This is a genomic window from Pseudomonas azerbaijanorientalis (assembly GCF_019139795.1).
In the GTDB taxonomy this organism is placed as follows: Bacteria; Pseudomonadota; Gammaproteobacteria; order Pseudomonadales; family Pseudomonadaceae; genus Aquipseudomonas; species Aquipseudomonas laurylsulfatiphila.
This window is the reverse complement of sequence record NZ_CP077078.1, coordinates 262,501-377,843: the sequence shown is the minus strand read 5'-3', so window position 1 is coordinate 377,843 and position 115,343 is coordinate 262,501. Positions and strand designations below refer to the sequence as shown.

Below are 115,343 nucleotides of genomic sequence, written 5' to 3'. Positions count from 1 at the left end.
TCGGCCTCTACTCGAAGAAATACAAAAGTTTCGACCAACTGCCGCAAGGCGCCAGCGTGGCCATCGCCAACGACCCGATCAACAGTGGTCGAGGCTTGCAACTGCTGGCCAAGGCCGGCCTGATCACCCTCAAGCCTGGTGTCGGCTACAAAGCCACCGAAGAAGACATCATCGCCAACCCGAAGAACATCAAGATCCTCCAGGTCGAAGCCGTGCAACTGGTACGCGCCTATGACGATGCCGATCTGGTGCAGGGCTACCCGGCCTACATTCGCTTGTCGAAAACCTTCGACGCGGGCTCCGCGCTGCTGTTCGACGGCCTCGATCACAAGGAATACGTGATTCAGTTCGTGATCCAGCCGAAGAGCAAAACCGACCCGCGCCTGATCAAGTTCGTCGACATCTACCAGCACTCACCCGCGGTGCGCGCCGCACTGGATAAAGCTCACGGCAAGCTCTATCAAGCCGGTTGGGAAAGCTGAGCATGACCGCTGCCATCCAACGGCGACTGGAGATTCCAGAGCCGCAAAGCGCCGAGCGCACCGAACTGCATCCCGAACTCAATCATGCCCACGTGCGCTTCATCGGCCTGGGCAAAACCTACAACGGCCAACAAGGCCCGGTGGCCGCGTTACATGGCATCGACCTGGCGATCCAGCGCGGCGAAGTGTTCGGCATCATCGGCCACAGTGGCGCCGGCAAGTCGTCGCTGATTCGCACCATCAATCGCCTGGAGCAACCGAGTAGCGGTCGGGTACTGATCGATCAGGTCGACATCGGCGAATTCGACGAAGACCGCCTGGTGACGCTGCGTCGGCGCATCGGCATGATCTTCCAGCACTTCAATCTGATGTCGGCCAAGACTGTTTGGCAAAACGTCGAACTGCCGCTGAAAGTCGCCGGTGTGCCCAAGGAACAACGCGAGCAGAAAGTCCGTGAGCTGCTGGAACTGGTCGGCTTGCAGGCCAAACACAAGGCTTACCCGGCGCAGCTATCCGGCGGGCAGAAACAGCGCGTGGGCATCGCCCGGGCGCTGGTGCATGACCCGCAAATCCTGCTGTGCGACGAAGCCACCTCGGCACTGGACCCGGAGACCACGCAATCGATCCTCGGCCTGCTGCGCGAGATCAATCAACGCCTGGGGCTGACCATCGTTTTGATCACCCACGAGATGGCGGTGATCCGCGAGATCTGTGATCGCGTAGTGGTCCTCGAACACGGGCGCATCGTCGAGCAGGGGCCGGTGTGGGAAGTGTTCGGCAATCCACAACATGAGGTCAGCAAGACGTTGCTGGCGCCGTTGCAACACGCATTGCCGCAAGAGCTGCAAAGCCGATTGCAGCCGCAATCGAACGCCCCGGATGCTGCCGTGGTCCTGCGCTTGCAGTTCACCGGCAACCAACGCGACGAACCGGATCTAGCAGCACTGTTCAGCGCCCTGGGTGGCCGCGTGCGATTGCTGCAAGGCGGCGTGGAACGGATTCAGGGCCATGCGCTTGGGCAACTGCTGTTGGCGGTGACGGGCTCCCCCCTCGGTGCCGAAGAATTGCGTCAACGCGCCAGCCATTGGGCGCAAAAGGTGGAGGTGCTGGGTTATGTGGTTTGATCGCTTGCTGCAGGGCTTTATCGACACGTTTTTGATGGTCGGCGTGTCGTCGCTCATCGCGCTGTTGGCGGGCATTCCGCTGGCGGTGATCCTGGTCACCAGCTCCAAGGGTGGCATCTACGAAGCCCCGGCACTGAACCGCGTGTTGGGTGCTTTCGTGAACCTGTTTCGCTCGGTTCCGTTCCTGATATTGATGGTGGCATTGATTCCGTTCACGCGGTTGATCGTCGGCACTACTTACGGCGTCTGGGCGGCCGTGGTGCCGTTGACTATCGCGGCCACGCCGTTCTTTGCGCGCATTGCCGAAGTCAGTTTGCGCGAGGTCGATCATGGATTGATCGAAGCGGCGCAAGCCATGGGCTGCCGGCGCTGGCACATCGTCTGGCATGTGTTGTTGCCCGAAGCGCTGCCGGGGATTGTCGGCGGGTTCACCATAACCCTGGTGACGATGATCAACTCCTCGGCCATGGCCGGGGCGATTGGTGCCGGTGGACTGGGAGATATTGCCTATCGGTATGGGTATCAGCGGTTTGATAGCCAGATCATGTTGACGGTGATTGTGTTGCTGGTGGCGTTGGTGGCGGTGATTCAGTTGGGTGGGGATCGGTTGGCTCGGGGCCTCAACAAGCGTTAGGCATGTTGTGAACACTCTTTGTGGCGAGGGGGCTTGCCCCCGTTCGACTGCGCAGCAGTCGCAAAACCTGCGGGCTCTTTTTTTCTGGCACACCTCATTGAATGGTTTTAGGGCCGCTTCGCAGCCCAGCGGGGGCAAGCCCCCTCGCCACAAAAGCTCCCTTGCCACAAAAGCTCCCTTGCCACAGGTCATCATTGGCCTTTGGAGGGAAGTTTTCGTACAGGAAAATCAGCGGTTTTGCAGGCTCGTTCCCTTTCCTTTGCAGGACATTTCCTAGATCATTTCGCTCGCTTGCGCCTGCCAATTCCCGTGGCTAGTCTCGGTCCGTCACTGCTCATCAGTGATCGGGTTTAGTAGCCCGGAACAATAGGCGCATAGCGATTCCATGCTCATGTCCGGCAAATTTTGCCGCATGCAGAATATGGTGGCTGTGCGTGGGGCACCTTCGGGTGCACCGGTTTTCCTATTGACCGGCCTACTAACCTGCGTACAGCCGCCACCCAATCGTTTAGTAGGCGATAAGTGATGGCTCCCATGCAGCAATAGGAGTAACACTCATGGAAAAATCCGTTCCCGATCCCCCCGAAACCTCCACCGAAGACCCGCTCAGGGATCGCTCAGCGCTCTACCGCGCCATTGATTTCCACCTCACCGGCAAGCAACCCGCACCACCCGATGAAATGCGCTTCTACAACGTCAGCAAGGACGTGAGCTTCGAAGACACCCAGCTCTATGTCGCCGATCTGCTGCGCTGTGCTTCGGTCACGGCGTATCAGTGTGGCGATCAGCTCAAGGGTGCCGACCGGGCGATGGTGTACTCGATCTGGCATTTGCTGGAGATTGCCAAGGCGATGGTGGATCACTCCATTGAGTGTTTGGGGATGAAAAAGGGCTGAGTCTGACTTTAATCATCGGTTGTCTGTGCCACCGCCATCGCGAGCAAGCTCGCTCCCACAGTTGACCGTGGATATCTGTGGGAGCGAGCCTGCTCGCGATGGGCTGCGCAGCAGCCCCCGGCGCCATGGCGTATATTCGGTGAATCCAAATTGCCTGCGCAGCCGACCATGAAACAAACACCCATCGACCTCGAACAGATCACCACCACGACCCTGGGCCACTACAACGCGGTGGCCGAAAGTTTCCGTGAAGGGACGCGCGATCACGACGTCAGCCAGAACATCGATTCCCTGTTGCGGCACATCCAGGCTGAGGCGCCTTTCGACATTCTCGATTTTGGCTGCGGACCGGGTCGTGATTTGCAGACGTTCACCCGCATGGGCCACACAGCCGTCGGTTTCGACGGTTCGGAAAAATTCGCGCAGATGGCCCGGGACGACAGTGGTTGCGAGGTATGGCAGCAGGACTTTCTGAAGCTCGATCTACCGGCCGAGCGTTTCGACGGGATCTTTGCCAATGCGGTGCTGTTTCATGTTCCGCGTCAGGAACTACCGCGGGTGCTGAAGCAGTTGTGGGGAACGCTGAAACCGGGTGGGGTGTTGTTCAGTTCCAATCCCCGTGGCGAGAATCAGGAAGGCTGGAATGGACCGCGTTATGGGTCGTATCACGACCTGGCGGCCTGGCAGCAGTTGCTGATCGAGGCGGGTTTTGTGGAGTTGGAGCATTACTACCGGCCGGCCGGGCTGCCGCGGGAGCAGCAGCCTTGGTTGGCGAGTGTGTGGCGCCGCGTTGAATAGCAAAAGATCGCAGCCTGCGGCAGCTCCTACAGGGGCAACGGTGTAGGAGCTGCCGCAGGCTGCGATCTTTTGACTTTATTGCACCTCTTTCTTCGGCTCGCGAATCTTGTACCAGGCCACATACAGCGCCGGCAAAAACAGCAGCGTCAGCAAGGTGGCGATGACGATCCCGCCGATCATCGCGTAGGCCATCGGCCCCCAGAACACTTCCCGGGCAATCGGGATCATCCCCAGGCTCGCCGCCGCCGCGGTCAAAAGGATCGGCCTGCGCCGATGTTCGGTGGCCTGCACCACCGCATCCCACGGCGCATAACCCTTCTGCTCGTACTCCTCGATCTGGGTCACCAGGATCACCGAGTTACGGATGATGATACCGATCAACGCGAGAATCCCGAGGATCGCCACGAAGCCCATGGGCGTGCCTGTCGGCACCAGCGCGATCACCACGCCGATCAGCCCCAGCGGCGCGACGCTGGCCACCAGGAACAGCTTCTGCACGCTGTGCAGCTGGATCATCAGGAAGGTCGCCATCAGGAACAGCATCAGCGGCACAACCTTGGCAATCGGGCCCTGGGCCTTGCCGCTTTCCTCCACCGTACCACCGGTGGCGACCTTGTAGCCCGCCGGCAGTTTGGCTGCGAACGCGTCGATGAACGGCTTGAGGATTTTCACCAGGTCCGTCGGCTGGATCTCGTCGCGTATCGCCGCCTTGATGGTGATGGTCGGCAGGCGATCGCGACGCCACACCAGCGGCTGCTCCAGTTCGTAGCGCACCGTGGCGAACGCCAGCAGCGGAATCGACGTGCCGTTCGGCGTGACGATTTGCAGGTTCTGCAGGGTTTCCGGCGTTCCACGCTCGGAATCCACCGCACGACCAACCACGTTGATCAGGTAAATGTCGTCATCGACCTGAGTCACCGACTGGCCGCTGACGATGCCGTTCATCAGGTTGGCCACATCCTCGGAAGACAACCCCAACTGCCGCGCCTTGTCCTGGGCGATGTCGATGCGCAGCACTTTGCCCGGTTCGTTCCAGTCGTAGATGATCTCGCCAACGTGCGGGTTCTTGTCCAGCTCAGTGGCCAGGTCGATGGCATGTCGGCGCACCTGATCGATGTCCTTGCCGCTGATCCGGTACTGGATCGGACGCCCTACCGGCGGGCCCATTTCCAGTGCCTGGACATAACTGCCGATGCCGACGAAGTCGTTGCGCAAGCGCTCGCGAAGCTTGTGCATCATGGCCTCACGGGTGTGGCCTTTGCTGACGATCACCAACTGCGCGTAGAAGGGGTTCTGCAGTTGCTGGTCCAGTGGCAGATAAAAACGGATGGCGCCCTGCCCGATGTAGGTGCTCCAGCGCTCGATGTCCGGGTCGTCCTTGAGCGTGGCTTCGAGGCGATCGACAGCCCGGCGGGTTTCGTCGATCGAGGCGTTTTGCGGCAGGTTCAGGTCCACCAGGATTTCCGGCCGGTCCGAAGACGGGAAGAACTGGTTCTGCACGAAGCGCATGCAAAACAGCGCCAGCACAAAACACAGCACCGTAATGCCGATGGCCCACCAGCGATTGCGCATGCACCACAGCAGCCCGCCGTTGAACGCCTTGCCGATGCGCCCGGGTTCGCCTTCATGGGGTTTCACCTTGGTGCTGAGAATGTGCACGCCGATCACCGGCGCAAACAGAACCGCCACCACCCACGACACCAGCATCGCACAGGCAATCACCGCAAACAGGGTGTAGGTATATTCACCGGCCGAGCTGGCGTTCAAGCCGATCGGCACGAAGCCCGCCACCGTCACCAGCGTACCGGTGAGCATCGGGAACGCCGTAGAGGTGTAGGCGAATGTCGCCGCCTGCTCCTTGGTCTCGCCCAACTCCAGGCGCGTGACCATCATTTCCACGGTGATCATCGCATCGTCCACCAGCAGGCCAAGGGCGATGATCAGTGCACCGAGGGAAATCCGCTGCATGGTGATGCCGCTGTACTCCATGAACACGAACACCATCGCCAGCACCAGCGGGATCGAGCAGGCCACCACCAGCCCGGCGCGCACGCCAAGGCTGACGAAGCTCACCACCAGCACGATCACCACCGCCTCGAACAGCGCGCTGGTAAAGCCGCCGACCGCCTCTTCGACCACCACGGCCTGGTCGGACACGTTGTAAATGCCGACGCCCACCGGCAGATCGGCGGTCAACTCGTCAATACGGGCGTGCAAGGCCTTGCCGAACGCCTGGACGTTGCCACCCTTCTGCATGGCAATCGCCAGGCCGATGGCCGGTTTGCCGTTGAAGCGGAATTCCGGCGAGGCCGGATCGACGTAACCGCGTCGGATTTCGGCAATGTCGGCCAGGCGATAGTAGCGGTCGTTGAGCTTGAGGTTGACCTCGGCCAGGTCTTTCTCCGAAGCGAACTTGCCTGACGTGCGCACCGAAATCCGCTCTGGCCCGGCCTCGATGACACCCGCCGGGGTCACCGCGTTCTGAGATTGCAGGCTCTGCACCACCTGACGCTCATCGATGCCGAGCGCTGCGAGTTTGCGCGTGGAGAAGTTCAGGTACAGCACTTCGTCCTGCTGGCCGACCATTTCGATCTTGCCCAGCCCCGGCACACCGCGAATCTCCATGCGGGCCTGTTCCACGTAGTCACGCAACTGACGCTGGGTCAGGCCGTCGGCGGTGAAGGCGTAGATCGACCCGAAGACGTCACCGAACTCGTCGTTGAACGACGGCCCCTGTATGCCTTGCGGGAACTGGTATTTGATGTCGTTGATCTTCTTGCGCACCTGGTACCAGATTTCCGGGATGTCCTTGGCACCGGTGGTGTCGCGCAGGTACACGTACACCGTCGATTCGCCGGGGCGCGTGTAGCTTTTCACGTAGTCGAGGGAGTCGAGCTCTTCGAGCTTTTTCTCGATCCTGTCGGTGATCTGCTTGAGGGTTTCCTCCTGGGTCGCTCCCGGCCATTTGCTCTGGATCACCATGGTTTTGATGGTGAACGACGGGTCTTCTTCGCGCCCCAGGTTGAAATACGAGAACACACCCATCAGCAACGCGACGAACATCAGATACCAGATGAACGACTGATGCTTGAGGGCCCATTCCGAGAGGTTGAAAGGCCCTTTCATTGACTGTCCTCGTCGATTTTCACTTGCTGCCCCGGTTTGAGGCTGTTGACACCGGCACTGACCACCCGCTCGCCGTTCTTCACGCCGTCTGACAGCACCACGGTGCTGTCGGTGCGGCTGATCACGGTGACGTCACGGGGGGAGACGGTTTTACTCTGCGCGTCGATCACCCAGATGCGCGGCTTGCCATCGACCTCCTGCAGCGCGGTGGCAGGCAACTCGATGCGCGGCTTGACCGCCGTGCTCAGGGTGACGCTGATGGCCGTGCCCAAACGGAAGCCCTGTGGCGTTTCGGCCAGGGTCAGGCGGGCACGACGGGTGCGTGTCGCGCTTTGAGCCTGGGGTTCGATTTCACGGATGACAGCGGTGGTGTTGATGCTCGGATCCAGTTGCGCAGCGACCTGAAACACCACATCGCTGGGCAACTGATCAACGAGGGTATCGGGCAGGTCGATCACCGCTTCCTTGATGTCCGGTTGCGCCAGGGTCACCACTTGCTGACCCGCCGTCACCACTTGCCCGGCCTCGGCGCTCCACGCGGTGACCACGGCTTTATGGTCGGCACGCAGTTCGGTGTAGCCCAATTGGTCTTTGCTCTGGCTGACGGCCGCCCGGGCCTGATCGAGGGAGGCCTGGGTGGTTTTCAGGTCCGTGTTGGCCGCGTCGAGTTGCGCTTGCGCGCCGACCCCGCGATCGAACAGGGCTTGTTGACGCTGGGCACTGGCCTTGGCATTGATCAGTTGCGCCTGGATTTTCGCCAGGTCGCCCTGGGCCGAACGCAATTGGTTCTGCTGATCGGAAGGATCGAGGGTGGCGAGCAGCGTCCCCTTTTCCACTTCGGTGCCGACATCGACGTTACGGCTGGCGATCCGCCCGCCCACGCGGAAGCCGGTATTGCTTTCATAACGCGCCTGGATGCTGCCGGCGAAGCGGCCCAGGTCCTCTTCGTTCAAGGTCTGGACCTTGATCGACAACACCGGTCGTACCGGTGCCGGCGGTGGTTCGCTTTCGGAACAGGCGCTCAGCACCAGCCCGATGGACAACGCCCATAAAGGCTTCATGGCTTGGCTCCCCACGTCAGATCCTTGTTAGTGTCTTCGGCAATCTCGACGTCCATGTCAGGGTGCAAGAGTTGGCCGCCCGCGATGATGACTTTGTCGCCGTCTTTCAACCCGCCGCTGATGATGACCTTGCCGGTCAGGTAGCGGCCGACAGTGACCGAATGCAATTGGGCCTTGCCCTTGTCGTCGACAATCCAGACAGCGGGTTCACTGATGTTTTTGGTCAGCGCCGACCACGGCAACTCGATGACCGACTTGCCCGACCCCTTGGCCGTGGCACTCACCACCGAGCCCAATTGCATGCCGTCGGGCAGACTGTTGAGGCCGATCTTGACCTGCACGGTACCGGATTGCGCCGACACCGCCGGGGTGATTTCGCGCACGGTGCCGGTGGTTTTGATCGCCGGGTTGTCGAGCAGACTCAGGACAATGGTGTCATCACTCGGTTTCTCGGCCAGCAGGGATTCATAAACGTTGAACACTGCATCGCGGTCGCCGTCACGGGCCAGGCTGAAGATCGGCATCGTCGCCTGAACCACCTGGCCGACCTCCGCCTGGCGCTCGGTAATGATCCCCGGCGCATCGGCGATCAGCGCCGTATAGCTCAACTGATCCTTGGCATTGGCCAGCTGCGCCTGGGCAGCGCTCAGGGCGCTCTGGCTGCTGTTCAAAGCGGCCTGGGCCGAGTCATATTCACTCTGGCTGGTATAACCCTTGGGCAAGAGTTTTTGCTGGCGTACGAATGCCGCCGCGTTCTGCTTCACCCGCGCCTGTTCGGCGGCCACTTGCGCCTGCGCCGAGTCGACGTTGCTCTGCAAGTCCTTGGGGTCGAGCCGGGCCAGCACTTGCTTGGCGGTCACTCGATCGCCGACGTCAACCGAACGCTGGATGATCTTGCCACCCACACGGAAAGACAGCTCCGTCTGTATCCGCGCCTGAATATCACCGGTGAGGGTAACCGGGGCCGCGTAGTCCGTCGGCTTGACGACTTGCACGAACACCCGTGGCAGGTATTCCTGTACGGGTTTTTTCTGGTCGCAAGCCGTCAGCAGGGTGACGACACTCAAGGCCATGACTACTTTGAATCCGGGAACCACCATGCAAACTCCTTGGCCTTTTTCATGTACAGCACGACAGAGAGCTTAGAACAGGACAGCAACCTTGCACGAGCGTCTTATGAAGAAAAAATTCACCCGGCCTTACGTCCAGAACACTTGCCCCAGACACCTGCCCGTAGCGGACAATGGGCGTCGCTCGACCCCGCCACAGGACCCCACATGCTCAACACGCTCGCGGTAGCCAACTACCGCTCGATCAACAAACTGGTGATCCCGCTGGGCCGACTGAATCTGATCACCGGCCCCAACGGCAGCGGCAAGTCCAACCTGTACCGTGCGCTGCGCCTGCTGGCGGAAACCGCCCACGGCGGCGTGGTCAATGCCTTGGCCCGTGAAGGCGGGCTGGATTCGACCTTCTGGGCCGGCCCGGAAACCCTCTCCCGGCGCATGCGCACCGGCGAAGTCGCCATCGAGCCCACTGTGCGCCAAGGCGTCAAGCGCCTGCGCCTGGGGTTTGCGGGAGAGGATTTCGGCTACTCGATCAGCCTCGGCCTTCCCGATTCCAATGGCCATTTCATGCTGCCCGGGCACAGCTCGCCGATCCCGTCCTATTTCAGCCTCGACCCGCAGATCAAACGCGAATGCCTGTGGGCAGGCGCGTTCTACCGCCCGGCCAGTCTGCTGGTCGATCGTGACGGCCCGATGATCCGCGCCCGCGCCGAGCGCAAGTGGGATGTGCTGGCGCAGCACACGCCGACGTTCGACAGCCTGTTCGATCAGGTCGGCAGCCTGCGCGGTTCGCCTGAAGTGCTGGAGATGCGCGAGTTCATCCGCCGCTGGCGCTTTTACGATCATTTTCGCAGCGATGCCGACGCCCCGGCGCGTCAACCGCAACTGGGCACTCGCACGCCGGTGCTGCATCACGACGGACGAGACTTGGCGGCCGCCTTGCAGACGATCATCGAAATCGGCGATCCCGACGCCTTGCGGGCGGCGATCAGCGACGCCTTCCCCGGCGCACGACTGAACATCGACCCCCTGCCCGGTGGACGCTTCGCCATCGAGTTCTTTCAGGAAGGTTTGTTGCGGCCGCTGTCAGCCGCCGAGCTGTCGGACGGAACCTTGCGTTACCTGCTGCTGGTCGCGGCGCTGCTGACGCCACGGCCACCGACACTGATGGTGCTGAACGAGCCGGAAACCAGCCTGCATCCGGATCTGCTGCCGGCGCTGGCACGCTTGATCATCCGTGCCTCGGCGCAGTGCCAGGTGTGGGTGGTGTCCCATGCCCGGCGCTTGATTTCGGCGTTGCAGGAGGACCCGGACTGCAACTGCATCGTGCTGGAGAAAAATCTTGGCCAGACCGGGATCGTGGGCCAGCGCATGCTGGATGAGCCGGCATGGTATTGGCCGGATTGAACGGCGCGTGATTTGCCGGGATGAGGGAAGACGTCTATTTTCCCTTGCGGCGTAGGAAGGATCTTTTTTTCGAAACACAGCTCCAAGGACGAACCACTTTTGGCCAGACTCCCGGCCAACATCTCACAAGGACGAGAACATGGCAGACGTAAAAACGCCGCAACGGCTGGATCCGCAGGACATTCTGAAATTATTGATGGCGTTGCGCAGGGCGTTGAAGGCCGGGCCGGCCTGATTCATAAAACCAAAAAAGATCGCAGCCTGCGGCAGCTCCTACAAAGGTTTGCGTGGACCCTGTAGGAGCTGCCGCAGGCTGCGATCTTTTGATCTTCAGTCGCAAAAAAACGCCGACGCTAAATCAGCCGTCGGCGTTTGAAACCTTGAAGGGGTTTGCTTCGCGAATCAGAACGCTGGCAATACCGCGCCGCTGTACTTCTTCTCGATGAAGGCTTTCACTTCCGGGCTGGTCAGGGCCTTGGCCAGTTTCTGGATGGCGACGCTGTCCTTGTTGTCCGGACGGGCCACCAGGAAGTTCACGTAAGGCGAGTCGGCACCTTCGATCACCAGCGCGTCTTTAGCCGGGTTCAGGCCCGCTTCCAGCGCGTAGTTGGTGTTGATCATGTCCAGGTCGACCTGATCCAGCACACGCGGCAACATTGCGGACTCAAGCTCCTTGAACTTGAAGTTGTGCGGGTTCTTGGCGATGTCTTTTGGCGTGGCCAGGGCGTTTTTCGGGTCTTTCAACTCGATCAGGCCAGCCTTCTGCAGCAGGATCAGGGCACGGCCGCTGTTGCTGCCTTCGTTCGGGATGGCAATGGTCGCGCCGTCTTTGAGCTCAGCCAGGGTTTTGACTTTCTTCGAGTAGCCGCCGAAAGGTTCGACGTGCACACCGATCACGGTTTCCAGGTGAGTGCCTTTGCCTTCGTTGAAGCTCTTGAGGTACGGCAGGGTCTGGAAGTAGTTGGCGTCCAGACGCTTCTGGTCGACCTGCACGTTCGGCTGAACGTAGTCGGTGAAGACTTTGATTTCCAGGTCCACGCCTTCTTTGGCGAGGGTTGGCTTGATCAGCTCAAGAATCTCGGCGTGTGGAACCGGGGTTGCCGCAACCACCAGTTTTTCGCCAGCCTGGGCCAGGCCCGCGGTCAGGGCAGCCGCCAGTGCGGTGAACAACAGAACCTTTTTCATGCAGTGTCCTTATCGAAAATCACAGTCGCTTGTGGCGACGGCTTGAAGATGAGAGTGCCAGTGAAGTGCTATCGCTGGCGTGAAGCGGACAATACCGGGATTTTTTATTCCCGAACAATAACGTTTATTCAGCTTCATATTCCATTTTGTTCATACAACCCTATAGGAGCTGCCGAAGGCTGCGATCTTTTGACTTTGATGGCATTGAGGCCGCCGAAAATCAAAAGATCGCAGCCTTCGGCAGCTCCTACAAAAGCCGGGCGTCGCGCAGGAGGTTTTTCAAGGCTGTTCGTTCGGCGGCTGATCCATTGTCGAGAATCTGCTTAATCTGACTTTCGATCTGCGCCAGCGGATCAGGCAAATTCAAATGCTCCGGCAAAATCTCGTCGCCCGTACTCACCAGCAGCGCAAAGTGAATGACGTTTTCCAGCTCCCGGGTATTGCCCGGCCAACTGTGGCGCTCAAGCACAAGCTGCGCCGCTTCGCTGATCAGCGGCACCGGCAGGTCGAGGCGCTGGCTGTAGATGCCGAGGAAGTATTCGGCCAGCGGCAGAATGTCCCCCGTACGCTCGCGCAGCGCCGGCAGTTCTAGCGGGCCTTCGCTGAGGTAGTGATAGAGCCGTTCATGGAATTTTCCGGCGGCCACCGCCTGGGCCAGATCGATGCTGGTGGCCGCCACCAGCCGCACATCCACCGGGCTCGGTTGCTGGGCGCCGACGCGGGTGACTTCGTGGTTCTCCAGGGCGGCGAGCAGCTTGATCTGGATCGGTAGCGGCAGGTCACCGATTTCGTCCAGGTACAGCGTGCCGCCGTTGGCCGAACCGAACCAGCCGGCACGACTGCTCGCCGAACCGCTGTAGCTGCCCGCCGCATAGCCGAACAGCTCGGCGTCGGCGTAGGTTGGGCTGATGGCGCCGCAGTTGACCGACACGAACAACCCGCCGCGATCACTGGCGCGGTGGATATGTCGGGCCAGCAACTCCTTGCCGGTGCCGGTTTCGCCCCGGATCAGCACCGAGACTGAACGCGTGGCCAGTTGCTCAAGGTCTTCACGTAATTGCCGCGAACGCGGATCGACAAACACCAGCGCCTTGGCGCGGATGCTCAGGGGACTTTTTTCGGCGTCGGGAAAGGTCAGCAGTGGCTGACCGAAGGTTTCAAAGCTCATGGCAGACTCCCGCCCAAAACCGCCGGGAGACGGGGGCGTTAAATAAAGAAAGTGTTCAAGCGCGGCGCAGGGCGTGGTGTTCCATGCGGTTTTGCAGGCGATAAAGATAGGCAAAACCCTGCTCCCAACGCTGGTGACCGGACTTCACGTTGATATGCCCCGCCCCCGCCAGGATCCCCGCCTCGGCACCCCAGTTGCGCGCCAGCTCCAGGGCTCGCGGCGCACTGACGGCGCTGTCGTTGTCGGAACTGACAACCTGGCTCGGAAATGGCAGCAGGTCCGTCGGGATCGGCGCGAAGTTGCGCAAGGCCGGCGCACAGGCCGGGCGCTCGACATCCGCCGGTGCGACCAGCAGGGCACCGCGCACCTGACGCAGGAATTGCACAGGCGCGGTGGCCGCCCAATGGGCGACGGTGATGCAACCCAGGCTGTGGGCGATCAGGATGACCGGCGTACTGTCGGCGGCAATCGCCTCGGCCAGCGCCGCGACCCAGTCTTCACGGCGCGGCGTCAGCCAGTCGGCCTGCTCCACCCGTGCGCTGTTCGGCAGGCTGTTCTGCCAGTGGCTTTGCCAATGATCTTCTGGCGATCCTTTCCAGCCCGGCACAATCAGGTAGCGAATTGATTCGTTGCGCATGGGGGAGCTCTCCTGCTGCGTGTCTGTTCCCGGTCGAGTATAGGGAGGAGAGTTATATTCGTTAAGGAATAAGAAGCTATTTATTAAGACCTATATAGAATATAAAACACATAACCTGTGGGAGCGGGCTTGCTCGCGAAGGGGCCCGGACATTCAACATCGATGTCGATTGATCCACCGCCATCGCGAGCAAGCTCGCTCCAACAGGGAACAGTGTGTTCGCGAAAGTTGAAGCAAAAAAAAGGGGCCGCACCCTGCCAAGGAGACGGCCCCGGAAAACGAAAATCTGTTAACGCGCAGTGATCACCGACAGCTTGGTAATCCCCGCCCGTTCAATCGATGCCATGGCCCGCGCCACCTCGCCGTAATTCACACCATCGTCCGCCTGCAACTGCACGCGCACCTCGGGGTCCTTGGCCTTCGCCGACTTGAGGTTCAATTCCAGCAAGTCCGGCTGTATCTCGTCCTTGTTGATAAACAGCTTGCCGGCACCGTCGATGCTCACCACCAACGGATCCTTCTGCTCCACCGGCGCCACCGCTTCGGTCTTGGGCAGGTTGATCGGAATGGCGTTGGTCAGCAGCGGTGCGGTGACGATGAACACCACCAGCAACACCAGCATCACATCCACCAGAGGCGTCACGTTGATCTCGCTGAGCACCTCGTCAGTGTCTTGCGTGGAGAAGGCCATATCAGGACGCCTCCTTCACTTTCTGCGCGTTGCCCTGGGCCACCACCTTGTGCGCCGTCGGGTGGATCAGTACGCGGAACGAACTCTTCTGCGCCAGGCTGTAGAAGTCGTGGGCGAAGTCATCCAGATCAGCCGCCGTCAGTTTCAAGCGCCGCAAAAAGTAGTTGTAAACCAGCACCGCCGGCACCGCGACGGCGATCCCCACCCCCGTGGCGACCAGTGCCGCGCCAATCGGCCCGGCGACTGTTTCAAGGCTTGCCGAGCCCGCCGCGCTGATGCCTTTCAACGCCTCCATGATTCCCCACACCGTGCCGAACAAGCCAATGAACGGCGAGGTGCTGCCAATACTTGCGAGCACTGCCAACCCGGTTTCCAGTGACCGGCGCTCGCGCACAATCTGCTGGCGCAAGGCTCGCTCCAGACGATCCTGATGGTTGATCGCCTGGCTCAAGTCAGCCGCCTGTGGCGTCTCGCCCACCTGGATGGCCGCATAACCGGCCTGCGCCACCCGGGCGGCCGCGCCGGGCCGGGTTTCGCTCAGTTCGGCCGCCGAGTCGAGACTCGAAGCGGCCCAGAACTGCTGATGAAACTTTCGATCCTGTGCCTTCAGGCGACCGAACTGCACGCCCTTGAGCAATGCCAGGCCCCAGGTCGCGACGGAAAAAACCACCAGCAGCCAGATCACCGCGCTTTCGATGGATTCAAGTGGAGAGGCCAGTAACGTCATGATGTATTCCTCGTGTAAACGTTTCGCGCGAAATTGGTTTCTGTTTAATGAATCTTGAAATCGATGGGCACGCTGACCCAGCCGTCCCGGGCGACATCACCTTGCTTGGCCGGCACAAAACTCCAGCGTTTCACCGCGTTCAGCGCGGCGTCGTCCAGCGCATCGCGACCGCTGCTTTTCTGGATCTGGATCTCGCCGGGCTTGCCGCTGGCCAACACATGCACGCGCAACAACACGGTGCCTTCCCAGCCGCGACGCTGGGCCAGCGACGGGTATTCCGGTGCCGGGTTTTTCAAGTAGCCAGCGGTGGCAGAGGCCGGTGTCACAGGCGCTGGGGCCGGTGGTGCAGGTGGCGCCGGGGCCGCGACAGGTGCTGCCGGCTTCGCTGGCGCGGGTGGCTGCTCAACGGCTTTTGGCGCCGGTTTCGGTAGCGGTTTGGCGACCGGTTTGGGCTTGGGAACCGGCTTTGGTGGAGGCGGCTTCACCGCCAGCTCATCCTCCACAGGCGGTGGCGGCTCAATCACGGGTTGCACAGGTTGCGGTGGCGGCGGCTCGACCACTGGTGGCGCCGGTCGCGAGAATTCGATGGTCATGGGCGGGACTTCTGGCGGCACGATCGGCAGTACCGGTGTCGCTTGCTGATTGACCCAATAGATCACCGCGCCATGCACCAGCAACGCCAGCACGCCCAGCACGATTGCTTCACGCCGGCGAAGGGCGCCTTTGGGGGTTCGCTGCAAACGCAACTGCCCCAAGGGCACCCGGTGCGGTCGGCCGAGGTCGACCAATTCGCCACCGGGTGCCTGGCGCCAAAGCACCTCATGTGCACCGGCGGCGATCTGGACATTGCCCATTGTTTAACTCCCTGCGGTCTCTTTGCGGATAACCGGAACGTCGTGCTGAACATCCCCCGACGACGCCCCGGTAGAGCAATCATTGGCTTGAACGCTTAGCTCTTAAAGTAATGTTTAAACTTATATTTAGAACCAATACGAATAAACAAAACCCTCAACCCACCGCCAGAGCCCGCCGTTCAAGGGCTCCGGCACAGTGGAAAAAATCCGATGCTTTTCGGGCATTGAAAGTATTCATTCGAAGCATGCTTTTCGCCGTCAGAAGTCGTATCGGCCGGTCACACCGAGCGTGCGTGGCGTACCGGGCAGACCTTCATAACCACCATTGGCGGCCGTCCACAGCGTCGTGTAGTAGGTTTTGTCGAAGGCGTTTTTCAGCCACAACGAAACGTCCCACTGCCCCTGGTTGAAGTCGCCGCGCAGACCGGTGGACAGGTTGACCACCGCATAACTCGGGATCTGCCCGAAGTCGGAGTCTTCCACCGTGCCCACCGCTTTGGAGCGGAACGCATAGCTGGCGGTGACGTACTCCTCGAAGCCGTTGCTCAGGTTCCACTTGTATTCGCCGTTGGCGTTGCCGATCCATTTCGAGGCGCCGACCACTTGATGCCCGGTCAGGTCGCAGGAGGCTGGAGCACCCGGCCTCAGGCTGACTTCCGGCGGGCACGGTGCATCCTTGTAGGAGAGGTAGCTGACGTCGTTGTACGAACCGTTGATGTTCAGCGTCAGGCCGCGCAGCGGGATCAGGGTGCTTTCGAACTCCACGCCACGGGAGCGCACGGAACCGGCGTTGGTCAGGTATTGCACGCGATTGACGTCGTCATAGGCGTTGGTCTGATAGCCGTTGACCTGGGTCCAGAACAGGTTGGCGTTGAGTTGCAGGCGACGGTCCCACAGGGTGCTCTTGAAGCCGAGTTCGGCGTTGTTGGCGCGCTCGGTGCCGATCAGCAACGAGTCGGCACCGGCCACTGGCGCCATACCGACGGCCAGGTTGACGCCACCGGATTTTTCGCCGTGGGACAACGTGGCGTAGGTGAGCAGGTCGTCGGTGAGGTGGTAACTGAGGTTCAACAGGCCCGAAGGACTGGAGCTGTACTGGTTCAGATCGCCGGAATCGTAGGCCCCCGCACGAGCACGTCGTGCCGCGGCCGCCGCGCCGGTGACTGCGGCACCACCGGCGGGCGCATTGCGGGTCACCCAGGCGTTTTTCTCTTCATAGGTGCCGCGCAGGCCGGCAGTGAAATCCAGGCGTTCGGTCAGGTGCCAGGTGCCCTGTGCGAACAGCGCGAAGCTGTTGGTTTCGATATGACCGTTGCCGACACTGTCGATGTTGTTCAGTGCACCGGTGGGCGTGCCACTCCAGATATCTGCTTGCGGCCCGTAAAAGGTGAAGGATTTGTTGTCCAGGTCGGAGCCGAAGTAATAGGCGCCGAGCACGTAATCGAAGAACCCGCCGGTAGGCGACGCCAGGCGAAACTCCTGGGAGTACTGCTTGTCCTCCACCGAAACCCCGGCGTTGTAGAAGACGGTTGCGTTCAGGCCGTCATCATTGCGCGGGGTGAAATTCCACCAGCGATAGGCGCTGATGGACGTCAGGGTGAAGTCGCTCGGCAGCGTCCAGTTGGCCTCCACCGATGTGCCGCCCTGATGCACGGTGACATGCTGGTCGTTGTTCAGGTTGACCTTGCGGTGGGTGCCGTCGACCAGTGTCGCGCCCGCGGCATTGGCCCGGGTCTGGTATAGGTTGGTGCCATTGATGGTCGGCCCGGTGTTGAACAACACGCGGGTGCCGGCGCTGGAATCTTCTTCGTTGTAGTCGCCGATCCAGCGCAGGTTGAACGATTCGTTGGGCTTGAACAGCAACTGGCCACGGAAGCCATCGCGCGAGCCGCCGTTCAAATCGTGGCCGTCGAATTCGTTCTTGATATCGCCGTCGCTGCGGGTGCGATACGCAGAAAAGCGCCCGGCGAGCTGGTCATTCAGCGGGCCGGAAATCGTGCCCTTGGTCTGGAAGTAGCCGTCCTCGCCCACCGAAGACTCGATGCTGCGTTCCGGGGTGAAGGTCGGCGCGCGGGTGCTGATGTTGATCACGCCAGCGGTGGTGTTCTTGCCGAACAAGGTGCCTTGCGGACCGCGCAGCACTTCGAGCTGCTCGATGTCCATCAGGTCGAATACAGCCATGCCCGGCCGGCCGAGGTAAACGTTATCGAGGTACAGACCGACACTGCCTTCCAGGCCATCGCTGGCCGGATTGTTGCCCAGGCCACGAATCGACACGCTGGACTGGCGCGCATGCATGTAGGCGACATTGACGCTGGGCACCAGTTGCTGCAAATCCTGGATGCGATAGACCCGCTGGGCTTCCAGGGTCTGGCCGCTGACCACGCTCATCGGGGTTGGTACGTCTTGCGAGCTTTCTTCGCGGCGGCGGGTAGTAACCGTCACGGTTGCCAGTTGGGTATTGTCGGCCGTGGCGGTTTTTGCCGGAGTGGTTTCAAGGGTGGCGCTTTCGGCCGCATAGCCTTGGGTCCAGCTGGCACTGCCTGCCAGTAACAGAGCCAGGGGCAGGCGTTTGAGCCGTTGTGGAGAGTGGGTTGGGGCGAAATGCAACGGACTCATAAGGCGGGGTTCCCGATCAGAAGAAATGCTTTATTGCTTGCCAGGCCGCCATCGCGAGCAAGCTCGCTCCCACACTGATCCTGTGAACACCGAAGACCCCCTGTGGGAGCGAGCTTGCTCGCGATAGCGTCAGTTCAGACGCCGCCGATATCCGTCCCTTTCACGGTCTGGCTGACCTGCCCGTTCACACCCACCGGCACTTCACCCTTGAGCGTCACACGGCGCACGATCCGGTCCTGGGTCCCGTAGTCATCCACCGCATAATGCTGGGTCGAGCGGTTGTCCCAGATCGCCACGTCACCGGCCTTCCAGCGCCAGCGCACGATGTTTTCCTGGCGGATCACATGGCTTTGCAGCAACCCGAACAGGTGCGCCGAATCGGCCTGGGAATAGCCCTTGATGCGTTTGACGAAATGCCCCAGCAACAGGCTCTTCTCGCCGCTGATCGGGTGCACGCGCACCACCGGGTGTTCGGTTTCGTAGACAGTCGAGGTGAAGACCTTGCGATAGCGCTCCAGCTTCTCCGCCGAGACGTCCGGCCTGGTGCCGGCGTAGTCGTATTCGTTGCTGTGCACGGCGACCAGTTTGTCGGCCAGCTCACGCAGCTCCTCCGACAACCCGTTGTAGGCGGTGGCGGTATTGGCCCACAAGGTGTCGCCACCGAAAGCCGGGGCCACCACCGAGCGCAGGATCGAGGCTTTGGGGTAGGCCTCGACGAAGGTCACGTCGGTGTGCCAGGAGCTGGCTCGCTGGCCTTCGGCACCGTCCAGTTCCAGCAGAAAACGCGTGCCTTCACGCACCGGCACGGTCGGGTGCGCCACCGGTTCGCCGAGCAGATGGGCGAACGCCTCCTGGCGCTGATCGTCGAGTTGGGTCTGCTCGCGGAAGAAGATCACTTTGTATTGCAGCAGCGCCTGTTGAATGGCTTCAACGGTGGCGGCATCCAGTTCGCCGGAAAGCTGTACGCCACGGATTTCGGCACCGATGCGACCGGCCACCGGATGGATTTCAAGCGCGTGAACAGCGGGTTGTACTGCGAAAGCGGCATTGCTCATGGGTAGACCCTCATCAGACTGCTTGCGGTTGAACCGGCCGCGAAACACTGCTCTATCTATATTCTATTTAGATCTAATAGATATCTATATGCTTCGTTGACGGAATAAGAGGTTGCATTTAAAACCTCAGTCAACCCTCGTCGCAAATGCCTTCGAGCTATTTTTAGGATGCCGGAAAAGCATATGGATCTTCGCCAGTTGCGTTACTTCATCGCCCTCGACGAACACCGCAGTTTCGTACGTGCGGCCGAGGCCATGGGCATTACCCAACCGGCCTTCAGCCGCAGCATCCAGGGGCTGGAGCAAGAGTTCGGCTGCGTGTTGGTGGACCGTGGCAACAAGGATTTGCGCCCGACCCCAGAGGGCCTGGTGGTGCTGCAACATGCCCGCAGCCTGGTGCAGGGTGCGGCGCTGCTCAGCGCCGAAGTGACACAGATGACCAAGCTCGATGCCGGTGAACTGCGCTTCGGTTGCGGCCCGGCGCCGGCGGTAAAACTGGTGCCGGAGGCGGTGGCGCAATTCATCAATGCACACCCGAAAGTGCGCACCTGCTTTGAAGTGGATAACTGGGAAAAACTCAGCCGCGCCCTGAGCCGCGAGGAGATCGAATTCTTCATCGCCGACATTCGCCATTTCGAGTCCGACCCGAACTTCCAGACCCAGGCGCTGACGCCCAAGCGCGGTGTGTTTTTCTGTCGTCCTGGGCATCCGCTGCTGGCCAAGGAGAGCCTGTCGACCAACGACATGTTCGATTACCCGCTGGCGGCCACGAAGATCCCGCCAGGCATTCGCAAACTGCTGGCGAACCTCAGTGGGCGGGTGGATTTTTCGCCGACCATCGAGACCGAACATTTTCCGGCGCTGGTGAAAGTTGTGCTGCAATCCAACGCCATCGGCGCGGGCACGCAAGAAGCGTTCATCGAGGACATTGCCCAGGGTTCGCTGGTGCTGCTGCACTGGCGTAATTTGCCGCAGAACATCGAGAGCATGAATGCGCGGTGCGGGATTGTCAGTCGCACCGGGTTCCGGTTGTCGCCAGCGGCGCGGGCGATGATCGAGACGCTTGTGGCGGTGGATAAACAGCAGATCAGCGTCGCGGTTTAGGGCCTCTTCGCGAGCAAGCTCGCTCCCACAGGGGATCGTTGTCGGACACAAGTTTGTGTACGACTCAAATCTAATGTGGGAGCGAGCTTGCTCGCGATGGGGCCAGTGAGCTCACTGAAGATTCAGAGCTTGGCCGCAGCCAACTCCGGCGCCACCCAATCGCTTACCTTGAACGACTTGCGAATCAGCTTCTGCTGCGAAGCCAGGTCCACCGCATCCTGCAATTTGCCAAGGAACACCGGATCGAGCGTCGACGGGAACACCTCGCTCAGTTTCTGATCCTTCAGATCCTGGCTGAGAATCACCGGCGGGTAACTCGCCAACCCTGAAACCAGCTGAATGTAGGCGTCCTTATTGCTGTCCTGGGTCAACCACGCCACCGCTTGCTGTTGAGCCTTGAGCAACGTGGCGACCGCCTCGGGGTGCTCGTCGACGAATTTTCCGGTCCCCACCAACACGGCCTGCACACTGCCGGCGCCGCCCAGGTCCTTGGTGGTCAGAGGCAACTCGGCCAGTCCTTTGGCCTGTAATGCGGTAAGCCCGGAACCACCCCAGGACGCATCGATCTGTTTCGCCGCCAGCGCCGCCACCGCCGCGTTGAAGTCCAGGTTGATGACTTTCACATCCTTCTCGCTCAACCCCTGACTGGCCAGCGCCGCATCGAAGGACAACTGGCTGGCCGTGCCACGGAAGATCGCCACGCGTTTGCCCTTGAGGTCTTGCAGGGTCTTGATCCCCGAACCCGGTACCACGCCGAGGTAGTGCTTGACCCCGCGCGCCGAGGCGCTGAGCAATCGCGTATCCAGACCATTGGACTTGCCGATGATGGCTGCCAGGTCGCCGAGGTAGGCCAGGTCCACCTGACCGTTGGCGAACGCCTCGTTGATCACCGGGCCTGCGCCCTTGAAAAAGCTCCACTGAATCTTGATGCCTTGATCGGCAAAGGCCTTTTCGAAGATCTGTTGATCGCGCAACACATCCACTACACCGCCACCACTGTGCTGAGTACCGGCGCTCAGGTCCGGCACGGCGATGCGGATTTCCTTGAGCTCACCGGCGTTGGCCGTGAAGGCCAGCAGACCCGCCAGGGCCGGTGCGGCGAACAGGCTGATGACACGTTTGAAGGGAAGGTTCATGGGTACGGCTCCTTGGGGCAACGGGCGTTGATGAGCCGAAAGTAGGCCGAATCAGAATCAACACTTAAATACTATAAATTCACATTTTTATAGCTTTTAGATCTATATCAACCCCTACGGGCCTTCCGAACACGTATGCAAAAACAGCATCAAAAATATTCTTCGAAGGCATTGGATGTGCGCGCGCTCCCAAGCCTTAAATGGCCTTGCTTATCCCTAAATAGAATTGATTTTTATTTTTATAGATCAATTTTGCATACACATTAAACCCTGTGGGAGCGAGCTTGCTCGCGATAGCGGTGTGTCATCCAGCACATAAGTCGCCTGACACACCCTCATCGCGAGCAAGCTCGCTCCCACAAAAAGCAGGCTTGCATTGCAACCCGACAACGGAGGTCACCCATGGCCCGTGTTTCCCTTCTGAGCCTGCCGCTGGCCTCACCCCGGCTTGATGGTCGACGGCATTGGCCGACACTGAGCCAGCGGCTCTTGCCCTGGCTGCTGCCCTTCAGCCTGTTTGCCCTCTGGTGGCTCGCCAGCCGTAACCACTGGATGAGCGAGCAGATCCTGCCGGCGCCGACCCTGGTCTGGAGCAGCGCCGTTGAGTTGTCCCAAGGCGAGTTGTGGAGCCATTTGTGGATCAGCCTGCAACGCTTGTTCTGGGGGCTGCTGGCCGGGATCAGCGCTGGTGCAGTTTTGGGTGCTGCGCTGGGTTTCAGTCGTCGACTGGAGCGCCTGGTATTTCCCACCTTCGCCGGGTTGGCGCAAGTCCCGACCCTGGCCTGGATTCCCTTATTCATGGTGTTTTTCGGCATCGGTGAAGTGCTGAAACTGGTGGTGCTGATCAAGGCCATCGTGGTGCCGGTGACCCTGCACACACTGGTCGGCGTGCGCGATGCGCAACCCAGGCTGCGCGAAGCCGCCGCCGTGTTGCGCCTGCCCGGACTACTGTTGATCCGCCGCCTGGTGCTGCCCGCCGCGCTGCCGGCCTTCATGGCCGGTGTACGCCTTGCGCTGGCCGCCGGATGGACCTCGCTGCTCGCTGTCGAACTGCTCGCGTCCAGCGAAGGCATCGGCTACCTGATGGTCTGGGCACGCCAGTTGTTCATGCTCGACATCGTCTTCGTGTGCATTGTGGTGATCGGCTTGATCGGCGTGGCGATGGATCGTGGCATCGGTCTGTTGGACAGGACGCTGGTGCACTGGCCGCACCCGGCCACCGCCGAAATCCGTCGTGGCCCGCGTTATCAAGGCTGGCAACGGCTGCAACCGTGGCTGCTGCCACTGGCGCTGCTGGCGGTGTGGCAACTGAGCTCGGATCAGCAGTGGATTGACCCGAACATTCTGGTCAGCCCGCTGGCCGTCCTGCACACCACCTGGCATGGCCTGCTCGACGGCACGCTGGTTGGCGGCATGGCCCTGAGTTTGGGCCGAACCCTTGGCGGGCTGCTGCTCGGTGGCGGGCTCGGCTTTGCTCTGGGCCTGCTGCTGGGACTGTCGCGCACCAGTGAACGCGTGCTCGGCCCGACCCTCGCCGCCCTCCGCCAAATCGCCATTTTCGCCTGGGTGCCGCTGCTCACCGCGTGGTTCGGCCTGGGGGAATTGGCCAAGTGGGTGTTCGTCGCCCTCGCCGCGTTTTTCCCGCTGTTCATCGCCACCCAACGCAGCGTCGCCAATCTCTCGCCACAACTCAACGAGGCTGCGCAGGTGTTGCGCCTGAACCTGCCCCAGCGCCTGCGCCGGCTGGTGTTGCCGGGTGCGGCGCCAGGGATTTTCGCAGGGCTCAGGCTGAGCCTGATCTACGCCTGGCTCGGCACCATCGGCGCCGAATATTTCATGCCGTCCAACGGCGGCATCGGCAGCCAGATGATCGGCGCCCAGCAACTGCTGCGCATGGACCTGATCATGGCCGGCATGTTGCTGGTGGGCCTGACCGGCGCCCTGCTCAACCTCATTGGCCAACGCCTGGAAATCCGCGCCACTCGCTGGAGACACGCATGAACGCACCGATTGTCAGCTTCAATCACGTGGGCAAGACCTTCGACGTCGACGGCTTCGAACTGGAGGCCATTCGCGAATTCAACCTGGACATCGCCGAGGGCGAGTTCGTCGCCATCGTCGGCTCCAGCGGTTGCGGCAAATCCACTTTGCTGCGGCTGCTGGTGGGCCTCGACAGGCAATTTCGCGGGCAGATAAGCGTCGACGGCAAAGCCGTCACCGGCATCGGTGGCGAGCGCGGCATCGTCTTTCAGGAACACCGTTTGTTCCCATGGCTGAGCGTGGCCGACAACATCGGCCTGGGCCTGGTCAACGAGCCTTTGAGCGCCGCGCAAAAGCACCGGCGTATCCATGACTTCATCGAACTGGTGGGCCTGGGCGACTTCGCCCGTGCCTATCCGCACCAGCTCTCCGGCGGCATGGCGCAGCGCGTGGCCATCGCCCGAGGCCTGGTGGCCAGCCCGCGGATTCTGCTGCTGGACGAGCCCTTCGGCGCCCTCGATGCGCTGACCCGCCAGCAGATGCAGGACGAACTGCTGGCGATCCGCGCGCGGGCAAAAATCACCACAGTGCTGGTCACTCACGATGTCGAGGAAGCGATCTTCCTCGCCGACCGCGTGGTAGTGATGGAGCCGCGTCCCGGGCGGATCAAGCAAGTGGTCGACATTGCCCTGCCCCATCCGCGCCAGCGCAGCAGTTTCGACTTCCACCAATTGCGCGAAGAACTGCTTCACGAACTCACCAGCGACGGTCACTACCAGCCTCCCGTGCCGGTGCAGGTCCGCGATCTGCCGCTGTCCTTCATTGCCTACTGAAAAAGGAAATTTTTGATGCCGCAACGTCCCAATTTTTTAGTGATCCTGGCCGACGACCTGGGCTTTTCCGACCTCGGCGCCTTCGGCGGTGAAATCAATACACCGAACCTCGATGCCCTGGCCAACAATGGCCTGCGCCTGACAGATTTCCACACCGCACCAACCTGTTCGCCGACCCGTTCGATGCTGCTCACCGGCACCGATCACCACATCGCCGGCATCGGCACCATGGCCGAAGCCCTGACCCCGGACCTGATCGGTAAGCCAGGCTACGAAGGGCACTTGAACGACCGCGTGGTCGCCCTGCCCGAGCTGCTGCGCGAGGCGGGTTACCAGACGTTGATGAGCGGCAAATGGCACCTGGGCCTGACCGCCGAATTGGCGCCCCATGCCCGGGGTTTCGAGCGTTCGTTTTCGCTGTTGCCCGGTGCGGCCAACCATTACGGCTTCGAGCCGACCTACGATGAAACGACGCCACGGCTGCTGAAATCCACGCCGGCGCTGTATATCGAAGACGACCAGTTCATCGACGAACTGCCGAAAGATTTTTATTCCTCCGACGCCTTCGGCGACAAGCTGCTGCAATACCTCAAGGAGCGCGACCAGACCCGGCCGTTCTTCGCCTACCTGCCGTTTTCCGCACCGCACTGGCCGTTGCAGGCACCGGCCGAGGTGGTGGAAAAATACCGCGGGCGCTATGACGCCGGCCCTGAAGTGCTGCGGCTGGAACGTCTGGAAAAACTCAAGAAGCTGGGATTGATCGAGGCCGATGTCGAGCCGCATCCACTGATCCAGCCGAGCGCACAGTGGGATGCGTTGAGTGATGAGCAGCGGCAGATTTCCGCGCGGGCCATGGAAGTTTATGCGGCGATGGTCGAGCGCATGGACTGGAACATCGGGCGTGTCGTCGATTACTTGCGCCAGCAGGGACAACTGGACAACACCTTCATCCTGTTCATGTCCGATAACGGCGCCGAAGGGGCGTTGCTGGAGGCTTTCCCGAAATTCGGGCCGCAGCTGCTGACCTATCTCAACCAGCATTACGACAACAGCCTGGACAACATCGGCCGCGCCAACTCCTACGTCTGGTACGGGCCGAACTGGGCGCAAGTGGCGACCGCGCCGTCGCGACTGTTCAAGGCCTTCACCACCGAAGGCGGGATTCGCGTGCCGGCGCTGGTGCATTACCCGCAGCTGCCGCTCAAGGGCCAGATCAGCCATGGGTTTGGCACGGTGATGGACATCACGCCGACCATTCTGGATCTTGCCGGTGTGCGCCATCCGGGCAAGCAATGGCATGGCAAACCCGTGGCGGACGTTCGCGGGAAGTCGTGGCTGGGGTTCCTGTCGGGCGAGACGGCGCACGTGCATGACGAGCACACCGTGACCGGGTGGGAATTGTTCGGTCGGCGGGCAATCCGCCAGGGGCAATGGAAGGCGGTGTACATCCCGGGACCGGTGGGGCCGGCGACCTGGCAGCTGTATGACCTGGGCAGTGATCCAGGGGAGATTCATGACCTGGCGTCGAGCCAGCCGCAGCGGCTCAGTGCCTTGATCGAGCATTGGCAGCGGTATGTGGATGAGACTGGGGTGATCTTGAGTGAGTCGCCGTTTCAGCCGGATTGATGCTGCCTGAACCGGCCCCTTCGCGGGCAAGCCCGCTCCCACAGGTTTCTGCGGTGAATGCAAAATTTGCGTTCAGCACAAATCACTGTGGGAGCGGGCTTGCCCGCGAAGGGGCCCTTTCAGACGACGACTAGACTTGAGCCGTACGCACCTTTTCCACAGCCACTTCTTCCCTGCGCTCAAACCGGTTAGCCCGCGCAAACGTACCGAAATCATTGAACCGCACACCCATCTCGCGCATCACCTTGTGCCCCACCGGTACGGTCAACTGGCGGATATAGAACGGTTCCTTCACCACAAAATGATGGATCCCGTGGCTGCTGCCGAAGTTGAAGCAGAACGCCTGCAACGGCCACAACCACGGGGCATTGAGCACCTGGCACTGCTGCATCACGTTGCCCGGCTCCACATCTCCGTAGTAGTGCATGTTCGAGCTGATGAAGTGCAGGCAGAAGGTGCGCAACACGTTCGGGCCGATGATCACGACGGCTGCGATGTCGATCACCTGCATCACCGACAACGTCGTCGCCGACCACTCGATCGGTGCGCCCATCAGGTTCGCAACGCCGTTCGCTGCATGAAAACCGAGAAACACGTACCACGCGCCCCAATGCATCAGCGCCAGCGGTGCATAGACCTTCAGCGTGCGTTTAATGATGCTGAACTTCATTGCCCAGGTCTTGGCCCGCAACATGCGGATGACCGAGGACATGATGTTGTCGCCGATCATCAACAGCCGCGCAAAACCCCAGGGTTCGCCATTGGTGATGGCGCGCTCTTCCGTGTCGGTCTCAGAGCCCGACACCTTGTGGTGATTGAGGTGCAGATGGCGGCGAATCCATGGGTTGATGGTGCTTGGCCGCGCCAGCCACACCAACCCCATCATCAGGTTGTGCGGCACTTTCTGCTTGCGGAAGTACATGCTGTGGATCAGGTCGTGTTCCAGCTCATGGGTCAGCGAGGCGAAAAAAGCATTGAGCAACAGGCACGCCCACCAGGCCATGTGTCCGCTCATGTAGAGCGCCGCCGAACCGACCATACCGGCGATGGCGAAGGTCAGAATGCCTGCGCCGAGGGCGTCCTGGTGCTTGAGAACCGGGTATTTCTCCCGCAATTCGACGCCTCTGGCCAGCACCACTTCACGGATATGGGCTGATCGTTGGGCTGCATTCAGTCGTTGGGGGCTTGCAGAAGTACGGTCCATGCTTCCATCCTCTGGTTATTGATGGTTGCATCCTGCCTTGCGGAACCTCGCAATGCGGTAGCCGTGAACGCCAACCTGTTGACCGGAAGCGCCAATCAGCATGACTGAACCGACCTCCCTCGCCAGCTGGACCCGCGCCCTGCGCAAGCAACTCGATGCCCTTGGCATTGACAGCACCGCCCTGTGCCAGCAATCGGGACTCGACCCACAACTGATGGACGACCCGAACGCGCGTTATCCGCTGTCGGGCACCACGCATCTGTGGAATCTGGCGGTGCAGGCCAGCGGCGATCCGGCAATCGGTTTGCGGGTTTCGCGTTTCGTCAGCCCGACCACCTTCCATGCGCTGGGTTATGCCCTGGTCGCCAGCGGCAGCCTGCGGGAAGTGTTCGAGCGCATCGTGCGCTATCACCAGGTGGTCAGCGATGCCCTCGAACTGGAACTGACCCGCGCCGAGGATCGCTACCGTTTCCGTCTGAAAATCCCCGCTGGCAATCCCGCCCCGGCCTTCGAAGCCATCGATGCGTTCATGGCGATTTACGTGCGCACCTGCCGCAATCGCCTGGGCCGTGAATACGCACCGCTGGAGACTTACCTGCGCCGCCCGGAGCCGGCAGACGCGCACCAATGGCATAAAGTCTTTCGCTCGCCGGTGCACTTCGGCGCCGACGAGGATCGGCTTGAGTTCGCCCTCATCGACTTCGACAGCCACCTGGACGACGCCAACCCGGAACTGGCCGAACACAACGAAACCGTGCTCAAGCGCACCCTGGCGCAACTCAAGCCGCTGACGTGGGAGCGCAAGGTCCGCGACGCCATTGAAGAACAACTGCCCGAAGGCGAACCCAGCGCCGAGCACATCGCCAAGGCCCTGCACCTGAGCCTGCGCAGCCTGCAGCGGCACCTGGCGGATGAGGGCTGCCGGTTCGATACGCTGCTCAACGAAAGCCGCGAAAACCTCGCGCTGCTGCACCTGCGGGACCCGCAGGTGTCGCTGAGCGAAATCAGTTATCTGCTCGGGTTTGCCGATACCAGCAGCTTCAGTCGCGCGTTCAAGCGCTGGACCGGGATGACGCCGGGGCAGTTTCGGGATGGGTTGCGCTGATTGATCCGGAAGGTGAGTTGGCTGGTCTGGCCCCATCGCGAGCAAGCCCGCTCCCACAGTTTTTTTATCGGTGACCACAATCTTGTGATTTACACAGATCCACTGTGGGAGCGGGCTTGCTCGCGAAAGCGGTGTCTGTTGAAATTGATATACCTGACCTGACGCCTTCGCGAGCAAGCCCGCTCCCACAATGGTTCGGTGTTCGCCGTCAGATCGTGGCCAGTGTCCGCAACCGCTCGGCATCGAGAATTTCAATTTCGCCGTAACTCAGCCCGATAACCCCCTGCCCCTGCAACTCCTTGAGAATCTGGTTGGTGGTCTGGCGCGACAGCGACAGCATGGCGGCAAGCTGCTCCTGGGGCAGTTGCAGGACGCGCCGCGGCGGGGCGGTCTCGCCATAGCCTTCGGCGATCATCAGCAAGCGGTGTGCCAGCCGTGCCGGGGCCGGCAACAGGCTCAATTGTTCAAGGTTGATGAAGGTCATGCGCAGCTTCTGGCTCATCAACAACGCCAGTTGCCGCCAGTGCTGCGGATGCTCGTCGAGCAACGCCAGCACGGTGTTCTGGGGAATATGCAGCAGCGTGCACTGGCCCACGCCGTAGGCATCGTGGGTGCGTGGCTGGCCATCGAACAGGCAGATCTCGCCGAACCAGTGCGGCGGTTCCACCAGGCTCAGCAACGCTTCCTTGCCCTGCTCGCTCACGGCACCGACGCGTACCGCACCTTCAAGCACCGCGTACAGGCCGCAGGGCGGATCGCCGCGCTTGAACAGCCGCTGGCCCGGCGACAGGCGCCGCAGCCTGGCCGCCGACAGCAGGCTATCCTGTAGGGAAACAGGCAAATGGCTGAACCACTGACCGCTCATCAGGCGTGGGCGCCAGACCTGCATATCCATGAAAACTCCTAGAGATTGTCGCCTGGCTGACAGAGCGGGAAGTGGCCCCGGGGCATGATCAATCACCCCACAGGAGAACAACAATGAAAAGCCTCGTCGACCACCTCAGTCAATACGCCGCCTACCACCGAGACCCGCGCAATATTGCATCGCACTTTATCGGCATTCCGCTGATCGTGGTCGCCGTCGCGGTGTTGCTGTCCCGGCCGCAGTGGTCGCCGGGTGGCGTGTGGCTGTCACCGGCGGTGCTCGTTTCGCTGGCATCGGCGTGGTTTTACCTGCGCCTGGAATTGCGCCTGGGCGTTTTGATGACCGTGTTGCTCGGGCTGTGCGTGTGGGCTGGTCATGCGCTGGCACAGCAAAGCACGCTGGTCTGGCTGGGCAGCGGCGTGGCGATGTTCGTGATCGGTTGGGCGATCCAGTTTGTCGGCCATCACTACGAAGGGCGCAAACCGGCCTTTGTCGATGACGTGACCGGGTTGATTGTCGGGCCGTTGTTCGTGGTGGCGGAACTGGCGTTCATGCTGGGGATGCGGCATGAGCTCAAAGAGCAGATCGAGGCGCGGGCGGGTGGGGTGCGGGTCAATCCGAAGCGTGCAGCTGTCTAGATCGCATTCGCGGGCAAGCCCGCTCCCACACTGATTTGCGTCGTTCACAAATCCAATGTGGGAGCGGGCTTGCTCGCGAAGCTTTTGCCTTAGATGTTGGCGACTTTCTGCCAGACCTTCGGCTTGAAGAACAGTGTCTCCCCCTTCGCCAACCCGATCAGGCTGTCGTGATCCTTGACCACTTCGGCCTCGATCAGATCGCTCTGCCCTTCGACCTTCAGCGTCACCCGTGTCGTTGCGCCCAATGGACGAATATCGCGCACTTCGGCCGCGTGGTGATCCTCCAGTTCATGGCGCGACAGCGACACTTCGTGCGGACGGAACAGCACGTGGTTGTCTTCGCCCAGGTGCAGTCGGTTCGAATCACCGAGGAAGTGATAGACGAAATCGCTGGCCGGGTTTTCGTAGACGTCACCCGGTGAGCCGATCTGCTCGATCACACCCTTGTTCATCACCACGATACGGTCGGCGACTTCCATCGCTTCTTCCTGGTCGTGGGTCACGAACACCGAGGTCAGGTTGATGTCTTCGTGCAGACGCGCCAGCCAGCGGCGCAGCTCCTTGCGAACCTTGGCGTCGAGGGCGCCGAAAGGTTCGTCGAGCAGCAGCACTTTCGGCTCCACCGCCAGCGCCCGGGCCAAGGCAATGCGCTGACGCTGGCCGCCGGAGAGTTGCTCCGGGTAGCGATCCGACAACCAGTCCAGTTGCACCATGTTCAACAGTTCGTGAACCTTGGTTGCGATCTGACTTTCGCTCGGGCGCTGGTTTTTCGGCTTCATGCGCAGGCCGAACGCGACGTTGTCGAACACCGTCATATGGCGGAACAGAGCGTAGTGCTGGAACACGAAGCCGACGTTGCGATCGCGCACGTCGTGGCCGGAAACGTCTTCACCGTGGAACACGATGTTGCCCTTGTCCGGGGTTTCCAGGCCGGCAATGATCCGCAGCAGCGTGGTCTTGCCGCAGCCCGACGGGCCGAGCAACGCGACGAGTTCGCCGCTCTGGATGTCCAGGCTGATGTTGTCCAGCGCCTTGAACGCGTTGAAATTCTTGCTGACGTTACGCACTTCGATCGACATGAATTATTCCTCCGCGGCGCTGGCGCGCAGGCGGTTAATACGGTTTTCGCTCCACTGCTTGAGCAGCAGGATGAAGAGCGCCAGGATCAGCAACAGGCTCGCCACGGCGAACGCGGCCACGTGGTTGTATTCGTTGTAGAGGATCTCGACGTGCAACGGCAGGGTGTTGGTCACCCCGCGAATGTGCCCGGAAACCACCGACACTGCACCGAACTCACCCATGGCCCGGGCGGTGCACAACACCACGCCATAAATCAGGCCCCATTTGATGTTGGGTACGGTGACGTGCCAGAACATCTGCCAGCCGTTGGCGCCGAGCAGACGTGCGGCCTCCTCTTCCTGAGTGCCTTGTTCCTGCATCAGCGGGATCAGTTCACGGGCCACGAACGGCACGGTGACGAAAATCGTCGCCAACACGATGCCCGGCAGGGCGAAGACGATCTGGATGTCGTGGTCCTGCAGCCATGGGCCAAACAGGCCCTGGGCGCCGAACATCAGCACATAGACCAGTCCGGCGATCACCGGCGACACCGAGAACGGCAGGTCGATCAGCGTCACCAGCATGCTCTTGCCACGGAACGAGTACTTGCTCACGCACCACGCGGCGCTGACGCCGAACACCAGGTTCAACGGCACCGAAATCAGTACGGCGATGACCGTGAGTTTCAGTGCCGACAACGCGTCCGGCTCAAAGATCGCGGTGAAGAACGCACCGAGGCCGAGCTTCAGGCCCTGGGACACCACGATGAACAGCGGCAGCAACAGGAACAGCGCAAATATCAGCCAGCCAAGGCCGATCAGGATTCGCCGCGAAGTCGCGCTGCCACGGCGGGCAGCGTTCGAGGAAGCGGCAGCAATAGACGATTGGGACATGGGTGCGCCTCCTTATGGGGTTTCGATGCGTCGCTGCAACAAGTTGATCAGCAGCAACAGGACGAAGGAAACCACCAGCATCAGTACACCAATGGAGGTAGCGCCGGTGTAATCGTATTGGTCGAGTTTGACCATGATCAGCAGCGGCAGAATCTCGGTTTTCATCGGCATGTTGCCGGCGATGAAAATCACCGAACCATACTCGCCGACCCCGCGGGCAAAGGCCAGCGCGAAACCGGTCAGCCATGCCGGAAGCAGTGCCGGCAGCAGGATATGGCGGAAAACCTGCAATGGTTTCGCACCCAAGCACGCCGCCGCTTCTTCGACTTCACGAGGAATGTCCGCCAATACTGGCTGTACGGTACGTACTACGAATGGAAGTGTCACAAAAGTGAGGGCAAGGGTGATGCCCAGGGGGGTGTAGGCGATCTTGAAACCCAGATCCGCTGCAAACTGACCAACCAGGCCGGTAGGGGTGTACAACGCCGTCAGCGCAATACCGGCCACTGCCGTGGGCAATGCGAACGGCAGGTCGATCATTGCATCGATCACTTTTCGTCCAGGGAAGGTATAGCGCACTAATACCCAGGCCAGCAGCGTGCCGATGATGCCGTTGATGATTGCGGCACACAGGGCGGTGCCGAAGCTGAGCTTCAGCGCCGCCAGCACCCGTGGCGCCGAGATGATTGCCCAGAACTGATCCCAGGTGAGTTGAGCGGCATGCACGAACATCGCCGCCAGTGGTATGAGCACAATCAGGCTGAGGTACACCAAGGTGTAGCCCAGCGTCAGCCCGAAGCCGGGTATGACGGGGGAGATACGACGCGACATAGAAGTCCTTGGTTAAAAAGCGATCAACTAAACCCATCCCTGTGGGAGCGGGCTTGCTCGCGAAAGCAGTGTGTCAGTCAACGTTAATGCCGCCTGATACACCGCCTTCGCGAGCAAGCCCGCTCCCACATGTTATGTAGCTTAAGCGAGGTTATTGCGCCTGGTAGATCTGGTCGAACACCCCGCCGTCATTGAAGAATTTCGGTTGTGCGGTTTTCCAGCCGCCGAAGTCCTTGTCGATGCTCACCAGCTCCAGTTTCGGGAACTGCTGGGCGTACTTGGCGGCCACATCCTTGTCACGGGGGCGATAGAAATTCTTCGCCGCGATTTCCTGGCCGGCCGGGCTGTACAGGTGCTTGAGGTAGGCTTCGGCGATCTGCTCGTTGCCCTTTTTCTCGGCATTCTTGTCGACCACCGCCACCGGTGGCTCGGCGAGAATCGACAGCGAAGGCACGACGATGTCGAACTTGTCGGCGCCGCCCTCTTCTTTCAGGGCCAGGAAGGCTTCGTTTTCCCAGGCCAGCAACACGTCGCCCTGGCCGTTGTTGACGAAGGTAATGGTCGAGCCGCGGGCGCCGGTGTCCAGCACTGGCACGTGCTTGAACAGGGTTTGCACGTATTCCTTGGCCTTGGCTTCGTCGCCGCCATTGGCTTTGAGGCCATAGGCCCAGGCCGCGAGGAAGTTCCAGCGCGCACCGCCGGAGGTTTTCGGGTTCGGCGTGATCACCGAAACGTCATTCTTGATCAGGTCACCCCAGTCCTTGATGCCTTTAGGGTTGCCCTTGCGCACCAGGAACACGATGGTCGAGGTATAAGGCGTGCTTGCGTCCGGCAGGCGCTTTTGCCAGTCAGCCGGCAGGGACTTGCCGAGCTTGGCGATTTCGTCGATGTCACCGGCCAGGGCCAGGGTCACGACGTCGGCACGCAGGCCATCGATCACCGCTCGGCCTTGCTTGCCCGAGCCACCATGGGATTGCTGGATTTTCACGGTGTCGCCGGCATGTTCCTTTTGCCAGAACTTCACGAATTCGGCGTTGTAGTCCTGATACAGCTCGCGGGTCGGGTCGTACGACACGTTGAGCAGTTCGTAGTCCTTGGCAACTGCAGAACCGGCGAAAAGGGCGCTGGCCAGGGCGGCCAAAGCGAAATGACGAATCGACGACATGGTGAAAGCTCCTGGAATTCTTGGTTTGTTGGCTTTTTTTATGGACTTCTGGAATCGCGTTGCCGGTTCAAAGATCGCAGCCTTCGGCAGCGCCTACAGGGGCTGCGATCCACTTCAGCCGGGCTTGTTGCCCGGCTGCTGCAAGCGGAATTTTTCTTTGCGTTCGATCTGCACCACCTGCGCGTTGTGCACAGTGATTTCCACGGCCCCAAAACGCAGGTCGCGCAGGGCGCTCTGGATTTCACGCAGGATGGTGGCTTCGTCTTGACCGTCGACGCTACGCAGGGATGCGCTCATATTGCTGCTCCTTCAACTGAGAGTTTGCCTCGCAGTGTCGGCACTGCTTGCGGCTTGGGAGCAATACTAGTGAGGTCTTGATATTCTTAAAAAGACTATTTAAGAATGTTTATATAACCAGAAGACATTAATTGAAGGGACAAGGGCTTGAGGCGATTCACCCTCTTTCAAGCGCACCAAAAACCTGTGGGAGCGGGCTTGCTCGCGAAGAGGCCGGCGCATTCAACATCCCTGTTGCCAGACAGTCCGCCTTCGCGAGCAAGTCGGATCGCCGCACCGCCGCTCCCACAGGTTTTGTGTATCAGCAAGGCGGCAAGGTAACTGCTCCGATCACCGGCGCATGAGCCCAGTTCAACTGCCCTGCCGGCACCGGCCGCCCGAACCAGTAGCCCTGGCCCAGATCACAGCCCTGCTCAAGGAGGAACGCCGCCTGTTCGACCTGCTCAATCCCCTCGGCATGAACCTGCATGCCCATGCTTTGGGCCAGGGCGACGATCACCCGCGAGATCGCCGCATCATCCTCGTCCCACGGCAATCCGGCGACGAAGCCTTGGTCGATCTTCAGTTTTTGCACCGGCAGGCGCTTGAGCCGCAACAGCGATGAGTAACCCGTGCCGAAGTCGTCGATGGCCAGGCGCACCCCCAACTCGCGCAGGCGATGCATCTGCTCCAGCGCGACTTCCGGATCATCCATCACCGCGCTTTCGGTCACTTCCAGTTCCAGACAGGCCGGCTCCAGCCCGGTTTCATGCAACACCTGCGCCACCTGCTGATACAACTCGCGACGGGCAAACAGGCGCGAAGAAATGTTGACCGCCACAAAAGACAGCACCACCCCGTCCTGCTGCCACTGACACATCTGCCGGCACGCCTGCGCCATGACCCAGGCATCGATTTCGGCGATCAGACCGGTTCGTTCGGCGACGGGAATGAATTCCGCCGGTGACACCAGCCCCCGCTGCGGGTGCTGCCAACGCACCAACGCCTCGACACCCACCAGGCGGCTGGTCTTGAGGTCGTGAACCGGCTGGTAATAAACCTGCAATTCCTGCTGGTCCAGGGCGCGGCGCAACTCGAAGGCGATCTCGACGCGTTGTTGGGCATGGGCGGTCAATTCTTCGGTGTATAGCGCGTAGTCATTGCGACCGGTGCTTTTGGCCTTGAACAATGCCGAATCGGCGTTGCGCAACAATTGTTCAACGCTCAAGGCATCGCTGGGGAACAGGCTGATGCCAATGCTGGTGTTGATGAACAGCTGATGTCCATCGATAGCAAACGGCTCTTTCAGCCCGTTGATGATCCGTTGTGCCAGCGCAGCCGCCTGGATCAACTGCGGACAGCATTCGGCCAGCACGGCAAACTCGTCGCCGCCCAGCCGAGCCAGGGTAATGCCGGGATCGAACATACCTTTCAGGCGCCCGGCTACAGCCTTGAGCAACTGATCGCCGATGGTATGCCCGAGGCTATCGTTGATCATCTTGAAGTGATCGAGATCAATCATCAGCAGCGCGCAACCACGCTTGTGCACCTGCGCCGAAGCCAGGGCCTGTTCGGCGCGGTCGCTGAACAACAGACGGTTCGGCAGGTCGGTCAGCGGGTCGTGGTGCGCCAGGTGCATCAACTCGTGTTCGGAGTTCTTGATTGCACTGATATCGGAAAACACCGCCACATACTGGCTTGGCTGGCCGTCGTCGTCATGAATCAGGCGGATTGTCTGCCATTGCGGATAAATTTCGCCGCTTTTGCGCCGGTTCCAGATTTCCCCGCTCCACTCCCCAGCGCTTCCAAGCGCGGCGAACATCGCTTGATAGAATTGCGCTGGATGGCGCCCCGACTTGAACATATTGGGCCGCTGCCCCAGCAGCACCTCACCGTCATAACCGGTGATCTCCATAAAGGCCCGGTTCACATGGACGATCACGCCTTCCCGATTGGTGACCAGCACCCCTTCGAGGGTGCAGTCGAACACTGCCGCCGCCTGTCGCAAGCGCAGGCGGTCGGCATCGCGCTCACGCAGTTTGGCGCCGATACCCAGACACCGCAGCAGCCGCGCCCGGGCAATGAAGATCAATCCGGCGCTGAACAGCACCCAAACGTAACCGTTGATCAGTTGCCATCGCAGTCGCTCGGCGGAGCTATCGAAGAAACTGTTTAATAAATAGCCACTGATCTGCAGCCAAACCACGGAAAGCAACAGATAGAGCAGCGCTGCACGCAAGGCATCGCGATAGGTGGCAGGCATCAGGCAATCCATGTCCATACGAAAAGGTTGGAATTATAGTTTAAAGACACATCCAGCCACTCTTATCTGAAAGGGCGACTGGTTTTCTGTGTGGGCTTAGTGATAATGCAACGGCTGTTTTTTCTTTATCGAGGGCCCTACAGCCTATGTGGTACGAAGGTTTACTCGGCTTGTCAGCCTGGTCACTGGTAGCAGTCACCCTGCTGATGACCCACGTCACGATCATCGCCGTCACGGTCTATCTGCATCGTTACTCGGCCCACCGCTCCCTGGAGCTGAATGGGGGCCTCAAGCATTTCTTCCGTTTCTGGCTGTGGCTGACCACGGCGCAGAACACCCGCGAGTGGACGGCCATCCACCGCAAGCATCACGCCAAATGCGAAACCGTCGATGATCCGCACAGCCCGGTCATCAAAGGGCTGTCCACGGTGCTGCGCAAAGGCGCCGAACTGTACCGCGCCGAAGCGGAAAATCCCGAGACGCTGCGCATCTACGGCAAGAACTGCCCCGAAGACTGGATCGAGCGCAACCTCTACAGCCGTTTCCCCCTGCTGGGTGTGGCGATCATGGCCGTTATCGACCTGCTGCTGTTCGGCACCATCGGCATCACCATCTGGGCCATCCAGATGATGTGGATCCCGGTTTGGGCCGCCGGCGTGGTCAATGGCCTGGGCCATGCCATCGGCTACCGCAACTTCGAATGCCGCGATGCGGCGACCAACCTGGTGCCGTGGGGCATCCTGATTGGCGGCGAAGAACTGCATAACAACCATCACACCTACCCTAATTCGGCAAAACTGTCGGTGAAGAAGTGGGAATTCGACCTGGGCTGGGCGTGGATCAAAGTCTTCAGTTTCCTGCGCCTGGCCAAGGTTCAACGGGTTGCGCCGATTGCCCATCGCGTCGAAGGCAAGGGCAACCTGGACATGGACACCGCCATGGCGATCCTCAACAACCGCTTCCAGATCATGGCCCAGTACCGCAAATTGGTGATCGGCCCGCTGGTCAAGCAAGAGCTGGAAAAGGTCGATCACTCGGTACGTCACCAGTTCCACCGGGCCAAACGCCTGCTTTCGCGAGAGACCAGCCTGCTGGATGACAAACACCATGTACGCATCCAGAACATGCTCGAGCACAGTCAGGCATTGAAGGTAATTTACGAGAAACGCCTGGCCCTGCAGCAGATCTGGGTCAAGACCAGCTCAAATGGCCACGACATGCTGGCGGCCATCAAGGACTGGGTACACGAAGCCGAAGCCAGCGGGATTCAATCCCTGCGCGACTTCGCCGATCAGTTGAAAACCTACTCCCTGCGCCCTGCCACTGTTTGAGCCACAAACCCTGTGGGAGCGGGCTTGCTCGCGAAAGCGGAGTGTCAGTCACCTTTTATGTCGACTGACACTCCGCTTTCGCGAGCAAGCCCGCTCCCACGTTGATTTATGACCGCAAAAACGCGTCGCCAGTACCGCCCGGCGGGAGCAAGCTCCCTCGCCACAAAAGGCGGGAACTTCATCTTGAAACCCTTATCTCAAAGACACTTCGCCATCCCCGGTGGGCTTGGTGTTGGCCGCATGCCCTTTGAGATTTGTTTCGATGGCCCAAAAGAACCTGCAAGACTCATCTCCGTCACATTGGCCCGAGGCCGCGCAGACCCTGATGGCACTGATGCACGCCCAAGGCGAAGTCGCACGTTTGACCGAACGGGAACAACTGCTCAACACATTGCTGGCAAGCGTCAACGCGGTGCTGTGGGCATTCGATTGGGAAACCCGCCGGGTGCTTTACGTCAGCCCTGCCTATGAACGGATCTTTGGCCGGTCAGCCGATCAGTTGCTGGCCGACTGCAATCAATGGCGCGACAGCATTCACCCTGACGACCTCGACTACGCCGAACGCAGCCTGGCCGAAGTGTTGGACAAAGGCGCCGTCGAAGACCGTGAGTATCGAATCATTGCCGCCGACGGCCAGGTGCGCTGGCTAAGCGACAAATGCTTCATCAATCGCCAGGCCGAGCCGGGGCAACCGGTGATCATCGTCGGCATTGCCGAAGACATCACCAACAAGAAGCAGCTGGAAACCGAACTGCAGCGCCTGGCCACCACCGACGCGCTGACCCAGAGCAGCAATCGCCATCATTTCTTCGAATGCGCTCACCGCGAGTTCACAAACGCCCGGCAACAGGGCGAGCCGCTGTCGTTTCTGATGCTGGATATTGATGACTTCAAAACGATCAACGACACCTACGGTCACCAGGAAGGCGACAACGTGCTGCAACGCATTGCCGAAAGCGGACGCGCAGCGTTGCGCCGTCGCGACCTGTTCGGGCGCATTGGCGGTGAGGAATTTGCTGCGGTGTTTCCCGGGTGCACGCCGCAAATGGCTCTGCAAGTGGCTGAACGCCTGCAACGGCAGATTCAGCAATTGAGTTTCAACCATGAAGGCCGGACTTTCGGCATCACTGTCAGCCAGGGCCTGACCAGCCTGAGCGCCTCGGACGAAACCGTGGTGGACCTGTTTTCCCGGGCGGATGCCGCGATGTACCGGGCCAAGCGCGAGGGCAAGAACAGGATTGTCACTGCCTGATCGGCACCACAGCCCCATGTGGGAGCGGGCTTGCTCGCGAAGGGGCCGCATCAGTCACCTTTTATGTCGACTGACACTCCGCCTTCGCGAGCAAGCCCACTCCCACAAGGAGTTGTGTGAAATCTACTTTCTGCGCAACCGCATCAATTCCGGCAAGCCGATCTTGAGCAACCGCGCCGTCCGGCTCTTGGCCAGCTCCTCAATGCCCTCATGCTCGGTCAGGCGCGCCATCTGCGCCGCCATGTTCATCACCAGCGCTTCGCGGGAGTAAACCCCGCCACCGAGCTGGTAGGCCGCCGCAATCAGCTCCCGCAACTCCAGCGGCAGACGCCAGCGTGTACGCAGGGCCGAGCCATAGGCCGCGCCATATTCAACCAGCGCTTCACCCACTTCTTCCAACTCGTCCAGTTCGCCGCCAGCCTGTTTCCATTCCTGCAGGCAGCGCAGCAACGCCAGATCGCCGAGACGATGCAACATGCCGGCGCAATAGCAACGCTCCTGATCCAGATCGAGCAAGCGCGCCAGGGTTCGCGCGTACTCGGCGGTGTGCAGTGACAGGTCCCAGTAACGCTCGGCATAGTCGGCCAATTGCGGATCGCTGAGCCGGGCACTGCGCTTGAGCGCCAGCCCGAGAATCAGGTTCATGCTCTGCCCGGTACCCAGGCGATGCAGCGCCTGGGACAGGGTTTGCACACCCGCGCCGCGGTGCTGGGCCGCGCTGTTGGCGGCGGCAATCAGCACAGCCGTAACCTGCGGATCGGTGCGGATTTCGTCCTCCAGCACCGTCAGGTCGAGGCCATTGGGATTGAGACTGCGTTTGACCGCCACTTGCACGTCGGTCATCAGCGGCGCACCGTCGGCCAATTCCCGTCGACGCTCCAGAAACACCGACAACGTCATGCCCGGCGCCAGCGCCGGCACTTCGCACGAGACTTCTTCCCCTGCGTGCAGCAGCAACCCCTGCAATCGATGGGTCAGGCTTTCCATATTCAGGGGCTTGGTCAGGTACGCGGCCGGCGCCAGCGGCAAGGCCTCGCGCACGCTGGCACTGTCGTTGCGACTGCTCATGAGGATGAAGGGCAACGGCGGGTTGCGTTTGCGCTGGCGGATGTTGCGCAGGACATTCAGACCATCGACACCCGGCAACTCCCAATCGGCGATGACCAGGTCATAGGGGTTGGCAGCCAATAGCTCCAACGCCTGCTGGCCATCGGCGCACAAATCCAGCCGCGCATCGCAGCGTACGTTCAACAACACTTCCTTGAGCAGATCCCGGGACCAGGGGTCGGCCTCGGCAATCAGTACTCTCGGAACCGCGGGTAAAATGACAGTTGTCATACAGCTCTCCCTGGCAATTCAGGAACATTAGCCAATGCTGGCCATTCGATACAGCGTTAATGCGCGGGATGTGTTTTCAGGGGCATGAAAAAACCCGCCGAAGCGGGTTTTTTGTCGATCAGGTCACATCAGAGGGCGCTCTCAATCAGTTTCCCCGTCGATGTGGAAACTGACTGAAAACACCCCCGAGTGATCACAGCTCGGCGAAGCACTCTTCGATGATCGCCAGGCCTTTGTCCAGTTGCTCATCCGGCGAGGTCAGCGGTACCAGGACGCGCAGAACGTTGCCGTAGGTGCCGCAGGACAGCAGGATCAGGCCCTTGTCGCGAGCCTTGGCCACAACCGATGCCACAGCGGCGGCGTTTGGCTTGTGGCTGTCGCCGTTTTCGAACAGCTCGACAGCGATCATCGCACCCAGGGCACGGACTTCGCCGATCACCGGGTATTTGGCCTGGATGGCCTTCAGGCCGGTTACCAGACGCTCGCCAACGGCCTTGCAACGATCCAGCAGGTGCTCTTCTTCGAACACTTCCATCACGGCCAGGGCCGCGGCGCAAGCGATCGGGCTACCGGCGTAGGTGCCGCCCAGGCCGCCTGGAGCGATGGCGTCCATGTACTCGGCCTTGCCGCACACACCGGCCAGCGGGAAGCCGCCAGCGATGGATTTGGCGAAGGTGGTCAGGTCGGCAGCAACGCCCATCTGTTCCATGGCGAAGAAAGTACCGGTACGGCCAGCGCCAGTCTGTACTTCGTCAGCGATCAGCAGGATGCCGTGCTGGTCGCACAGGGCACGCAGACGCTTCATGAATTCTTTCGGAGCGACGTAGAAACCACCTTCGCCCTGCACCGGCTCGATGATGATCGCAGCGATGTCTTTCGGCTCGGCGTCGTTCTTGAAGATGCGTTCGATGGAGGCGATCGAGTCGTCGATGCTCACACCGTGCAGTTCGTTCGGGTACAGCGCGCGGAAGATGCCGCCTGGCATCAGGCCCATGCCGGCCGAGTAAGGCACGACTTTACCGGTCAGGCCCAGGGTCATCATGGTGCGACCGTGGTAAGCGCCGGTGAACGCGATCACGCCGGCACGGCCAGTGGCGGCACGGGCGATCTTGATCGAGTTTTCCACGGCTTCGGAACCGGTGGTCACCAACAGGGTTTTCTTGGCGAAATCACCTGGCACCTTGGCGTTGATTTTTTCGCACACTTCTACGTACGGCTCGTAGGCCAGTACCTGGAAGCAAGTGTGGGTCAGCTTGTTCAGCTGCTCGGTCACGGCCGCGATGATTTTCGGGTGCACGTGGCCGGTGTTCAGCACGGCGATACCGCCGGCGAAGTCGATGAACTCACGACCTTCAACGTCGGTCACGGTCGCGTTCTTCGCGGACTCGGCGAAGATCGGGTGAATCTGGCCAACACCACGTGGAACTGCATTGGTACGGCGGGCCATCAAAGAAGCGTTAGTCTTGCTCATTACATTCCTCATTCGCCGCTCATCGGTCGGCGTGGTTCAAGGATTAAGCGGTGGGGAGGTAACTAAGGCAGCATGCGATGATCGACTGCCACAGCGTTCCCGACCACAGAGAAAATTCCGGTTTGAAGCGGCGCAAAGGGACAGCGCTCTCGTGCCCTTTGCGCTTGAAGCAATACTCTTGCGGGGTTAGATGCCCAGGCAGAGGTATTTGATTTCCAGGTAATCTTCGATGCCGTACTTGGAGCCTTCACGGCCCAGGCCCGAGGCCTTGATGCCGCCGAACGGCGCGACTTCATTGGAGATCAACCCGGTGTTGACGCCGACCATGCCGTATTCCAGGGCTTCAGCCACACGGAACACACGGCCCAGGTCGCGAGCATAGAAGTACGAGGCCAGACCGAACTCGGTGTCGTTGGACATCGCGATCACATCGGCTTCGTCTTTGAAGCGGAACAGTGGAGCCAATGGACCGAAGGTTTCTTCCTTGGCCACGGCAGCGTTGTTCGGCACGTTGGTCAGGATGGTCGGTTCGAAGAAGTTACCTTCCATCGACTTGCCGCCGGACAGCACGGTGGCGCCTTTGGAAACGGCGTCAGCAATGTGCTCTTGCACCTTGGCCACGGCTTTCTCGTCGATCAGCGGGCCAGTGGTGGTGCCTGCTTCCAGACCGTTACCGATCTTGAGCTTGGCCACAGCCACTTTCAGCTTCTCGGCGAACGCGTCGTAGACCGAATCCTGAATGTACAGGCGGTTGGCGCAGACGCAGGTCTGACCGTTGTTGCGGTACTTGGAGATGATCGCGCCTTCGACGGCCTTATCCAGGTCCGCGTCGTCAAACACGATGAACGGCGCGTTGCCGCCCAGTTCCAGGGACACTTTCTTGATGTCCTTGGCGCATTCCGACATCAGTTGACGACCGATTTCGGTCGAACCGGTGAAGGACAGCTTGCGCACGATCGGGTTGCTGGTCAGTTCGCTGCCGATGTCGCCGGCGCTGCCGGAAACCACGCTGAACACGCCTGCAGGGATACCGGCACGCTGGGCCAGTTCAGCCAGGGCAAAGGCGGAGAACGGAGTTTGCGAAGCAGGCTTGAGCACCATGGTGCAACCGGCGGCCAGGGCCGGGCCGGCTTTACGGGTGATCATGGCAGCCGGGAAGTTCCACGGGGTAATTGCAGCGGTCACGCCAATTGGCTGCTTGATCACGATCAGGCGCTTGTCTGGCTGGTGGCCCGGAATCACGTCACCGTAGATACGCTTGGCTTCTTCGGCGAACCACTCGATAAATGAAGCAGCGTAAACGATTTCGCCCTTGGCTTCGGCCAACGGCTTGCCTTGTTCCAGGGTCATCAGGCGAGCCAGGTCGTCCTGGTTCTCGATGATCAGCTCGTACCAGCGACGCAGTTTGCCTGCACGCTCTTTGGCGGTCAGTGCACGCCAGGCCGGCAGCGCTTTGTCAGCAGCCTCGATCGCACGGCGGGTTTCGGCAGCGCCCATTTTCGGCACGGTGCCCAGAATTTCGCCCGTTGCCGGGTTGTTGACCTTGATCGTCTGACCATTGTCCGCATCAACCCACGCGCCATCAATGAAGGCTTGCTGGCGGAACAACTGGGTGTCTTTAAGCTGCATGTCGGCTTTCCTTAACAGCACCGCGCACGCGCGGAGCAAATTATGATTGTAGAAAGGCGCCTCGATAGGCTGCCGTCAGGGAAATCATTCACCGGGCTGAAGCACATAAATAGCGCACTGATTCAAATCGTGCGGTTCAGCACCCAGACAAGAGCGTTTGAAATCTCAAACGAATCCTAGGATCAAAGGGGGTAAAGGACAATAGCCTGTTCGAAAAAAAGAACGAAAACGACGCTTTTGCCCGTATTTTCTGATCAACGTAGCAAACGCCTGTTACAGCTTTAAAAAAACGCAGGCGATTCAGCAGCATGGACGCCCGCAGTGCATATGAGTATCATGGCGCCCGCTGCACCAGTAGCTCAGCTGGATAGAGTACTGCCCTCCGAAGGCAGGGGTCGTGGGTTCGAATCCCGCCTGGTGCACCATACGTTGTAACGAGAAAGCCTCAGGCCTTATGGGTCTGGGGCTTTTTTGTGGACGTGTGTTCGCCGTCATGGATGCAGTCATCCTTCTAGAGAAACTCCCCCCAAACGTCGCGCATTACAACGTGCTTCCCGGCTCCTGCCTGGTACACCCGATCCCCCCTCGCTCCAAACTTTTCTTGGCCTTACCTTCTTCAGTTTGATTAGAATGGTGGCACATTGCCTCAAATCACAATGGATTGTCCCGCTCGGGATTTCTTAAGCTCATAGAGATATTGGAAATGATGATGTTAAAACGCTGCCTGGTGCTTTCGATTGCTGCTGTTCTTGCTGGTTGCCAAACGTCCGGTGAGGAGTATCAAGCAGATGTATTCGACGCCAGCCAGGTAAACAGCCAGCAGGAAGCTAAAACCGTCAAAATCCTTACGATTTCGCCGAGCAAGATAAAAGTCAGCAACGAAAAGAACAAAAAAGCCGCCATGATGGCGGGTGGGGTGTTGGGTCTGATCGGTGGTGCCGCACTGGGCAACACGAAAAACACTGACACGGCCATTGTCGGCGGTGTAGCCGGTGGCGCTGCAGGCGCCATGGCAGGTTCGATGGTCAATGACACCACCCTGGTACCGGGTGTGCTGATTGGTTATTCCGAAAGCGGCAAAATCTACACGTCTGCCCAGGTGGGTCGCCCTTGTGAGTTCAAGGTTGGCGAAATCTCCCTGATGGTGATGACGATCTCCAACGAAACACGCATTCAGCCGAATGCGACCTGTCCAGAACCCAAGAAAAGCTAAGGGGTCGGACATGAAACCTATTGTTCTGGGCTCCGTTCTCGCACTGCTGGCCATGCCGGCATTGGCAAACCAGTTCGACAGCCTGTATCAAATCGAACAGCAGACCAAACAGACTGAAGCAGCCGCTCAGGCCGAACGCGTCCGTCAGGCGGCAGCCGAACGGGCACGCGAGGATGCTCGTATCGCTGCTGATCGTCGGCAACGGGCAGCGGCACAGCAAGCGGCGCAGCAAAGGGCTCTTGAGCAGCGCAAGTCACAGGAACTTGAACACAAGCGTGTTCAAACCCGTGAAGAAGGCTACGAAGACGAGCTACGCGCACTGGAGCTGGAAGAGCGCCGCCTGGCACTGCAGGCGAAACGCGCGCGCACCGCACGCGCCAACGACTACATCGATGCGGAGTTGCGTGACAGCGCGGCACGCACCGACGTGATCCAGTCTGAAGCCGACTCGGCACGCAATGTGACCTCCGGCACCAAGTCCCTGCTGGAAGATGCCGGCAAGGCTGAAGTCAATCGCTCCAGCCGCTTGTTCGGCGAGTAATCCTCCTATCGATCTGCCCCGGACCCTGGTCCGGGGCATCCGTTATCAGAGATGAATTCCTATGCTGCGTTTATGTACGCTGATTGCCGCAGGCCTGCTCCTGAGCGCCTGCTCCAAAGAAGATCCCAAAGCCCAGGTTCCAGCAGTCGACCTGCACGGACGCCTGGTGGTGGATCAGGAGATGACTGACAGCCGCCAAGCCCAAGGCATCAATGGTGAATATTACAAGCGCGTCCTCACCGTTAATGGTCAGGACATGATCTTTGCCGATTTCATCAAGCAATATTGCTCCGACACCAACACCCGCGACGAAACTTGCCTGAAAGCCTTTCGCATCAAGAAAATCGATGATGTCAGCGGCGCAACCAAGTTTCTCCCTAACGGGCTCTGACACTTGTAAGTACGCCAGACGCAGCACATCTGGGCTGTTGCCTGGACCCCAAAAAAAACCGCCAAAGGCGGTTTTTTTTTATTCTGTGGTCCAGTCGAACTCGTCGTACTCATCATCGTCCTCGTCGTCCTCGAAAAGCTCCTCTTCAAGGTCGTCGTCTTCAACAACATCTTCTTCCGGCTGGTTCAGCAGAAAATCCTTGCGACTCTCGGTAATCGCTCGCCGTAGTTCTTCACCCTTTTGCGGGCAGTTGAGCATTTGGGCGATGCGGTCGATTTTTTTTGCCACGGCATCCTCCAACGCATCGGCTATGACCTGATAGTGCGCGCTTTCGGGGGTGGATGCCAAATCCCCGCCATGCTGCGCACTTCAGTTTGCTGCAAATCAGTCTTTAGCGGTGATAGCGCCGTACCACGCTGCTGTTTCTCAGGACGTGGCCTTTGATTTTTTCCAGCAGCTGCGCACGGGTCAGGCCGGCGGGCAAGGCGTCCGGGGCCAGGTCCAGGGCGTAGATCTGGATGATGTAGTGGTGCGCGCTGTCGCCAACGGGTGGGCAAGGGCCGATGTAGCCGGTGGTGTTCTGGCTGTTGGTACCGCCAACGCCCTCGAGGCCGGGTTTGCTTCCGGCACCGGCCGGGATCTGGTGGGTGCCGGCCTTGATGCCGTAATGCACCCACTGATCGATGCCCTGGCCCTTCTGGCCGTCCGGGTCGTGCATGACGATGGCGTAGCTTTGGGTGGCGGCCGGGCCGGTGTTCCAGTTCAATGCCGGGGAAATGTTGTGTCCGCCACAACCCGCGGAATCGCTCGCAGCGGCCGAGGTGAACAGACGGTCATCGGAAACTCCGGGAATGTTCAGGGTGAAGCGTTCCTTGGCCTGCGCCGGGAACTGCACGCAAAGGGCGACAGCGGCGGCTGCGAGCCAAGCGTTGATTGAGGTCAATCGGGTCATACCGGAGCACCTTGTGCGTATTGGGCCGTCGTCGGCGTGCAAACTATAGCCGGACCGTTCACGCCGTGGCAGCGGGCAATTGGCTGAACCTCGCGATAAGCACCAGACTCATAAGTAAACGTCTGTCTGGAGAGCAATCATGACTCTGCATCGCGTTGCGCGTGTTACCAATGTGCCCGAAGACCGGGGTCTGGAAGTGCAAGTCCAGGGCAGCAAGATTCTACTGTTGCGGGCCGGTGAGCAACTTCGCGCTTATCAGGCCGAATGCCCCCATGCCGGCGCCCCGCTGGCTGACGGTGCGGTATGCAACGGTCGTCTGACCTGTCCGTGGCACAAGGCGCAGTTTCGGATCGAGGATGGCGGGCTGTGTGAACCGCCAGCCCTGGACAGTCTCAAGCGCTATCCCCTCGAAGTCCGTGACGGCGACATCTGGGTCGGCGACCAGCCGTTATCGGACGCCCACACGCCACCGGCCGACGATCCACGAACCTTCATTATTATCGGCGCTGGCGCGGCAGGCACGGCGGCAGCAGCAGCGTTGCGCGAGAAAGGCTTCGGTGGCCGGGTGCTGTTGATCGACCGCGAAGCCGATGCCGGATACGACCGCACTGCGCTGAGCAAATACGTGATCGCCGGGGAAATGCCGCCGCAGGAAGTCCCGCCGCTGCGCGACGAGGCGTTTTACCGCGAGCAGCGGATCGAGCGCCTGCAGGGCGAAGTGGCCAGCCTGGACGCATCAAACCGCACACTGCGGCTGACTGACGGCCAATCACTGACCTACGACGCCGCGCTGCTGGCCACCGGCGGCGAACCCAAACTGTTGACGCTGCCCGGCGCCGACTTGCCGCAGGTGTTCGTTTTACGCTCCAGAGTCCATGCACAGCAGATTCTGCACAGCGCCAGCGCCGGCCAACGGGTGGTGATCATCGGCGACAGTTTCATTGCCATGGAGTCCGCCTCGTCCCTGCGCCAGCTTGGCCTGGACGTGACTGTGCTGGCCCGCCACGCAGTGCCATTTGCCAAACAGTTCGGCGAAACAGTCGGCAAGGCCATTCGCGCGCGGCATGAAGCCCATGGCGTAATATTTCATACTCAAGGCAATGCAGCGCAGATCGAAGGAACGGACAAGGTTGAAGCCGTGCGCCTGGACAACGGCCAACGCCTGGCGGCCGATCTGGTGCTGGTCGGCATTGGCGTCACGCCGGCCACCGCGGCCTTCACCGGGCTGGCGAAAGAGCAGGATCAGTCGCTGCGTGTCGACGGCGCAATGCGCGTGGCCGACGGCCTCTGGGCGGCTGGCGATATCGCCACCTTCCCGCTGAACAACCAATACGTGCGCATCGAACACTGGCGACTGGCCCAACAGCAGGCGCGGATCGCAGCGGCCAATATGCTGGGCGGGGACGAGCATTACCTCGACGTGCCGTTTTTCTGGACCTGGCATTTCGGCAAGACCTACGACTACCTCGGGCACGCCGAGGCCTGGGACGAAGTCGAGTTCAAGGGCGACCCTTACGATCCACCCTTCATAGGCCTGTTCGGAAAAAATGGCGTGGTGTCCGCGGCGCTAGCCTGCGAGATGGACCGGGCCATGGCGATGCTTGCCGAGCGGATGAAACAACCGTTGCCCTGGGAAGAGGCATGGCGCCTGATCCGTGACGTTCCCTAGGGGGGCGGACAGCAAAACGCCCGGCACCTGCGTGATGCAGAGGCCGGGCGTTACTGTATAAACGGCCGCCGTTATTCGGTGGCACCGGTTTCCGCAAACTTGCTCATGACAAAACCGGCAAACTCTTCGACGGTCATTTTCTGGCCGTTGAAATCCACCTGATTGTTGGCGTAATGCAAGTTGGTGACGATATTGTTGCCGTCCAGTTTCGCCAGTTGGCTGCCGACCGCCATGCTGCCGAACATGTCTGCGGTGGCGGTGGCCTGATCGGCAATCAGCTTGGCGTCGGTCTGACCGTCGATTTGCGACTGCACGGTGAGTACATCGACCAGCATGGGTTTGGACACTTTCAGTTTGAAGTCCAGCAACGCGATCAACTGCCTGACCAGTTGATCGGTCGGCAGGTCGATGGTTTGTGGCTTGGTCAGGTTGAGCACCATGTTGGCGCGGCTCTCACCGTTGGCCGTGTTGAACGACAGGTTTTCCAGGGCCACCTGCGGACCGGCCGCCAGCAGTTTTTCCAGGCTGGATTTGAGCAATGCCTCTTCGGCTTCGGTCAGTTTCAGCTCCGGTGCCGGCAGGCCCGCTTCCACCGCTTCGGCCGCCGCACGCTCATACGGCTGCAGTTTGCTCTGGTAGACCTGCATCAACGACATCGTGGCCGGAATGTCGAGGTTCTTCACGCTCATGGTCAGCGCACCGGAACCGATGGTCTTGCCATTCAGGGACACTTCGCCAACTTTATAATCGGCACGCCCGGAAGCGTTGCTGCCCTTTTCTTCCGTCAGGTTTTTCATCTCGAATTTCTTGAAGTCCAGCACCGACTGCTTGACGCCAAAAGTCGATTTGCCGCTGGCCAGTTCAAGGACGTTCTCGCCGACATAGAAGCCGTAGGTACTTTTGGTCAGGTTGCTGGCCAGGGTCAGGCCGTTCAACTCAACCTGCACCGGTGCCTGGTCTTCAGAAACGGTGGTCACTTTCAGGCTGTCCATGTAGCCGGTGGCCTTGACCTTCTGCGCCTTGGCGCTCGCGTCGACGTCCATGCTCAGGCCGGAGAATTTCATGCTCGACTGGTCATCCAGCGCCATTTCCAGCGGCTGCAACTCGAAGGTGCCATTGGTAGCGTTGTCATAGCCGATGTTGACCACGCCGGTCAGTGGGGACTTGTCCTTGGCGGCGGCAAACCACTTCTCGGTGAGCGGGGTCTTTTCCAGTTCGTAGTGACTGGTCGCCAGGACCGGCAGCCACTTCAGCGACATCAGCCGCGAGAACGGCAACGGGCCGTGTTCGATGTGATCGACAAACAGCAGCTCGACCGGTGCTTCGCCGAACATTTCACCTTCGCCCTTGAGACGATAGTGCGCAGTACTGCTGAATACATGACGCTCCAGCGACACCAGTTCCAGCGAAGCGGTGCCGTTGGAACCGACCATGGCCGCTTGCAGCTCCTTGTTGGCATCGGCAATCGAGGAGTTCAACACACCTTCGAGCCTGGTGCCGGTGAACCAGGCACCGCCTGCGCTGATGGCACCGATTGCGACAACGATTCCCAGTAGCACGCCTGCTGATTTGTTCATGTATGACCCGTTCAATGTCCGTTGTTGAAAGTGTGGTCGTCTTCCCTGAACCCATGACGGGTTGCGGCTCGACAGTGCTGAAAGTGGAATGCAGATTAGCATCAGGCGCGACGAACGGCCCAATGATTAAAGGTGAAGGAGTGTCTTGGGGGATCTCAGGGTTCGAATTTTTCGCTGTGCATTCAATCGCCTTCGCGAGCAAGCCCGCTCCCACATTGGAATGCGTACTCCTGTGGGAGCGGGCTTGCCCGCGAAGGCGTCAGAACAGCCAACACAAAATCAGGAGTATTGGACTTCGATCTCATCCAGTTGATGATCAAAGCTTTTAAGCCGCGCCGTCCAGGTGTACACCAGCACTTCGAAGTCGCGGTTGATCACCGCTCCGCCCGTCACTTCCGCGCGTGGGTCGCAGACGTCCAGTTGATAACGTTCACGGGCCATGGCCGTGGCGACATCGGCCAGCTCCCGGGCATTGCTGAGCCAGTGCCGATCGTCGTCAGCCACTTGCCGGTCCAGCGCCAGGCATTGTTTTTTCAGGGTTTCGAGGCTTTTTTCCAGCGGCGTGCCGGTCAATTCGCCCATGACCTCCTGAAACGTGCGACCCGGTTGCCAGTAACTGCCCCAGAAATAGCGGTCGAACACTGTTTCGACACGACGCAACGCCACCTTGGTATCCCAGATCAGGACCAGGGTCTTGCCTTGTTCGAGTTGTCTTTTTTTGATGCGCTGATTCTGGACCGACGCCCAGGCCACCACCGCAACGGACATCACGGCTATCAACGCGACGGCACTGTCGAGGAACACCAGAGCCTTGTCGATCTGGTGGGCCAGCATGACGCCGTAGAAATAGGTGGCCGATAGCAGCACCAATGCCACGATGGCGCACCAGAAGCCAAGAGCATAAGGGTTTTTCATTGTTGGTTTCCCCCTGACCTGCGCGAGCCTTGTGCGAAGAAAGGGCGCTTTGCACAAGGCGCCTTTCCAACACTTCAAAGCATAGCAACGGCCTCAGGGTTTGCCGGAGTTCGACGCTTGCGTTCGTCCGCTTTCCCAGCCGCCGCCCAACGCCAGGAACAAATCGATCTGGCTGGCGGCTACCTGGGTGTTGGCAGCGGCCAATTGCGCCGTGACATCCGTGTAGGTGCGGGTCGCTTGCAGGTCAGCCAGGAACGATTCGCGGCCGGCCTGGAAGAAGCGATGGGTCTGTTCGGCCGCCAGTTTTGCCGATTGCTCGGCATCGGCCAGGGCGTCGCGGCGTTGCAGCAGGGCCGAGTATTGGGCAAGGCTGGTCTGGGTTTCACGAATCGCGTTGAGCACCACCCCATCGAAATGCGCCAGCGTCGCCTGGGTCACCGCTTCGGCTTCGCGGATGCGCGCCCGGGCGCCGTTGGTCGGCACCTTCCAGGTCAGCGACGGGCCGAAGCCCCAGCGGTTGGTCGACGGGTCGCCGAGATCGTCGAGGATACCGACGGTACCGATGGTCGCGCCGATGCTGATATTCGGGTACAGCTCACCCGTGGCAACCCCGATACCGGCCGTCGCGGCCGCCAGTCGCCGCTCGGCCTGCCGCACATCGGGGCGACGCTTGAGCAACGCGGCGCCATCGCCCACCGGGACCAATTGCGCGATTTTCGGCAGCTCGTCGCAGGTGGCGGTGCCGGCCGGCAGTTGATCCACCGGCTTGGCCAGCAACATCGACAGGCGATACAGCCCGGCCTGACGTGAGGCCTCATAGCGCGGCATGTCGGCGCGCAGGGATTTGAATTGGGTTTGCGAGCGGGTGACCTGGGTTTCATCGCCACGCCCGGCATCGCGCAGGCGCTGGATCAGTGTGGTGCTTTGCGCTTGCAGGTCGAGGGAGTGCTGGGCGATTTCCCGCTCTTCATTGGCCGCGCACACCTGGGTGTAGGCCCGCACTACGTCGGCCACCACAGTGATGCGTGCCGTATCGGCGGCGGCCTGCGTCGCATCGGCATTGGCCTTGGCCGCTTCGATACCGCGTTGCAAGGTCCCGAACAGGTCGAACTGGTAGGACGCGCTGATGCCGATGTCGCCAATGTTGGCCACCGGCACTTTTTCCGGTAGCAGGAACGCCTGACCGGACTCCTGCAAGCGCTGGGCGCCCATCTGCACGCCGCCGCTCCAGCCGCCCGCCGCTTCGGCCTCATCCACCTGAGCGCGAGACCGCGACAGGCTGGCCGCCGCCACGCGCAAATCGGTGTTGGAGGCCATGGCCTGCTGTACCAGCTGGTCGAGTCGCGGGTCCTTGTACAGGCGCCACCAATCGGCTGGCACCGGTGCGGACACCACCGTTTTGCCATCGACCGCCAGATCGCCCTGGATATCTGGACGATGGACAGCCGCCTCTTCGGGCAAGTGATAATCCGGCCCGACCATCTGGCACGCCGACAGCAGCAAACCCAAACCGGCGACCGCCAAACCCGAGGCCTTACTCATTGCGCCGGCTCCCGTTGCTGATCGTCGATGATCGATACCGTGGCGGTACGCCCGGCGATCATGCGGAAATCTTCCGGCACGTCATCGAAGGCGATGCGCACCGGAATCCGTTGGGCCAGGCGCACCCAGCTGAAGGCCGGGTTGACGTTGGGCAGCAGGTTGTTGCCGCTGGTGCGGTCGCGGTCTTCGATACCGGCGACGATGCTTTCTACGTGCCCGCGCAAGCGCGCATTGTCGCCGATCACCCGGATGTCGACGCTCTGGCCGATATGGATGCCGTTCAGTTTGGTTTCTTCGAAATAGCCGTCGATGTGGAACGAATTGCTGTCGACCACTGACAACACCGGACGCCCGGCGCTGACGAACTCCTGGGTCCGTGGCGCACGGTCGTTGACGTAGCCGTCCACCGGGCTGCGGATCACCGAGCGGTCAAGGTTGAGCTGCGCGCTGTCCACCGCCACCTGGGCTTCCATCAAGGCCACCTGGGCGCGGGCCACTTTCGACTGGCTTTCTTCCAGTTGCTCAGCCGGCACAAGGTTACCGAGACCTTTGTTTCGCTTGGCCTCACGCTGGGCCTGGGCCAGGGTTTCTTCGCGGTCGGCGACAGCCGCTTTCGCTTGGCGCAGTGCCAGCTTGAAGCGGTCCGGATCGATGCTGAACAGCACCTGGCCGCGCTTGACCAACTGGTTGTCGCGCACCTCCACTTGCTGGATCAACCCGGAAACATCCGGCGCGATTTGCACGATGTCGGCACGGATGTGCCCATCGCGGGTCCAGGGCGCGAACATGTAATACATCACCATGCGCCAGACCACGACCACGGCGAAGCTCACGATCAGCAGGGTCAGCACCACGCGACCAAGGGTTAGAAAGGGTTTTTTCATGTCATCAGGTATCGACTGAGTGAGTCCACGGCGCCAAGCAGCAGGGCGTAGAGGGCCACGTTGAACAATGCCCGGTGCCAGACCAGACGGTAAAAGTGCAGGCGCGTCAGCACCCCGTGCACCAACAGGTACAACACATAGGTAATGCCCATCAGCACCAGCAGCGTGGGCAGAAACACCCCGCTGACATCCAGGTCACCGATCATAAAGGCGCTCCATCAATGCCATGGGGAAGCGGTTCTTCGGGCTCGGCGGCGCCGACGAATTCGACGCCGGGCAACAATGCCAGGCGCAGGCCGCTCAGGGCGTGCAGCAGATGCCGACGGGTTTCGTCATCGCCGGCACCACTGAGGGCGCGACGTGTGCGGTCGAGGGTCATCAGCAGCTGGCTCGGTGCCGGCAAGCGCTCACCGGCCTTGAGACAGGCCTTGAAGTACTCGCCAACCTCGGCCACCACCTGGCGCAGCAGCACCTGCGGCACACCGAGGACCCGCGGCGTATGGGCCAGCAGGTCCAGCAGATTCAGCGCCACCCGCACTTCCCGCAGCGCCACGCCGGAGTCCTGGCCGGTCATGGCCAGGCGCGGCAGGTGCTGCATCAGCCGATCGAGCATCTTTATGCCCAACAGCCGATGTTCGGACAACGTGGCCGGCTCGGAGAGGCCGACAATGTCACGCCAGCTGAAACGGGTCAGGCGCTTGGCTGCCAGCTCGGCCCCGAACGGCCGGGCGATCAGGGTCCAGATGAACGCGAACAGCAGCCCCATGGGACCGGCCAGGTTGGAGTTGGCGAAACTGAGGAAGTCGGCGTCGTAGGCCCCCTGAATACTGATGAAGGACGAGGTGTTGACCAGGGTCAGCAGCATGCCCAGGTAAAACTGCGGCTTGACCGTCAGGGTGCCGACACAAATGAACGGCACGGCAAACGCCAGCACCAGCATCGGAAAGTCATGCAGGTTGGGCAGCACGAGAAACAGATAAAGGCTGGCGAACACCACCGACATCGCCGTCCAGAAAAAGAACCGGTAAATCTGCGGCGCCGGGTCGTCCATCGAAGCGAAGAAGCTGCACGCCACCGCCGCCAGGATCACGGCGCTGCCGCCATCGGTCCAGCCGAGCAGAATCCACAACACCGAGGCCACGATAATCGCGGTGACGGTGGAAGCCGCGGAATACAACATCAGGCCGCGATCCAGAAACGGGGACAGTCGCCCCAGCCGCCAGTGCCGATACACCGCGCGCCAGCTGTCCTGGCTTTCGCACTGGATGGCGTATTGCAGGCTGCGGCAGTCCTGCCACAAATCGATCCACTCGCCGAGACGGTAGATGGCATTGGAGAACAGCAGCTGCTTGCGGTCATCCAGCGCTTCGGAGGCGGGTTGCAGGGCTTCCAGTTGATCCTTCAGTGCTTGCCAGCGGTCGAGGTCGGCATCCTTGTGCCCGAGCCATTCGGTGGTGGCCGTCAGCAACGGCGCGAACTTATCCACAAGCTCGGGCGTACGCCGTTCCAGGGCATAAAGCGCGTCGTCGAGGGCATCGACTACCGGCAGCAGGTGAATCATCCGCCCACGCAACTCCTTGGTATTGCGCACCGTCTGCGGACGCGAACCTTCGTGGGGCAACTGACCGATCATCAACTCCAGGGAGTTGAAGGTGGCGACCATCGATGCGCGCAACGCGCTGACTTCTTCAGGCTGCACGTTGCGACTGAGGAAGCGCAGGCTGTAGGTCGATGCATCGGTAAACCATTTGCTCACCGAATCATTGAACACCGGCGCCAGGCGCCGCGGCCAGAACATGGCACCGACCACCGCCGCTACGACGATGCCCAGAAAGATTTCTTCAGTCCGCGCTTCGGCCACGTCCCACACCCCCAGCGGGTTGTTCACCACCGGCAGGGCGATCAACGGCAAGGTGTAACCGGCGAGCATCAAGGCGTAGTTGTTCGCGGTGCGCAAATGCAGGGACAGAAACAGCAGCGTGCCGGTCCACAGTGCAATCACCACCACCAGCACGTAGGGGCTCTGCACGAACATCGGCACGAACAGAACGGCCGCAGCAGCGCCGATAAAGGTCCCGATTGCCCGGTACAACGCCTTGGAACTGGTAGGGCCGAGAAACGGGCTGGAAACGATGTACACCGTGGCCATCGCCCAGTACGGACGCGGCATTTGCATGAGCAGGGCGATGTACAGCGCGATCATCGATGCGGCGAAGGTGCGGACCCCGTAGAACCAGTCTCGCGCCGGGGGCATGCCAGCAAAAAAACCGTTCAAGAGTTGGCCACCGATGGCGGCGTGGCCGCTTCAAAAGCTCTCAGTACCCGCAGCGTAGCTTCCAGATCACTCGGGTCAATGCCTTCCAGGACTTCCTGGCGCAAGCGCACCAACTCCACTTCGACCGCCTGCACCAGCTCCCGGCCGGCGTCGGTCAGGCTCAGGCATTTGGCGCGGCGGTCCTGCGCGTCTTCGGTCCGGCAGACGTAACCGGAATGGCACAGTTGATCAAGCAGGCGCACCAGCGATGGACTCTCCATCCCGGCGGCTTGCGCCACCGTCACCTGGCGCACGCCCTCGCCCAGGCGCCCGATCATCAACAGCGGAACGGCGCAGGCTTCGGAGATTCCATAGTTGACCAGCGTGGTCTGGCAGATTTTGCGCCAATGCCTGGCGGCCACCACCATGGCACTGCTGATGTTCATCTGGAGAACGTCGAGGTTGTTCGGCACGAGGGAAAATACACACTGTTAGTTTGCTAACTATCAATATTGCATTGGAGAGGATTTTCCGTCAAGTTTTGAAACAATTACGTAACAGCGACCTGCCGAGAGCCCTCAACGTTTACTGGCGCGCTCATACACCTCACTGCGTTCGCGCTTTCCTACTGCAACGACAGAAACAACAATGCGCTCATCTATCACCTCGTAGACGAGTCGATATCCCGATGACCTCAGCTTGATCTTGTAGCAGTCAGGCATGCCATGCAGTGCGTCAGACTGGATTCGAGGCACCTCAAGCCGCTCTGACAGCTTCTTTTTGAATTGCTCACGCACTGTGTGCCCCAGCTTGTCCCATTCTTTGCGTGCAGACGGGAGAAATTCGAGCTTATAAGTCATCCAGCGTTACCGGGATCGGCGTTTCATGACGACGAGAACGCACGAGTTCCGCCAACTCCAAATCATCAAGGCGCTCCATCATGGCTTCGAACACATCGGCAGGAACCATGTAGCCCATGACGCGATTGTGATTGAGCACCGCGACGGGCCCTCCATGGGCGCCATTCAAAACGGCAGAGGGGTTTTTCTTTAGTTCAGACACGCTGACAGCCATATCGGCCAAAACATTTTGCATAATTAAGACCTCAAATAAGGTCTTAATTTTGGTCAATTAGTTCGATCAGAGCAACCTCTGTGAACCGCCGCCTATCCGTTATTTACACCCCCCGCCCCTTCCTCAACATCACATCCAGTTGATCCACCACCTCCGCCCAATCTGCGTCATCGAGTATCTCTTCACGCAGAAGCTCCGCCTGGCTCGGGCTCCAGAAAAATGCATCCGCAAGGTGCAGTTCCGGTTTGAGCGGTGAATGGGTGGCGATGAATTTATCGATGCTTTCGGCGTCGTCCGGCAGGCCGAGTTGTTTGAACAGCGAAGGGAGGTTGTGGGTTGGGCTTTCCATATCGAACTCCTGGGGACCAATTCAGGGACCGCTACGCGGTCATCGCGAGCAAGCTCGCTCCCACAGGTTTTGTGATCGACACAGACCCCTGTGGGAGCGAGCTTGCTCGCGATGACGGCAGCGAGGACGCTGCAGACCTAATGACTCAACTCCCGCACCTCCGCATGCGGCACCATTTTCAGGAACTCGGGCATGTCCATGCGCAACAGGTTGACGTGGTTGCCGGCCTCCAGATAGATGTCTTTCTGCCGGGTCAGCAGCGGGTCGATGACCACTTCCAATCCATAGGACTCACCCAGCGCCGGTACGGCACCGCGCTCGCAATCGTCGAACAGGTGCGCCAGGTTGCTTTCGCGGGAAACCTGCCACTCACCGCTGCTGCGGACCTTGCTCAGGTCAAGGTGACGGCTGGCGGGCAGCACGGCCATCAGGTAGTGCCCATGGTGATCGTCGAGGATCACCGATTTGGCCACCCGTTCGGCAGGAATACCGGCGACCCGCGCCGTTTCGAGGCTGCTGGCCGAGTGTGGGTGGCTGACGATGTCATATTCGCATTGAGCCTTTTCCAGGCTTCGCTGCACGGTTCTTGCCATACGCATGATGCACCTCGGTGTCCGCCGTGATCGCTGGCAGACGATGGTTAAAGCGTTGCTTGCGTAGTAAAAGTCTAGGCCCGCCGGCGTGATCCGGTGGGAAATCCGCCCATCGGCCGACGACGACAATTGAGCAAAATTCATACAGGTCGAGGCTCAACTAAACTGTACTCAGAGCCACTCCACGACTCTCCCGGAGGGTCAAGTGAACACGCGTTGTTGTGCAGTTGCGTTGCTGTTGGCGTTGAGCGGATCGGCCTTCGCTGCCGACACGGTTGTGTTGCTGCTGCCCAATCCCGTGGGAATCTGGCTGATCACCTTCGGCATCGCATTCCTGATCGCCGAAGCGGCCCTGCCCAATTACGGCGTGATCGGCCTGGGCGGCATCGTGATGTTCGTGATCGGCGCGGTCATCCTGTCCAACACCGAAGTGCCCGTGCCGTTGATGATCGGCCTGGCAGTGGTCAGTGCGCTGCTACTGATCTACCTGGTGATTCACGCCCTGAAGACCCGACCGCGCCACATCGTCAGTGGTGATGCCGGGCTGCTCGGTAGCGTGACGGCAGTGACGTCATTGCAGGCCGGCAACGCCTATGGCGGCTGGATTCATTTGCAAGGAGAACAATGGCAAGTGCTCAGCGCGACGCCGCTGCAACCCGGACAACAGGTGCGGGTGGTGGGGCGCAAGGGCTTGCTGCTGCAAGTGGCCGCGGCTGACGCGGCGCCGGGCGGAGAATAGTCATGGGTTTGCAATTGGGTCTTGTCGCGCTGCTGCTGTTGCTCATCGCACTGGCGGGGTCGACGTTCCGCATCCTGCGCGAGTACGAGCGCGGGGTGGTGTTCCAGCTCGGGCGCTTCTGGCAGGTCAAAGGGCCCGGCCTGATCCTGCTGATTCCTGTGGTCCAGCAAATGGTCAGGGTCGACTTGCGCACCGTGGTGCTGGACGTGCCGCCGCAAGACGTGATCACCCGCGACAACGTGTCGGTCAAGGTCAACGCGGTGCTGTATTTCCGCGTGCTCGATCCGCAGAAGGCCATCATCCAGGTCGAGGATTTCCTGGCCGCCACCAGCCAATTGGCGCAAACCACGTTGCGGGCAGTGCTGGGTAAACACGAACTGGACGAACTGCTGGCCGAACGCGAACGGTTGAACCTGGACATCCAGCAAGTGCTCGACGCCCAGAACGACGCCTGGGGCATCAAGGTCGCCAACGTCGAGATCAAGCACGTGGACCTCAACGAATCGATGATCCGCGCCATTGCCAGGCAGGCCGAAGCCGAGCGGGAACGGCGCGCCAAGGTGATCCACGCCGAAGGCGAATTGCAGGCCTCGGAAAAACTCATGCAGGCCGCCGAAATGCTGGGCCGCCAACCGGGGGCCATGCAACTGCGCTACATGCAGACCCTGAGTTCGATTGCCGGCGACAAGAGCTCGACCATCGTCTTTCCGTTGCCGATCGAGTTGCTCAAGGGCATGGCTGACTTGTCGTCGAAACCCTGAACGCCGATCGGTCAGGACCTGGGCAGCACTTCGGACTCAGTGAGCCAGGTCAGCAGTCGATCAAGGCAGGCCTCGACCGTTTGTACCCCGGTGTCGAGCACCAGCGCCGCATCGACCGGCGCCTGATACGGCGCAGACACCCCGGTAAAGCCGCTCAACTCACCCCGTCGGGCACGGGCATAGTGACCTTTCGGATCACGTTGCTCGCACACCGCCAGGGCCGCGCTGCACCAGACTTCCCGGTAGTCATCACCGAGTCGCCGGGCGAACACGTCACGCAACTCCACCAAGGGCGCGATCATCGCCAGGATCACGATTTGTCCGTTCTCCACCAGCAACGATGCCAGTTCGCTGGCGCGGCGGATGTTCTCCTGACGATCGCTGTCGCCAAAGCCCAGGTCTCGGTTGAGCCCCACCCGCAGCCCGTCACCATCGAGCACCACGCTCTGCAGTCCGCGAGCAAACAACTCGGCGTGCAGCGCTTGCGCAAGGGTCGACTTGCCTGCGGCCGGCAGGCCGGTCAGCAGGATCGCCGCGCCGCGATGACCGTTGCGTCGCTCGCGCTGAGCCCGGCTTACGCTGGCGGTCGGGGCCTTCACGTCAGCGCACCGGGACATGCGCCACCGGCACCGTAATATCACCTGCCGCCCAGGCCGCTTCACGGTTGGCCAGGGCCGTGGCGATGGACTGGACTTGCGTCGATTGCACCTGATCCGGCAGCGGGTCGAGACCGGCGCTGGCGAAAATCTGCCCATAGGCGTTGCGCAGATCCGCGTAGGACAGGTCACGACGCAGATCGGCCTGCAAGGTGTTGAGTTCCCCCTGGATCAGATCAAGCTCTCCGATGCCGTCCGCCTGGTGACGGTTGCGCAACTGACCGACGATTTGCCCGTCGATGTCCGACAATTGCTGATTGGTCTTGAACTGGCGCAGGGCCTCGCGGTAGTTGGCATTGGCCACATACAGCTGCGCCAGCACCGCAATCGACATCGCCTGACGGCGCGCCGTGGCGACTTCTTCACCGGCCTTGGCTACGTCGATCGCCGCCGGAGCCGAGATCACGTTGAACAGGTTCCAGGTGACTTTGACGCCGTAATCAGCCCAGCCTTGCTCCACCAGGAACGAGTTGCTGTCGTAATGTCCGCCGGCGGAGAACTCCAGGCCCGGCAGCAGGCGCAACATGGCCTTGCGAGTTTCGGCTGCGCTGATGCGGGTCTGGTAATCCTGCTCACGCAGTTCCGGACGACTGGTCAGGGCTTCCTGTTCGAGGCTGGCCAGGTCGACCTTGAGCTCGGGAATCTCATAACCGTTATCGGTCGCCAGGGTCAGCTCCGTGCCCATCGGCAGGTTGATCAGGGTTGCCAGCTCGGTCTTGGCCAGTGACAACGCACGGCGCTGCTCTTCCAGTTGCCGTGTCGCCTCGATCAGCGAGCGCTGATAACCGAGGGCCTGCACCGGGTCGCCAATGCGCTGCTGGCTCATGCTCTGGCTGTTGTTGCGCGCGGTTTCAACCCGCGCCATCAGGCTGTCGATCTGTGTGAGCAGGCGTTCGGCGGCCATCGCCCGCCAGTACGCCGAACGCACGTCCTGGACGATGGTGTTGATCACCTTGCGCCGACGCTCCTGAACGATCAGGCGCTGGTCGCCCTGCTGCTTGGCGCTGATGTAGCTGACACCAAAATCGAGCACGTTCCAGACCATGGTCAGGTCCGCTACATCACGGTCGCGGTCCTGGGAGGTCGAAGGTTCCAGGGACTGCGTGCCGGTGCGCACACTCTGGCTGCTGGAGGCATTGACGTTGTTACGCCCCACGTATCCGGCGTCCAGCGCCATGCGCGGCAGCATGTCGAAACTGGCGAGGTCGAGCTGACGCTTGGCCAGGGCCTCTTCCATGATTTTCAACCGGCCTTCGAGGTTGTACTTCACCGCACGGGCCATGGCCTGGTGCAGGGTCAACGGGCCGCCAAGGGGCTCCTGCCCCTTGTACATGGCTTGCAGGTCACTTTTGGCCCGCTGCTCACTGACACTGCGTTCGATCGGCTCACTGGTGACTGCGCATCCGCTGATCGCCAGTGCCAGCAGGCTGGCGCCGAACAACTTATGACTTTTTTTCATCCTTGCATCGCCCCTGGGTGCCGCATCAAAAGTGAAAGTTCTCATCAGGCCTGCATTTCGCTGATGCCGGCCAGCTTCAGAGCGGCGGCCAGCTTGTCGACCTGCTGCTGCTCGTTGTCTTTGATTTGTTGCAATTGCTGACCCAGGGTCGGTGCGCCAAATACCCCGCGCAGGCCTTGGGAAACATCGCCGGACTTGATCGACTGACTGCCAAAGGCGTTCAACGAATCGCGCTCTGCACTGCTGTCCTGATTGAACAGGCTCGACAGCGTGCTGGTGCCAAACACACCGCCGTCGCCGCCACCGAATCCGAGGAAACCATGCCCCGAACCATCGCCACCACCGTCATTGCTACTGAAAACCTGCGCGATGAAACTCGGGGTCAATGCGCCGTGGTTCATGAAGATATCGCCCAACGGCCGGATGCCGTTGCCGATCACCCGTTGCTCGAACAACGGCTGGAAGGTCAATGGTGAAGTGAGGTTGCCCGTCGGAGGCGTGAAAATGGTCGGTTGCAGCGGCACGTTAGGCACATCGGGCAGCGTCACCGGGGTGCTGCTTTGGAACTCGGGGTCTACCGTTACGACGACAACCGATGAGGTCGGCACCGTGTTGATGACAAAATTGTCGGACTGGCTCACGCCGCTGCCACTGTTGCCGGCCATGTCGCTGATACCGGCGCGGTTGATGATGATCGCGTTGCTGGCGATATTGATGTTGGCGGTTGGTGTCAGCATCGCCGTCCAGGTCTTGCCGCCGTCGCTGCTGCTCAGGTCGGACAAGGTGCCGTTGGCAATACTGATGTCGGACAAATCAAAACCGCTGACCGCTTCGCTGAAGGTGATGGTCACCTGCGAGGTCTGGCCCACGCCCAGGTTCGGATTGGCGACCACGACGGTGGCGGTCGGCAGTTCGCTGTCGAGGGTGTAATTGTTCGACACCGCCACGGTGTTGCCCGTGTTGCCCACCAGATCGGTGACGTTGCCGGTGTCCAGGGCGATGAAGTTGCTTGGGTCGGTGACATTGGCCGTCGGCGTGAACGTCGCCGTCCAGGTCTTGCCGCCATCGCTGCTGGCGAGATTGCTCAGCTCGCCGTTGGTCACGCTCAAATCAGACAGATCGAAGTGGCTGACGGCCTCGCTGAAAGTGAAGGTCACCGTGGTGGTCTGGCCGATACCGAGGTTCGGGTTGGCAACCACGATGTTCACCGTTGGCCGGGTCGCATCGAGCGCGAAGTTGTTGGAGATAGCGATACTTGCACCGAAGTTGCCGGCAACGTCCTGCACTCGACCGGTGTCGAGCACGATCAGGTTGGTTGCATCGCTGACATTGGCGGTCGGCGTCAGGGTCGCGGTCCAGGTCACGCCGCCATCGCTGCTGCTCAGGTTCGACAGCGTGCCATTGGCAACACTGATGTCCGACAGGTCGAAACCGCTCACCGCTTCGCTGAAGGTGATGGTCACAGTGGTCGTTTCGCCGATGCCGAGCTGCGTGTCGGCAACCACGATGGTCGCCGTTGGCAGTACGGTATCGATGGCGAAGTTATTCGAGTCGGTGGTGCCCGCCCCCGCATTGCCCGACGTGTTGGCCACGCCGCTATTGTCGAGCGTGATCAGGTTGCTGGCGTCGGTCACGTTCGAGGCTGGCGTAAAGGCTGCTGTCCAGGTGATGCCGCCGTCACTGCTGCTGACATTGCTCAATGTACCGTTGGCGACGGTCAGGTCGGCATTGGTGAAACCGTTGACTGCCTCGTTGAAGGTGATGGTCACCAGGGTCGTTTCGCCGGCCTTGAGCGCGGTGTCGGCGATCACGATGCTGGCGGTCGGCACGCTGGTTTGCACCAGGTAATTCGCCGAATGGGTCACCCCGCTTCCGGTATTGCCTGCCGCATCAGTGACACCGGAGTTGTCCAGGGTGATCAGGTTGCTGGTGTCGGTGATGCTGGCGGTCGGCGTGAAAGTCGCGGTCCAGGTAACGCCACCGTCGCTGCTGCTCAACCCGCCCAAGGTACCGTTGGCGACGCTCAGGTCTGAACTGTCCAGGCCGCTGACCGCTTCGCTGAAGGTGATGGTCACCAGGGTCGTTTCGCCGGGACGCAGGTCGGTGTCGGCCATGACGATGGTCGCGGTCGGGCGCTGGGTGTCGATGGCGTAGTTATTCGAATCGGTGGTGCCGCTGCCGGCGTTGCCCGCCGCATCCTGGACACCGCTGTTATCGAGCTGGATGAGGTTGCTGGTGTCGGTGATAGCCGTCAACGGTGTCAGGATGGCCGTCCAGGTGATGCCGCCGTCGCTGCTGCTCACCGCGCTCAGGGTGCCATTGGCGATGGTCAGGTCGGCGTTACTGAAACCACTCACCGCTTCGCTGAAGGTGATGGTCACCAGCGAGGTTTCGCCGACGTTCAGGGCAGTGTCGGCGACCACGATGGTGGCCGTCGGGCGCACGGTGTCGATCGCGTAGTTGTTGGAGTCGGTGCTGCCGCTGCCGGCGTTGCCCGAGGCGTTTTGCACGCCGCTGTTGTCCAGGGTGATCAGGTTGCTGGCGTCGGTGATATTGGCGATGGGTGTAAAGGTCGCCGTCCAGGTGACGCCGCCATCGCTGCTGCTCACCGCGCTCAAGGTGCCGTTGGCGATGCTCAGGTCGGCGTTGCTGAAACCGCTCACTGCTTCGCTGAAGGTGATGGTCACCAGCGTGGTTTCGCCGACGTTCAGGGCGTTGTCGGCGACCACGATGGTGGCGGTTGGCAGCACGGTATCGATGGTGAAATTGGCGGAGTTGGTCGTACCGGTGCCGGCGTTGCCAGCCAGGTCGGCGATGCCGGTGTTGTCCAGGGTGATCAGGTTGGACGTGTCGTTGATCGCGGCGTTCGGTGTGAAGGTCGCCGTCCAGGTGATGCCGCCGTCGCTGCTGCTGACCGCGCTCAACGTGCCGTTGGGCACGGTCAGGTCAGCGTTGGTGAAACCGGTCACCGACTCACTGAAGGTGATGGTCACCAGGGTCGTTTCACCAGCACTCAAGGTCGGGTCGGCGACCACGATAGTCGCGGTTGGACGCAGGGTGTCGATGCTGAAATTGTTCGAATCGGTGGTGCCGCTGCCGGCGTTACCCGCCAGGTCAGCGATCCCGCTGTTGTCCAGGTTGATGACGTTGCTGGTGTTGGTGATGCTGGCGCTCGGCGTAAAGGTCGCCGTCCAGGTGATGCCGTCGCCAGTGCTCAAGCCGCTGAGCGTGCCGTTGGCCACGGTCAGGTCGGCGGTCGTGAAGCCCGTCACCGCTTCACTGAACGTGATCGTCACCAGCGAGGTTTCACCAATGGCCAGCGCGTTGTCGGCCACGACAATGGTGGCCGTCGGGCGCACGGTGTCGATGGCGTAGTTGTTGGAATCGGTGGTGCCGCTGCCCGCGTTGCCGGAGGCATTCTGCACGCCGCTGTTGTCCAGGGTGATCAGGTTGCTGGCGTCGGTGATGTTGGCGGTGGGTGTAAAGGTTGCCGTCCAGGTGACGCCGCCGTCGCTGCTGCTCACCGCGCTCAGGGTGCCGTTGGCAATGCTCAGGTCGGCATTGCTGAAACCGCTCACCGCTTCGCTGAAGGTGATGGTCACCAGCGAGGTTTCGCCGACGTTCAGGGCATTGTCGCCGACTACGATGGTGGCGGTTGGCAGCACGGTGTCGATGGTGAAATTGGCGGAGTTGGTCGTGCCGGTGCCGGCGTTACCGGCCAGGTCGGCGATGCCGGTGTTGTCCAGGGTGATCAGGTTGGACGTGTCGTTGATCGCGGCGTTCGGTGTGAAGGTCGCCGTCCAGGTGATGCCGCCGTCGCTGCTGCTGACCGCGCTCAACGTGCCGTTGGGCACGGACAGGTCGGCGTTGTCGAAACCGCTCACCGCCTCGGAGAAGGTGATGGTTACCAACGAGGTTTCACCGGCGCTCAGCGTCGTATCGGCCAGCACGATCGTGGCGGTTGGGCGAACCGTGTCGATGGCGTAGCTGTTGGAGTCGGTAGTACCGCTGCCGGCGTTGCCCGACAGGTCGCTGACCCCGGTGTTGTCCATGGTGATCAGGTTGCTCGTGTCGTTGATGCTCGCCGAAGGCGTGAACGTTGCCGTCCAGGTGATGCCGCCGTCGCTGCTGCTCACCGCGGTCAACGTGCCGTTGGTGATGGTCAGGTCGGCGTTGGTGAAACCGCTCACCACTTCACTGAAGGTGATCGTCACCAGCGAGGTTTCGCCGATGCTCAGCGCCGTGTCCGCCACCACGATGGTCGCCGTTGGACGCACGGTGTCGATCGCGTAGTTGTTGGAATCGGTGGTGCCGCTGCCGGTATTGCCCGAGGCGTTTTGCACACCGCTGTTGTCCAGGGTGATGACGTTGCCGGTGTCGGTGATGGCGCTGGTCGGGGTGAAGGTCGCGGTCCAGGTGATGCCGCCGTCGCTGCTGCTGACGGAGGTCAAGGTGCCGTTGGCGATGGTCAGGTCGGCATTGGAGAAACCGCTGACGGCTTCGCTGAACGTGATGGTCACCAGCGACGTTTCACCGATTTTCAACGCATTGTCGGCCACCACGATGGTCGCCGTCGGCAGCACCGTATCGATGGTGTAGTTGCCGGAATTGGTGGTGCCGCTGCCGGCGTTGCCGGCTATGTCGGTAACGCCGGTATTGGCCAGGGTGATGACATTGCTGGCGTCACTTATGCCTGCGGTTGGCGTAAACGTCGCGGTCCAAGTAATCCCGCCGTCGCTGCTGCTGACTGCGCTGAGCGTGCCGTTGGCGATGCTCAAGTCACTGTTGTCAAAACCGGTCACCGCCTCGCTGAAGGTGATCGTCACCAGTGAAGTTTCGCCGGCACTCAGGGTCGCGTCCGCCAGGACGATGGTGGCCGTCGGGCGCTGGCTGTCGACGGCGAAGTTATTGGAGTCGGTGGTGCCGCTGCCGGTGTTATCCGCTGCATCCTGCACACCGCTGTTGTCCAGTGTGACCAGGTTGGTTGCATCAGTGATGCCCGCCGTCGGCGTCAGGGTCGCGGTATAAGTGATGTTATCGCTGGTGCTGAGATTGCTCAGGGTACCGTTGTTCACCGTCAGGTCGGCCGTGGTAAAGCCAGTCACCGCCTCGGAGAACGTGATAGTCACCACCGATGTCTGACCAACCGCCAGCGCCGAGTCCGCGACCACAATGGTGGCTGTCGGGCGTACGGTATCGATGGCGTAGTTGTTGGAATCGGTGGTGCCGCTACCGGCGTTACCCGAGGCGTTTTGCACACCGCTGTTGTCCAGGGTGATCAGGTTGGTGGCGTCGGTGATGGTGCTGGTTGGCGTAAAGGTCGCGGTCCAGGTGACACCGCCGTCGCTGCTACTGACGGAGGTCAAGGTGCCGTTGGCGATGGTCAGGTCGGCATTGGAGAAACCGCTGACGGCTTCGCTGAACGTGATGGTCACCAGCGACGTTTCACCGATTTTCAACGCATTGTCGGCCACCACGATGGTGGCCGTTGGCTGCACCGTATCGATGGTGTAGTTGCCGGAACTGGTGGTGCCGCTACCGGTATTGCCGGCCAGGTCGGTCACACCGGTATTGGCCAGCGTGATGACGTTGCTCGAGTCATTCACGCCAACGGTTGGCGTGAAGGTCGCGGTCCAGGTGATCCCGCCGTCGCTGCTGCTCACCGCGCTCAGGGTGCCATTGGCAATCGTCAGGTCGGCATTGGTGAAACCGCTGACCGCCTCACTGAAGGTGATGGTTACCAGCGAGGTTTCGCCCGCTGCCAGTGTTGTATCGGCCAGTACAATCGTGGCGGTCGGACGCACCGTGTCGATGACGTAGTTGTTGGAATCGGTGGTGCCGCTGCCGACGTTGCCCGACAGGTCGCTGACCCCGGTGTTGTTCAGGGTGATCAGGTTGGTCGAGTCGTTGATGCTCGCGGAAGGTGTGAAGGTCGCGGTCCAGGTGATGCCGCCGTCGCTGCTGCTCACCGCGCTCAGGGTGCCATTGGCAATGGTCAGGTCGGCGTTGGTGAAACCGCTGACCGCCTCACTGAAGGTGATGGTTACCAGCGAGGTTTCGCCGATTCTCAGCGCCGTGTCCGTCACCACGATGGTTGCCGTTGGCCGCACGGTATCGATGGCGTAATTGTTCGAGTCGGTGGTACCGCTGCCGGCGTTGCCCGCCAGGTCGCTGACGCCGGTGTTGTCCAGGGTGATCAGGTTGGTCGTGTCGGTGATGCTGTTGGTCGGGGTAAAAGTCGCGGTCCAGGTTATACCGCCATCGCTGCTGCTCACCGCGGTCAAGGTCCCGTTGGCAATGGTCAGGTCGGCGTTGGTGAAACCGCTCACTGCTTCGCTGAAGGTAATGGTCACCAGCGAGGTTTCGCCGATTCTCAGCGCATTGTCCGCCACCACGATGGTTGCAGTCGGACGAAGCGTATCGATCGCATAGTTGTTCGAATCGGTGGTGCCGCTGCCGGTGTTGCCCGCCAGATCGCTAACCCCGGTGTTGTTCAGGGTGATCAGGTTGGTCGTGTCGGTGGTGCTCGCGGAGGGTGTGAAGGTGGCGGTCCAGGTGACTCCGCCGTCGCTGCTGCTGACTGCACTCAACGTCCCGTTGGCAATCGTCAGGTCGGCGTTGGTGAAACCGCTGACCGCTTCACTGAAGGTGATCGTCACCAGCGAGGTTTCGCCGACTCTCAGCGCATTGTCTGTCACCACGATGGTCGCCGTTGGCCGCACGGTATCGATGGCGTAATTGTTCGAATCGGTGGTGCCGCTGCCGGCGTTGCCCGCCAGGTCACTGATCCCGGTGTTGTCCAGGGTGATCAGGTTGGTCGTGTCGGTGATGCTAGCGCTCGGCGTGAAAGTCCCCGTCCAGGTGATGCCGCCATCGCTGCTGCTCACCGAGGTCAAGGTGCCGTTGGCAATGGTCAGGTCGGCATTGGTGAAACCGCTGACCGCTTCGTTGAAGGTGATGGTCACCAGGGAGGTTTCGCCGACTCTCAGCGCATTGTCCGCCACCACGATGGTTGCGGTCGGGCGCACGGTGTCGACCGTGTAGTTGTTGGAGTTAGTGGTGCCGACGCCGGCAGTGCCCAGAGCGTTTATCACCCCGGTGTTGTCCAGGGTGATGACGTTGGTCGTATCGGAAATACTGGCGGACGGCGTGAACGTTGCTGTCCAGGTGATGCCGCCATCACCACTGCTTAGCGCGGTCAAGGTGCCGTTGGCAATGGTCAGATCCGCATTGGTGAAACCGGTCACCGCCTCTGAGAAGGTAATGGTTACCAGGGACGTTTCACCGATGCTCAGTGTGGTGTCAGCGACCACAATGGTCGCGGTCGGTGGCGGTGCATAGGCGGTGTCGAGTATGCCACCGTCGTTGTAGAGGGACGCGACAGAGGTCGGCGAGGTACCGGATGTACCTCCGCCCTGCGCGGTACCGCCTGCACCACTGGCCGCGGCATTACCGGCCAGGGCGGCGAAGTTGGCGGCCGTCATCAGCAGCGTGCCTTTGTTCCAGATCGCACCGACGCCCCGGCCGCCCAGGCCGCCATTGCTGGCATTGCTGCCCTGGCCACCGCCACCGCCACCGCCGCCACCAGCGCCGATGTTGTTGCTGATGGTCGAGGTGCCGACGATGGTGAGGGTGCCGCTGCTGGCGTTGTAGATCCCGCCCACCGCATTGCCACCGGCGCCACCCACCTTGTCCCAACCGGCTCCGCCGCCACCACCGCCAATGGAAATCGTGCCATTGGTGGCCGTCGCACCGTTACCGCCGTTGCTGTAATAGGAAACGCCTATGCCGCCAGCCCCGCCAGTGGTGGTACCGCCGCGACCGCCCATGTGGGTGGCGTCATAACCGCCGCCGTAACCACCGACACCGCCGCCGCCCGCCTGGCCGCCCAATGTGCCGGTGCCCGGCCCTGCCGAACCGCCATGCCCGCCGCCCTGGCCGCCCAAACCGCCGCCACCGCCACCCCCACCGCCGTAAAAAGCGCCGGTGACACCGCCGCCGCCACCGCCACCAGAAGCGGCGTTGGAGGTCACGGTAACGTTTTTCAGGGTCAGAATCCCGGCGTTGAAAATCCCCCCGGCCATCGCGCCCGTGGCGCCGTAGCCACCGTTGCCGCCCGTACCCGACACCAGGCCACGGGTAATCACCAGGCCATCGAGGGTCACGGTGCTGCCGGACGTCACTTCAATCACTCGGGTCCTGTACTGGCCGTCGAGAATCACGTCAGCCGCACCGTCGTTGTTCAAGTCGCCATCAACGGTGATGTTCTTGTTGATCAGCAACTCGGACGTCAACTGCACCGTCATGCTGCTGTTGAAGGTGACGATATCGCCGTTCTGCGCCGAGGCGATCGCCGCGCGCAACGAACCGACGCCGGTGTTGGCGTTGTTGGTGGCGGTCCAGGTGGCAAGGCCCCACTGATAGTCGCTCATGGCCGTGGTCGAGAGGACGTTGGCGCTCTCGATGTTGCCGGTGACGATTTCCAGATCCCAGTCACCGCCCACGCCGGTACGGTTGTTCGAAGCTGCTACATCGCGGCCGGTCATTTGCGCCAGCGAATCGACAAAGCTCAGGCCACGCTCGCCTTCGGCGGTGTAGCAGCCGTAGATCAGGATGTCGCCGCCAGCGTTGATGTCCTTGCCGATTTCCGCCAGCACCGCGCTGCGGGCCGCGACGTTGTCGGCCGACAGATAGCTGTCGCCCAGCCACAGGTCGCCGACGTTGCCGTGGGCGATGATCTGCACCGAGCTGATACCCTGGTGCTGATCGAGGTAGTCGGCGATCTGTTGCAGCCCATCCTTGCCCGCGTCGAGTTTCACGACCTGGGTCCCGGGGGCGACGCCTGTGAGCAGGCTGTCGGCATCTTTCACCCGGGAGTCGACGAACACCACACTCTGCCCCGGCACCGCAACGGGACTGGCCGCCGGTGTGGCATCGGCCTGGCCGGGGGTATCGTTGCCAGCCGTCGGGTGATCGGCGATCGGCGCCTTGGCAGCATCGGCTGTGGAATGGCTGTCGGCCTGAGCGGCGGTATCGGCCACCGTGGCGGCGACTGCACCGTCGAACAGCATGCGCGGTTCAAGGGACATGATCATGGGCGCCGCTGGCGTCCGTTGGCCTTCGGTTACCCGTGACTTTGCCTTTGCCCCACCAAAAATGATCCACCACATGCTGCTCACCCGAACTCGAACGAATGTACGTAACGCATCAATGAAAAACGCCGCGATCAAATGTTCGCGGCGTCGGACTTCATACGAATGACGTTGGCGGCGCTGGCAGAGCCATCGAGCCAAAAGGACAAGTCTGAGTATTGCTTGAACAGATCCGGAGGCAGGATGGTGCGCCGGGCCTGTACGGCAACCTTGGGCCTGACCTTGTGCAGGCCGGTTACCCCGAGGGCTTGGTCGAATTCCGGGGCGTCGTACGCCAGGTGCTCGAAGTCGTGCTCGAACCAGGGCTCGTCGATAAAGTCGTAGACCAGCCGCAACACCCGCTCCGGTGCCTGGGTCAGCAAGTCATAGTCGATGATCAGCAAGGAATCGGCGTGCTCGCCGTAATAGGCTTCCTTGAGCGCCGCCCAGGCAAAACCCACCAGGCGATTGCGCTGGGCCAGGGTTTCGCAACGGCTGTAGACGGTGTTGCGCTCGACGGCATCGCCGAAGAGCTTGGTGTTTTCATAGGGATTGGCGCGGTAAAGACGCTCGATGCTGTCCATGATCCAGGCGACGTTGCGCACACAGGCAATCACCTTGGCCTTGGGAAACAGATCGTTGATGGCCGGCAGCTTGGCGCTCCAAAGGCGATTGGTGTCGAACACCACCGATTTGTCGGCCTTGTCGGCGTAGAAGGAATCAAACAGACCACGCAACAGGCGTCGGCGCATGTCGGTATCGATCACCGCGCCGAACTCGCTGCCAGCGCTGCACTGGTCCAGAACACCGGAAAACAGGGAACCCACGGGGCTGGTCATTCCGGCATGGAAACGCGGGTTCTGCAAAAGGATTGCAGAAAGCAGGGTCGAGCCCGAGCGCGGCAAACCGGAAATGAAATGAAAGTGGTGCAAGTCCCTTCACCGTTTTTGCTAGTCCTTTTGTAGGACAAAGCGTAGTCGATCGATGAAGTTTCGACTAGTGGTGCTTTGATATCAATTTGAAGCTAAACCGGCTTGAAACCGAGCTTTGCGCAAACAGTGAAGGACTTTACCGATGACAGCCTTGGGGGAGTGCGTCCATCGGGCAAACACAGCCTCGCCACGACACCCACAATCTACGACTACGCTGTGGCGTGGCGTGACCGAGCCACGTAAGGAAAAGGAGTCGACACCCCCAGTGTCTGGCAGCCGCGTGGCGCGCCAACCACCAACCTGAAGGATGAGGATTCATGGAAGTATTTATCGGCACTATCCAGCCTTTCGCCTTTGATTTCGCCCCCCAGAACTGGGCCCTTTGCAATGGCCAGACGTTGAGCATTGCGCAATGGAGTGCATTGTTCTCGCTGATTGGCGTGAACTACGGCGGCGACGGCCAGAGCACCTTCATGCTACCCAACCTGCAAGGCCGATTACCGATGGCCCAGGGCACCGGCACCAATCTCAGCACGCGCACCATTGGCGAGATTTCCGGTACCGAAAACGTCACCGCGACCATCGGCAACATGCCCAACCACACCCACCAGTTGTCCGGACTGACTGCCACCACGACCCTGCAACTGGCCAACCCCTCGAGCAATCCCGTGAACGTGCCAACGGCAACCAACTCGTTCATCGGCGCTTCAAGTGGCGGACCGGGTACGGCGAATATCTATTCGGATCAACAAGGGGCAACGGCGGTGACGCTTCAGGGCGTGAGCACCTCCGTCACCGGAGAGATTGCCTCCACTGGCGGGACCCAGCCCATGAGCGTGATGAACCCGTTCCTGGTCATCAACTTCAGCATCGCTCTGCAAGGGTATTTTCCATCGCGTGGCTGAGGGTTCGCCGGGGGCCGCGCGCCCCCGGCACTGTTCACTTTTCGGAGCCTGATCATGTTGCAAGCGGTTCAAAGCCATCATTTCCAGACCCTGCTGGGTCAGACCGTCGCCCTACGCCTGCCCGACGGCAGCGAATTGTCGGTGCAGATCGAACACCTTGAGGACTCACCCCGCGCCCGCATGCGCATCAGTGAGCGCATGCCATTCAGTGTCGAGCTCAACAGTCTGGTCCCGACCGATTTTGTGGACGGGTTATGCACGCTGCAATTGCCGGAACTGGGCAAAGTGGAAAACATTTTCGTTTCCCGAGTGCCGTCTATGGGGCGTGATCCGCAGCGAGGCTACTTCTACATCGCCTTCAACTGACCTTTTTCTGGCTCGCAGTGCCTTCAGCCTTGCGGATACCACACCAGTCGTTTTGCCGCGACGTTGTATTCCTGCACTGCAAAGCCCAGGGCCAGGTAATGCCCAAGTGCATGAGGATTGCTGGCCCAGACCACCGTCGCCACCGGGCAACGAATCTGTTGGGCGGCTTTCTGCACTCCCTGCAGCACCGCCCGCCCATACCCCTGCCCTCGCGCCGCCGGGATAAAGGCCAGATACAGCACACGAATCTCGTTCGGCCCGAAATCAGTGCTCAACGCGCCGATCGCAGTGCCAAGCTTCTCAACCACGTAATGCATGGCGTTGGGGTAGTTTTCACCCAGGCCTTGCTCCTGCACCTGGAACTGCTGGGCCACAACCTGCTCGACCACCTCCACGCTGTCGTCGATCCATTGCAGGTCCGGTCGGGCCGATTGATACAGGCGCTGCAAAAAAGGCCCGTCACTGGCTAGCGAAGGCCGTACCACCAAACCTTCGGCTGCCACAGCACTGTTGTTCGCCATCGTCGCGCTCCTTAAAAACCGCTTTCCCTGACCCCCAGCGCCGCCATACGCCGCCAGGCGACCCCCATTATCGACTCGCCGCTGCCCTGCAACACTACCACGCCACGCAATGGCTGCACCGGCGTCGGCGCCGGTTCGAGGGGTATCAACCGCGCACCGTACTGCGCCTGTACCGGCTCGGCCCGTTGATACTGATCGCGGCGCACGGCAATCGGCCCGTGGTGATCGGAAGTCAGCGCCTCTTGATCGACAAACGCCGCACCATTGGTATCGATTTCGCTCAGTTGCACAGCAATCGCCGGGTGCATCGGATCGTCCGCGATAAACCGTCCGGTGGCACCCGGTGCCACGCGCCAGAGCTCTGCCTCGGCCAGATAGCCGCGCAAGCGCACACCGCGCTCGACAACCCGGGCCAGCGGCTCCCGGGTCGACAGCCAGCGCCCCACCGCCCATTGCGGCAGCAGATCGCGCACAGTGCCGGCATGGGGCGCGCGCAATAGCAATCGCTCACGCTGAGCCGCCAGCCCCCGGTACTCCGCGACCGCTTCGGCCAGGCGTTGCTCGACGATCCCGGCATCGGAAGCCGTTTCGCTGCGGCTGGCCTGACGACGCATCTGCAACTGCTGAATCTCGATCTCCCGGCGCGCGATGGTCTGGCGCGAATCGAGATCCGGGGACTCCAGCTCGATCAGGACATCACCCTGCGCCACCGACTGCCCGTCCTGCACATTCACCGCTTTGATCCGTGCCGCCACTGGCGCATGCAAGGTGCCGACCCGGCCCGCTTCGAGCATGACCGGCACCTCGACCGCACTGCGCCACGGCACGATGAGCAGCAGCAACAGCCCGAGCAACGCCAGGCTGCTGAGCAGCACCCGCGGCCCATGCGCCTGCTCGCGGCGGCCCCACCACTGGCGCCATTCACTCATGATGGGCAGAAAGATGAACCACACCAGTTCCACCAGCATCAGGAAGATCCCCAACACCTTGAAGAACAGGTGGTAGACCGCCAGAGCGATCCCGAAAAACAATGCCGCGCGCCATAACCACGAGCCATACCCCCAGATCAGCAAACGCCGTTGCATTGTCGGCGACCAAGGCTCAGGCGCCGTGGCACCGTAGCCGAACAAAAACTCGCGCAGGCGCCAGCGACACAAGGCAAATGCCCGGCCTTGCAGGTTATCGACCTGCCAGAAATCGCTGAGCAAAAAATATCCGTCAAAGCGCATGAACGGGTTGAGGTTGACCACCAACGTCGTGATCCACGTAGCACTGGCGAGCATGAACGCCGCGGTGCGAGCCGGCCCGTCGGGCAGCAACGACCACGCCAGCAAGGCCATGCACGCCAACAGCAACTCGGCCAGCACACCGCCCGCGCCAATCAGCAACCGGGCCTTGCGATCATTGACCCGCCAGGCATCGCTGACATCGGTATAGAACATCGGCAGCAGCACCATGAACGCCACGCCCATGCTCTGTACCCGGCACCCGGCACGCTTGGCCATGAACGCGTGACCGAACTCGTGGCAGAGCTTGGCAAAGAACAGGGCCACGCCAAACGCCAATGCGCCGCCAAGGCTGAACAAATGCGGAAAAGTCGCGATAAACCGCTGCCAGTCCCGCGACACCAGAAACACCCCCAACCCAAGCACAGCGGGCAAGCCGTAGCGCAGCGCCCGCGGGCCAAAGCGCTCCAGCCATGGCCAGGCACGGTTGAGAAAACGCTCGGGACGCCACAGCGGAATACGAAAAAACAGGTATTGATGCAGCAGCTGCTGCCACAGGCTCTGGCGCAGGGCAGCCGCTTTAAGGCTGTAACTGGCCCGTTGTTGGGGATCGAGGGCGGTAATCAGGTCGTGACCGCGCAAGAACACCAGCAACTGCTCAAGATCTGCAGCGTCCAGTGCCAGTCCCGGCTCACGATTGGCCGCTTGCAGGACTTGCTCGGGTTCACCCAACGACCAGTGACGCAACAATCGCATGGCCGTGGTACCGAGCTTGAAGTAACGCCCCCGCACCGGGTCGGCCAGCGTCCAGCAGGGCGCGCCGTCCAGCGCCGGCGCTGCCGGGGACAATTGCAGGTCGGCACGCAGGCCGGGCAGGCTCATTTACAGGCCCACGCTCTGACGCAAACCGGCCAGCGGTCGACGCAGCAGGTACAACGCCAGCGGCGCCCGGTCACCGAAGATTTTCGCCGTGCCGCGCATACCGATGCGCGGGGGTACCGCGTCGAAAATCGCATCCAGGCGATAAGCCAATTGCCCACCCGCCGTGGGCTGCGCTTCATAGGCCGAACGTTCGAGTCTGGCCAGATGCCGTTGCAGCGGGTCACTGTCGAGGAACAAGGCGACCTCAGCGCCGGGCTCCAGGGAAATCGCATCGCCCACGGCCAGTTCGATACGCAATTGCGCCTGAGCCGGATCGGCAATTTCCATCAACCGCTCGCCCGTCTGCACGGGCTTGCCGGTCCAGCGCTCGGCATCGGCAAATACCGCGATGCCATCGCGCTCGGCGCGCACTTCGCTGCGCTTGAGCAGTTCACGGGCGTAGTCACGCTCGGCGCGTTTCTGTTCGACCCGGGCGGCCAGCAAATCCAGCTTCGAGCTGGACTCGGCATCGGCGAACGAGCGCTGGGAGTTGGCCTTCAGTTCCGCCTCGGCAACCCCGAGGGCGCGTTCGGCGACATCGGCCTGAGCCTTGAGCGTGGTGCTTTCGAAGCGCAGCAGCAGGTCACCGGCCTTCACTGTCTGGTTGGGTTTGACCAGGAATTCGGCAATCACACCGTCCAGCGGCGCCGCCACCACACGACCACCGAGCGGCACCACTTCGGCTGGCGCCAAAACGGATTGGCGCACCGGGATCAACAGCCCGAGCAATAGCATTGCCACCAGCAAACCCTGGCGTTTGCGCGTCCAGCGCAGGCGCCACGGTTTGCGCGGTTGCAACGCCTGCCAGGCGTGACTGTAGGTATCGCCCAATTGCGACAGCAGCACTTGCTCGGCAGGGTTCCACGGAACATCCCGGGCCAGCCACAACCCGCCGAACACTTCGCCCTGGCGATCGATCAGCGGCAGCCAGAACACCTGCGCAGCCGACAGGCTTTGCCATTGCGCCTGCAGTGATTCGCTGAGGACATCGGCGGCAATGACCCGTGCCTGCTGCAACTGCTCGCCTCTGAACAACTGCGCCACCGCCTGCTCGACGAACGCTACAAACGGCGAATTCGGCTCCACCGCGCTGACACCGGTCACGGCCTGCACCTTCCCGGCGATCAACAGTGCCGCATGGCGAAAGCCAAACAGTGCCTGGCCATCATTGACCAGGCTGTAGGCCAATTGGGCGGGAGTCTGGGCTGCACGGGTCTGGCGTTCAAGATCAAGAAAACGTGCGAACACCTGCTCGGCACCGCCGCTCAACGGCGCGTTCACTTGAACTCCGCGAAATGCGCCGTGCCGCTCATGCCCGCCAGCAACCCGCTGGCGTCAGGCACGCTGGCCACCAGCAGCAAGGTCTGACTGCCTTCATCGATTCGCGCGCCCAGGCGCTTGACCGTCGCGTCCAACGACTTGCCGGTTTCATCGGGAACAAAACTGAAAGTCTGGCCGGGCTTGAGTCGGGCCATCCAACGCGAGGGCACCAGCAGATGGATTTCCAGGGTGCGATTATCGACTACGTCCAGCAATGGCGCGCCGGCTGGAACGCTTTCATAGCGCTGTACCTTGCGCTCGACGACCTGGCCATCGAACGGCGCCAGCACACTGCAACGCTTGACCTGCACTTGATACACCTGGGACTGTGCCTGGGTTTCGCTGACCTTGGCCTCGGCACGTGCCACTTCGAAACGCCCGACCGAATTCAGCGCGGCCAGTTGCCGGTTGTGCGCCAGTTCTTCACCTGCGCCACGACTGGCCGCTTGAGCGGCATTGAGCTGCGCCTGATAGGCCGAGCAATCGAACCGCGCCAGGGTATCGCCCTTCTTGAACGATTCCCCCTCACTGAACGGTAATTCGACAATCCGCCCGGGGACCTCACTGGCCAGTACGGCCTGGTCCCTGGCGCGCAATACACCACGGGCCTCGGCACTGGTTGCAGCACTGGCGCCTGCATCCATTTGCGCAAGCGGGTCGTCGGCCCCGGGCGTTTGCGCCTGGACAACGCTCGCAACGAGGACCCATCCCAACCCCAACACACAGAAAATCCGCATGACCGCACTCCCTTTCGGATCAACGGAGTCTACGACAGCGGTGACTAGCGTCAAGCAGATGGCCATCATTGCCTGTGTATTAACGCTGCGCCGTCTCGGCTAACGGATACACCGACTCCCAACCACCACCCAACGCCTTGTACAACCCGACGGCCGCCAGCGACACGCCGGTCGAACTCTCGACCCACTGCTCCTGCGTGGCCAGCAGCGCCCCTTGCACGGTGAGTACGGTGACGAAATCCACCACACCCTCAACGTACTGCTGTTGCGCGGTGTCCAACGCAATGCGGTTCTGACGCACGGCTTCGGCCAGGCTGTCGCGGCGTAACTGGCTGGCGTTGTAGGCGGTCAGTTGGTCGTCGATTTCATGCCAGGCGCGCAACACGGTTTGCTGATAGGCAATGGCCACTTCCTGTTGTTGTGCTTCGCGCAATTGGAGCACGCCACGCAAACGGCCACCGTCGAACAACGGCAAGCTCAATTGCGGACCGATCCCGAACGAACGCGAACCCCAGGACCCGAAGTTGCTCAGCTGCATGGCCTGGGAGCCAATGTTCCCCGACAGGGTGATTCGCGGATAGAAATCCCCCTTGGCCACGCCAATGCTGGCCGTGGCGGCATGCAGCCTCGCTTCGGCCTGGCGAATGTCCGGTCGACGTTCAGCCAGTTGCGAGGGCAAGCCAATGGCGACCTGGCGCGGTGTTTGTGGCACTGGCGCGTCTGTGGATAACTGCGCCGCCAATGCCTGGGGCGCTTCGCCCATCAACAGGCTCAAGGCATTGATCAGTTGCCACTGGCGCTGCTCCAGCGCGGGCAGACGCGATTCGATGGCAGCCACCTGTGCGGCGGCTTCGGCGACATCCAGATCCGTCGCGACGCCGTCGGCCAGGCGCAGTTGCGAAAGCTGCAGGCTATGGCGGGCGACGTCGAGGTTCTGTTCGGTGACGAGCCGGGTGTTCTGCACACCGCGCAATTGAATGTAGTCCTGGGCGGTTTCGGCCAGCACCGACAACAGCACACCGCGCCGGTCGTTCTCGGCGACTTCCAAAGTGGCGTCGGCCGCTTCGGTTTCCCGACGCACGCGGCCCCAGAAGTCCAGCTCCCAGGAAGCGGAAAAACCGGCATTCCACAGGCTGAAGGCGGATTGGCCGTTGTGACCCGACGGATCGCTCAGACCTTCACCACTGTTGCGATTGCGCCCGTAACTGCCACTGACGGACGTGTTGGGGTAGCGGTTGGCAGTGATGACCTGGCGCACCGCACGACTTTGCTGCAAACGGCTGCCGGCCAGCTTCAGGTCGAGGTTGTCGGTCAGGGCGCGCTGGCTCAAGGCCGAGAGTTGCGGGTCATGGAACACCTCCCACCAGCGCTCGGCCATTGTTTCGGCGATGGCCTGGCTGGTGGCTGCCTTTGATGGTTTTGCCCATTCGGTGATTTGTGTGGCTTCGGGCTTTTTGAAATCGGGGCCGACGGTGCAGGCGCTGAGGCTCATGACGAGCAAGGCACTGAAAGTGAGTGGCCGCCAAAGGCCTCTTCGCGGGCAAGCCCGCTCCCACAGTTGACCGCATTCCCCTGTGGGAGCGGGCTTGCCCGCGAAGGCGCCAGGTCGCTCAACGAAAATCTTCATCGCTGAACAACCTCTTCCGCCTTGGCGGTGGCCGTATCAATACTCGCCTCCACCGACATCCCCACCCGCAAGCGCTCGGCCAGCGACTGCCCCGGCTCCAGCACGATCTTCACCGGTATCCGCTGCACCACCTTGGTGAAGTTGCCGGTGGCGTTGTCCGGTTTGATCGCAGCGAACGTCACCCCGGTAGCCGGTGCGATGCTTTCGACACGACCGTTGAGTGCCGCACCGCCCAGGCTGTCGACACGTACTTGCACCGCCTGCCCCGGCTGCACATCCGTCAGTTGCGTTTCCTGGAAATTGGCCATCACATAAGCCTGCGCCAGCGGCACCACGGCGAGGATCTTGCTGCCCGGCGTCACGTAGGCGCCGACCCGCACCGCGCGTTCTCCGACCATCCCGTCCTGTGGCGCCACGATCCGCGTATAGGACAACTCATAGCTGGCCATTTCCAGCTTCGCTTGCGCCCGCTTCAGACCGCCTTCCGCCGCATCGCGCTGGGCCGTCAGGATCTCCACCTGCTTGCGCTCCGCCGCCAGCACTGCCGTGGCGTTAGCCAGACGTGCGCCAGCCTGGTCGATGCGCGTTTGCGCCTGTTGCGCATTTTGCACCGTGCCGGCGCCCACCCCGGCGAGGTGCTTGTAGCGGTTCAATTCATGCTCGGCAAAGGCCATTTCCGCCTTGGCCGAAACCACCGAAGATTGCGCCTGGGCAATCACCGATGCCTGGCGCTCCAAGTCGCCCGGGCGTTTTGCAGTTGCGCCCTGGCCACCAGCGTTTCGGCGTCGGCGGCCTGGGCGGCGGCGCGCAAATCCCGGTCATCGATCAGCGCCAGCAATTGCCCCGCCTTGACCTGCTGGTTGTCCTCGACCAGCACTTCCTTGATAAACCCGGCGACCCGCGGCACGACCAGGGTGAAATCCGCCGAGACGTAAGCATCGTTGGTGTTCTGCCGGGTACGCTTGCCGAACAGGCCGGGCATTGCCAGGTACAGCGCCCCACCGACGGCCAATGCGACGGCCACGGCCACCGCGAATTTCTGCTTTGCTTGGGTGTTCATAAAAACCTTCTGTTTCAGTGGAGCATTCAGGTCGGTGTGCGCAGCGGATAGATCCGCGTCGGCAGCCAGAAAATCAGCAGGATCAAGGTCACGGCGATACCGGCCATGCACAGGTAAAGATCGGAGGACGTGAGCACCAGCGCTTGTTCATGCAGACGATGAGCGAGACTTGCGCTGTCGCGTTCGGCCAGCGGCGAGTTGCCGAGGCGATCGACCAGCATGGTCGAGTGAAAATGCAGACGGGCCGTGGTCAGCGCTTCGATCACCCCGGTAGCGATGACCGCCGACAGGCCTTTGACGGTGTTGAACCAGGCCGATGCGAACGGCCCTTGCATCGGGTTGATGCTGCCGGTGGACAACATCAGCAGCGGCAATACCGCCATGGGCTGACCGAAAATCTGCAGCCATTGCAGCACATAGAAATCGTCGCGAATCCACGCGGACGTCAGTTGCGAGCCGCCGACGCACGACAACGCCAGCATGCCCAGGCCGATGCCCAACACCCAGCGGCAATCGACCCAGCGAAAGTTGCACAGCGCCGCCACCAACGGCAGCGCGATCAATTGCGGCAGCGCCGCCAGCAGCATGATCGGTGCGGTCTGCACCGGGCGGTAACCCTGGACCTGCGCCAGGTAGCTGGACGGAATGATGATCACCGCCTGCAACACCACCAGCACGCCCGCCAGGGTCAACAGGGCGAAGGACAGGTTACGGATGCCGAGCATCTGCATCTTGAAAAACGGTATCGGCTGCGACCACTCGCCGGTCAAGAACAGCACCAGCAGCAACAACCCGCCACCGAGCAATCCGCAGATCAGGTTCGACTCGAACCAGTCCAGACGGTTGCCCTGCAGGATGCCGATCACCAGCATGCAGATGGCGGGAAAGCCCAGCAGCAATCCACGCCAGTTGAAGGATTTGAAGCGTTCCAGGCGCAGCGGGTCCTGGGGCAGGCCATACGCTACCGCTGCCATGGCAATCAGGCACGGCGCGATGATTTGCCAGAAGGTCCATTGCCAGCCGACGTATTCGGTCCACAGCCCGGCCAATGGCGTACCCAGGCCCGGGCCGAACGTCGCCGTCAGGGCATAACCGGCCAGGCCATACAGCTTCACATTGGCGGGCAGAAACCGCAGGGCCACGGTCATCAACATGGGGGGCAGTGCACCGCCCGCCAGGCCTTGCAAGGTGCGCAGCAACAGCAGGCTTTCGTAATTCGGGGCGAAGGGGCACAACACACCCAACAGGGTGAACAGACTGATGGCGCACAAGGTGAAACGCCGCAACGAGAACGTCACAGCACACCACGGCGCAAACGCCATGGCCGCCACCGACGTCGCGGTATAACAGGCGACCAGCCAGGTGCCTTCGTCGTAGCCGATGGCCAATGCGCCACGGATGTCGGCGAGCGCGACCTTGGTCACCATCTCGTTCAGGCCCGACACCAGCACCGCCAGCAGCACGCCCACCAGGCCGATGATGATCCGCGGGCCGAAGACCGGCGGTGCGGCCGCCGTGCTGGCCGCAGCGACAGGTGCCGTGACCGTAAGGGAAGTCATGTATTGCGAACTCCGGCGTGGAAAGACCGAAGCATTCTAAAAAGCGTAATGCCTGACGAAAATCAACTTATTGGCAGGTTATAAGTGCGCCAGACGCAACGATACAAAACCCCTTGTGGGAGCGGGCTTGCTCGCGAAGGCGTTGGGTCAGCCAGTATCAATGTTGAATGATGAACCGCCTTCGCGAGCAAGCCCGCTCCCACAGGGGTTCAGCGGTGACTTTCAGGTTGAGCAGCCAGCCACGTTTCATCGCAGCAGGTTTTCAGGGTTTCACGCAGCCAGCGGTGCGCCGGGTCCTTGTCGAAGCGCGGGTGCCAGGCCTGGGTCAGCATCAGGGTCGGCAACGGAATCGGCAGGTTGAACGAGCGCAGTTTCAACCCCAGCCGCCGCACACTCAGCAAGGCTTCCTTGGGCACCGGCAGGATCAGGTCGGAATCGGGCAAGGCAAACATCGCCGCATGAAAGCTTGGCGCAATCACCGCCACCCGCCGCTCCAGGCCCAGGGCATTGAGCGCGGTATCGATCGGCCCCCGGGCAATGCCGCGCCGGGACATGCTGATATGGGAATAACCGGCATAGCGCTCAGCCGTGATCTCTTCGTCCAGCAGCGGATGATCCTCGCGCACCAGGCCGACGAAGTGGGTGGAAAACAGGTTCTGAACCTTCACTTCCGGGGTTAACGGCCGCGTGTTGCTGACGCTCAGATCGATCCGCCCTTCGCGCAATGCCTCATCATCGCCATCGCCTTCCGGGACGAACCGCAATTCGCAGTGCGGCGCTTGCCGGTCGAGGGTGTCGAACAACCTGCCGCCGTAAACACCGACAAAGAAGTCGTTGGCCCGAATACTGAACCGCCGCCGCAGTGAACTCAGTTCCACCGCATCGGCCGACCGAAACAGCAACCCGGCCTGCTCCACCACGCTGCGCACTTGCTCGCGCAATTCCAGCGCCTTGGGGGTCGGCACCAGGCCACGGCCGGCGCGCACCAGGATCGGGTCGCCAATGGCTTCGCGGATGCGCGTCAACGTCCGGCTCATGGCCGCCGGGCTCAGGCTCATCCGCCGCGCCGCGCCCACCACACTGCCCTCGTCGAGCAAGGCGTCGAGGGCGACCAACAGGTTCATGTCCGGGAGTTGCATGCAAGGCACTCATGGCCGATCAGGATTGATCCAGGTGCAATGCTAGCAGATCAAAAGATCAGCGCTGCATCCCCCAGCGCTTGACCGTCACCCGCTCCAACGAATCAAACACCAGGTTCTCCACCAGCAACCCAATCAGAATCACCACCGCCAGGCCGGCAAACACCTTGTCGGTGTACAGCTCATTGCGATTCTGAAAGATGTACCAGCCCAACCCACCCTTGCCGCTGGTCGCGCCAAACACCAACTCGGCAGCAATCAATGTCCGCCAGGCAAAAGCCCAGCCGATTTTCAACCCGGCGAGGATCGACGGCAGCGCCGCCGGGATCAGGATGAACAGCACAAAACGCATACCCTTGAGGCCATAGTTGCGCCCGGCCATGCGCAGTGTTTCCGAGACGCCGAGAAACCCGGCGTAAGTGTTCAGCGCCAAGGCCCAAAGCACCGAGTGCACCAGCACGAAAATCAGGCTGTTCTGCCCCAGGCCGAACCACAACAGCGCCAGCGGCAATAGAGCGATAGCGGGCAACGGGTTGAACATCGAAGTCAGGGTACTGAGCAAGTCGCGACCGAATTGCGTCGACACCGCCAGCGTCGTCAGGCCAAACGCCAGGACGATGCCGATCAGGTAACCCTTGAGCAACACCACCAAAGAGATCCACACCTTGCCCAGCAACTCGCCACTGAGCAGGCCGTCGTACAGCGCGTGAGCGGTCTGCAAGAAGCTTGGCAGCAGCAGATCGTTGTTCTGATAGCGCGCAACGGCTTCCCAGAGCACGGCGAGCAACACCAGGATCAGGCTTTTACGCAACCAGCCCTGTTGCCACAGGCGTTGTCCAAGGGGTAGTTCACGCTCCAGCGGCACGCTGGTCAGTGGCTGCAAAACCGTTTCGAACGCTTCACGCGGGGATGATAAATGGCTCATCGGGCCCTCCTATCAACTGGCTCAATACGCGATGCGGATGTCAGCGAAATCCAGCTCGTGCTCGGCTTGCGGTGATTGACCTTCGTCGAACAACAGCCGGTGAATGCGCCGCGCCGATTCCTGAAATGCCACACCGCCCAGGCTGTGCAAATCGTATTGGTGGCTGTGCACTTCCGCCCGCACCCGCCCCGGATGCGGTGACAGCAACAGAATGCGGTTACCCACCACCAGCGCCTCTTCGATGGAGTGCGTGACGAACAGTAGCGTGAAGCGCACCTCTTCCCAGAGCAGCAACAGTTCTTCCTGCATCTTGCGTCGGGTCAGCGCATCGAGGGCGGCGAAGGGCTCGTCCATCAGGAGGATTTTCGGCTGCATCGCCAGCGCCCGAGCGATGGCAACCCGAGCCTTCATGCCACCGGACAAGGTGTGCGGATAGGCATCGGCAAACGCCGCCAGACCAACCTTCTCCAGGTAGTGCAACGCCCGCTCTTCAGCCTCTTTGTGCCTGAGGGTTTTCGAGGCCAGCAGCGGAAACATCACGTTCTGTTTGACGGTTTTCCACGGTGGCAGTTGATCGAACTCCTGGAACACCACGATCCGGTCCGGCCCCGGCGCATCGACGCGCTGGCCTTGCAGACGGATCTCACCTTCCACTGGCTGGATGAAGCCGGCGGCGGCTTTGAGCAAGGTCGACTTGCCGCAACCGGAAGGCCCGAGCAGGACAAATCGGTCTGCCGGATCGATCTCGAAGCTGACTTGATGGGTCGCCCGCACCACCCGCTGCGGCGTGCGGTATTCGAGGCTGACGTTATCGACCGACAGCAGCGCCTGGGCTGCCGCGATCGGTTTGCTGACCGTGTGGTCTTGCAAAGGGGCGTTCATTTCGGTCAGCTCCCTTGCAGCGGCTTGGCGTCCTGGAAGAAATAATCCTTCCACGAGTCCGGTTTGTTTTTGATTGCGCCGACACGGTAGAGGAACTCGGCCAACGGGTAAGTGTTTTTCGGCGTGACGCTGAACTCGAACTGCGGGTTATCGATGATTTTCAGCAACGCGGCGCGGTCGATTTTGGCCTTGGTCACGCGGATGTAAGTGTCCGCCGCTGCACCTTTATCGTTCTGCGCAAACTGTGCGGCTTCGGTCAGCGCTTCGATGAAGGCTTTATAGGTTTTCGGGTTCTCGTTGCGGAATTTCTCGGTAGCGAACAGCACGGTCGGCGAGTTCGGGCCGAGCAGGTCATAGGTGTTCAACACCACGTGTACATTGGGATTTTCCAGCGCCTGATCCTGGAATGGCGGGTTGGAAAAGTGCCCGGTCAACTCGGTGCCACCGGCTACCAGCGCCGCTGTCGCGTCGGGGTGCGGAACAGCGATGGTGTACTTGTCGAGGCGGTTGAATTCCTTGTCGCCCCACTGCCTGGCGGCCGCGTATTGGAGGAAGCGCGACTGCACCGACACGCCCACCGCCGGCACCGCGATACGGTCCTTCTCGGTGAAGTCGGCGATGGTTTTGACCTTGGGATTGTTGCTCACCAGGTAATACGGAAAGTTACCGAGGGAAGCCACGGCCTTGACGTTCTGCTTGCCATGGGTGCGGTCCCAGATGGTCAACAGCGGGCCGACACCGGCACCGGCAATGTCGATCGAGCCGGACAGCAACGCATCGTTGACCGCCGCGCCGCCCGAGAGCTGGGTCCAGTCGACCTTGATGTCGATACCTTCCTGCTTGCCGTACTTCTCGATCAGGTTTTGATCGCGCACCACGTTGAGTAGCAGGTAGACGATGCCGAACTGTTCGGCGATGCGGATTTCACCTTCGGCGTGGGCCACGGTCGGCGCCACCAGGCTGCCGGCGATCAGGCTGAAACCCAGGCCGATGGCGGCGGCCAGGGGTGCAAAGGGCAGACGTTTGGACATGATCAAATCTCCGGCAATTCAGAAAGGCGCGTCGCCCTGGATGGTGGTGCGATACAGCTTGCGGCGCAGATGGCTGGGGCAGCCGGCGGCGAGGTGGATCAGCGAACGGTTGTCCCAGAACACCAGGTCATGGGGCTGCCATTGATGGCGGTAGATGTTTTGCGGCAACACGCTGTGGGCGTAGAGCTCGGCCAACAGTTGCTGGCTCTCGTCCTCCGGCAGGCCAACGATGCGGGTGGTGAACCCCTCGCTGACGAACAAGGCCTTGCGGCCGTTTTCCGGGTGTGTCCGCACGACCGGGTGGACGACTTCGGCGACCTGGGCCAGTTGCTCCGGGGTCAGGGTCGGGCGCCAGTTGCCTTCGAATTTGGTTTCGCTGTAACGCGCCGTGTAGGAGTGTGCGGCCGAGCGGCCTTCCACCGCTTTGCGCAGCGCCTCGGGCAGGTTGTCCCAGGCCTTGTGCATGTCGGCGAACAAGGTGTCGCCGCCCTCCGAGGGCAGCTCCTGGGCATGCAGCATCGAGCCCAGGCTCGGCAGTTGTTTGTAGGAGAGGTCGGAATGCCAGAACTTGCCGGCGTCGCCCAGGCCGATGTTCTGGCCATTTTCGACGATGTTGGAAACGATGAGGATTTCCGGATGCCCTGCCAGCAGGAACTGCTTGAGCACGTGAATCTGCAACAGGCCAAAACGACGACTGAAGTCGATGTGCTGTTGCGGGGTGATGCGCTGGTCGCGGAACACCACCACATGATGGTCCAGATGCGCGCGGTGAATGCGGGCGAAGTCCTGATCATTGATCGGGCGGGACAAATCGAGGCCGAGGATTTCGGCGCCCACCGCTCCGCTGAACGGGCGGATTTCAAAGAATTGTGGCGCGATGCTTGGCGAAGCTGAAGCTGCAGACATAAATCACTCCCACGCACGGCACGCTCAAGGGCGCGCGCGTCGATCAGAAACTCACGGAGGTCCCGTGTTGGTTCGTGTCGTGCGGCGCGCCGATTGATCGGCAGGTACGCAGGGGATTGACTTTATAGGTATAAGAATTGAAATTTAAATACCGTTAATGAATAACGATATGGCGATTGCTAAGAGACTTTGTGGATTGCGGGGTGACGTTTTTTGTCACTTACTGACGAGAATATTGTGCTTCCACTGACGCCATCGCGAGCAGGCTCGCTCCCACAGGGGTTCTCCGCTGGGCACAAAATTGTGATCCAACAAAAAATCCATGTGAGAGCGAGCCTGCTCGCGATGGGGTCATCAGCCTCAATGACGAATTACCGCTCGTGCAGCGCCTCGGCCCGCGCGCGGATGATCGGCTTGAGCAGGTAGCTGAGGACGGTCTTCTTGCCGGTGATGATGTCCACGGAAGCGACCATCCCCGGAATGATCAACAAGGGTTTTTCGTCGGTGCCCAAGTGGCTGCGGTCGGTGCGCAGCTTGATGATGTAGTAGGTGGTTTTCTTGTCTTCGTCGGTAATGGTGTCGGCACCGATCTGTTCCAGCTTGGCCTTCATCCCACCGTAGATGGTGTAGTCATAGGCGGTGAATTTCACCGTCGCTTCCTGCCCCGGATGCAGGAACGCAATGTCCTGCGGGCGGATCTTCGCCTCGACCAGCAAGGTGTCGTCCAGCGGTACGATTTCCACCAGGTCGCTACCTGGCTGGATAACCCCGCCAATGGTATTGACCAGCAGCTTGTTGACGATACCCCGCACTGGCGAGGTGACCAGCGTCCGGCTGACCCGGTCTTCCAGGGCCTTGCCGGTGGCTTGGGCCTTGTTCAGATCGGTGCGTGCTTCATTGAGTTGGGTCAGGGCTTCGCTACGGAACTTGCCGCGAGTTTCGTCAATTTTGCGCTGCACTTCCTTGATCGCCGACTCGGCTCGCGGAATAGCCAGGGTGGTGGCGTCGAGCTGGCCACGGGTCTCCGCTTCGGCACGCCTGAGGCGCAGGACTTCCACCGGCGATACCGCGCCCTGGGCCACCAACGGCTCGGACATGCTGATTTCCTGACGCTGGAAGCCCAATTGCTGGCGGTACTGCGCCTGCTTGGAGGTGAACTCGCGCAGCTCTTGCTGGCGCTGGATCAACTGTTCCTGCAAGCCGCCAATCTCGTCATGCAACTGCTGGCGGCGGCTGATATAGAGCGACTCTTCGCTCTTGGCCTGACCTGGCACAGCCTTGAGAACATCCTCGGGGAAGTTCAGCGGACGATCCTCGACCTCGGCACTCAAGCGCTCGACCCGCAGCACCATCGACAACCGATCGGCCTCGGTTTCTCCGACGTTCGAGGCAAATCGCGTGTCGTCCAGGCGAAGCAGCGGCGCACCGGCGTCGACGATCTGGCCTTCCTTGACGAACAGCTCGGAAACGATACCGCCCTCAAGGTTCTGGATTTTCTGGATCTTCGACGATGGAATCGCCTTGCCATCGCCCTTGGTCACTTCGTCGATGACCGCGAAGTTGGCCCAGAACATCAGGAAGACGAAGAACGCGATGATCGCCCAGATCGTCAGCCGCACCACACGCGGCGCATCTTCGATCAACGCCTTGTTGACCTCCGGCAGCGGCTGGCCCTGGAGCGAAGAAGAGCCCTTGAAGTAGCGAAGGATCGAACCCTTACCCGACTTAAGCAACACTGATCTGCCCCTTCTTCAACGCTTCCATCACCGCGGCTTTCGGGCCGTCGGCGAGTATCTGCCCGCGGTCGATCACGATCAGCCGATCCACCAGCGACAACAGCGATGCCCGGTGTGTCACCAGCACCACGGTCTTGTTTTCGATCACGGCTGCCAGGCGCTGCTTGAGGCGCTCTTCACCGGTGTTATCCATGGCACTGGTCGGTTCATCGAGCAGCAGGATCGGCGGATTGAGCAGTAGCGCACGGGCCAGGGCCACGTTCTGCCGCTGGCCGCCGGAGAGGTTCTGCCCGCGCTCGCCCACTTGCAGCTCATAACCCTGCGGATGCAGGCGCGCATATTCGTGGACACCGGCCAGCTCCGCCGCTTGCAGCACCAGTTCATCCTCGACATACCGCGCACCGGAGACCAGGTTGTCGCGCAAGGTGCCGGCGAGCAACTGAATGTCCTGGGGCACGTAGCCGATGTTGTAGCGCAGCTCGCTGACGTCGATCTGGCGGATATCCACACCATCGACCAACAGCGAGCCATCATCGGGCTGATAGAGCCCTACCAGCAGTTTCGCCAGCGAGCTCTTGCCCGAGCCACTTCGGCCAATGATGCCGATTTTCTCACCGGGCTGAATCGACAGATTGATGTTCTTCAGCGCCAGGTTCTGCTGTTGGGGGTACGTGAAATTGAGCTGGCGGCATTCAATGGCGCCCTGCAATACCTTGCGGCTGAGCGGGCGCTCTTCGAAATTGCGCTCCTGGGGCAGTTCCATCATTTGGTCGACGGACGTCATGGTCACCCGTGCCTGCTGATAGCGGGTCAGCAACCCGGAAAGCGACGCCAGCGGGCTGAGCGCACGACCACTGAGCATGTAGCAGGCAATCAGGCCGCCCATGCTCAGGTGACCGTCGATGATCTGGTACACACCGAAGACAATCATGATCACCCCGGCCAGTTGCTGGATCAGCAAGGTGATGTTCATCGCCAGGCCGGACAGCATCTTCACCCGCAACTCAAGGCGACTGAGGGTGCCGATGGTCTGTTCCCACTGATACTGGCGTTCGCTTTCGGCGTTGTTGACCTTCACCGCATCCAGCCCGGCCAGGGTTTCGATCAGGCTCGACTGACGCTCGGCCCCCAGCGCCATGGTCCGCTCCATGGTCGCTACCAGGGGCTTCTGCAACGCATAGCCGATGGCCAGGGCGATCGGGAATGCCAACACCGGTATCCACACCAGATGGCCGCCGAGGATCGCGATAACCATGAAAATCAGGAGGGTGAACGGGAGGTCGATCAGGCTGGTGAGGGTCAGCGAGGCGAGGAAATCGCGCAGACTCTGAAACTCATGGATGTTCTGGGCAAAACTGCCAACCCGTGCCGGCCGGTATTTCATGGTCATGCCGACGATGCGCTCGAACAGCGTGGCCGAGATGATCAGGTCGGTTTTCTTGCCGGCCAGATCCAGGCACAGGCTGCGCAGGCTTTTGAGGATCAGGTCGAAGAGGTAGGCGCCAGAGATGCCGACGGCCAGCACCCATAGCGTCGCTTCGGCCTGGTTCGGCACGACACGGTCGTAGACGTTCATCACGAACAACGGCGCGGCCATGGCAATGATGTTGATCAGAAAACTGGCGGCAATGGCGTCGGCGTACAACCAGCGCGAACGCTTGAGGGTGTCGCGGAACCACGAGCGCGCACGGGGAATCAGCGTGCCGTGATTGACGTCGAATTTGTGCTGCGGCTGGGCAAAAAAGACTTTGCCAGTGTAATCGTCGGCCAGCAGCTCGCGGCTGACCAGGGACTCACCGCCATCGCTTTCGCTGAGCAGCACCCGCGCCTGATCTTCGCCTTGCCAGCCAAGCAGGACGGCACTGCGACCGTCCTTGAGCAGCAACAATGCCGGCATGGCAATCGCCGGAATGTCATCCAGCTTGCGCTGCAGCACCCGACCCTGCAGCCCCGCGCGAGCCGCCGCGCGTGGCAGCAGCTCGACACTCAAACGCTGCTCGGGCAGTGGCAAGCCGGTGGTGAGCATGGCCGCGCTGGCCGGTTTCTGGTGCAGCATGCAAAGAGCGAGCAGACCATCCAGCAACGGATCGTCATGCAACGCGCGCGGATCATGAATGAGTTGAACCCGACTGACTTCTGATTCCACGCTCGGCACTCTTGGCTAACAATTGAACAATGAAGGTCCTGCTCAATTCATACCGGGCAATTGGACCTTCGGCTTCACGTCGTTCTGCACAACGGATGCCAATGGTGCGACCACTCCCTGGCTCTTGAGCAACTCGCCCATGGTCGCCTTGATTCGGTACTGAGTAAATAACTGAATGTTCTTGATCTCCACCAGACGGTGAGAAGAGGTGAACAACTCGTTCTCGCTATCGAGCAAATCGAGCAGAGTGCGCTCGCCGAGGCTGAACTGACGCTGGTAAGCGGTACGCACGGCGGTGCTGTGATCAACGTACTGCTGGGCGATCGGCACCTGGGCATTGGCGTTGTTCAGGGCGTTCCAGGCCAGGCCTAGCTCTTCATTCAATTGGCGCAGGGCGTTGTTGCGGATGTCCAGCGCCTGGTTCGACAGGTAGGACTTTGATTCCAGGTCGGCCTTGTTGCTGCCGCCGGCATACAGGTTGAAGCGCATGCGCAGCATGGCCTGCCATTCGTTGTTGTGGCCATTCTGACCATCGATATCGTTGTCTGCGGTGCGACCCAACTCAGCATCGAAGCGTGGGTAGAAGGTCGACTTGGCCGTGTCGTACTGCTTTTCGGCAGCGGCGATGTCGGATTCGGCCGAGCGCAGGATCGGGCTGTTTTCCAGCATCTGCGCGCGGGCTTCATTCAGGTTGGCCGGCATCAGCGCCAGGAAACTCGCCGGGCGCTCCAGTTGATCGGGCATCTGGCCGACAGCGGAGAGGTAGTTGGTCTCGGCATCAGCCAGGTTGGTCTGCTCGGTGATCAGGTTGTTGCGCGCCTGGGCCATCCGCGCCTCGGCCTGATCGAGGTCGGCGCCGCTGCCGACGCCACGCTGGGTGCGCAGCTGGATCTGGTCGTAAATGCGTTGGTGGCTCTTGAGGTTGTCTTCGGCCAGGCGCACGAATTCGCGCCGGGTCAGCACGTCGAGATAGACCTGGGCCACGGTCAGCCCGGTACGCTCGGAAGTACTCAGCAGCGAATAGGCACGGGAGTTGACGGTGGCTTGTTGACGCCCTACTTCGCTGGTCGTCGCAAAACCGTCAAAAACCATCTGGGTCAGTCGCAAGCTCGATTCACTGCGGTTCAGGGTTTCCCAGTGATTGTTGCTGCCGTCTCGCGTCGTCACACTATCGGTGCCTTCACGACCATAACCACCCAGCAGGTCGACCCGTGGCAAGTATCCGCCTTTCGCAGCCTTCAACTGATAATCAGCCGCCAACCGGCTGTTGACGCCTGCCTGGACCTCCGGATGGACATCCAGCGCTTGTTGCATGGCTTCTGGTAAGGATTGCGCCTGGACGAAAGACGCGGCGAGGGCGAAAGGTAGAGCCATGAACAAAGGCGAACGCATTGTAGGAATTTCCCAGGACTTCTTGTCTTGAATCACGACTGAAAAACGCGCCGTGTCGGAAGATGGCAAGCGGAATGACCGTATGTCGGAAAGTTCAGAAGCGGAACTGGATCACATACCGAGGACAGGTCACGGCTCAAATATCAATGTGACATTACTGGGACGATTGTTTAGGATGGCTCCAAGAAGGTCAATAGTTTGGCATAAAGTTAATAGCGAAAAAATATAGCCAATATATTGACGAATTGCAGCGTCAAACTTGTGCATCTATTTTGCAATGAACGTCCAGACTGGTCGGCGCAGGCGCCATCAGGCCTATGGAAGTCTACTGAACGTGACACCCCGGAGAGTCTTCAATGAGCAGTGTTGTTGCCATCGTCAAAAGCATTGTCGGTCAAGTATTCGTGGTGTCCCCAGAGGGCATCCGCCGCGTTCTCGTTGAAGGCGACAAACTGTTCGCCGGGGACCAGATCGACACTGGCCTTTCCGGTGCCGTGTCCCTGGAACTGGCCGACGGCCGCACTCTCGACCTGGGCCGCGACACCCAGTGGAGCGCTGACGCTCCCGATTCCAGTGCTGACCTGGCAGCCGCCACTGCGCAAGCCGCGCCTTCGGTAGAAGAGCTGCAACAAGCCATTGCCGCCGGTGCCGACCCGACCAAAGACCTTGAAGCCACCGCTGCCGGCCCGACTGCAGCAGGTTCTGGCGGTGCCGCCGGTGGCGGTCACAGCGTCGTGATGCTCGACGCCACGGCTGGCCGTGTCGACCCGACCATCGGCTTCCCTACCGACGGTCCTGAGTCCACTGCCACCCCCACGACCCTCGATACTGGCAACCAGAACATCACGAACATCACGCCCATCAACGCTGCAAGTGTACTGACCGCGGATACGGGCACTCTGGCCGAAGACAGCGTCGCGACGGGCAATGTACTGAACAACGATAGCGATGCCGAGACACCGCTCAGCGTCACCAGCTTCACCATCGCCGGCGTGACCGGCAGTTTCACCGCAGGCCAGACAGCGACCATCGTCGGCGTCGGTACGTTGACCATCGGCGCCAATGGCAACTACACCTTTACCCCGGACGCCAACTACAACGGCGCTGTACCGCAAGTCACGTACACCACCAACACCGGCTCGAGCAGCACTCTGGATCTCACCGTGACAGCGGTCGACGACCCGAGCGTTTTGACTGCCGACACCCAAACCATTGCTGAAGACACCGCTGCGACCGGCAACGTGCTGAGCAACGACAGCGACATCGATAACGCCCTGAGCGTGGCCACCTTCACCATCGACGGTGTTCCTGGCACCTTCACAGCCGGCCAGACGGCGACCATCGCCAACGTTGGCACCCTGGTGATCGGAGCCGACGGCGCCTACACCTTCACGCCAGCCGAGCATTACAACGGCACGGTGCCGACCGTGAGCTACACCGTCACCGACGGCTCCACTTCGACGCTGAACATCGGTGTTACGCCGGCTGATGACAGCTTTATCGATGCCAGCGAAAGCGTGACCACCGCTGAAGACACCGCCGTCAGCGGCACTGTGTTGACGGGTACCTCGAGCGTCGACGGCCCGGTCAGCGTGGTTAATTTCACCATCGACGGTGTCCCTGGCACGTTCACCGCCGGTCAGACGGCGACCATTGCCAACGTCGGGACCCTGGTGATCGGCGCTAACGGCGCCTACACCTTTACCCCGGATGCCAACTACAACGGCAGCGTGCCGACGGTGAGCTACACCGTCACCGACGGTTCCGGCACCGACGTTACTTCGACCCTGACCATCGACGTCACCCCGGTCGACGACAGCTTCACCGACATCAGCGAAACGGTCTCCACCCAGGAAGACACGGCCGTGACCGGCAGCGTCCTCACTGGCACGAGCAGCGTCGACGGTCCAGTCAGCGTGGTTAATTTCACCATCGACGGCGTTCCTGGCACGTTCACCGCCGGCCAGACCGCGACCATCGCCAATGTCGGCACTCTGGTGATCGGGGCCAATGGCGCTTACACCTTCACGCCAGCCGAAAACTACAACGGCGCGGTGCCCACCGTCAGCTACACCGTCACCGACGGCTCCGGAACGGACGTCACTTCAACCCTGAACATCGACGTCACCCCGGTCGATGACAGCTTTACCGACATTAGCGAAACGGTCTCCACCCAGGAAGACACCGCTATTAGCGGCAGCGTCCTCACCGGTACCTCAAGCGTCGACGGCCCAGTCAGCGTGGTTAATTTCACCATCGACGGTGTCCCTGGCACGTTCACCGCCGGTCAGACGGCGACCATCGCCAACGTCGGTACCCTGGTGATCGGGACCAACGGTGCCTACACCTTCATCCCGGACGCCAACTACAACGGCGCGGTGCCAACGGTGAGCTACACCGTCACCGACGGCTCCGGTAGCAATGTCACCTCGACCCTGACCATCGACGTCACCCCGGTCGACGACAGCTTCACCGACCTCAGCGAGAGCGTGACCACCGCTGAAGATGCCCCGGTGACCGGCAGCGTCCTCACTGGCACGAGCAGCGTCGACGGCCCGGTCAGCGTGGTGAATTTCACCATCGACGGTGTCCCTGGCACGTTCACCGCCGGCCAGACCGCGACCATCGCTAATGTCGGGACCCTGGTGATCGGCGCCAACGGGGCCTACACCTTCACCCCGGATGCCAACTACAACGGCAGCGTGCCGACGGTGAGCTACACCGTCACCGACGGTTCCGGTACGGACGTTACTTCGACCTTGACCATCGACGTCACCCCGGTCGACGACAGCTTCACCGATATCAGCGAAAGCGTGACCACTGCTGAAGACACGGCCGTGACCGGCAGCGTCCTCACCGGCACCTCGAGCGTCGACGGCCCGGTCAGCGTGGTGAATTTCACCATCGACGGTGTCCCTGGCACGTTCACCGCCGGCCAGACGGCGACCATCGCCAACGTCGGGACCCTGGTGATCGGGACCAACGGCGCCTACACCTTCACGCCTGCCGAGAATTACAACGGCAGCGTGCCGACGGTGAGCTACACCGTCACCGACGGTTCCGGCAGCAATGTCACTTCGAACCTGACCATCAACGTCACCCCGGTCGATGACAGCTTCACTGACCTCAGCGAAACGGTCTCCACCCAGGAAGACACCGCCATCAGCGGCAGTGTGTTGACGGGCACCTCGAGCGTCGACGGCCCGGTCAGCGTGGTGAATTTCACCATCGACGGTGTCCCTGGCACGTTCACCGCCGGCCAGACGGCGACCATCGCCAACGTCGGGACCCTGGTGATCGGGACCAACGGCGCCTACACCTTCACGCCTGCCGAGAATTACAACGGCAGCGTGCCGACGGTGAGCTACACCGTCACCGACGGTTCCGGCAGCAATGTCACTTCGAACCTGACCATCAACGTCACCCCGGTCGATGACAGCTTCACTGACCTCAGCGAAACGGTCTCCACCCAGGAAGACACCGCCATCAGCGGCAGTGTGTTGACGGGCACCTCGAGCGTCGACGGCCCGGTCAGCGTGCTCAACTTCACCATTGACGGTGTTCCTGGCACGTTCACCGCCGGCCAGACGGCGACCATTGCCAACGTCGGCACCCTGGTGATCGGCGCCAACGGCGCTTACAACTTCACCCCGGATGCCAACTACAACGGCAGCGTGCCAACGGTGAGCTACACCGTCACCGACGGCTCCGGCAGCAATGTCACCTCGACCCTGACCATCGACGTCACCCCGGTCGACGACAGCTTCACCGACCTCAGCGAAAACGTGACCACTGCTGAAGATACAGCTGTCACTGGCAGCGTCCTCACCGGAACGAACAGCGTCGACGGTCCGGTCAGCGTGGTGAACTTCTCCGTCGACGGTGTCCCTGGCACGTTCACCGCCGGCCAGACGGCGACCATCGCCAACGTCGGCACCCTGGTCATTGCAGCCAACGGCGCCTACACCTTCACCCCGGATGCCAACTACAACGGCAGCGTGCCAACGGTGAGCTACACCGTCACCGACGGCTCCGGCAGCAATGTCACCTCGACCCTGACCATCGACGTCACCCCGGTCGACGACAGCTTCACCGACCTCAGCGAAAACGTGACCACTGCTGAAGATACAGCTGTCACTGGCAGCGTCCTCACCGGAACGAACAGCGTCGACGGTCCGGTCAGCGTGGTGAACTTCACCATCGACGGCGTTCCTGGCACCTTCACCGCCGGCCAGACGGCGACCATCGCCAACGTCGGTACCCTGGTGATCGGGACCAACGGTGCCTACACCTTCACCCCGGACACCAACTACAACGGCGCGGTGCCAACGGTGAGCTACACCGTCACCGACGGTTCCGGTACGGACGTTACTTCGACCCTGAACATCGACGTCACCCCGGTCGACGACAGCTTCACCGACCTCAGCGAAAACGTGACCACTGCTGAAGATACAGCTGTCACTGGCAGCGTCCTCACCGGAACGAACAGCGCCGACGGTCCGGTCAGCGTGGTGAACTTCACCATCGACGGTGTTCCTGGCATCTTCACCGCCGGTCAGACGGCGACCATCGCCAACGTCGGTACCCTGGTGATCGGGACCAACGGTGCCTACACCTTCACCCCGGACACCAACTACAACGGCGCGGTGCCAACGGTGAGCTACACCGTCACCGACGGTTCCGGTACGGACGTTACTTCGACCCTGAACATCGACGTCACCCCGGTCGACGACAGCTTCACCGACCTCAGCGAAAGTGTGACCACCGCTGAAGACACCACCGTCACCGGCAGTGTGTTGACGGGCACCTCGAGCGTCGATGGCCCGGTCAGCGTGGTGAACTTCACCATCGACGGCGTTCCTGGCATCTTCACCGCCGGCCAGACCGCGACCATTGCCAACGTCGGGACCCTGGTGATCGGGACCAACGGCGCCTACACCTTCACGCCTGCCGAGAATTACAACGGCAGCGTGCCGACGGTGAGCTACACCGTCACCGACGGTTCCGGCAGCAATGTCACTTCGAACCTGACCATCAACGTCACCCCGGTCGATGACAGCTTCACTGACCTCAGCGAAACGGTCTCCACCCAGGAAGACACCGCCATCAGCGGCAGTGTGTTGACGGGCACCTCGAGCGTCGACGGCCCGGTCAGCGTGGTGAATTTCACCATCGACGGTGTCCCTGGCACGTTCACCGCCGGCCAGACGGCGACCATCGCCAACGTCGGGACCCTGGTGATCGGGACCAACGGCGCCTACACCTTCACGCCTGCCGAGAATTACAACGGCAGCGTGCCGACGGTGAGCTACACCGTCACCGACGGTTCCGGCAGCAATGTCACTTCGAACCTGACCATCAACGTCACCCCGGTCGATGACAGCTTCACTGACCTCAGCGAAACGGTCTCCACCCAGGAAGACACCGCCATCAGCGGCAGTGTGTTGACGGGCACCTCGAGCGTCGACGGCCCGGTCAGCGTGCTCAACTTCACCATTGACGGTGTTCCTGGCACGTTCACCGCCGGCCAGACGGCGACCATTGCCAACGTCGGCACCCTGGTGATCGGCGCCAACGGCGCTTACAACTTCACCCCGGATGCCAACTACAACGGCAGCGTGCCAACGGTGAGCTACACCGTCACCGACGGCTCCGGCAGCAATGTCACCTCGACCCTGACCATCGACGTCACCCCGGTCGACGACAGCTTCACCGACCTCAGCGAAAACGTGACCACTGCTGAAGATACAGCTGTCACTGGCAGCGTCCTCACCGGAACGAACAGCGTCGACGGTCCGGTCAGCGTGGTGAACTTCTCCGTCGACGGTGTCCCTGGCACGTTCACCGCCGGCCAGACGGCGACCATCGCCAACGTCGGCACCCTGGTCATTGCAGCCAACGGCGCCTACACCTTCACCCCGGATGCCAACTACAACGGCAGCGTGCCAACGGTGAGCTACACCGTCACCGACGGCTCCGGCAGCAATGTCACCTCGACCCTGACCATCGACGTCACCCCGGTCGACGACAGCTTCACCGACCTCAGCGAAAACGTGACCACTGCTGAAGATACAGCTGTCACTGGCAGCGTCCTCACCGGAACGAACAGCGTCGACGGTCCGGTCAGCGTGGTGAACTTCACCATCGACGGCGTTCCTGGCACCTTCACCGCCGGCCAGACGGCGACCATCGCCAACGTCGGTACCCTGGTGATCGGGACCAACGGTGCCTACACCTTCACCCCGGACACCAACTACAACGGCGCGGTGCCAACGGTGAGCTACACCGTCACCGACGGTTCCGGTACGGACGTTACTTCGACCCTGAACATCGACGTCACCCCGGTCGACGACAGCTTCACCGACCTCAGCGAAAACGTGACCACTGCTGAAGATACAGCTGTCACTGGCAGCGTCCTCACCGGAACGAACAGCGCCGACGGTCCGGTCAGCGTGGTGAACTTCACCATCGACGGTGTTCCTGGCATCTTCACCGCCGGTCAGACGGCGACCATCGCCAACGTCGGTACCCTGGTGATCGGGACCAACGGTGCCTACACCTTCACCCCGGACACCAACTACAACGGCGCGGTGCCAACGGTGAGCTACACCGTCACCGACGGTTCCGGTACGGACGTTACTTCGACCCTGAACATCGACGTCACCCCGGTCGACGACAGCTTCACCGATATCAGCGAAAGCGTGACCACTGCTGAAGACACGGCCGTGACCGGCAGCGTCCTCACCGGCACCTCGAGCGTCGACGGCCCGGTCAGCGTGGTGAATTTCACCATCGACGGAGTTCCTGGCACCTTCACAGCGGGCCAGACCGCGACCATCACCAATGTCGGCACCCTGGTGATCGGGACCAATGGCGCTTATACCTTCACGCCCGCCGAGAATTACAACGGCACGGTGCCGACCGTGAGCTACACCGTTACCGACGGCTCCGGCAGCAATGTCACCTCGACCCTGAACATCGACGTGACGCCGGTTGACGACAGCTTCACCGACCTCAGCGAAAGTGTGACCACCGCTGAAGACACCACCGTCACCGGCAGTGTGTTGACGGGCACCTCGAGCGTCGATGGCCCGGTCAGCGTGGTGAATTTCACCATCGACGGCGTTCCTGGCATCTTCACCGCCGGCCAGACCGCGACCATTGCCAACGTCGGCACCCTGGTCATTGCAGCCAACGGCGCCTACACCTTCACCCCGGACGCCAACTACAACGGCAGCGTGCCGACGGTAAGCTACACCGTCACCGACGGTTCCGGCACGGACGTTACTTCGACCCTGACCATCGACGTCACCCCGGTCGACGACAGCTTCACCGATATCAGCGAAAGCGTGACCACCGCTGAAGATACAGCTGTCACTGGCAGCGTCCTCACCGGAACGAACAGCGTCGACGGTCCGGTCAGCGTGGTGAACTTCACCATCGACGGCGTTCCTGGCACCTTCACCGCCGGCCAGACGGCGACCATTGCCAACGTCGGTACCCTGGTCATTGCAGCTAACGGCGCCTACACCTTTACCCCGGACGCCAACTACAACGGCGCGGTGCCAACGGTGAGCTACACCGTCACCGACGGCTCCGGTACGGACGTTACTTCGACCCTGAACATCGACGTCACCCCGGTCGACGACAGCTTCACCGATATCAGCGAAAGCGTGACCACTGCTGAAGACACGGCCGTGACCGGCAGCGTCCTCACTGGCACGAGCAGCGTCGACGGCCCGGTCAGCGTGGTGAATTTCACCATCGACGGTGTCCCTGGCACCTTCACCGCCGGCCAGACGGCGACCATCGCCAACGTCGGTACCCTGGTGATCGGCGCCAACGGGGCCTACACCTTCACCCCGGACGCCAACTACAACGGCAGCGTGCCAACGGTGAGCTACACCGTCACCGACGGTTCCGGTACGGACGTCACTTCGACCCTGACCATCGACGTCACCCCGGTCGATGACAGCTTCACCGACCTCAGTGAAAACGTGACCACCACTGAAGATGCCCCGGTGACCGGCAGCGTCCTCACCGGCACCTCGAGCGTCGACGGTCCGGTCAGCGTGGTGAACTTCACCATCGACGGCGTTCCTGGCACCTTCACCGCCGGCCAGACGGCGACCATTGCCAACGTCGGCACCCTGGTGATCGGCGCCAACGGCGCCTACACCTTTACCCCGGACGCCAACTACAACGGCGCGGTGCCAACGGTGAGCTACACCGTCACCGACGGCTCCGGTAGCAATGTCACCTCGACCCTGAACATCGACGTCACCCCGGTCGATGACAGCTTCACCGACCTCAGTGAAAACGTGACCACCACTGAAGATGCCCCGGTGACCGGCAGCGTCCTCACCGGTACCTCGAGCGTCGACGGCCCGGTCAGCGTGCTCAACTTCTCCGTCGACGGTGTTCCTGGCACGTTCACCGCCGGCCAGACCGCGACCATCGCCAACGTCGGCACCCTGGTCATTGCAGCCAACGGCGCCTACACCTTCACCCCGGATGCCAACTACAACGGCAGCGTGCCAACGGTGAGCTACACCGTCACCGACGGCTCCGGCAGCAATGTCACCTCGACCCTGACCATCGACGTCACCCCGGTCGACGACAGCTTCACCGACCTCAGCGAAACGGTCTCCACCCAGGAAGACACCGCCATCAGCGGCAGTGTGTTGACGGGCACCTCGAGCGTCGACGGCCCGGTCAGCGTGCTCAACTTCTCCGTCGACGGTGTCCCTGGCACGTTCACCGCCGGCCAGACGGCGACCATTGCCAACGTCGGCACCCTGGTGATCAGCGCCAACGGCGCTTACACCTTCACCCCGGACGCCAACTACAACGGCACGGTGCCAACCGTCAGCTACACCGTCACCGACGGTTCCGGCAGCAATGTCACCTCGACCCTGACCATCGACGTCACCCCGGTCGATGACCCGAGCGTCCTGATTGCAGATACCAAGACCGTCGATGAAGACCACGCTGCAACGGGCAACGTGATTGGCAATGACATTGATGTCGACAACGCTCTAACTGTCGCGACATTCACCATACAAGGCGTCCCCGGCTCCTTTACCGCGGGTCAAATCGCGACTATCTCCGGCGTCGGTACTGTGACTATCGCCACCAACGGCGATTACAGTTTCACCCCTGCCGCGAACTGGAACGGAACAGTTCCACAGATCGGCTACACCACCAACACCAACTCCACCAGCACGCTGGACATCACGGTCAACCCGGTCAACGACGCTCCGACGGTTAACTCCACCTCGGCCAGAGGTGATGAAGATCATTTGATCGCCGTGCAGCTCGGCGGCAATGACATTGACGGCAGCGTCAATCACTTCACCCTGACCAGCCTGCCGGCCAATGGCAAGTTTTACGCAGACTCCGCCGGGACCATCGAGCTGACCACCAGCAGCGTGATCTCAGCAACGGCCAATGGCGCAACGGTTTACTTCAAACCCACTGGCGACTGGAGCGGCACCACCAGCTTCACCTACAACGCGACCGACAACGGGGGCATGCCTTCTGCTGCTTCGGCGACCGGTACCATCGTCGTCGCGCCAGTCACCGATACCCCGAGTCTGTCGCTGACCGGTGGCGGTGTTGTTGCCTCGACCGACTTCCAGGAAGTCGCTGTGAGTATCGACGTCGATGTCAGCAAGCTCGGCAACGGCGCCTGGCACACTGACAACCGCGGGGGCATGGTCGAAATCGGCAAAGCCAGCGTCTACGGTGCCGGCGGCGGTAACCAGGTGATCGAACTCGAGCGTAATACCGGTGATGCGAGCAACCTCTACACCACTATCGATGCGAAGGCCGGTACCACGTACAACGTATCGTTCGACTATGCACCGCGTGCCGGCGTAGATAATTCGCTCATCAACGTGTACTGGGGCGGTCAACTCATTGGCACCCTGAACACTTCGACCACGGGCATGCAGCACTACAGCTTCGACATTCCGGTCACTGCCGATGGCAACCAGAAACTCGAGTTCCGTGCCGGGGACAGCAACAGCCTGGGCGGCCTGCTGGACAACATCAATGTCACTCAGGTGCTCAACTCAGGCCTTGAAGACAACGCGATCCTGTTGTCCACCATCCAGGCCCACACCAATGACGCCGACGGTTCGGAAACTCTCGCCCTCACACTGAGCGGCTTGCCAGCGGGCTCCAGCCTCACCGATGGCACCCACACCTTCAATGCTGCCAACGGCTCGACCTCGGTGGACATTACGGGTTGGAACCTGTCCACGCTCAAGCTGACACCGCCGACGAACTTCAATGGCAACATCCCCCTGACCGTAACGGCCACCGCCAAAGACGGCGATGCCCCAAGCGCGAGCACCTCGCTGCCACTGGTGGTGCACGTGGCTGCCGTCGATGACGCCAGCGTGCTGCAGTCGGACCAGATCACCGTCGAAGAGGATCACAACGCGATCGGCAACGTGCTGACCAACGACCACGATGTCGATAATGTCCTGAGCGTCGCAAGCTTCAGCGTGAACGGGGTCAACGGCAGTTTCACGGCGGGCCAGACCGCGACCATTACGGGTGTCGGTACGCTGATCATTACCAGCAACGGCGACTACACCTTCAAGCCGGCTGCCGACTGGAATGGCAACGTTCCACAGGTGACATACACCACCAATACTGGCTCGAGCAGTACGCTGAACATCAGCGTTACGCCGGTCAACGACAACTTCACCGACGCCAACGAAACGCCCTCCACCCTGGAAGATACCGCCCTCAGCGGCAGCGTCCTCAGTGGCACGAGCAGCGCCGATGGCCCGGTCAGCGTGGTCAATTTCACCATCGGTGATACCACCTACGCCGCCGGCAGCACGGCGACCATCGCCAACGTCGGTACCCTGGTGATCAGTGCCAATGGGGCTTACACCTTCACCCCGGCTGCCAACTACAACGGCACCGTGCCGACTGTCACCTACACCGTCACCGACGGTTCGGGACCTAACGACACCTCGACCCTGAACATCAGCGTTACGCCGGTCAACGACAACTTCACCGACGTCAGCGAAACGGTCTCGACCCTGGAAGACACCACCCTCACCGGCAGCGTCCTCACAGGCACGAGCAGCGTTGACGGCCCGGTCAGCGTGGTCAACTTCACCATCGGTGATACCACCTACGCCGCCGGCAGTACGGCGACCATCGCCAACGTCGGTACCTTGGTCATTGCAGCGAACGGCGCCTACACCTTCACCCCGACCGCCAACTACAACGGCACCGTGCCGACCGTCACTTACACCGTCACCGACGGTTCGGGACCTAACGACACCTCGACCCTGAACATCAGTGTCACGCCGGTCGACGACAGCTTCACCGACGCCAGCGAAACGCTCTCCACCCTGGAAGACACCGCCTTGACCGGCAGCGTCCTCTCCGGCACGAGCAGCGTCGACGGCCCGGTCAGCGTGGTCAACTTCACCATCGGTGATACCACCTACGCCGCCGGCAGCACCGCGACCATCGTCAACGTCGGTACTCTGGTGATCGGTGCCAACGGCGCCTACACCTTCACCCCGGCCGCCAACTACAACGGCACGGTGCCGACCGTTACCTACACCGTCACTGACGGTTCGGGAACCAACGACACTTCGACCCTGAATATCAACGTCACCCCGGTCAACGACAACTTCACCGATGCCAACGAAAGCGTGGCCACCGCTGAAGACACCGCCATCAGCGGCAGCGTCCTCACTGGCACGAGCAGTGTCGACGGCCCGGTCAGCGTGGTCAATTTCACCATCGGTGAGACCACCTACGCCGCCGGCAGCACGGCGACCATCGCCAACGTCGGTACCTTGGTCATTGCAGCGAACGGTGCCTACACCTTCACCCCGGCCGCCAACTACAACGGCAGCGTACCAACCGTCACCTACACCGTCACCGACGGTTCCGGCACAGACGACACTTCGACCCTGAACATCAGCGTTACGCCGGTCAACGACAACTTCACCGACGCCAGCGAAACGCTCTCGACCCTGGAAGACACCGCCCTCACCGGCAGCGTCCTCACTGGCACGAGCAGCGTCGACGGCCCGGTCAGCGTGGTCAACTTCACCATCGACGGTGTGATGGGCACTTTCAACGCCGGCCAGACTGCGACCATCGCCAATGTCGGCACCTTGGTGATTGCGGCGAACGGCGCTTACACCTTCACCCCGGACGCCAACTACAACGGCACGGTGCCGACCGTCACCTACACCGTCACCGACGGTTCGGGACCCAACGACACCTCGACCCTGAACATCAGCGTTACGCCGGTCAACGACAACTTCACCGATGCCAACGAAAGCGTGGCCACCGCTGAAGACACGGCCCTGACCGGCAGCGTCCTCACTGGCACCTCGAGCGTCGACGGCCCGGTCAGCGTGGTCAACTTCACCATCGGTGATACCACCTACGCCGCCGGCAGCACCGCGACCATCGCCAACGTCGGCACCCTGGTGATCGCGGCGAACGGCGCCTACACCTTCACCCCGGCTGCCAACTACAACGGCACCGTGCCAACGGTTAGCTACACAGTGACCGACGGTTCCGGCACAGACGACACCTCGACCCTGAACATCAGCGTTACCCCGGTCGACGACAGCTTCACCGACGCCAGCGAAACGCTCTCGACCCTGGAAGACACCGCCCTCACCGGCAGCGTCCTCACAGGCACGAGCAGCGTTGACGGCCCGGTCAGCGTGGTCAACTTCACCATTGGTTCGACCACCTATACGGCCGGCAGCACAGCAACCATCGCCAATGTCGGCACCCTGGTGATCGCGGCGAACGGTGCTTACACCTTCACCCCGGCTGCCAACTACAACGGCACCGTGCCAACGGTCACTTACACTGTTACCGACGGTTTGGGACCCAACGTCACCTCGACCCTGAACATCAGCGTAACGCCGGTCGACGACAGCTTCACCGACGCCAACGAAACGCTCTCCACCCAGGAAGACACCGCCTTGACCGGCAGCGTCCTCTCCGGCACGAGCAGCGTCGACGGCCCGGTCAGCGTGGTCAACTTCAGCATCGACGGTGTGACGGGTACTTTCAACGCCGGCCAGACCGCGACTATCGCCAACGTCGGTACTCTGGTCATCGGCGCCAACGGTGCTTACACCTTCACCCCGACCGCCAACTACAACGGCACCGTGCCGACCGTCACCTACACCGTCACTGACGGTTCGGGAACCAACGACACTTCGACCCTGAACATCAGCGTCACGCCGGTCGACGACAGCTTCACCGACGCCAACGAAACGCTCTCCACCCCGGAAGACACCGCCCTGACCGGCAGCGTCCTCACCGGCACTTCGAGCGTCGATGGCCCGGTCAGCGTGGTCAACTTCAGCATCGACGGTGTGACGGGTACTTTCAACGCCGGCCAGACCGCGACTATCGCCAACGTCGGTACTCTGGTCATCGGCGCCAACGGTGCTTACACCTTCACCCCGGCCGCCAACTACAACGGCACGGTACCAACCGTCACCTACACCGTCACCGACGGTTCCGGCACAGACGACACTTCGACCCTGAACATCAGCGTTACGCCGGTCAACGACAACTTCACCGACGCCAGCGAAACGCTCTCCACCCCGGAAGACACCGCCCTCAGCGGCAGCGTGCTCACCGGCACGAGCAGCGTCGATGGCCCGGTCAGCGTGGTCAACTTCACCATCGGTGCGACCACTTACACGGCCGGTACCACGGCGACCATCGCCAATGTCGGTACCCTGGTGATCGCAGCCAGCGGGGCCTACACCTTTACTCCGGTCGCCAACTACAACGGCACGGTGCCAACCGTCACCTACACCGTCACCGACGGTTTGGGACCCAATGTCACCTCGACCCTGAATATCAGCGTCACGCCAGTCGATGACCCGAGTGTGCTGGCTGCGGACCTCAAAACCACCCTTGAGGACCAGATCTCCACCGGTAACGTACTGACCAACGACCGTGATGTGGACAACGCCCTGAGCGTGACCAAGTTCACCATTGGTGGCATCGAGTACAGCGCGGGGGGGACTGCCACCATCGCAAACGTGGGCAGGCTGACGCTCGGTGCCAACGGTGACTACAGCTTTACCCCTGCCGACAATTGGAGTGGCAAGGTTCCGACTGTGACCTACACCACCAATACCGGTTCAAGCACCACGCTGGACATCAGTGTGACCGCGGTCGCGGATACTCCGATCGTGACCGCCACCACGTCTCAGGTGGCCGAGAACAGCAGCATCGCGTTGGGCTTGAAGGTAACGTCAGTGGACACTGATGGTTCTGAAACCCAGACCATTACCTCGATCGGCGGCATCCCGGCAGGTGCAACCCTGACCGATGGCACACACACCTTTACCGGCACAACCGGTAACGGCGTCGTCAACCTCAGCGGGTGGGATGTGAGCAAGTTGAGCTACACCCCGGCACCGTACGCCACCGGCACCAACACGCTGACAGTGACGGCAGTCTCGACCGAGAGCCAGGGTGATTCGGCCAGCAGTACGACGCAGATTCCGATCACGATCAATCCAGCGGTCTATAACTCGATCACTGCCACCGCAGATAATGACAATGTCACCGGCACCGATGGCAATGACATCATGGTGGCGGATATCGGTGGGCTGACGGTCGTACCGGGTCAGAACTACAACATCGCCTTCATGGTCGACAGTTCCGGCAGTATGAGCTCCTCGTCGATCAACTCGGCCAAGGACTCGCTGACGTCGGTGTTCAACACCCTCAAGCAAAGCCTGGGCAGCAACTCGGGCACGGTGAACATCTTCCTGGTGGACTTCGACACCCAGGTCAACAAGTCGGTGTCGGTGAACCTCAGTAACCCGAATGCGCTGACTCAGTTGAAGGCGATTCTGGACTCGATGTCATCAGGCGGCGGTACCAACTACGAGGACGTGTTCAAAACCACGGCCAACTGGTTCCAGAGCGCAAACGCCGTGGCCAACACCGGGGCGAAGAACCTCACGTATTTCATTACTGACGGCAAACCGACTTACTACCAGAGCGGCGAGTCGACCAACCCGATCCTGTATGGCAGCACAACGCTCGATAGCCTGATCACCACGAGCAACTATCAGCTGGGAACAGCGATCAGCCTGTTCCCCGACAGCACGCACCAGATCGACATTACCGCCTCGGGATACGTGACGGTCTGGACCAAGAGCAGCCACGGTAACAACGGCAACGGCAACGGCAGTGGCAGCACAAGCTGGTCATCCAAGGACTTCGGCTATCTGCATGCCCAGGGTGACGGTACCTACGAGTTCTCGGGTCGTGACGGGGACGGCAGCAGCACCGACTGGGACGCCACCAGCAACTCCACCGGCAGCTTTGCACTGCTGAGCAACCTGTCGAATGTCGAGGCCATTGGCCTCAACAACGGAGTGAGCCTCAACGACCTGAAGCCGTACGACTCGAATCAAATTCCACAAACCAACATCGATCCGAAGGATCTGGCCAACTCGATCATCGGCCATACCGAAGCGACGATGCCGGGTCACGACACCGTCAGCGGTGGCGAAGGCAACGACATCCTGTTCGGCGACCTGGTGAGTTTCAACGGCATTGCCGGTGAGGGTTACCAGGCCATGCAAGCCTTTGTGGCGCAGCAATCCGGTGTGGACGTCAGCACAGTCACCACCAGCAATGTGCACCAGTACATCACCGAGCATTACAACGCGTTCGATGTGTCCGGGACCCATGACGGCAACGACACCCTGCTGGGTGGAGCGGGCAATGACATCCTGTTCGGCTCGGGTGGTAACGACAACCTCGACGGCGGCAAGGGCAATGACATCCTGCTCGGCGGCACCGGCAACGACACATTGATGGGCGGACAGGGCAACGACATCCTGATCGGTGGTTCCGGTGGTGACACCTTCGTCTGGAAAGCGGGCGACACCGGCACCGACGTGATCAAGGACTTCAAGGCCAGCGAAGGCGACCGGATCGACCTGCGCGATCTGTTGCAGGGCGAAACCGGCAGCACCATCGACAACTTCCTGAAGATCACCACGGTCGATGGCGTGTCGTCGCTGCAAGTCAGCTCGACCGGTCAGTTCAACTCTGGCAACGCCGCAGCCGCCACGCCGGACGTGACGATCAAGCTGGAGGGCAACAACTGGTCAAGCGCCAACCTGCACAACCTGATTGCCGGTAGCGACCCGACCATCAAAATCGATCACAACAACAGCTGATACATGAAAACGGCCGCCCCTTCCGGGGCGGTCGTCACGTTTGTGTCCACTGCCCGGTGACGATTTCGTCGCTGCGCCACATACTGGCGCGCAGTTGACCTATGCTGCTGACAGCATGACGCTGGTTCAATTCTGAGGGATGCTCAATGTTTTACGTGCAACGCGATGCGCAGGGCCTGTTGGTACGCGTGGAACCCGCCGCCTACGCCGAGGCCACGGAAACGCTGCCGGCCGACAATCATGAAATCCAGGCCTGGTTTGCCAATGCGGCGGTGGAGAACAGCCTCAAACAGCTCAAGCAAAGTGACCTGGAAATGATCCGGGTACTCGATGACTTGATTCAGGTGCTGACCCAGAAAGGCGTGATCCGCGTCACCGACCTGCCGACGGCGGCCCAAGCTAAACTCATGGACCGGAACCAGGCCCGTGAAGCCTTGGGTGGCTTGAGCCAATTGATCGATGATGAAGAGACCGGGCTGATCTGACGCCCCCCTCCGATCACTCCCACGCCCTGCGTGGGAGTGATCAAATCAGCGCCAGGGCTTGGGCTCGCCGAACAACTGGCCCTGCACACCGTATAACCCCATCTCGCGGATCACCGACAACTCGCCTTCAGTCTCGACCCGTTCGGCAATCAGCGGCAAATCAATGCTGTGCGCCGCTCGCTGGATCGCCTCGATGAATAGGCGTTTGTCACTCTCCAGATCAATCGAGCGAATGTAGCTGCCATCGATCTTGAGGTACGCCAGCCCCAGCCGCGCCAGGTTGCCGATCATGCTGAAGCGTCCGCCAAAACGTTGCAGGCTCAGTGAGAAGCCGAGTTCGCGCAGGCGTCGGGTCAACTGCTCCAACACTGCCTGATCAGGCAGTTGCTCTTCGCCAATCTCCAGGGTCAGACGCGGGCCAAGATTGGAGTGCGCACGCAGTAGCTCGAAGATTTTGTTTTGCGCCTGCGGGTCGCCCAAGGTCGCCGACGACAGATTCAGCGCCAGCGATTCCTCATGTTCGCTCATTTGCGCCAACACCCGTTCGAGCATCAGCCGATCCAGGCGCGCGGTCCAGCCGAAGCGCTCCAGCCAAGGCAAAAAACGCCCGGCGGGGATGGTCTGGCCGTGTTCGTCGAGCAGTCGCGACAACACTTTGTAATGCAGCACCAGTTGCGTGTCCTGGGCGGCCACTACCGGCTGGAAATACAGTTCGAAGCGCCGCTGTGTCAGCGCCTGGTCAAGCATCTGGTGCCAGGCGTGGTGATCGTCGCCGACACTGGCCGAGAGGCTGTGCTCGAGGCAGGCCCAGTTCTGCTCGCCCTGGCCTTCAGCCTGTGCCAGCGCCTGATCACCGAGGCTGAGCACGGCTTGCGGCGAGTCACCGTGAGCAAAAGGCGCCAGGCCGATAGACGCCACGGCAGCCACATCAGTGGCGCCGGTAGCGTGCAGACTGGCCAGGGCACTGTCGAGATTTTGCGCCAGTTGCAGCGCTTCTTCACGCACCAGCCCCGGCGCCAGCACGGCAAATTCGCCGCCACGGATACGGGTCACCAGGTTCTGGGTTTCCGGATACTTGGCGCACTCGCGAGTCAGTTGCTCACCGACGGCCTTGAGCACTTCATCGGTGCGCTGCCCCCCAAGACGCTGGTTGAGGCCGGCCAGATCCTTGACCCGCAACAGCAGCAGATAACCAGAGCTGGCCTGCTCCGGGTTGCTCACCCGCGCATTCAGTTGCATCTCGAAATAGCGCCGGTTGGCCAACCCGGTCAACGAATCCTGATAGGACTCGACCCGCAGCTTTTCACTACGCTCGGCCTGTTCCTGGAACAGCGCCTTGAGCTTCTCGACCATCTGGTTCATGGCCTGCACGACCCGGCGAAGCTCGGGAGTGCGCGGCAGTTCCGGCAGGCTGAGGAACTCCCTTCGGGCGATGGCGTGGGATTGCTTGACCATATAATCCAGCGGTCGCAATTGCTGGCGCAGCAAAAGCGCGCCGAGCACCGCACTGACGGCGCCGCATAGCAGCAACCAACCCAGGCTGCCCAAGGCGCTTTGCCACAACTTGGCCAGCGCGAACATCGGATGGCTGACCACCTCGACCCGGGCAGCCTGCTCCCAGCCACGGCTGACGATCGCATCACCACCGGCGGGCTCCAGGCCGATCAGTTTGACGAACCAGTCAGGAACGTTGTTGACCGCCGGTATGCCCGTGCGCTCAACCAGGTTCTGGTCGGTCTTCAGATCGACCACGCGGATGCTTGCGTAGTAACCGCTGTCGAAAATCGAGCTGACCAGCAACTCGACCATCGCCGGGTCGTCGATATTCGGGGTCAGGGAAAGCGCCAGCGCGGTCGCGGCGTCCTGGGCATGGGAGCGCAACTGGTTGACGTACTGAGTGCGTGAGCTCTCCAGACTGACCATGAAACTGCCGGTGAAGGCGACCACCAGGAACAGACAGATAGCAATCAACAGCTGTTTGAACAAAGACATCTGAGCACGTGCTCCTAGTTAGTCGTCTCGACCGGGAATCCTTCGGCCTGCATTTTCTTCAACACATCCTGCCAGCGCGACAGGCGTTTGGTATCGCCGACCTTTTTGTTGCCCTTGGCGCCCGGCAACCACAGTCCCTCTGCATTGAAAGAGTAGACCGGCAGCAAATCCTTTCGTTGGCTGGCCGGCTTGATTACATCAATCAGGCTGTCGAGCACCAGGGGCTCGGCATCCGGAGTCGAGTAGTAGGTCAGCACCATGTGCGCGCGGTTCTGGGTCAGTGCCTTGACATAGGTGATACGCAGCTTTTCACTGGCTACACCGAGGTGACGCAGGCTGAAGTACTTGGCAATAGCGTAGTCTTCACAGTCGCCGGCGCCTTTCCACAGGGCTTCGATCGGGGTTTCCCAGTAGTCGACTGCACGCCACAGATCGATGTCTTCAACGTATCGCAGTTGTTTGTTGAAGAAGCGATTGACCACGTTGAGTTGTTCCGACTCGCCGATCTGCTTCTGGCTGGCCAACAAGTATTGCCAATCGTTAATGCGTTGCTGACCCTCTCCCAGAGGTCCGTACAATGCCTGCGCCCGCCGGCTGATCAGGGAAAAGTCCCAATCGGCACTCAAGCTGCCCAGCATCACGCCAGCCAGCAGCAATGCGCTGCACAACCAGCGTAAAATCCGGGGGATCGTTAAACATGCTGCCAATGCGAGGCATCCTGGGTAGGCAGGAGAGAGTAGTTCGAATGGTGAAGGTTAGTCCGGAAAAAGACAATGGCACGATGAGATCACTGGCAGCGCGCTAAACTGCAGGAAAGGCATTCGTTCACTTGTTTGACAAGCTGTCAGGCAGTCACTAGTGTCATTTGGATCCAAAAAATTTCATTATTCAGGGTGCGTTTAGTGACACAAAAGCCCAACCCTCTCAGCAGTATCAAGGTCAACGGGCCGATTCCCGCACATCTGGCACGCACGGTGATCGAAGAAACCCTGCGCGCGGCGATACTTGACGGGCGCATCCCTTGCGGTGCGGCCCTGCGCCAGCAGGACCTCGCCGACCTGTTCGGCGTCAGCCGGATGCCCGTACGCGAAGCCTTGCGCCAGCTCGAAGCACAGTCGTTGCTCAACGTGGTGGCCCATAAGGGCGCCGTGGTCGCGCCTCTGGTCCAGGGAGACGCCGTTGAAACCTACGCGCTGCGCATCCTGCTGGAATCCGAGGCCCTGCGTCTCTCAGTTCCATTGCTCCAGGACGAAGATCTCGAACAGGCTGCCCGCTACATCGACGAACTCGAAATGCAAAGCGACTACACCGAAATCGGCCGGCTCAACCGCTTGTTCCACATGGCGCTTTACAGCCGAGCGCCCAATCGCCGGCTGTTGAAACTGGTTGAAGATGGCCTGAATGAGGAAGAGCGCTTCCTGCGTTTCAACCTGGAAGCCATGGGCCTGGGCAAACTGTCCCAGGACGACCACCAGGCACTGTTGCGTGCCGCCAAAGACCGGGACGTGGAACGCTCCGTGAAGTTGCTCGAGCATCACCTGAACCGAGCGGTCGAGGTCATTACGCGCTACCTCAACAGCCCTGAAGTCCAGGCCAGAAACACACCGAAGTAACCCGCAGCGGCAGGTGCAAGACGTGAGAAAGCCCGTTGTGGAGAGGCTCCACAACGGGCTTTTCAATACCCCTGAAACGACAAAACCCCTGTCTGCGTCAGCAGACAGGGGTTTTGGAATTCAATCTTGACGATGACCTACTCTCACATGGGGAAACCCCACACTACCATCGGCGATGCATCGTTTCACTTCTGAGTTCGGGATGGGATCAGGTGGTTCCAACGCTCTATGGTCGTCAAGAAATTCTGTGACCAGCCCGTTAGAACATCAACGTGCCAGTGAAAACTTGTGACTTCTACTAAAAACAAAACCCCAACTGCTTTCGCAATTGGGGTTTCGGAATTTAATCTTGACGATGACCTACTCTCACATGGGGAAACCCCACACTACCATCGGCGATGCATCGTTTCACTTCTGAGTTCGGGATGGGATCAGGTGGTTCCAACGCTCTATGGTCGTCAAGAAATTCGGGTACTGAGTCGTGGCCAGTTGGCCTCGCTTCAGCAAATTGGGTATGTGATAGCTTCGGTGTTTTGTGAGTCTTTCGAACTTTCGGTTCGTTTCGTCTTCACACACCGCAATCTGGTTGCTCTGGATTAGAGAGCCGACGCAAATTGCTTGGGTGTTATATGGTCAAGCCTCACGGGCAATTAGTATTGGTTAGCTCAACGCCTCACAGCGCTTACACACCCAACCTATCAACGTCGTAGTCTTCGACGGCCCTTCAGGGGACTCAAGGTCCCAGTGAGATCTCATCTTGAGGCAAGTTTCCCGCTTAGATGCTTTCAGCGGTTATCTTTTCCGAACATAGCTACCCGGCAATGCCACTGGCGTGACAACCGGAACACCAGAGGTTCGTCCACTCCGGTCCTCTCGTACTAGGAGCAGCCCCTCTCAAATCTCAAACGTCCACGGCAGATAGGGACCGAACTGTCTCACGACGTTCTAAACCCAGCTCGCGTACCACTTTAAATGGCGAACAGCCATACCCTTGGGACCGGCTTCAGCCCCAGGATGTGATGAGCCGACATCGAGGTGCCAAACACCGCCGTCGATATGAACTCTTGGGCGGTATCAGCCTGTTATCCCCGGAGTACCTTTTATCCGTTGAGCGATGGCCCTTCCATACAGAACCACCGGATCACTAAGACCTACTTTCGTACCTGCTCGACGTGTCTGTCTCGCAGTCAAGCGCGCTTTTGCCTTTATACTCTACGACCGATTTCCGACCGGTCTGAGCGCACCTTCGTACTCCTCCGTTACTCTTTAGGAGGAGACCGCCCCAGTCAAACTACCCACCATACACTGTCCTCGATCCGGATAACGGACCTGAGTTAGAACCTCAAAGTTGCCAGGGTGGTATTTCAAGGATGGCTCCACGCGAACTGGCGTCCACGCTTCAAAGCCTCCCACCTATCCTACACAAGCAAATTCAAAGTCCAGTGCAAAGCTATAGTAAAGGTTCACGGGGTCTTTCCGTCTAGCCGCGGATACACTGCATCTTCACAGCGATTTCAATTTCACTGAGTCTCGGGTGGAGACAGCGCCGCCATCGTTACGCCATTCGTGCAGGTCGGAACTTACCCGACAAGGAATTTCGCTACCTTAGGACCGTTATAGTTACGGCCGCCGTTTACCGGGGCTTCGATCAAGAGCTTCGCGTTAGCTAACCCCATCAATTAACCTTCCGGCACCGGGCAGGCGTCACACCCTATACGTCCACTTTCGTGTTTGCAGAGTGCTGTGTTTTTAATAAACAGTCGCAGCGGCCTGGTATCTTCGACCGGCGTGGGCTTACGGAGCAAGTCCTTCACCCTCACCGGCGCACCTTCTCCCGAAGTTACGGTGCCATTTTGCCTAGTTCCTTCACCCGAGTTCTCTCAAGCGCCTTGGTATTCTCTACCCAACCACCTGTGTCGGTTTGGGGTACGGTTCCTGGTTATCTGAAGCTTAGAAGCTTTTCTTGGAAGCATGGCATCAACCACTTCGTCACCCAAAGGGTAACTCGTCATCAGCTCTCGGCCTTAAGATCCCGGATTTACCTAAGATCTCAGCCTACCACCTTAAACTTGGACAACCAACGCCAAGCTGGCCTAGCCTTCTCCGTCCCTCCATCGCAATAACCAGAAGTACAGGAATATTAACCTGTTTTCCATCGACTACGCTTTTCAGCCTCGCCTTAGGGACCGACTAACCCTGCGTCGATTAACGTTGCGCAGGAAACCTTGGTCTTTCGGCGTGGGTGTTTTTCACACCCATTGTCGTTACTCATGTCAGCATTCGCACTTCTGATACCTCCAGCAAGCTTCTCAACTCACCTTCACAGGCTTACAGAACGCTCCTCTACCGCATCACCCGAAGGTGATACCCGTAGCTTCGGTGTATGGTTTGAGCCCCGTTACATCTTCCGCGCAGGCCGACTCGACTAGTGAGCTATTACGCTTTCTTTAAAGGGTGGCTGCTTCTAAGCCAACCTCCTAGCTGTCTAAGCCTTCCCACATCGTTTCCCACTTAACCATAACTTTGGGACCTTAGCTGACGGTCTGGGTTGTTTCCCTTTTCACGACGGACGTTAGCACCCGCCGTGTGTCTCCCATGCTCGGCACTTGTAGGTATTCGGAGTTTGCATCGGTTTGGTAAGTCGGGATGACCCCCTAGCCGAAACAGTGCTCTACCCCCTACAGTGATACATGAGGCGCTACCTAAATAGCTTTCGAGGAGAACCAGCTATCTCCGAGCTTGATTAGCCTTTCACTCCGATCCACAGGTCATCCGCTAACTTTTCAACGGTAGTCGGTTCGGTCCTCCAGTCAGTGTTACCTAACCTTCAACCTGCCCATGGATAGATCGCCCGGTTTCGGGTCTATTCCCAGCGACTAGACGCCCTATTAAGACTCGCTTTCGCTACGCCTCCCCTATTCGGTTAAGCTCGCCACTGAAAATAAGTCGCTGACCCATTATACAAAAGGTACGCAGTCACCTAACAAAGTAGGCTCCCACTGCTTGTACGCATACGGTTTCAGGATCTATTTCACTCCCCTCTCCGGGGTTCTTTTCGCCTTTCCCTCACGGTACTAGTTCACTATCGGTCAGTCAGTAGTATTTAGCCTTGGAGGATGGTCCCCCCATATTCAGACAAAGTTTCTCGTGCTCCGTCCTACTCGATTTCATGACTAAGAGATTTTCGCGTACAGGGCTATCACCCACTATGGCCGCACTTTCCAGAGCGTTCCGCTAATCTCAAAGCCACTTAAGGGCTAGTCCCCGTTCGCTCGCCACTACTAAGGGAATCTCGGTTGATTTCTTTTCCTCAGGGTACTTAGATGTTTCAGTTCCCCTGGTTCGCCTCTTGCACCTATGTATTCAGTACAAGATAACCATCTTATGATGGCTGGGTTCCCCCATTCAGACATCTCCGGATCAAAGTCTGTTTGCCGACTCCCCGAAGCTTTTC

81 protein-coding genes, 1 tRNA gene, 3 rRNA genes and 1 pseudogene (2 of these 86 only partly in view) are annotated in these 115,343 nt (G+C 60.9%); 26 read left to right on the top strand and 60 right to left on the bottom strand.

Going from position 1 to position 115,343, the window contains the following annotated elements; all coding sequences use genetic code 11:
* The 5 genes from KSS91_RS01685 to KSS91_RS01665 form a co-directional block, all read left to right on the top strand.
* Positions 1 to 482 carry the 3' portion of a MetQ/NlpA family ABC transporter substrate-binding protein gene (locus KSS91_RS01685; protein WP_217836867.1) on the top strand. Its footprint begins 328 nt before the window's first position, so only the last 482 of its 810 coding nucleotides appear in the window; its start codon lies off the left edge, out of view; the stop codon is at positions 480 to 482.
* A gap of 2 nt (positions 483 to 484) precedes the next feature.
* The gene (locus KSS91_RS01680) at positions 485 to 1,606 is read left to right on the top strand and encodes a methionine ABC transporter ATP-binding protein (protein ID WP_217836866.1); all 1,122 of its coding nucleotides are present in this window, start codon (positions 485 to 487) and stop codon (positions 1,604 to 1,606) included.
* The gene (locus KSS91_RS01675) at positions 1,596 to 2,240 is read left to right on the top strand and encodes a methionine ABC transporter permease (RefSeq protein WP_102701880.1); all 645 of its coding nucleotides are present in this window, start codon (positions 1,596 to 1,598) and stop codon (positions 2,238 to 2,240) included. Before KSS91_RS01680 ends, KSS91_RS01675 begins: the two co-directional genes overlap by 11 nt.
* 557 nt (positions 2,241 to 2,797) lie before the next feature.
* Positions 2,798 to 3,136, top strand: a complete 339-nt coding sequence (locus KSS91_RS01670; RefSeq protein WP_217836865.1) for a DUF6124 family protein — start codon at positions 2,798 to 2,800, stop codon at positions 3,134 to 3,136.
* A 168-nt stretch (positions 3,137 to 3,304) separates the two neighbouring features.
* A complete protein-coding gene (locus KSS91_RS01665; protein WP_217836864.1) occupies positions 3,305 to 3,934 on the top strand; it encodes a class I SAM-dependent methyltransferase in 630 nt (209 codons plus the stop codon).
* A 75-nt stretch (positions 3,935 to 4,009) separates the two neighbouring features.
* On the opposite strand, the gene KSS91_RS01660 is transcribed toward KSS91_RS01665, so the two are convergent.
* Genes KSS91_RS01660 through KSS91_RS01650 form a run of 3 tightly spaced genes read right to left on the bottom strand, consistent with a single transcriptional unit; the run spans position 4,010 to position 9,221 of the window.
* Positions 4,010 to 7,060, bottom strand: a complete 3,051-nt coding sequence (locus KSS91_RS01660; RefSeq protein ID WP_217836863.1) for an efflux RND transporter permease subunit — start codon at positions 7,058 to 7,060, stop codon at positions 4,010 to 4,012.
* Entirely contained in the window at positions 7,057 to 8,121 is a 1,065-nt protein-coding gene (locus KSS91_RS01655; protein ID WP_126048578.1) for an efflux RND transporter periplasmic adaptor subunit, read from the bottom strand. The genes KSS91_RS01660 and KSS91_RS01655 overlap by 4 nt, the downstream gene beginning before the upstream one ends.
* On the bottom strand, positions 8,118 to 9,221 hold the full coding sequence (locus KSS91_RS01650; RefSeq protein ID WP_015092997.1) for an efflux RND transporter periplasmic adaptor subunit: 1,104 nt from the start codon (positions 9,219 to 9,221) through the stop codon (positions 8,118 to 8,120). The genes KSS91_RS01655 and KSS91_RS01650 overlap by 4 nt, the downstream gene beginning before the upstream one ends.
* 177 nt (positions 9,222 to 9,398) lie before the next feature.
* Here KSS91_RS01650 and KSS91_RS01645 point away from each other — a divergent pair, with 177 nt between their 5' ends.
* Positions 9,399 to 10,595, top strand: a complete 1,197-nt coding sequence (locus tag KSS91_RS01645) for an AAA family ATPase (RefSeq protein ID WP_217836862.1) — start codon at positions 9,399 to 9,401, stop codon at positions 10,593 to 10,595.
* Between the two features lie 402 nt (positions 10,596 to 10,997).
* Here the strand turns inward: KSS91_RS01645 and KSS91_RS01640 are convergent, their stop codons facing one another.
* The 8 genes from KSS91_RS01640 to KSS91_RS01605 form a co-directional block, all read right to left on the bottom strand.
* Positions 10,998 to 11,780, bottom strand: a complete 783-nt coding sequence (locus KSS91_RS01640) for a MetQ/NlpA family ABC transporter substrate-binding protein (protein WP_007972924.1) — start codon at positions 11,778 to 11,780, stop codon at positions 10,998 to 11,000.
* 247 nt (positions 11,781 to 12,027) lie between these two features.
* A complete protein-coding gene (locus tag KSS91_RS01635; RefSeq protein ID WP_217836861.1) occupies positions 12,028 to 12,948 on the bottom strand; it encodes a sigma 54-interacting transcriptional regulator in 921 nt (306 codons plus the stop codon).
* Between the two features lie 55 nt (positions 12,949 to 13,003).
* Positions 13,004 to 13,585 carry an alpha/beta hydrolase gene (locus tag KSS91_RS01630; protein WP_217836860.1) on the bottom strand — a complete coding sequence of 194 codons (582 nt, stop codon included), beginning with the start codon at positions 13,583 to 13,585 and terminating at the stop codon, positions 13,004 to 13,006.
* 289 nt (positions 13,586 to 13,874) lie between these two features.
* On the bottom strand, positions 13,875 to 14,276 hold the full coding sequence (locus KSS91_RS01625; protein WP_015092994.1) for an ExbD/TolR family protein: 402 nt from the start codon (positions 14,274 to 14,276) through the stop codon (positions 13,875 to 13,877).
* A gap of 1 nt (position 14,277) precedes the next feature.
* Complete coding sequence (locus tag KSS91_RS01620; RefSeq protein WP_217836859.1) at positions 14,278 to 15,003, bottom strand: MotA/TolQ/ExbB proton channel family protein; 726 nt, start codon at positions 15,001 to 15,003, stop codon at positions 14,278 to 14,280.
* Between the two features lie 44 nt (positions 15,004 to 15,047).
* Entirely contained in the window at positions 15,048 to 15,857 is an 810-nt protein-coding gene (locus KSS91_RS01615) for an energy transducer TonB (RefSeq protein ID WP_217836858.1), read from the bottom strand.
* Between the two features lie 258 nt (positions 15,858 to 16,115).
* Positions 16,116 to 18,476 carry a TonB-dependent receptor gene (locus KSS91_RS01610; RefSeq protein WP_217836857.1) on the bottom strand — a complete coding sequence of 787 codons (2,361 nt, stop codon included), beginning with the start codon at positions 18,474 to 18,476 and terminating at the stop codon, positions 16,116 to 16,118.
* 134 nt (positions 18,477 to 18,610) lie between these two features.
* A complete protein-coding gene (locus tag KSS91_RS01605) occupies positions 18,611 to 19,531 on the bottom strand; it encodes a TauD/TfdA dioxygenase family protein (protein WP_217836856.1) in 921 nt (306 codons plus the stop codon).
* 183 nt (positions 19,532 to 19,714) lie between these two features.
* On the opposite strand from KSS91_RS01605, the gene KSS91_RS01600 reads away from it, so the two are divergent.
* Positions 19,715 to 20,635, top strand: a complete 921-nt coding sequence (locus tag KSS91_RS01600; RefSeq protein WP_217836855.1) for a LysR family transcriptional regulator — start codon at positions 19,715 to 19,717, stop codon at positions 20,633 to 20,635.
* Between the two features lie 122 nt (positions 20,636 to 20,757).
* Here the strand turns inward: KSS91_RS01600 and KSS91_RS01595 are convergent, their stop codons facing one another.
* Positions 20,758 to 21,771, bottom strand: a complete 1,014-nt coding sequence (locus tag KSS91_RS01595) for an ABC transporter substrate-binding protein (protein WP_015092988.1) — start codon at positions 21,769 to 21,771, stop codon at positions 20,758 to 20,760.
* 402 nt (positions 21,772 to 22,173) lie between these two features.
* Here KSS91_RS01595 and KSS91_RS01590 point away from each other — a divergent pair, with 402 nt between their 5' ends.
* From KSS91_RS01590 to KSS91_RS01580, 3 genes are read left to right on the top strand one after another with little or no spacing between them, the layout of a single operon-like run.
* Positions 22,174 to 23,772, top strand: a complete 1,599-nt coding sequence (locus KSS91_RS01590) for an ABC transporter permease (protein ID WP_217836854.1) — start codon at positions 22,174 to 22,176, stop codon at positions 23,770 to 23,772.
* Complete coding sequence (locus KSS91_RS01585; protein WP_217836853.1) at positions 23,769 to 24,584, top strand: ABC transporter ATP-binding protein; 816 nt, start codon at positions 23,769 to 23,771, stop codon at positions 24,582 to 24,584. The genes KSS91_RS01590 and KSS91_RS01585 overlap by 4 nt, the downstream gene beginning before the upstream one ends.
* A 15-nt stretch (positions 24,585 to 24,599) precedes the next feature.
* The gene (locus tag KSS91_RS01580; protein WP_217836852.1) at positions 24,600 to 26,210 is read left to right on the top strand and encodes an arylsulfatase; all 1,611 of its coding nucleotides are present in this window, start codon (positions 24,600 to 24,602) and stop codon (positions 26,208 to 26,210) included.
* Positions 26,211 to 26,340: 130 nt separating this feature from the next.
* Here KSS91_RS01580 and KSS91_RS01575 read toward each other — a convergent pair whose 3' ends face one another.
* The gene (locus tag KSS91_RS01575) at positions 26,341 to 27,414 is read right to left on the bottom strand and encodes a fatty acid desaturase (RefSeq protein WP_217836851.1); all 1,074 of its coding nucleotides are present in this window, start codon (positions 27,412 to 27,414) and stop codon (positions 26,341 to 26,343) included.
* A 100-nt stretch (positions 27,415 to 27,514) separates the two neighbouring features.
* Between KSS91_RS01575 and KSS91_RS01570 the strand changes: the two genes are divergently transcribed.
* The gene (locus KSS91_RS01570) at positions 27,515 to 28,519 is read left to right on the top strand and encodes an AraC family transcriptional regulator (protein WP_015092983.1); all 1,005 of its coding nucleotides are present in this window, start codon (positions 27,515 to 27,517) and stop codon (positions 28,517 to 28,519) included.
* Positions 28,520 to 28,727: 208 nt separating this feature from the next.
* Here KSS91_RS01570 and KSS91_RS01565 read toward each other — a convergent pair whose 3' ends face one another.
* Complete coding sequence (locus tag KSS91_RS01565; protein WP_217836850.1) at positions 28,728 to 29,414, bottom strand: Crp/Fnr family transcriptional regulator; 687 nt, start codon at positions 29,412 to 29,414, stop codon at positions 28,728 to 28,730.
* Between the two features lie 83 nt (positions 29,415 to 29,497).
* Between KSS91_RS01565 and KSS91_RS01560 the strand changes: the two genes are divergently transcribed.
* The gene (locus tag KSS91_RS01560) at positions 29,498 to 30,022 is read left to right on the top strand and encodes an Mpo1 family 2-hydroxy fatty acid dioxygenase (protein WP_217836849.1); all 525 of its coding nucleotides are present in this window, start codon (positions 29,498 to 29,500) and stop codon (positions 30,020 to 30,022) included.
* Positions 30,023 to 30,111: 89 nt separating this feature from the next.
* Here the strand turns inward: KSS91_RS01560 and KSS91_RS01555 are convergent, their stop codons facing one another.
* The 6 genes from KSS91_RS01555 to dibA form a co-directional block, all read right to left on the bottom strand.
* Positions 30,112 to 31,101 (bottom strand): sulfate/molybdate ABC transporter ATP-binding protein, encoded by a 990-nt coding sequence (locus KSS91_RS01555; protein WP_015092978.1) that lies wholly within the window; start codon positions 31,099 to 31,101, stop codon positions 30,112 to 30,114.
* A 3-nt stretch (positions 31,102 to 31,104) separates the two neighbouring features.
* Positions 31,105 to 31,974 carry a sulfate ABC transporter permease subunit CysW gene (gene cysW / locus KSS91_RS01550; RefSeq protein ID WP_007972954.1) on the bottom strand — a complete coding sequence of 290 codons (870 nt, stop codon included), beginning with the start codon at positions 31,972 to 31,974 and terminating at the stop codon, positions 31,105 to 31,107.
* A 12-nt stretch (positions 31,975 to 31,986) separates the two neighbouring features.
* Positions 31,987 to 32,805 carry a sulfate ABC transporter permease subunit CysT gene (cysT, locus tag KSS91_RS01545; protein WP_007972956.1) on the bottom strand — a complete coding sequence of 273 codons (819 nt, stop codon included), beginning with the start codon at positions 32,803 to 32,805 and terminating at the stop codon, positions 31,987 to 31,989.
* Between the two features lie 151 nt (positions 32,806 to 32,956).
* Complete coding sequence (locus KSS91_RS01540; protein ID WP_126048556.1) at positions 32,957 to 33,970, bottom strand: sulfate ABC transporter substrate-binding protein; 1,014 nt, start codon at positions 33,968 to 33,970, stop codon at positions 32,957 to 32,959.
* 114 nt (positions 33,971 to 34,084) lie between these two features.
* Positions 34,085 to 34,267, bottom strand: coding sequence for a sulfur starvation response protein OscA (oscA, locus tag KSS91_RS01535; protein WP_007975618.1), 183 nt, complete (start codon positions 34,265 to 34,267; stop codon positions 34,085 to 34,087).
* Positions 34,268 to 34,568: 301 nt separating this feature from the next.
* Positions 34,569 to 36,509: a phosphodiesterase DibA gene (gene dibA, locus KSS91_RS01530; RefSeq protein ID WP_217836848.1), complete on the bottom strand. Its 1,941-nt coding sequence runs from the start codon at positions 36,507 to 36,509 to the stop codon at positions 34,569 to 34,571.
* A 146-nt stretch (positions 36,510 to 36,655) separates the two neighbouring features.
* Here dibA and desA point away from each other — a divergent pair, with 146 nt between their 5' ends.
* A complete protein-coding gene (gene desA / locus KSS91_RS01525; RefSeq protein WP_015092975.1) occupies positions 36,656 to 37,840 on the top strand; it encodes a delta-9 fatty acid desaturase DesA in 1,185 nt (394 codons plus the stop codon).
* A gap of 262 nt (positions 37,841 to 38,102) precedes the next feature.
* Entirely contained in the window at positions 38,103 to 39,092 is a 990-nt protein-coding gene (locus KSS91_RS01520) for a sensor domain-containing diguanylate cyclase (protein WP_217836847.1), read from the top strand.
* Positions 39,093 to 39,215: 123 nt separating this feature from the next.
* Here KSS91_RS01520 and KSS91_RS01515 read toward each other — a convergent pair whose 3' ends face one another.
* The 3 genes from KSS91_RS01515 to gabD form a co-directional block, all read right to left on the bottom strand.
* Positions 39,216 to 40,430 (bottom strand): response regulator, encoded by a 1,215-nt coding sequence (locus KSS91_RS01515; RefSeq protein WP_126048550.1) that lies wholly within the window; start codon positions 40,428 to 40,430, stop codon positions 39,216 to 39,218.
* A gap of 193 nt (positions 40,431 to 40,623) precedes the next feature.
* Positions 40,624 to 41,901 (bottom strand): 4-aminobutyrate--2-oxoglutarate transaminase, encoded by a 1,278-nt coding sequence (gene gabT / locus KSS91_RS01510; protein ID WP_007975624.1) that lies wholly within the window; start codon positions 41,899 to 41,901, stop codon positions 40,624 to 40,626.
* Between the two features lie 186 nt (positions 41,902 to 42,087).
* Positions 42,088 to 43,530 (bottom strand): NADP-dependent succinate-semialdehyde dehydrogenase, encoded by a 1,443-nt coding sequence (gabD, locus tag KSS91_RS01505; RefSeq protein WP_102700143.1) that lies wholly within the window; start codon positions 43,528 to 43,530, stop codon positions 42,088 to 42,090.
* 348 nt (positions 43,531 to 43,878) lie between these two features.
* Here gabD and KSS91_RS01500 point away from each other — a divergent pair.
* The 4 genes from KSS91_RS01500 to KSS91_RS01485 all read left to right on the top strand — a co-directional run bounded on the left by KSS91_RS01500 (position 43,879) and on the right by KSS91_RS01485 (position 45,675).
* Positions 43,879 to 43,955, top strand: a tRNA-Arg gene (locus KSS91_RS01500).
* A 278-nt stretch (positions 43,956 to 44,233) separates the two neighbouring features.
* On the top strand, positions 44,234 to 44,743 hold the full coding sequence (locus KSS91_RS01495) for a hypothetical protein (protein ID WP_217836846.1): 510 nt from the start codon (positions 44,234 to 44,236) through the stop codon (positions 44,741 to 44,743).
* Positions 44,744 to 44,753: 10 nt separating this feature from the next.
* Positions 44,754 to 45,284, top strand: coding sequence for a DUF5384 family protein (locus tag KSS91_RS01490; protein ID WP_217836845.1), 531 nt, complete (start codon positions 44,754 to 44,756; stop codon positions 45,282 to 45,284).
* Positions 45,285 to 45,345: 61 nt separating this feature from the next.
* A complete protein-coding gene (locus KSS91_RS01485) occupies positions 45,346 to 45,675 on the top strand; it encodes a hypothetical protein (RefSeq protein ID WP_217836844.1) in 330 nt (109 codons plus the stop codon).
* 78 nt (positions 45,676 to 45,753) lie between these two features.
* On the opposite strand, the gene KSS91_RS01480 is transcribed toward KSS91_RS01485, so the two are convergent.
* Entirely contained in the window at positions 45,754 to 46,023 is a 270-nt protein-coding gene (locus KSS91_RS01480; RefSeq protein WP_217836843.1) for a hypothetical protein, read from the bottom strand.
* A gap of 43 nt (positions 46,024 to 46,066) precedes the next feature.
* Positions 46,067 to 46,627 (bottom strand): YbhB/YbcL family Raf kinase inhibitor-like protein, encoded by a 561-nt coding sequence (locus KSS91_RS01475; protein WP_217836842.1) that lies wholly within the window; start codon positions 46,625 to 46,627, stop codon positions 46,067 to 46,069.
* Positions 46,628 to 46,766: 139 nt separating this feature from the next.
* Between KSS91_RS01475 and KSS91_RS01470 the strand changes: the two genes are divergently transcribed.
* Complete coding sequence (locus KSS91_RS01470; RefSeq protein ID WP_217836841.1) at positions 46,767 to 48,296, top strand: FAD-dependent oxidoreductase; 1,530 nt, start codon at positions 46,767 to 46,769, stop codon at positions 48,294 to 48,296.
* A 71-nt stretch (positions 48,297 to 48,367) separates the two neighbouring features.
* Here the strand turns inward: KSS91_RS01470 and KSS91_RS01465 are convergent, their stop codons facing one another.
* The 11 genes from KSS91_RS01465 to KSS91_RS01415 all read right to left on the bottom strand — a co-directional run bounded on the left by KSS91_RS01465 (position 48,368) and on the right by KSS91_RS01415 (position 57,490).
* Complete coding sequence (locus KSS91_RS01465; protein ID WP_217836840.1) at positions 48,368 to 49,873, bottom strand: YdgA family protein; 1,506 nt, start codon at positions 49,871 to 49,873, stop codon at positions 48,368 to 48,370.
* 279 nt (positions 49,874 to 50,152) lie between these two features.
* A complete protein-coding gene (locus KSS91_RS01460) occupies positions 50,153 to 50,788 on the bottom strand; it encodes a hypothetical protein (RefSeq protein ID WP_015092963.1) in 636 nt (211 codons plus the stop codon).
* A 93-nt stretch (positions 50,789 to 50,881) separates the two neighbouring features.
* Positions 50,882 to 52,330 (bottom strand): efflux transporter outer membrane subunit, encoded by a 1,449-nt coding sequence (locus tag KSS91_RS01455; protein ID WP_217836839.1) that lies wholly within the window; start codon positions 52,328 to 52,330, stop codon positions 50,882 to 50,884.
* Positions 52,327 to 53,214: an efflux RND transporter periplasmic adaptor subunit gene (locus KSS91_RS01450; protein WP_217836838.1), complete on the bottom strand. Its 888-nt coding sequence runs from the start codon at positions 53,212 to 53,214 to the stop codon at positions 52,327 to 52,329. The genes KSS91_RS01455 and KSS91_RS01450 overlap by 4 nt, the downstream gene beginning before the upstream one ends.
* Positions 53,211 to 53,420 (bottom strand): DUF1656 domain-containing protein, encoded by a 210-nt coding sequence (locus KSS91_RS01445; protein ID WP_007975639.1) that lies wholly within the window; start codon positions 53,418 to 53,420, stop codon positions 53,211 to 53,213. The genes KSS91_RS01450 and KSS91_RS01445 overlap by 4 nt, the downstream gene beginning before the upstream one ends.
* Complete coding sequence (locus KSS91_RS01440) at positions 53,417 to 55,489, bottom strand: FUSC family protein (protein WP_217836837.1); 2,073 nt, start codon at positions 55,487 to 55,489, stop codon at positions 53,417 to 53,419. The genes KSS91_RS01445 and KSS91_RS01440 overlap by 4 nt, the downstream gene beginning before the upstream one ends.
* Complete coding sequence (locus KSS91_RS01435; protein WP_172435674.1) at positions 55,486 to 55,914, bottom strand: MarR family winged helix-turn-helix transcriptional regulator; 429 nt, start codon at positions 55,912 to 55,914, stop codon at positions 55,486 to 55,488. Before KSS91_RS01435 ends, KSS91_RS01440 begins: the two co-directional genes overlap by 4 nt.
* A 132-nt stretch (positions 55,915 to 56,046) precedes the next feature.
* Positions 56,047 to 56,328 carry a type II toxin-antitoxin system RelE family toxin gene (locus KSS91_RS01430; RefSeq protein WP_217836836.1) on the bottom strand — a complete coding sequence of 94 codons (282 nt, stop codon included), beginning with the start codon at positions 56,326 to 56,328 and terminating at the stop codon, positions 56,047 to 56,049.
* Positions 56,318 to 56,563 carry a type II toxin-antitoxin system prevent-host-death family antitoxin gene (locus tag KSS91_RS01425; RefSeq protein ID WP_007975643.1) on the bottom strand — a complete coding sequence of 82 codons (246 nt, stop codon included), beginning with the start codon at positions 56,561 to 56,563 and terminating at the stop codon, positions 56,318 to 56,320. The genes KSS91_RS01430 and KSS91_RS01425 overlap by 11 nt, the downstream gene beginning before the upstream one ends.
* Before the next feature lie 82 nt (positions 56,564 to 56,645).
* The gene (locus tag KSS91_RS01420; RefSeq protein WP_015092958.1) at positions 56,646 to 56,891 is read right to left on the bottom strand and encodes a DUF2789 domain-containing protein; all 246 of its coding nucleotides are present in this window, start codon (positions 56,889 to 56,891) and stop codon (positions 56,646 to 56,648) included.
* A 137-nt stretch (positions 56,892 to 57,028) separates the two neighbouring features.
* On the bottom strand, positions 57,029 to 57,490 hold the full coding sequence (locus KSS91_RS01415) for an aminoacyl-tRNA deacylase (RefSeq protein WP_217836835.1): 462 nt from the start codon (positions 57,488 to 57,490) through the stop codon (positions 57,029 to 57,031).
* Between the two features lie 199 nt (positions 57,491 to 57,689).
* Here KSS91_RS01415 and KSS91_RS01410 point away from each other — a divergent pair, with 199 nt between their 5' ends.
* Together KSS91_RS01410 and KSS91_RS01405 are read left to right on the top strand one after the other, a co-directional pair.
* Positions 57,690 to 58,223: an NfeD family protein gene (locus KSS91_RS01410; protein ID WP_015092957.1), complete on the top strand. Its 534-nt coding sequence runs from the start codon at positions 57,690 to 57,692 to the stop codon at positions 58,221 to 58,223.
* A 2-nt stretch (positions 58,224 to 58,225) separates the two neighbouring features.
* Positions 58,226 to 58,984, top strand: coding sequence for a slipin family protein (locus KSS91_RS01405; protein ID WP_217836834.1), 759 nt, complete (start codon positions 58,226 to 58,228; stop codon positions 58,982 to 58,984).
* An 11-nt stretch (positions 58,985 to 58,995) separates the two neighbouring features.
* Here KSS91_RS01405 and cysC read toward each other — a convergent pair whose 3' ends face one another.
* The 4 genes from cysC to KSS91_RS01385 form a co-directional block, all read right to left on the bottom strand.
* The gene (gene cysC / locus KSS91_RS01400; RefSeq protein WP_217836833.1) at positions 58,996 to 59,601 is read right to left on the bottom strand and encodes an adenylyl-sulfate kinase; all 606 of its coding nucleotides are present in this window, start codon (positions 59,599 to 59,601) and stop codon (positions 58,996 to 58,998) included.
* Entirely contained in the window at positions 59,585 to 61,099 is a 1,515-nt protein-coding gene (locus KSS91_RS01395; protein WP_217836832.1) for a TolC family protein, read from the bottom strand. Before KSS91_RS01395 ends, cysC begins: the two co-directional genes overlap by 17 nt.
* A gap of 44 nt (positions 61,100 to 61,143) precedes the next feature.
* Complete coding sequence (locus KSS91_RS01390) at positions 61,144 to 70,194, bottom strand: Ig-like domain-containing protein (RefSeq protein ID WP_437179725.1); 9,051 nt, start codon at positions 70,192 to 70,194, stop codon at positions 61,144 to 61,146.
* A 131-nt stretch (positions 70,195 to 70,325) separates the two neighbouring features.
* The gene (locus KSS91_RS01385) at positions 70,326 to 71,162 is read right to left on the bottom strand and encodes a sulfotransferase family protein (RefSeq protein WP_217836830.1); all 837 of its coding nucleotides are present in this window, start codon (positions 71,160 to 71,162) and stop codon (positions 70,326 to 70,328) included.
* A gap of 317 nt (positions 71,163 to 71,479) precedes the next feature.
* On the opposite strand from KSS91_RS01385, the gene KSS91_RS01380 reads away from it, so the two are divergent.
* Complete coding sequence (locus KSS91_RS01380; RefSeq protein ID WP_217836829.1) at positions 71,480 to 72,067, top strand: phage tail protein; 588 nt, start codon at positions 71,480 to 71,482, stop codon at positions 72,065 to 72,067.
* Positions 72,068 to 72,121: 54 nt separating this feature from the next.
* Entirely contained in the window at positions 72,122 to 72,433 is a 312-nt protein-coding gene (locus tag KSS91_RS01375; RefSeq protein WP_217836828.1) for a DUF6916 family protein, read from the top strand.
* 23 nt (positions 72,434 to 72,456) lie between these two features.
* Here the strand turns inward: KSS91_RS01375 and KSS91_RS01370 are convergent, their stop codons facing one another.
* From KSS91_RS01370 to KSS91_RS01300, 15 genes and pseudogenes are all read right to left on the bottom strand, one after another.
* Positions 72,457 to 72,954: a GNAT family N-acetyltransferase gene (locus tag KSS91_RS01370; protein WP_217836827.1), complete on the bottom strand. Its 498-nt coding sequence runs from the start codon at positions 72,952 to 72,954 to the stop codon at positions 72,457 to 72,459.
* Between the two features lie 11 nt (positions 72,955 to 72,965).
* Positions 72,966 to 75,062, bottom strand: coding sequence for a site-2 protease family protein (locus KSS91_RS01365; RefSeq protein WP_217836826.1), 2,097 nt, complete (start codon positions 75,060 to 75,062; stop codon positions 72,966 to 72,968).
* Entirely contained in the window at positions 75,063 to 76,382 is a 1,320-nt protein-coding gene (locus KSS91_RS01360; protein ID WP_217836825.1) for an efflux RND transporter periplasmic adaptor subunit, read from the bottom strand. It abuts the gene before it with no gap.
* Entirely contained in the window at positions 76,379 to 77,158 is a 780-nt protein-coding gene (locus KSS91_RS01355; protein ID WP_217836824.1) for an efflux RND transporter periplasmic adaptor subunit, read from the bottom strand. Before KSS91_RS01355 ends, KSS91_RS01360 begins: the two co-directional genes overlap by 4 nt.
* 79 nt (positions 77,159 to 77,237) lie before the next feature.
* A complete protein-coding gene (locus KSS91_RS01350) occupies positions 77,238 to 78,785 on the bottom strand; it encodes an efflux transporter outer membrane subunit (protein ID WP_217836823.1) in 1,548 nt (515 codons plus the stop codon).
* Positions 78,782 to 79,845: pseudogene (locus KSS91_RS01345) on the bottom strand (HlyD family secretion protein). Before KSS91_RS01345 ends, KSS91_RS01350 begins: the two are co-directional and overlap by 4 nt.
* A gap of 26 nt (positions 79,846 to 79,871) precedes the next feature.
* The gene (locus tag KSS91_RS01340; RefSeq protein ID WP_217836822.1) at positions 79,872 to 81,404 is read right to left on the bottom strand and encodes an MFS transporter; all 1,533 of its coding nucleotides are present in this window, start codon (positions 81,402 to 81,404) and stop codon (positions 79,872 to 79,874) included.
* 209 nt (positions 81,405 to 81,613) lie between these two features.
* Complete coding sequence (locus tag KSS91_RS01335) at positions 81,614 to 82,543, bottom strand: LysR family transcriptional regulator (RefSeq protein WP_217836821.1); 930 nt, start codon at positions 82,541 to 82,543, stop codon at positions 81,614 to 81,616.
* Between the two features lie 58 nt (positions 82,544 to 82,601).
* On the bottom strand, positions 82,602 to 83,468 hold the full coding sequence (locus KSS91_RS01330; RefSeq protein ID WP_007977620.1) for an ABC transporter permease: 867 nt from the start codon (positions 83,466 to 83,468) through the stop codon (positions 82,602 to 82,604).
* A 21-nt stretch (positions 83,469 to 83,489) separates the two neighbouring features.
* Positions 83,490 to 84,350 (bottom strand): ABC transporter ATP-binding protein, encoded by an 861-nt coding sequence (locus KSS91_RS01325; protein WP_217836820.1) that lies wholly within the window; start codon positions 84,348 to 84,350, stop codon positions 83,490 to 83,492.
* A 5-nt stretch (positions 84,351 to 84,355) separates the two neighbouring features.
* Positions 84,356 to 85,381 carry an ABC transporter substrate-binding protein gene (locus tag KSS91_RS01320; RefSeq protein WP_015092949.1) on the bottom strand — a complete coding sequence of 342 codons (1,026 nt, stop codon included), beginning with the start codon at positions 85,379 to 85,381 and terminating at the stop codon, positions 84,356 to 84,358.
* Positions 85,382 to 85,399: 18 nt separating this feature from the next.
* Complete coding sequence (locus tag KSS91_RS01315; RefSeq protein WP_217836819.1) at positions 85,400 to 86,287, bottom strand: TauD/TfdA dioxygenase family protein; 888 nt, start codon at positions 86,285 to 86,287, stop codon at positions 85,400 to 85,402.
* Between the two features lie 371 nt (positions 86,288 to 86,658).
* A complete protein-coding gene (locus tag KSS91_RS01310) occupies positions 86,659 to 88,023 on the bottom strand; it encodes an HlyD family type I secretion periplasmic adaptor subunit (RefSeq protein WP_217836818.1) in 1,365 nt (454 codons plus the stop codon).
* A complete protein-coding gene (locus KSS91_RS01305) occupies positions 88,013 to 90,169 on the bottom strand; it encodes a type I secretion system permease/ATPase (protein ID WP_217836817.1) in 2,157 nt (718 codons plus the stop codon). The genes KSS91_RS01310 and KSS91_RS01305 overlap by 11 nt, the downstream gene beginning before the upstream one ends.
* A gap of 42 nt (positions 90,170 to 90,211) precedes the next feature.
* Positions 90,212 to 91,561, bottom strand: coding sequence for a TolC family outer membrane protein (locus tag KSS91_RS01300; protein ID WP_217836816.1), 1,350 nt, complete (start codon positions 91,559 to 91,561; stop codon positions 90,212 to 90,214).
* 356 nt (positions 91,562 to 91,917) lie between these two features.
* Here KSS91_RS01300 and KSS91_RS01295 point away from each other — a divergent pair, with 356 nt between their 5' ends.
* Together KSS91_RS01295 and KSS91_RS01290 are read left to right on the top strand one after the other, a co-directional pair.
* Positions 91,918 to 107,799 (top strand): retention module-containing protein, encoded by a 15,882-nt coding sequence (locus tag KSS91_RS01295; RefSeq protein ID WP_217836815.1) that lies wholly within the window; start codon positions 91,918 to 91,920, stop codon positions 107,797 to 107,799.
* 146 nt (positions 107,800 to 107,945) lie between these two features.
* Entirely contained in the window at positions 107,946 to 108,284 is a 339-nt protein-coding gene (locus tag KSS91_RS01290) for a hypothetical protein (protein ID WP_015092944.1), read from the top strand.
* A gap of 45 nt (positions 108,285 to 108,329) precedes the next feature.
* Here KSS91_RS01290 and lapD read toward each other — a convergent pair whose 3' ends face one another.
* A complete protein-coding gene (gene lapD, locus KSS91_RS01285; protein WP_217836814.1) occupies positions 108,330 to 110,276 on the bottom strand; it encodes a cyclic di-GMP receptor LapD in 1,947 nt (648 codons plus the stop codon).
* Between the two features lie 14 nt (positions 110,277 to 110,290).
* Complete coding sequence (gene lapG, locus KSS91_RS01280; RefSeq protein WP_217836813.1) at positions 110,291 to 110,983, bottom strand: cysteine protease LapG; 693 nt, start codon at positions 110,981 to 110,983, stop codon at positions 110,291 to 110,293.
* Positions 110,984 to 111,178: 195 nt separating this feature from the next.
* Between lapG and KSS91_RS01275 the strand changes: the two genes are divergently transcribed.
* Positions 111,179 to 111,889, top strand: coding sequence for a GntR family transcriptional regulator (locus KSS91_RS01275; protein ID WP_126048509.1), 711 nt, complete (start codon positions 111,179 to 111,181; stop codon positions 111,887 to 111,889).
* Positions 111,890 to 112,013: 124 nt separating this feature from the next.
* On the opposite strand, the gene rrf (KSS91_RS01270) is transcribed toward KSS91_RS01275, so the two are convergent.
* From rrf (KSS91_RS01270) to KSS91_RS01260, 3 genes are all read right to left on the bottom strand, one after another.
* Positions 112,014 to 112,129 (bottom strand): 5S ribosomal RNA (gene rrf, locus KSS91_RS01270).
* Positions 112,130 to 112,236: 107 nt separating this feature from the next.
* Positions 112,237 to 112,352 (bottom strand): 5S ribosomal RNA (rrf, locus tag KSS91_RS01265).
* 166 nt (positions 112,353 to 112,518) lie between these two features.
* Positions 112,519 to 115,343: ribosomal RNA gene (locus KSS91_RS01260) — 23S ribosomal RNA — on the bottom strand; it runs 69 nt beyond the window's last position.

What these genes read in the sequence shown, in the direction of transcription:
- KSS91_RS01570 (WP_015092983.1), top strand. Translation starts at nt 27,515, where the DNA reads ATGACTGAACCGACCTCCCTCGCCAGCTGGACCCGCGCCCTGCGCAAG.
- KSS91_RS01540 (WP_126048556.1), bottom strand. Translation starts at nt 33,970, where the DNA reads ATGTCGTCGATTCGTCATTTCGCTTTGGCCGCCCTGGCCAGCGCCCTT.
- KSS91_RS01380 (WP_217836829.1), top strand. Translation starts at nt 71,480, where the DNA reads ATGGAAGTATTTATCGGCACTATCCAGCCTTTCGCCTTTGATTTCGCC.
- KSS91_RS01425 (WP_007975643.1), bottom strand. Translation starts at nt 56,563, where the DNA reads ATGCAAAATGTTTTGGCCGATATGGCTGTCAGCGTGTCTGAACTAAAG.
- KSS91_RS01340 (WP_217836822.1), bottom strand. Translation starts at nt 81,404, where the DNA reads ATGACTTCCCTTACGGTCACGGCACCTGTCGCTGCGGCCAGCACGGCG.
- KSS91_RS01645 (WP_217836862.1), top strand. Translation starts at nt 9,399, where the DNA reads ATGCTCAACACGCTCGCGGTAGCCAACTACCGCTCGATCAACAAACTG.
- KSS91_RS01315 (WP_217836819.1), bottom strand. Translation starts at nt 86,287, where the DNA reads ATGTCTGCAGCTTCAGCTTCGCCAAGCATCGCGCCACAATTCTTTGAA.
- KSS91_RS01660 (WP_217836863.1), bottom strand. Translation starts at nt 7,060, where the DNA reads ATGAAAGGGCCTTTCAACCTCTCGGAATGGGCCCTCAAGCATCAGTCG.
- KSS91_RS01675 (WP_102701880.1), top strand. Translation starts at nt 1,596, where the DNA reads ATGTGGTTTGATCGCTTGCTGCAGGGCTTTATCGACACGTTTTTGATG.
- KSS91_RS01600 (WP_217836855.1), top strand. Translation starts at nt 19,715, where the DNA reads ATGGATCTTCGCCAGTTGCGTTACTTCATCGCCCTCGACGAACACCGC.
- KSS91_RS01405 (WP_217836834.1), top strand. Translation starts at nt 58,226, where the DNA reads ATGGGTTTGCAATTGGGTCTTGTCGCGCTGCTGCTGTTGCTCATCGCA.
- KSS91_RS01330 (WP_007977620.1), bottom strand. Translation starts at nt 83,468, where the DNA reads ATGAGCCATTTATCATCCCCGCGTGAAGCGTTCGAAACGGTTTTGCAG.
- KSS91_RS01395 (WP_217836832.1), bottom strand. Translation starts at nt 61,099, where the DNA reads ATGAAAAAAAGTCATAAGTTGTTCGGCGCCAGCCTGCTGGCACTGGCG.
- KSS91_RS01460 (WP_015092963.1), bottom strand. Translation starts at nt 50,788, where the DNA reads ATGAAAAACCCTTATGCTCTTGGCTTCTGGTGCGCCATCGTGGCATTG.
- gabT (WP_007975624.1), bottom strand. Translation starts at nt 41,901, where the DNA reads ATGAGCAAGACTAACGCTTCTTTGATGGCCCGCCGTACCAATGCAGTT.
- KSS91_RS01490 (WP_217836845.1), top strand. Translation starts at nt 44,754, where the DNA reads ATGAAACCTATTGTTCTGGGCTCCGTTCTCGCACTGCTGGCCATGCCG.
- KSS91_RS01415 (WP_217836835.1), bottom strand. Translation starts at nt 57,490, where the DNA reads ATGCGTATGGCAAGAACCGTGCAGCGAAGCCTGGAAAAGGCTCAATGC.
- KSS91_RS01620 (WP_217836859.1), bottom strand. Translation starts at nt 15,003, where the DNA reads ATGACGTTACTGGCCTCTCCACTTGAATCCATCGAAAGCGCGGTGATC.
- KSS91_RS01495 (WP_217836846.1), top strand. Translation starts at nt 44,234, where the DNA reads ATGATGATGTTAAAACGCTGCCTGGTGCTTTCGATTGCTGCTGTTCTT.
- KSS91_RS01615 (WP_217836858.1), bottom strand. Translation starts at nt 15,857, where the DNA reads ATGGGCAATGTCCAGATCGCCGCCGGTGCACATGAGGTGCTTTGGCGC.
- KSS91_RS01455 (WP_217836839.1), bottom strand. Translation starts at nt 52,330, where the DNA reads ATGAGTAAGGCCTCGGGTTTGGCGGTCGCCGGTTTGGGTTTGCTGCTG.
- cysT (WP_007972956.1), bottom strand. Translation starts at nt 32,805, where the DNA reads ATGTCGCGTCGTATCTCCCCCGTCATACCCGGCTTCGGGCTGACGCTG.
- KSS91_RS01665 (WP_217836864.1), top strand. Translation starts at nt 3,305, where the DNA reads ATGAAACAAACACCCATCGACCTCGAACAGATCACCACCACGACCCTG.
- KSS91_RS01445 (WP_007975639.1), bottom strand. Translation starts at nt 53,420, where the DNA reads ATGATCGGTGACCTGGATGTCAGCGGGGTGTTTCTGCCCACGCTGCTG.
- KSS91_RS01610 (WP_217836857.1), bottom strand. Translation starts at nt 18,476, where the DNA reads ATGAGTCCGTTGCATTTCGCCCCAACCCACTCTCCACAACGGCTCAAA.
- KSS91_RS01580 (WP_217836852.1), top strand. Translation starts at nt 24,600, where the DNA reads ATGCCGCAACGTCCCAATTTTTTAGTGATCCTGGCCGACGACCTGGGC.
- KSS91_RS01680 (WP_217836866.1), top strand. Translation starts at nt 485, where the DNA reads ATGACCGCTGCCATCCAACGGCGACTGGAGATTCCAGAGCCGCAAAGC.
- KSS91_RS01450 (WP_217836838.1), bottom strand. Translation starts at nt 53,214, where the DNA reads ATGAAAAAACCCTTTCTAACCCTTGGTCGCGTGGTGCTGACCCTGCTG.
- KSS91_RS01625 (WP_015092994.1), bottom strand. Translation starts at nt 14,276, where the DNA reads ATGGCCTTCTCCACGCAAGACACTGACGAGGTGCTCAGCGAGATCAAC.
- KSS91_RS01635 (WP_217836861.1), bottom strand. Translation starts at nt 12,948, where the DNA reads ATGAGCTTTGAAACCTTCGGTCAGCCACTGCTGACCTTTCCCGACGCC.
- KSS91_RS01650 (WP_015092997.1), bottom strand. Translation starts at nt 9,221, where the DNA reads ATGGTGGTTCCCGGATTCAAAGTAGTCATGGCCTTGAGTGTCGTCACC.
- KSS91_RS01640 (WP_007972924.1), bottom strand. Translation starts at nt 11,780, where the DNA reads ATGAAAAAGGTTCTGTTGTTCACCGCACTGGCGGCTGCCCTGACCGCG.
- KSS91_RS01555 (WP_015092978.1), bottom strand. Translation starts at nt 31,101, where the DNA reads ATGTCGATCGAAGTGCGTAACGTCAGCAAGAATTTCAACGCGTTCAAG.
- KSS91_RS01435 (WP_172435674.1), bottom strand. Translation starts at nt 55,914, where the DNA reads ATGAACATCAGCAGTGCCATGGTGGTGGCCGCCAGGCATTGGCGCAAA.
- KSS91_RS01325 (WP_217836820.1), bottom strand. Translation starts at nt 84,350, where the DNA reads ATGAACGCCCCTTTGCAAGACCACACGGTCAGCAAACCGATCGCGGCA.
- KSS91_RS01585 (WP_217836853.1), top strand. Translation starts at nt 23,769, where the DNA reads ATGAACGCACCGATTGTCAGCTTCAATCACGTGGGCAAGACCTTCGAC.
- desA (WP_015092975.1), top strand. Translation starts at nt 36,656, where the DNA reads ATGTGGTACGAAGGTTTACTCGGCTTGTCAGCCTGGTCACTGGTAGCA.
- cysC (WP_217836833.1), bottom strand. Translation starts at nt 59,601, where the DNA reads ATGTCCCGGTGCGCTGACGTGAAGGCCCCGACCGCCAGCGTAAGCCGG.
- KSS91_RS01365 (WP_217836826.1), bottom strand. Translation starts at nt 75,062, where the DNA reads ATGAGCCTGCCCGGCCTGCGTGCCGACCTGCAATTGTCCCCGGCAGCG.
- KSS91_RS01350 (WP_217836823.1), bottom strand. Translation starts at nt 78,785, where the DNA reads ATGAAGATTTTCGTTGAGCGACCTGGCGCCTTCGCGGGCAAGCCCGCT.
- KSS91_RS01520 (WP_217836847.1), top strand. Translation starts at nt 38,103, where the DNA reads ATGGCCCAAAAGAACCTGCAAGACTCATCTCCGTCACATTGGCCCGAG.
- KSS91_RS01320 (WP_015092949.1), bottom strand. Translation starts at nt 85,381, where the DNA reads ATGTCCAAACGTCTGCCCTTTGCACCCCTGGCCGCCGCCATCGGCCTG.
- KSS91_RS01420 (WP_015092958.1), bottom strand. Translation starts at nt 56,891, where the DNA reads ATGGAAAGCCCAACCCACAACCTCCCTTCGCTGTTCAAACAACTCGGC.
- KSS91_RS01375 (WP_217836828.1), top strand. Translation starts at nt 72,122, where the DNA reads ATGTTGCAAGCGGTTCAAAGCCATCATTTCCAGACCCTGCTGGGTCAG.
- lapD (WP_217836814.1), bottom strand. Translation starts at nt 110,276, where the DNA reads ATGTCTTTGTTCAAACAGCTGTTGATTGCTATCTGTCTGTTCCTGGTG.
- KSS91_RS01575 (WP_217836851.1), bottom strand. Translation starts at nt 27,414, where the DNA reads ATGGACCGTACTTCTGCAAGCCCCCAACGACTGAATGCAGCCCAACGA.
- KSS91_RS01560 (WP_217836849.1), top strand. Translation starts at nt 29,498, where the DNA reads ATGAAAAGCCTCGTCGACCACCTCAGTCAATACGCCGCCTACCACCGA.
- KSS91_RS01430 (WP_217836836.1), bottom strand. Translation starts at nt 56,328, where the DNA reads ATGACTTATAAGCTCGAATTTCTCCCGTCTGCACGCAAAGAATGGGAC.
- KSS91_RS01515 (WP_126048550.1), bottom strand. Translation starts at nt 40,430, where the DNA reads ATGACAACTGTCATTTTACCCGCGGTTCCGAGAGTACTGATTGCCGAG.
- cysW (WP_007972954.1), bottom strand. Translation starts at nt 31,974, where the DNA reads ATGTCCCAATCGTCTATTGCTGCCGCTTCCTCGAACGCTGCCCGCCGT.
- dibA (WP_217836848.1), bottom strand. Translation starts at nt 36,509, where the DNA reads ATGCCTGCCACCTATCGCGATGCCTTGCGTGCAGCGCTGCTCTATCTG.
- KSS91_RS01630 (WP_217836860.1), bottom strand. Translation starts at nt 13,585, where the DNA reads ATGCGCAACGAATCAATTCGCTACCTGATTGTGCCGGGCTGGAAAGGA.
- KSS91_RS01290 (WP_015092944.1), top strand. Translation starts at nt 107,946, where the DNA reads ATGTTTTACGTGCAACGCGATGCGCAGGGCCTGTTGGTACGCGTGGAA.
- KSS91_RS01355 (WP_217836824.1), bottom strand. Translation starts at nt 77,158, where the DNA reads ATGCGGATTTTCTGTGTGTTGGGGTTGGGATGGGTCCTCGTTGCGAGC.
- KSS91_RS01670 (WP_217836865.1), top strand. Translation starts at nt 2,798, where the DNA reads ATGGAAAAATCCGTTCCCGATCCCCCCGAAACCTCCACCGAAGACCCG.
- KSS91_RS01475 (WP_217836842.1), bottom strand. Translation starts at nt 46,627, where the DNA reads ATGACCCGATTGACCTCAATCAACGCTTGGCTCGCAGCCGCCGCTGTC.
- KSS91_RS01370 (WP_217836827.1), bottom strand. Translation starts at nt 72,954, where the DNA reads ATGGCGAACAACAGTGCTGTGGCAGCCGAAGGTTTGGTGGTACGGCCT.
- KSS91_RS01390 (WP_437179725.1), bottom strand. Translation starts at nt 70,194, where the DNA reads ATGATCATGTCCCTTGAACCGCGCATGCTGTTCGACGGTGCAGTCGCC.
- KSS91_RS01595 (WP_015092988.1), bottom strand. Translation starts at nt 21,771, where the DNA reads ATGAACCTTCCCTTCAAACGTGTCATCAGCCTGTTCGCCGCACCGGCC.
- KSS91_RS01300 (WP_217836816.1), bottom strand. Translation starts at nt 91,561, where the DNA reads ATGCGTTCGCCTTTGTTCATGGCTCTACCTTTCGCCCTCGCCGCGTCT.
- KSS91_RS01465 (WP_217836840.1), bottom strand. Translation starts at nt 49,873, where the DNA reads ATGAACAAATCAGCAGGCGTGCTACTGGGAATCGTTGTCGCAATCGGT.
- KSS91_RS01295 (WP_217836815.1), top strand. Translation starts at nt 91,918, where the DNA reads ATGAGCAGTGTTGTTGCCATCGTCAAAAGCATTGTCGGTCAAGTATTC.
- KSS91_RS01590 (WP_217836854.1), top strand. Translation starts at nt 22,174, where the DNA reads ATGGCCCGTGTTTCCCTTCTGAGCCTGCCGCTGGCCTCACCCCGGCTT.
- KSS91_RS01335 (WP_217836821.1), bottom strand. Translation starts at nt 82,543, where the DNA reads ATGCAACTCCCGGACATGAACCTGTTGGTCGCCCTCGACGCCTTGCTC.
- KSS91_RS01605 (WP_217836856.1), bottom strand. Translation starts at nt 19,531, where the DNA reads ATGAGCAATGCCGCTTTCGCAGTACAACCCGCTGTTCACGCGCTTGAA.
- gabD (WP_102700143.1), bottom strand. Translation starts at nt 43,530, where the DNA reads ATGCAGCTTAAAGACACCCAGTTGTTCCGCCAGCAAGCCTTCATTGAT.
- KSS91_RS01485 (WP_217836844.1), top strand. Translation starts at nt 45,346, where the DNA reads ATGCTGCGTTTATGTACGCTGATTGCCGCAGGCCTGCTCCTGAGCGCC.
- KSS91_RS01470 (WP_217836841.1), top strand. Translation starts at nt 46,767, where the DNA reads ATGACTCTGCATCGCGTTGCGCGTGTTACCAATGTGCCCGAAGACCGG.
- KSS91_RS01655 (WP_126048578.1), bottom strand. Translation starts at nt 8,121, where the DNA reads ATGAAGCCTTTATGGGCGTTGTCCATCGGGCTGGTGCTGAGCGCCTGT.
- KSS91_RS01565 (WP_217836850.1), bottom strand. Translation starts at nt 29,414, where the DNA reads ATGGATATGCAGGTCTGGCGCCCACGCCTGATGAGCGGTCAGTGGTTC.
- oscA (WP_007975618.1), bottom strand. Translation starts at nt 34,267, where the DNA reads ATGAGCGCATCCCTGCGTAGCGTCGACGGTCAAGACGAAGCCACCATC.